Below are 113,701 nucleotides of genomic sequence, written 5' to 3'. Positions count from 1 at the left end.
CGCCGCGGATGACGACTCCCAGGGCCACGATCGCGTCGTAGCCGCGGCCCGCGAGGACCTTGGCGACCACCGGGAGCTCCCAGCTACCGGGGACCCGCAGCAGGGTCGGCTCGTCGATGCCCAGGTCGTGCAGGGCGCGCAGTGCGCCGTCCACCAGTCCGTCCATCACCTTCTCGTGCCACTGTGCCGCGATGACCGCGACCCGCAGGTCGCCCACATTGCGTACGGACAGCTCCGGTGCGCCCTTGCCGCTCACGTTCTTGAGTCTCCTCGGTGTGCTGTTACTGGTTGGTGCAGGTGGCCAGGGGGGCCGCGGTCACGGGGGCCGTGTCCAGCCAGGGCAGGTCGTGGCCCATCCGGTCCCGCTTGGTGCGCAGGTACGTCAGGTTGTGCTCGCCGGCCTGCACGGGCATCGGCTCGCGCTCGGTGACCTCGATGCCGTGGCCGCGCAGCGCCTCGGACTTGTCGGGGTTGTTGGTCAGCAGGCGCACGCTGCGCACGCCCAGGTCGGCGAGGATCCGCGCGCCGGCGCCGTAGTCGCGGGCGTCCGCGGGCAGGCCGAGTTCGAGGTTGGCGTCCAGGGTGTCGCGGCCGCGCTCCTGGAGTTCGTAGGCGCGCAGCTTGGACATCAGACCGATGCCCCGGCCCTCGTGTCCGCGCAGGTAGACGACGATTCCGCGGCCCTCGTCCTGGATGCGCTCCAGGGCCGACTGAAGCTGGGGGCCGCAGTCGCAGCGCAGGGAGTGGAAGACGTCGCCGGTCAGGCACTCGGAGTGGACGCGGACCACGACGTCCTCGCCGTCGCCGATCTCACCGTGGACGAGGGCGACGTGCTCGACGCCGTCGACGGTGGAGCGGTAGCCGTACGCGGTGAAGGCGCCGTGGGCGGTGGGGAGGTGCACCTCGGCCTCGCGGCGGACGGTGGACTCGGCCCGAAGCTGCTCCTGCTGAACCGCCTGCGGCTCGGCCTGCTTCGGGTGCTCGGCGTCGCGCAGGTAGGCGATCAGGGCCTCGATGGAGATGATCGTCAGGCCGTGCTTGCGGGCGAACGGGATCAGCTCGGGCAGCCGCAGCATCTCGCCGTCCTCGCCGGCGATCTCGACGATGGCGCCGGCCGGGCGCAGGCCCGCGAGCCGGGCGAGGTCGACGGCGGCCTCGGTGTGGCCGTTGCGCACGAGGACGCCGCCGGGCCTGGCGCGCAGCGGGAAGATGTGGCCGGGGCGGACGAGGTCCGACGGCTCGGCCTTGCCGCTCGCGAGGAGCTGGAGCGTGGTCGAGCGGTCGGAGGCGGAGATACCGGTGGTCACGCCGTGCGCGGCCGAGGCGTCCACGGAGACGGTGAACGCCGTCTTCATCGACTCGGTGTTGTCCTGGACCATCTGGGGGAGCTCAAGCCGCTCCAGCTCGTCCGGCTCCATGGGGGCGCAGATCAGGCCGCGGCACTCGCTCATCATGAAGGCGACGATCTCGGGGGTCGCGTGCTCGGCGGCGATGACGAGGTCGCCCTCGTTCTCGCGGTCCTCGTCGTCGACGACCACGACCGGGCGGCCGGCCGCGATGTCGGCGATGGCCCGCTCGACGGGGTCGAGAGTGAGGTCCTCGATGTCCTCGGTGCGGTACAGGGTCGGTGCCGTGGTCATGCCGGCGCTCCTTCCAGGACGGGCCGCGTGTCCTTGCGGGAGCGCAGCCACCAGTCGCGCATGCCCCACAGGACGAGTGCGCCGTAGATGACGTAGACGAAGCCGGAGAAGGCGTAGCCGTTGGCGAAGTTCAGGGGGACGCCGACCAGGTCGACGAGCAGCCAGGCGAACCAGAACTCGACCATGCCGCGCGCCTGGGCGTACATGGCGACGACGGTGCCGACGAAGATGTAGGCGTCGGGCCAGGGGTCCCAGGACAGGGTCGGGTACGCCTTGAACAGCAGCGCCACCGCGACGGTGCCGGCGGCGGCCGCCGCGACCATGACCCCGCGCTCGCGCCAGGTGGCGAAGCGGACGGCGATGTGGCCGTCCTCGCCCTGGCCCTTGCCGCGCTGCCACTGCCACCAGCCGTACAGGGCCACCACCATGACGACCGCCTGCTTGCCGGCGCTGCCGGTCAGATGGCCGAAGAACGCCCCGAACAGGATCAGGCCGGCGAGGAACTGCACGGGCCAGGTCCATATGGAGCGCCGCCAGCCGAGGGCGAGGGCGGCGAGGCCGAAGAGGTTGCCGATCATGTCCGACCAGAGGATGTGCTGGCCGAACAGGACGAAGGCCTCGGAGTTCAGCGAGTTCACCGGTTCGTCGCCCCTTCGGGGGAGAGCCGGTCGCCCAGCATCCGCTCGACGTACTTGGCGATGACGTCGACCTCGAGGTTGACCGGGTCGCCGGGCTGCTTGAGGCCGAGCGTGGTCAGGTCGAGGGTGGTGGGGATGAGGCTGACGGTGAAGTAGTCGGGGCCCGCGTCGACGACGGTGAGGCTGATGCCGTCGACGGTGATGGAGCCCTTCTCGACCACGTACCGGGACAGATCCGCGGGGAGCGAGATCTTCACGATCTCCCAGTTCTCGGACGGCTTGCGCTCCAGCACCTCGGCGGTGCCGTCGACGTGGCCCTGCACGATGTGCCCGCCGAGGCGGGCGCCCACGGCGGTGGGTCGCTCCAGGTTGACGCGGGAGCCGACGGCGAGGACGCCCAGGCTGGAACGGTTGAGGGTCTCGGCCATGACGTCGGCGGTGAATTCGTCGCCCTCGTGGTCGACGACCGTGAGGCACACGCCGTTGACCGCGATGGAGTCGCCGTGCTTCGCGCCGTCGGTGACGACGGGGCCGCGCAGTCGGAAGCGACAGGCGTCGTCGAGGGTCTCGACGGCGGTGATCTCGCCCAGCTCTTCGACGATTCCGGTGAACACTTCCCGGGTCCTCCTGCCACATAGGGGCACGGACTCCGGGGCCTGTCGATGACGACAGAATGTACGAGCAGGGACACCGGGGGCGACGCCGGACAGGGCTCGCCCCAAGGACGAACCGGTACGGCGGCGCGCACGAATGCCCGCCCGCCGCGCACTGCCTCCCATCCGGACTTTAACCGTCGGTCCAGGAATTTCACCTGGTCAACCGGCCGCTGGAAGCGACCGGGTCGCGGACTGTAACCGCCGGTTCGGACTTTCACCGACCCCGGAGTGCGCTGCTTCTGGTACACGGCCAGTGTGCCACGCCTGATCGGTGTCCATACGGGCGAGGGATGTGGGGTGGCTCACAGGCCACGTCGCTGGACTTCCACAGCGACCGGCCGGCGCCCCAACTCCCGTGCACGGAGATGCCCTTGAGATTGGTCCATACCTATTGACGCTATGGTCTAGTCCTCTTTAGTGTGCGGGAACCTCCCCGTCCTCGGACCCCTCTTCCTGGGGACACCCCCCGCAGACGACCCGGCGGCGGTGACGACGGCCCTTGCCCGCCGCCGGGTCTCCCAACTGCCGCCCGCGGCGCCTCTGGCAAGGTGAGGGCATGACGACCGCGAGCGCCGAAGAGTTCGAGACCCACCGCCCGCGGCTGTTCGGCCTGGCGTATCGCATGCTCGGCTCCGCCGACGAGGCCGAGGACACCGTCCAGGACGCGTATCTGCGCTTCAGCGGCGCCGACCGGGACACGATCGAGCACCCGTCGGCCTGGCTCGCGAAGGTCGTCACCAACCTCTGCCTCAACCGGCTGACCTCGGCGAGGGCCCGGCGTGAGCGGTACGCCGGCCCCTGGCTGCCGGAGCCTGTGGTCACCTCGGACGGCACGCTCGGGCCGCTGGATTCCGCCGAGCAACGGGACGCCGTGTCCCTGGCGATGCTCGTACTGCTGGAGCGGCTGACCCCGACCGAGCGGGCCGTGTACGTACTGCGGGAGGCGTTCGCCTACGGCCACCGGGAGATCGCCGCGGCGCTGGATCTGACCGAGGCGAACTGCCGGCAGCTCTACCGGCGCGCGGTGCGGCGGGTGGGCGAGGAGCGCTCGCGGTTCGAGTCGACCCCCGAGCGGCAGGAGGAGCTGGTCAGGTCGTTCCTCACGGCGGCCCGCGAAGGTGACCTCAGCGGGCTGGAGAAGCTGCTGGCGGCCGACGTCGTCTGGTCGAGCGACGGCGGCGGCAAGGTCTCGGCGGCCCGGCGGCCGATCGAGGGCCGGGAGAAGGTGTTCCGCTTCCTCGCGGGTGCGTCGCGGACGTTCCTGTCCGGTGTGGACTTCACGCTCGCCGAGGTCAACGGTTCGACCGCGGTGGCCGTCTGGGCCGGCGACACGCTGAAGACGGTGGTGTCGTTCGAACTGCGGGACGGGCTGATCGCTCACGCGTGGGCCGTGGTCAACCCCGACAAGCTCCAGTTCGTGGGCCGGCAGCTTTCGCGGGGGTAGCGAGGCACCGGTGCGCGGCGGGGTGCCCGGGCTGTCACATTTCACGGGGGTACTCGGTCCCAGTCGGCGAGGGGCGCTTCACCCGGGAGCGCCCGGCCTTTCGAAGGGACTGCACAGCATGACCACGATCCTGGTGACGGGCGGCACCGGCACACTCGGCCGGCATGTCGCCGAGCGGCTTCGCGCCGACGGGCACGAGGTGCGGGTGCTCAGCCGACGCGCCCAGCCGTACGCCGTCGACCTGCGCAAGGGCGGTCCCGGCCTGGACACCGCGATGGCGGGCGTGGACACGGTCGTGCACTGCGCGAGCTCGCAGAACGGCGGTGACGAGGAGGCGGCGGGGCGGCTGATCGCGGCCGCGCGGAAGGCGGGCGTACGGCATCTGCTCTACATCTCGATCGTCGGCGTGGACCTGGTGCCGCTCGGCTACTACAAGTCCAAGCTCGCCGTGGAGCGGATGGTCGAGGAGTCGGGGCTCGGCTGGACCGTGCTGCGCGCGACCCAGTTCCACGACCTGGTGATGCGGGTGCTCGCAGCCTTGTCCAAGGTGCCGGTGATGCTGGTCCCGGCCGGTGTGCGGGACCAGCCCGTCGAGGTCACGGAGGTCGCGGACCGGCTGGCCGAGTTGGCCCAGGCGGCTCCCGCGGGGCGGGTCGAGGACATGGGCGGCCCCGAGGTGCGGACGTTCGACTCGCTGGCCCGCGCCTATCTGAAGGCGACGGGCCGCAGGCGGTTCGTCGTGAACGTGCCGCTGTGGGGGAAGGCGTACCGAGGCATGCGCTCGGACGGCCTCCTGGCCCCGGACCAGGCGGTGGGCAAGGGGACGTTCGAGGAGTACCTGGGGCGGCGGGGCGGGAGCGGAACGGGTGCCTGACCGGTGCCCGGGGCGGCGAGGCGGCGGCGGGACGGACATCTGACCGGCGCCCGGGGCGGCGAGGCGGCGGCGGGACGGACATCTGACCGGCGCCCGGGGCGGCGAGGCGGCGGCGGGACGGACATCTGACCGGCGCCCGGGGCGGCGAGGCGGCGGCGGGACGGACATCTGACCGGCGCCCGGGGTGGCGAGGCGGGGGCGGGACGGACATCTGACCGGCGCCTGGGCCGCACCGGAACGGCTGGCCGGCCCGATCTCTGGTGCCGGTCAGCGGTCCGGCGGGGCGAACAGCTCGTCCTGCGCCGCATCGCGCGCGGTGAGCAGCGCGCCGCGCAGAGCCGCACCGCCACCCAGGCCGCAGGGCCGCAGGGCCGCAGGGCCACAGGGCCACAGGGCCGGGGCCGCAGGGCCGCAGGGCCACAGGGTCGCTGGGCCGCAGGGCCGCGCCGGAACTGTTGGCCGGCGCGATCTCTCCTGCCGGTCAGCGGTCCGGCGGGGCGAACAGCTCGTCCTGCGCCGCGTCGCGCGCGGTGAGCAGCGCGCCGCGCAGGACCGCGCCGCCGCCCAGGCCGCTGGGGCGCACCACGGTCGCGAGCGGTGACATCCGACGGACCCGCTCCTCCACCCGCGCGGCGAGCACCTCTCCCCCGGCCTGCCCGACCTCGCCACCGAGGACCACGCAGCCGGGGTCGAGGATGGCGACGACGGAGGCGACGCCGACCGCCAGGCGGTCGGCGAGGGTGTCGAGGAAGCGGTCGGCGGCGTCCGACGGACCGTCACGCTCCGGCCGGCCGTCCGCGACCTGCGCGTTCCCGGCGCCGGCCACCAGCGCGACGGCGTTCCCCACCACCCCCGCGGCGAGCGGCTCGGGCGCGGACGCGTCCTCGACCAGCAGGCCGAACGACCCCGCGAGGTCCACGATGGCCGCCGAACCCGCCAGCGAGTGGAACCCGCCCTCGCAGTCCACCGCCGAGGGCAGCCCGCTCGTCCCGGGCACCGGCAGGAAACCGATCTCACCGGTGCCGCCGGAGGCGCCGCGGCGCAGCGCGCCGTCGAGGACCACCGCCGCGCCGGTGCCATGACCGAGCCACAGCAGGACGAAGGTGTCCCGGTCGGCGGCCGCTCCGTCGCGCTGTTCCGCGAGAGCGGCGAGGTTGGTCTCGTTCTCCACGCTGACGCGGGCCTCGGGGAGCCGTTCCTGGAGGGCGGCGACCAGGCTGCGGTGCCATTCGGGCAGGCCGGTGGAGTCGCGCAGCTCCCCGCTCGCCGGGTCGATGAGGCCCGGGGCGCCTATCCCCACCGTATGGAGCCGGTCCGCCCCGGCCTCCTTCACGACCTGCTCCACCAGCGCCACCGCCTGCTCCACGGCGGGCCCCGTCCCGGTGTCGCCGCCGATCGGCACCGACGCCTCGGCGAGCACGGTGCCGACCAGGTCGGACACGACCGCCGAGACGCCTTCGGTACGGACGTCCAGGGCCGCCAGATGGGCGCGGTCGGCGACGATGCCGTACAGCTTGGCGTTCGGGCCGCGACGCTGCTCGCCCGCCTCACCGACGACCGCTATCAGGCCGGCGTCGGTGAGGCGCTCGACGAGGTCGGCCACGGTCGGCCGGGACAGTCCGGTGAGCTGCTTGAGCTGGCCTGCCGTCAACGAGCCCTGCTGCTGGAGCAGTCGGAGGGCGAGCCGGTCGTTGATGGCCCGGGCGGTGCTCGGGGATGCGGGCATGCCGGGATCCTTCCAGATCGGCTGGGCCGTGCGGCGTACGGCAGCGGGTGGCCACGAAAGCACCCTATCTATCAGGCAGGGTTCCTGATAGTTTACGCCCGGATCAGGCACAAACGAAGACCGGGAGGGATCGCACAATGAGTGGGATGGTCTACGACCTGCGCGAAGTGAGGCGCGCCCGGTACGCCGTGGCCGCCGTCTTCGCCGTGCACGGCGCCGTCACCGGCTCGTTCGCGACGCGCGTGCCGTGGATCCAGGACCATGCCGGCGTCAGCGCCGGCCAGTTGGGCATCGCGCTCGCCTTCCCCGCGCTCGGCGCCTCCGTCGCGATGCCGCTGGCGGGCAGCATCTCCCACCGCTTCGGCGCCCGGAACGCCCTGCGCGGACTGATCGCCCTGTGGACGCTGGCGCTGATCCTGCCCTCGCTCGCCCCCAACCTGCTGACCCTGTGTCTGGCGCTGTTCGTCTACGGCGCCACGGCGGGCATGTCGGACGTGGCGATGAACGCGCTGGGCGTCGAGGTCGAGACCCGGCTGGGCCGGTCGATCATGTCGGGTCTGCACGGCATGTGGAGCGCGGGCGCCCTGGTCGGCTCGGCGGCCGGCACGCTCGCGGCGCACCTCGGCTCGGACGCCCGGCTGCACCACGCGCTCGCGGCGGTGACGCTCACGCTTGTGGGTGTGGCGGCCTGTCAGTGGGTGCTCGACCTCCAGCCGGCCGAGGACGAGGAGCCGCCGCCGAGGTTCGCGCTGCCGCCCAGGTCGGCGCTGCTCATCGGGGCGGTCGGGTTCTGCGCGGTGTTCGCGGAGGGCGCGAGCCTGGACTGGTCGGCGGTCTATCTGCGGGACCAGCTCGACACCTCGGCGGGTCTCGCGGCGGCCTGCACGACCGGCTTCACGCTCACCATGGCGATCGCCCGGCTCGCCGGCGACAAGGTGGTGGACCGCTACGGCTCCGTGCGCACGGTCCGGTTCAGCGGCGTCCTCGCCACGCTCGGCGGACTGCTCATCATCGTGTCGGACCGGCCCGCCCTTGCGATGGCCGGGTTCGCACTGCTCGGGCTCGGCATCGCGGTGGTCGTGCCGCTGTGCTTCGCGGCGGCGGGCCGCAGCGGCCCCAACCCCTCGCTGGCCATCGCGGGCGTCGCGACGATCACCTACACCTCGGGCCTCGTCGCCCCGAGCGCGATCGGCGGGATCGCTCAGGCCACCAGCCTGATGGTGTCGTTCTGCCTGGTCACCGTGCTGTCGTTCGGGCTCGTGGTGTTCGCGCGCGTCCTGCGCGCCGGTGACCGCGACCGCCCGAAGGTCAGCCGGCCGGACGCAGCAGTTCCCGACCCGCGGCCCTGAAGCCCTCGCTCCACGGCGCCGGGCGCAGCGTCCCGGCATCCAGCCGCACCAGGACCCGAGTGCCGTGGGCGTAGGTCACCGAGCCGTCGGCCGAGCAGAACCGGAAGCCATACGTCAGCCCGGTGTTGCCGAGCCGCTCCAGCCAGAGGTGGACGGCGTAGACGCCGGGCTTGGTGACCGGCGCCTCGTAGCAGATGCGCAGTTCCTTGACCGCGTTGCAGGCGTCGCCGGCGGCCACCCAGTCGCCCTCGAAGCGGAAGCCGTGCTCCTGCCACAGCTCGGCCCAGGCCCGCTCGACCATCAGCGGGTAGCGGGCGTTGTGCAGCAGCCCGAGCGCGTCCAGGTCGTCGAAGTGGACGGTGACGGGGACGAGTCGGCCGTAGGACAGGGCGGGCGCGATCGGGGCTTCGGCGGTCACTTGCGGGACTCCTGGGACGTACGAGTTGACTCCCACCATCCTAAGCGGACGCTCAGCATCCCTGGTGGGCCCGGGTCGGCGCGGCCTCCGGTGTCCCTGACAATGGTCCGGACACCCACCCGTACGACGAAAGCGAAACCGCACCATGGATCTCGGCGTCCGCTGGAAACTGCACGGCGGCGACGGACGAACCCCGGCGCCCGGAGCGGTCGTCCGGCCCGACGAACGCCTGACCTGGCCCCGCACGGTCGGACTCGGCGCCCAGCACGTGGTGGCGATGTTCGGGGCGTCGTTCGTGGCGCCGGTCCTGATGGGGCTCGACCCCAACCTGGCGATCATGATGTCGGGCGTCGCGACGGTGATCTTCCTGCTGGCCACGCGCGGCCGGGTGCCCAGCTACCTCGGCTGCTCGCTCTCCTTCGTCGGCGTCGCTGCGGTCATCCGGGCCGACGGCGGTTCGAGCGCGGTCGTGACCGGCGCGGTCCTGGTCGTCGGCGCGGTGCTGTTCCTGGTGGGGCTCGCCGTGCAGCGGTTCGGGGCGCGGATCATCCACGCCACGATGCCGCCGATCGTCACCGGCGCGGTGGTGATGCTGATCGGCTTCAACCTGGCGCCGGTGACGGCCTCCACGTACTGGCCGCAGGACCAGTGGACGGCGCTGCTGGTGATGCTGTTCACCGGTCTGGCCGTGGTCTGTCTGCGCGGATTCTGGTCCCGGATCGCGATCTTCCTGGGCCTGGTCTTCGGCTACGGCATCTCCTGGGCCTTCGACCGGATCTTCGGCCGTATCCACTCGGTCGACGCGAGCGGCAAGCTCACCGACCACTGGCGCCTCGACCTCTCCGGCGTCGGCAAGGCCGACTGGATCGGCCTGCCCGATCTGCACGGCCCGTCCTTCCAGTGGTCGGCGATCCTGGTGGCGCTGCCCGTCGTCATCGCCCTGGTCGCCGAGAACGCCGGGCACGTCAAGGCCGTCGGCGAGATGACCGGCGACAACCTGGACGACAAGCTGGGCACCGCGATCTCCGCGGACGGCGCCGCCTCGGTGCTCTCCACGGCGGTGGGCGGCCCGCCCAACACGACGTACTCCGAGAACATCGGTGTGATGGCGGCGACCCGCGTCTACTCCACCGCCGCCTACTGGGCCGCCGCCGGCTTCGCGCTGCTCTTCGGCGTCTGCCCCAAGTTCGGCGCGATCGTGGCCGCGATCCCGGGCGGTGTCCTCGGCGGCATCACCGTCATCCTGTACGGCATGATCGGCCTGCTCGGCGCGCAGATCTGGATCAACGCCGAGGTGGACCTGCGCAATCCGCTGAACCTGGTGCCGGCCGCGGCGGGCATCATCATCGGCGTCGGCAACGTCACCATGGAGTTCACCGACACCTTCGAACTGAGCGGCATCGCGCTCGGCACGTTGGTGGTCATCACCGGCTACCACACGCTGCGGGCGTTCGCCCCGGCCCACCTCAAGACGCAGGAGCCGCTCCTCGACGAGGGGACGTCGTCCTACGACGAGGAGAGCGGCACCGGCGAGGGGACTCAGCGCGCCAGCTCGTAGGCGTACGACGCGGTGAACGTGCCCGGCCTGCCCTTGCACCCGTCCGACTCCCCCGGGAGCTTCACCCACAGGTAGGCGTCGATCCGGGACTCGCCTGTCGCCAGGGTCGGCGCGCGGCCCAGCTTGCGGCCCGACGGGTCGCACCACTCCCCGTCCGCCGGGGCGCCGGCGCCGTTGCGGCTGGTGTCGATGACTGCGCCCAGGCCCGGGGGGCCGCCGAGGGCGTCGAGGACCTGCCGGTCGTAGGCGATCTCGGCGGACGTGGTGTGGAAGTTGGAGACGTTACTGAAGACGCCGTCGGAGGACGCGGTCGAGGCGGCGCCTGCCTGCCGCAGCCGCTCCGCCTGCTTGGCGGGCGCGTTCCAGCCGGAGTGTCCGGCGTCGTAGTAGACGCGGGCCTTGGGGTTGGCCGCCTTCAGGACACGGCCGGCGCGGGCGAGGGAGGCGAAGCGGTCGGCGCGGGCCCGCTCGGAGAGGCACTCGGACTGGGCGACGGAGTCGGGCTCCAGGATGACGATGACGTCGCCGGAGCCGAGCCCGGCGGCGAACCGGTCGATCCAGTCGTCGTACGCGTCGAGGCCGGGCGCCCCGCCCTCGGAGTACCCGCCGCAGTCGCGGTCCGGTATCGCGTACGCCACGACCACCGGCACGCGCCCGAGCGCCGAACCGCCCGAGGTGACCGCGCGGACCCGGGCGGTGATGGTGTCCGGCGTGAAGTCGGCGAACCACACCGCGGCCGGCTGCGCGGCGATCCGGGACTCGATGACGGCGTGCCGGGGGTCGCCGGCGTTGTCGCGGACCCACTCAAGGACCTGGGAGTCGGGGTGGCGGTACAGGCGCGTGGAGACCAAGGCGGTGCTCTGCTTCCTCTCGGTCCGCCTGGGCGAGGGCGTGGGGGTGGCCTTCTCCCGCCTCCTGGTGGGCGAGGCGGACGTCGGCGAGGGGGAGTTGGTGACCGACGGGGAGGCGGACGGCAGGAGCGGCAGGGAATCCAGACTCGGCGAGCGCGTCACCCGGGGCGGCCCGGCCTCGTCGGAGCCCCCGCGGTCGTCGAGCGCGGAGACCATCCCGGTCACCGCGCCGACGGCGACCACGACCGAGGCCGCCACCGCCATGACGCCCCGCCGGGCGGTCCTCCTGCGCTCGGCCCTGCGTGCGGCCAGTCGCTGGGCGCGTGAGCCTGGCACCGTCCCGCTCCCCCTCCCCCACAGCGAGCGCGTCCCCCGTTCTGGGGAAGCGCCGGGCCCGCCGACACTGCGGCCAGCCTAAAGCTGGGACATTGCCCCCATGGCGCAATGCGAACAATTCACCACAGCCGTGGACGCGGTCATCTCCCGTATGCGCGCCCTCGAAGCGACGCTGCCCGAACGCGACGGTGTGGCCGTCTTCAACCGTGTCTACCTCGCCGTCACGGAGGCGGTCGACCGGCACATCGACGGCGGCCGGTTCCCGGACGCGCGGGCGGCGATCACGCTGGACGTGCGGTTCGCGCAGCGGTATCTCGCGGCGGTTCAGTCGGCCGAGGACGAGCGGCGTCCGCCCGCGTGCTGGCGGCCCCTGTTCCAGATGCGCCGGCATCCCGGCGTACGTCCGTTGCAGTTCGCGCTCGCGGGCATCAACGCGCACATCGGCCACGATCTGGCGCTCGCCGTGGTGGACGCCTGTCGTAGCCTCGGCTGCGAACCCGTCGAGCTGGAGGATGAGTTCGATCGCGTGGGTGATCTCCTCGTCTCGCTGGAGGAGCGCATCCGCGAAGATCTGATGCCGGGTCCCGATCTGCTCCAGATCGCCGACCCGCTCACCCATCTGCTCGGCTCCTGGAGCCTGGAGCGCGCGCGGGACGCCACCTGGTCGTCGGCCCGGGCGCTGTGGGCCCTGCGCCGGTTCCCGGAGCTCGCCGAGGAGTTCACCGAGCGGCTCGACGCGGCGGTGGGGTTCGCGGGACGCATGCTGCTCACGCCACTGGCGGACTGATCTCGGCCACACCGCGCGGTACACCTGACCCACGCGGGTACCCGAGTTAAGTTGACGATTGAACCGTCAGTGACGAACGCGACGTGCTCTGTGACTGACCGACGCAAAGGAGCGTACGGATGACCCTTCGGTTGGGGCTCAGCCTCCCTCAAGCCCAGCAGTACGACATCGGCCGTGACGTACCGGACGTCGCGCGCACCGCCGAGCGGATCGGCTACGAGAGCCTGTGGGTCTACGAGCGGGCCCTGTTCCCGGAGCCGCAGACCCAGGGCCTGTACGGCATCGAAGGGCTGGCGTGGCCCGATATGTACCGCGGTGTGCCGGACCCCTTGGTGACATTGACCCTGGCGGCGTCGGCGACCGAGCGGGCCCGGCTCGGCACCAGCGTCCTGGTGGCACCTCTGCACAACCCGTTCCAGCTCGCCAAGGCGCTCGCCACGCTGGACTCGGCGAGCGGCGGCCGGGTCGTGGCGGGCTTCGGCACCGGTTGGTCGCTCGACGAGTACGCGGCGGCGGGCGTGGCGCCGTTCGAGGAGCGCGGCAAGGTCCTCGACGAGATCATCGACGTGTGCCGGGCCGTGTGGGGCCCGGACCCCGTGTCCTACGAGGGCCCGCACTCCAAGATCGCCTCGGCCGTGGTCGCGCCCAAGCCCGCCCGGCCGATCCCGATCCTGGTGCCCACCAACAGCAAGAAGGCGATGACCCGGCTGGTCGACCGCCTCGACGGCTGGATGCCGATCGCCATGGGCGCCGAGCAACTCACCTCGCAGTGGCGGCAGTTGCAGGACCTCGCGGCCGAGCGCGGACGCACCGAGCCGATCCAGGCGGTGGTCCGGATCAACGTCCAGTACAGCGCGAAGGCGTACGACGGCGCCGACCGCGCCGCGTTCCAGGGCAGCGTCGAGCAGATCGTCGAGGACCTGGCCGCGCACGCCGTGGACGGGCTCGACGAGTTCTTCTTCGAGCTCCAGGGCCTCGCGCGCGACGCCCAGGAACTCAAGGACGTCGCCGCCGAGGTGTACGAGGCGGTGCGGGCCGCCGGGCTCTGACGGCCCGGCAGCCCGGGCGGGCTCAGTCCTCGGGCAGCTCGACCGGCGCGATCTCGTCGTAGACGTCGCCCGGACCCGGGTTGCCCGCGTCGGTGCTCCCGCCGAGGTGGTGCATCACGCCCCAGACCGCGTTCAGCGCGGTCTGGACGGCGCCCTCGGCCCAGCCGGCCGTCCAGGAGATGTCGTCGCCGGCGAGGAAGATGCCCCGCTTGTCCTCGGGCAGCCGGTCCTGCATGAAGTGCGTGAACAGGCGCCGCTGGTAGCGGTAGTGGCCGGGCAGGTTGGCCTTGAACGCGCCCATGAAGTAGGGCTCGTTCTCCCAGGAGACGGTCACCGGGTTGCCGATGATGTGCTTCCTGATGTCGACCTTCGGATAGATCTCGCCGAGCGACTTCAGCATGACCTCCATCCGCTCGTTCGCGGACAGCGGCAGCCACTTCAGGCTGTCGTCGCACCAGGTGTAGGAGAGGCAGATGACGGCGGGCTTGTCCGGACCGTCGTCCAGGAGGTAGGTGCCGCGCGTCATGCGGTCGGTCAGCGTCATCGACATGACGTCCCGGCCGGTCTCCTCGTCCTTGTCCAGCCAGAACGGCCGGTCCACCGGCACGAACAGCTTCGAGGACTCCATGTAGTGGGTGCGCTCGATCGCCGTCCAGTGGTCGATCGGGAAGAGCGAGTCGTCACAGGCGATCTTGGACAGCAGCATCCAGGACTGGGCGGTGAAGACGGCCGCCGGGTAGGTGCGGATGTCGCCGCCCGCGTCGGTCACGGTGATCCGGTTGCCAGCGGCGCGGTGCAGCCGGGTCACCGCCGGACGGGGCTCGCCGTTCTCGTGCAGCGACGCCAGCGAGGTGCCGTAGGACCAGTGGACGATCTTCTCCGGCGCGCGCTCCCACAGACGCACCGGGAGCTGCTGGGAGCCGCCGACGATGCCGCGGTGGTGGTCGTCGGCCTCGGTGTAGACGACCCGCAGGATCTCCAGGATGGAGTTCGGGAAGTCGGTGTCCCAGCCGCCGGTGCCGAAGCCGACCTGACCGAAGATCTCGCGGTGCCGGAAGGACTTGAAGGCCTCGGAGTCGCAGAGGAAGCCGTAGAAGGTCTGGTTGTCGAGCTTCTCGACGAGCTTCGCCCAGATCTCGCGGATGCGCGGCACGTCCCGCTCGCGCATGGCGCGGTTCATGTCGGAGAAGTCGGCGCCCTCTTCGAGGCACTTGTTCCAGGCGTCGGCGACGTCGCGGTAGACCTGCGGCAGGTCGTCGATCGTCTCGGCGTAGTGCGACTCGCCCTTGAGGTCGACGACGGTCGAGGGCGTCGCCTCGGCGAGGGGGTTGGGGAACGGGCTGGTCTTCAGGCCCACGAGGTCGATGTAGTGCTGGAGCGCCGTGGAGGACGGCGGGAAGCGCATCGCGCCCATCTCGGCCATGAGGCCCTCGGTGCTGGGGCCGTCGAAGCCGACGGTGCGCAGCCGGCCGCCGATCTGGTCAGCCTCGTACACGACGGGCTTCAGGCCCATCTTCATCAGCTCGTAGGCGGCGATGAGGCCGGACAGGCCGCCGCCGATGACCGCGATCTCGGTGCCGTGTTCGGTCGCCGGTATCTGGCCGAGCCCCGCCGGGTGGGCGAGGAAGTCGTCGTAGGCGTAAGGGAAGTCCGGGCCGAACATGGTGATCGGCGGCTGCTGCTGCTCGTCGGTGTGCTCGACGGCGTTGGGCACCATGGACGTCATGGGGTACGGACTCCTTGCGACTGCGTGAGGGAGAGCGGGGCGGCGTTTCAGACGAGCGACCCGTAGAGGCCGGGGCGGCGGTCCTTCAGATACGGGTTCGCCTCGCGGGAGGCGGCGACGAAGGCGGGGTCGACGTCGGCGAGGACGAGTTCCTCGGCGTGGCCGGCCCGGGTGCGGGCGACTCCGTCGGGGCCGGCCAGCGTGGAGAGGCCGACGAACTCGAACTCCCCTTCCTGGCCGACGCGGTTGACGTAGGCGACGTACATCTGGTTCTCGAAGGCGCGCACCGGGATCATCGACTCGGCGACGAACTGGAACGGGTGCATCTGCGCCGTCGGCACCACGAGCAGGTCGGTGCCGGCGAGGGCGTGGGCCCGGACGTTCTCCGGGAACTCGACGTCGTAGCAGATCAGCAGGCCGACCCGGACGCCGTCGAGCTCGGCCTGGACGACCTGCTGCTCGCCCGGCGTGAAGTGGTCGCGCTCGAAGCAGCCGAAGAGGTGGGTCTTGCGGTAGTTCGCCAGTCGGGTGCCGTCGGCGGAGATCATCTGGGCGGAGTTGAAGACGACGTCGCCCTCGCGCTCCGGGTAGCCGTAGACGATCGCCAGGCCGTGCCGGGTGGCGGTCTCGGCGATCGCGTCCGCGCAGTCGCCGTCGGCGGGCTCGGCGAGGCGGGCGATGTCGTCGCCGATCGCGTACCCGGTGAGGAACATCTCCGGCGCGACCAGCAGCCCGGCGCCCGCGGCGGCGGCACGGCCCGCGGCGTCGTCGAGGACCTTGAGGTTCTCGACGGTCGAGCCGGGGCGGCCGGAGCTCTGGAGCAGGGCGGTGCGCATGCGTGTCCTCACCGGGGCGAAAGGGTGATTGTGGGGGCCATGTAGAAGGTACGGGCGGCTGACCAGGCCGGACAAGAAGGAGCCGTTGCGCGCCGGTGAGCGGTTTGTTGCGTGCGCCGGGGGGTCGGCGGCGATTCGTTGCGCGACCTGTGGCGTAGCTCCGCTCGTTCCCGGGGCGCAGGGCCGGGCGGCGCCCCCGCCGAGCGGCGGAGACGCGGTCCCGACCCCGGCGCGATGTGGTGCCCGCACGGCGCCGGGAGAGTGGGGAACGTCCGCTTGACCAGGGGAAAGGACCGCGATGAACCGCCGAATGAAGATCGTCGTGCTCGGCTCCGCACTGCTGCTCACCGCCACGGCGGCCGCCACCGCCGCCGCCGACGCACCGGTGCGGCGCGAGGCCGCCGCACTCACCGGCACCGCCAAGCTGTACCGCTCCGCCGGGGATGACATCACGTTCTCCTTCGACGCCCATCTGGCGGCGAAGGACAACGCCGACCCGACGAAGGCGACCGGCACCTTCGAGTTCAGCCACTACCTGAACGGCGAGGGCGCCCGGGCGAAGGCGAAGGTCGACTGTCTGGTCACCGGCGGGAAGGTGGCCGTCGTCTCCGGCGTGATCACCGACTCCGACCTGCCGGGCGCCGAGGGCAAGCGGGTCGGCATCACCGTCCATGACGTCGGCCGTCACGACCGGCTCGGCTATAGCTGGGCCTCCACGGGCAGCCCCGTCGAGACGAAGGGGCTGCCGAAGTGTGTGGGCTCCGCCCCCTTCGAGAAGGTCAGGAAGGGGACGGGCGACTTCACGGTCGTGCCGTGGCGGCCCGAGTTCTAGCCAGCGCCGGCGCCGTCACCAGGTAGGGCACGGCGAGCACCGCGAAGACGGTGCTGTGCGCGGCGTGCGTGCCGAGCAGCGCGTACACGCCGAAGGTGGCGACGGTGGCGAGTTCGGTGCCCAGGCTCGCCACCGAGGTGAGGGTGGCCCGGCGGGACTCGTCGATGCGGTGCTGGAGGCGGACGTCGGCGAGCACCTCCGCCACCTGGAACCCGGCGAAGGCCAGGCTCACGAGCGCGATACCGGCAAGGGAGCGGGCCACGGCGCCGACGGCCAGGGCGAGGGCGGCGCCCGCGAGGAGCGCCGCGAGCCCGGTCGGGCCGAGGCGCTCGGCCGGTCCGGTCAGGAGGCTGCCGACGGTGACTCCGGCCCAGATCAGCATGATCAGGTAGGGCACGGTCGCCTCGGCGACACCGATGTCCCGGACCAGCAGCGGGGTGTATTCGTCCAGCGCGCCCCACACCGCGGCGACGGCCGGGACCAGCAGCAGGGCGCCGCGCACGGAACGGTCCCCGCGGACCTGGGCGAGTCCGGTCCGCAGGGTCGTCGCCCAGCCGTCGTCGCCGGCCTCCGGTCGCACCCGGTGCTCGGGGAACCGGGTCGCGACGGCGGCGGTCAGCAGGCAGGCCGCAAAGCTCGCGGCACCGACCGCCGCATAGCCTCCCCGGGCGAGGACGGGCCCCGCGAGGCCGATGGAGGACACGGTGCCCAGCAGCCGCGCGGCCCGGGCCCTGCCCATGACACCGGCGTACCGGTCGGCCGCGCCCAGCCTGTCCAGCTCGTCGTACACGAGCGCCTCCAGGGCGCCGGAGCCGAGTGCCCCTCCGGCGCCCCACAGGACGAAGCCGGCCGCGAAGGCCCAGTACGACGGGACCGCCACCCACAGCGCGAAGCCGGCGGCGGTGAGCAGGGGTCCGAACCAGAGCAGCCGGCGCCGGGACATCGCGTCGGCCCAGGCACCGGAGGGCACCTCCAGCAGCACGCCGGTGACCGACCACAGGGCGAACAGGGAGGAGATCTGCCAGAGCGACATGCCGGTGTCCGCGAACAGCAGCGCGTACACCGGGTAGAGCAGGACGAAGTCGTCGAGGAACGAGTAGCCGTACAGCGTGGTCGTCAGCCGCCGGAGACCGGTGGCGGGCACACGCGCAGGTGAGAGTGTCATGGGGCCTTCCCGCAGGGACGTTTCGGACACCGGGGGTACGGCGTCCGAGGCGGCCCTCGGGAGGCACGGCTGCTGGATCAATGTCGCCGGGTCATGGCAACGATGGTAGGCGCCTGCCGCTCACTCGCGCAGGGAGAATGTGGTGATCACGGCGGCATGGTCGGAGGGCCACTCGTTGTGCTCCACGTCCGGCCAGGGGCGCGGACTGCCACTGACGTGGGTCTCGGAGTGCAGCACGCGCAGACCCCGGTGCAGCACGAAGTCGATCCGGTCCTGCGGCTCGGGGCGTCCGCTGCCGTCCTCGTGCAGGACGTGGATCGGCGACCAGGTGTGGCCGGGGTGGGCGGCGGGGTCCGGGTGGGCCTCACGGTAGGAGTCGCGCAGGCCCGCCTCCTCTGCCGCCTTCGTCACCGGCCACTCGACGTCCGGCCGGTCCAGGTGGGAGGGGCTGTTGAAGTCGCCGACGAGGACGACAGGGACGCCGGCAGCGGCGCTCTCCTCGATCCGGCGCAGGGCGTCCCTCATCTGTTCGAGCCGCACCTTCTCGTGGGCGATGAGCTCGGCGGCGGGGAGCCCGTCGAAGGCGGACTCGTACGGGCCGTAGGGCGTGTAGTCGAGGTGGGCCGTCCAGATGTCGACCTCCTGCTGCCCCGCCCGGATGCGGACGCCGGCCGCACCGTAGAAACCGACGGCCGGGTCGCCGAAGCGGGCCGTGATCGGGTGGCGGCTGATGATGCCGAGGTTCTCGCCGGCCCGGTGGTGGTACCAGCCGAGGGCGTCGGCGAGGTCCTCGGCGGCGGTGCCGTTCGTCTCCTGCAGGCCCACCACGTCGACGCCGGTCTCGGCGATGACCTTGAGCTGCTTGGCCAGGTGGTCGTGGACCCTGGTGCCGCCGTGCCAGAGGTTCCAGCTCATGACGCGCAGCTCGGGCGAGGGCGGGGCGGCGGTCGGCAGGGTGCGCAGCCGCTGCGTGGTGACGCCCTCCAGGCTGGGCAGGACGGTGCGGCCGGGGGCCGGCTCGATCGGGGCGAGCGAGGGCACCGCCAGGACCGTGCAGCCGGCCGCCTCCGCGGAGCTGACGCCGGTGCGGGTGTCCTCGACGGCGACGCAGGCCGCCGGGTCGACGCCGAGGGCGCGGCAGGCGGCGAGGTAGGGGTCGGGGGCGGGCTTGGTGCGGTCGGTGTCGTCGGCGGTGACGGAGACCGCGAAGCGGCTCGCGCCGAGGGCTTCGAGGACGGTGTCGGCGACGGCTCGGGGCGACGCCGTGACCAGAGCCGTGGGGATGCCGTCGCGGGCCAGGGCGTCGAGCAGTTCGAGCGCGCCGGGGCGCGGGACGATGCCGGCGCGGACCCGGTCGGCGAACTCGCGGTGCAGCGCCTCGGCGAGGTCGGCGGCCGGTGCGCCGGTGGCCGCGGCGAGCCAGTCGGCGGTGTGCTCGACGGGCCGGCCGAGCACCTCCGCCTCGTCCGCCTCGGTCAGGGCCCGGCCGGCGACCTGCTCCACCGCCTCCCACCACAGTCGCTCGGTGTCGACGAGCGTGCCGTCCATGTCGAACAGGACGGCCTGGAGGGGGAGTCGAGTCACGGTTGTCTCTTTCTTGCGTGGGGGGATCAGGTAGGTCGTACGGGGGTCAGCGGCTGCGTTCGGCCACCAGCACGGGCCGCTCGGGCAGCGACACGCTCACCGCGGCGCCCGCGCCGAGCGCGGCCGTCTCATGGGCGGGCAGGTCGGCCTTCACCTCGGTGCCGTCGGCGAGCCGTACGGTCAGCCGCGTGGTGGCCCCGAGGAACGCGGTGGCGACCACGCGCGCGTCGGAGGCGTCGTCGGCGCGCACGGCCACGGCCTCCGGCCGCACCAGCACGTCGACGTCGGACACCGAGGGTACGTCGCCGTCGACCGGCAGCCGCCGGCCCAGCACCTCGACACCGCCGTCGACGAGCGTGCCCGGGATCCGGCTCATCGTGCCGACGAACTCGGCGACGAAGGCGGTGGCGGGGCGGCCGTACAACTCGGCGGGCGCGGCGCACTGTTCGAGCCGTCCGGACCGCATGACGGCGACCCGGTCGGCCATCGACAGGGCCTCCTCCTGGTCGTGGGTGACGAACAGCGTGGTGATGCCGAGCTCCTGCTGAAGCCGCCGGATCTCCTCGCGCAGCGTCAGGCGCACCTTGGCGTCGAGCGCGGACAGCGGCTCGTCCAGCAGCAGGACGCGCGGGCGCAGGGCGAGGGCGCGGGCCAGGGCGATGCGCTGCTGCTGGCCGCCGGAGAGCTGGTGCGGGAACCGCTCGCCCTTGTCGGCGAGGCCGACCAGCTCCAGCAACTCGGCGGCACGGGCGCGCCGTTCGGCGGTGCGCACCTTGCGCATGCGCAGCCCGAAGGCCACGTTGTCGAGCGCGCTCAGATGCGGGAAGAGGCTGTACGACTGGAAGACCATCCCGGCGTCCCTGCGGTGCGCGGGGATGCCGGTGACGTCCTCGCCGTCCACCAGGACCGCGCCGGAGTCGGGGTGTTCGAACCCGGCGAGCATGCGCAGCGCGGTGGTCTTGCCGCAGCCGGACGGGCCCAGCAGGGCGAGGAGTTCACCCGGCTCGACGGTCAGGTCGAGCCCGTCGAGGGCGACGGTGGGTCCGAACTCCCGGCGCAGGCCGCGGAATTCGACGTTGGCGGCCTGCGTGGCCGTGGCTTCAGCGGTCTTTTCGAGCACGGTCATGTTCATCCCCGGGAGGTAGTACGGGTACGGCCGCCGAAGCCGGCGAGCACGAGGAGCAGCACCCAGGTCACGAGCAGGCTGAGCACGGACACGGCGACGGACATCTGGGCCTGCGAGCCGCTGACGTTCACGATCCACACGGCGAACGGCACGAAGCCCAGCAGCCGCGCGACCGTGAACTCGCCGAGCACCAGGGCGAGGGTGAGGAAGGAGGCGTTGAGCAGGGCACCGCGGAGGTTGGGCAGGACGGCCCGGACCAGCGCCTGCGGCCAGCCCGCGCCGCAGCTCCGGGCGGCCTCCACGAGGGTGCGTACATCGATGGCGCGCAGCCCGGCGTCCAGGGCCCGGTACACGAACGGCAGCGCCATCACGACGTAGGCCAGGACGAGCACCACGGGGAAGTCCGGGTTCTGGATCGCGACGAAGGTCTGGAACAGCGGCGTGCGCGAGAGATGATCGGGCCCCCACTTCAGCACCGTCCCGATCCCGGCGACGAACGCGATCGGCGGCACGACCAGCGGCAGCGAGCACACCACCTCGACGACCGGCCGAAGCCGGGGCGCGCCGAGCCGCAGCGCGACCATGGCGGGCACCATCAGCAGCAGGACGACGGCGATGGTGGCGACGGCCAGCTCCAGCGAGAGCAGCAGAGCGGAGACGAAGCCGTCGGTGGACAGGATCTGGGTGTAGGCGTCGAAGGTCAGGCCCTGCCCGGGCACGTCCACCGTGAAGACGACGGACGCGGCCAGCGGCACCAGGAAGTACAGTCCGGCGAGGCCGAGCACGCCCCACCGCCACAGGTTCAGGCGAGCCATCGCGCACTCCGTCGTTGCAGGGGCAGATACACGGCCATGACCAGGCCGGCGATCAGGACCATGTCGAGGCTGAGGGCGAGCGCCACGTTCTCCTGCCCGACGAGGACGTTGCCGGAGAGGGCGTCGGCGATCTGGAGGGTGATCAGCGGGACGGAGCTGCCCACCATGGCGGCGGCCGTGGCGTATGCGGCGAAGGCGCTGCCGAAGAGCAGGACGAACCCGCCGAGGAGCGTGGGCAGCAGGACGGGCAGGGCCACATGCCGCCAGTACTGCACGGTCGTCGCGCCATTGTTCTGCGCGGCCTCGCGCCACTGGGAGCGCAGGCCCTCCAGGGCCGGGGTGATGGTGAGCACCATCAGCGGGATCTGGAAGTACAGGTAGACGAGGACGAGTCCCCAGAAGCTGTAGAGGTCCCAGCCCTTGTCCGTCAGGCCCAGATGCCGGGTCAGCACACCGGCGTTGCCGAGCGTGGCGACGAAGGCGAAGGCCAGCGGGACGCCGCCGAAGTTGGCGAGGACCCCGGACGCGGTGAGCACGGCCTCGCGCAGCGCGCGGAAGCGGGAGGTCGCCACGGCCTGGGCGAGCGGCAGCCCGAGGAGGGCGCCGAGGGCGGCGGATACGGCGGACAGCTTGACGCTGCCGAGCAGGGCCGTGAGGTAGGCGCCCTGCAGCGAGGTCGTCAGGTTGCCGGCGCTGTACGAAGTCGCCCCGGTGGCAGGGTCCTTGACGGTGAAGGCGCCGTCCAGCATGGCCAGGGCGGGCAGCCCGAAGGCGATGGCGGTGAAGGCGAGCAGCGGGACGACGGCGAGCCCTCCGCCAAGGGCACGGCGCCGCCGCTTGTGCGCAGCGGCGGTCGCCGTGTCGACCCGGGTGAGGGTGGTCGTCATCCGGAGACGGCCTTCGCCCAGCCCTGCCCGAGGACCGTCTTGGCCTTGCTCTGCTGGGCCTCGGTCGGGAAGGAGGGCGTCCCGGAGACCTCGGGCAGCTTGGCCGCGGCCGTCTTGTCGAGGGTGCCGGCCTTCTCCAGGGCGGTCATCAGGGCCGGACGGGCGAAGCCCTTGAGCCACAGGTTCTGGCCCTCGGCGCTGTAGAGGTACTCCTGCCACAGGCGGGCGGCCGCGGGGTGCGGGGCGTCCTTGTTGATGGCCTGGGAGTAGTACTGCGAGAACTTGCCGTCGCTCGGCACCGACACCTGCCAGTCGACGCCCTTGGACTTGAACTCCTCGGCGTAGCCGGCGTTGAGGTAGTCCCAGTCGATGCTGATCGGCGTCTCGCCCTTCTCGACGGTGGCCGGGGTCGACTCGACGGGCGTGTAGTTGCCGTTCTTCTTCAGCTTGGCGAAGAAGTCGAGGCCGGGCTGGATGTCGTCGAAGGAGCCGCCGTTCGCCAGGGCCGCCGCGTACACGCCGCCGAAGGCCGAACCGGACTTGGTGGGGTTGCCGTTGAGGGCGACCTGGCCCTTGTACTGCGGCTTCAGCAGATCGGCGAAGGTCTTCGGGCACTCCTTGACCCGCTTCGCGTCGCAGCCGATGGAGATGTAGCCGCCGTAGTCGTTGTACCAGCGGGCCTGCGCGTCCTTCTGGCCCTCGGGGATGTCGGCGAACGCCGCCACCTTGTACGGCGCGAGCAGCCCCTGCTGGGCGGCGCTCAGCGCGAAGGAGCTGCCGAGGTCGAGGACGTCGGGGGCGCGGTCCTGGCCCTTCCTCGACGTCACGGCGTTGATCTCGTCCTGGCTGGAGCCGTCGGGGCTCTCGACCTCGATCTTGATGCCGTACTTCTTCTGGAAGCCGTCGATGAGGGCGCCGTAGTTGGCCCAGTCACGGGGCAGCGCGATGGCGTGCAGCGTGCCCTCCTTCTTGGCCGCCTCGACCAGCTTGTCGATGCCGCCGAGGTCGGCGGCCGAGGTGGCGGTCGCGGCGCTCTTGCCGTCGGCGGCGGTGGACGCGTTGTCGGGGGCGGCGCCACAGGCGCTCAGGGCGAGCGCGGCGACGACGGCGAGGGCACCGCCGAGGGCGGCGTTTCTCGGCAGGGAAGCGGACACGGTTTCTCCAGGGGACGCGCGAGGGTGCAGGAGGATCTTGCCCAGGAAAGATCTCGAACTTGTCTGAACAAGTTGGCCCCAGTAGGCCCGCCGATGGTGACACGTTCGTTAACACTGGCGAAAGCCTCTGCCCTGAATTTGTGCACAGTCCCCTCAGGAACGGAGTGCCGGACGATCTCGATTACGCTGGTCACGCTGTGCACAGCGACGGACTCAGAGGGGAAGCATGACGGCGCGACACGAGGAGATCGCCGACGAGCTGCGTCGGGCGATCGACCGCGAGGAGTACACGGTCGGCTCACTGCTGCCCGCCGAGACGGACCTCGCGGCCCACTACGGCGTCTCGCGCGGCACGGTCCGGCAGGCCGTCGCGGCACTGACCGCCGAGGGCCTCATCGGCTCGCGCCAGGGCGCCCGCCGGGTGGTCCTGGCCAGCCGCCGCAGCCAGAGCTTCGCCGAGCTGCGCAGCTTCGCCCAGTGGGCGAACGCGATGGGCCGGGAGGCGACCGGCCACGTGGTCACCCAGGAGTACCGCCCGGCGACGAAGGAGGACGCGGTCCGCCTCCAACTGCCCGCCGGCACACCGGTGTTGCACGTCCTGCGGGTACGCGGCCTGGACGGCGAACCGGTGCTCCTGGAGCGCACGGTCTACGCGGACTGGATCTCGCCGGCCGTCGAGTCCATAGAGCCCGACTGCGCGTCGGTCACCCAACGCCTGTACGAGGACACGGGGTTGGTCTTCGCCTACGGCGAGCACGTCATCGACGCGGTGTCAGCGGGCGCGCAGGACGCGGAACTTCTGGGCATCCGCCGCACGAGCCCGCTCCTGCGGGTACGACGCGTGACGACGACCCGCGAGGGCCGCCCTGTGGAGTGGTCGGACGACCGCTACCGCTCGGACGCGGTGAGCTTCAGCGTGCACAACTCGATCGACAACAACGCGCTGGCTCGCAAGACGGCCGACTGACCCTCTCCGCCGTTTGGCTATGCGAGTCCGCCTGCCGGAGGAGGCCGCCGCGTGGACGAGCAGCGAGACTTCCCCCATGGACGCCACCGATATCCCCGCACTGCCGTTCGTCGACGAACACGCGACGACGGTCGAGGCGAACGCCGACGCCGTCTGGCACGAGCTGGGCGCCATGATGAACGGCACGCGCGGCTTCCGGGTGGCCGTGGCGGCCCCCGGCCACGAACTGGCCCTGGTCGGCCGGCACCCGTTCTCCACGTACGCCCTGATCTTCCACCTGGAGGAGTCGGGCGCGGGACGCACACGGCTGCGGGCCGAGACCCGAGCGAGGTTTCCCGGCCGGTCCGGTGCCCTCTACCGACTGCTGGTCATCGGCACGGGCGCCCACGCACTGGTCGTACGGCACATGCTGACGAAGGTCCGCAAGAACGCCGCTTAAGGGGCGCGGGGAACTGCGCGACAAGCCCCCACCCACCCGCACCCAGAAAACTACGTGGGCGACCCGGAAGAAAACCGCCGCAACAACGGCGACAGCACCAGCACCGACTTGGTCCGCTCCACAAACGGCTCCCCGGCGATCCGCTCGAGAACCCGCTCGAAATGCCGCATGTCAGAGGCGAAGACCTGCACCACGGCATCCGCGTCCCCGGTGACGGTGGACGCGGCCACAACCTCCTGGTACCGCTCAAGACCCCGCCGGATCGTCTCCGGCGAGGTGTTGTGCCGGCAGTAGATCTCGACGAACCCCTCGGTCTCCCAACCGAGGGCGGACGGGTCCACCCGTACGGTGAATCCGGTGATGGCTCCGGTGGCACGCAGCCGGTCCACACGCCGTTTCACGGCGGGCGCGGACAGGCCGACGAGCTGCCCGATGTCCGCGTAGGAGCGGCGGGCGTCCTCGGCGAGGGCGTGCACGATGCGTTCGTCGAGATCGTTCAGCACTGCGGGTGGTTCACTTCACTTCTGGCGTTGCGAGAGCTGCGTCCGTCGCGAGACGGGAACGGCGATAGCCGTACAGGAAGTAGAACACGAGACCGGCCGCCATCCAGCACCCGAAGACCACCCAGGTGACGGTGTCGAGGCTGAACATGTTGTACGCGCAGAACAGGAAGCCCAGCACCGGCAGCACCGGCCCGAACGGCACCCTGAACGTGCGCTCGAGCTCCGGCCGCTTCACGCGCAGCACGATCACCGCGATGTTGACCAGCGCGAAGGCGAACAGCGTGCCGATGCTGGTGGCGTCGACGAGCTTGCCCAGCGGGATGAGCGCCGCGAGCGCGCCGCAGAACAGGGACACGATGATCGTGTTGAGGCGCGGCGCCCCGGTCTTCGCGTGGACCTTGCCGAGCGCCTTGGGCACCAGGCCGTCACGGGACATCGCGAAGAGGATGCGGGTCTGGCCGTAGAGCACGGTGAGGACCACGCTCGCGATGGAGATGACGGCGCCGAGGGCGAGCAGCGTGCCGTAGAAGGACTGGCCGCTGACGTCGTTCATGATCGCGGCGAGCGAGGCCTCGGAGCCCTCGAACTTGGTCCAGTTCCAGGCGCCGACGGCGACACCCGCGACGAGGACGTACAGCGCGGTCACGATGATCAGCGAGAGCATGATCGCCCGCGGCAGGTCCTTCTTGGGGTCCTTGGCCTCCTCACCGGCGGTGGAGGCGGCGTCGAAGCCGATGTAGGAGAAGAACAGCGTGGCACCCGCGGCGCTCACGCCGGCCATGCCGAGCGGCATGAAGTCCTCGTAGTTGCCGGACTTGAAGCCCATGAAGCCGACCGCGCAGAACAGCACCAGAGCCGCGATCTTGACGGCGACCATGATCGTGTTGGCGCGTGCGGACTCGCGCACGCCGCCGAGCAGGAAGATCATCGCCAGCAGCACGACGATCAGCGCGGGCAGATTGATGATCCCGCCCTCGCCGGGTGCGGAGGACAGCACGGACGGGATGGTGACGCCTATCGTCCCGTCGAGGAGCTCGTTGAGGTACTCGCCCCAGCCGACGGCGACTGCGGCCACCGAGACGCCGTACTCCAGCACCAGACACCAGCCGCAGACCCAGGCGACCAGCTCACCCATCGTTGCGTACGCATACGAGTAGGAGGAGCCCGCGACCGGGATGCTGCCGGCCAGCTCGGCGTAGGACAGGGCCGAGAAGAGCGCCGTGAGGCCGGCGATCACGAAGGCCAGGGTGACCGCGGGACCGGCCTCCGGGACGGCGTCGCCGAGGACGACGAAGATGCCGGTGCCGAGGGTGGCACCGATGCTGATCATGGTGAGCTGCCACAGGCCGAGGGAGCGTCGCAGGGACCCTCCGTCGCCCTGGCCACCCTCCGCGACCAGGTGTTCCACGGGCTTGCGGCGCATCAGACGCGCGCCGACGCCGAGGGGTGCCGGGGCGGCCGTCCGGCCTGGGGATTGCGGGGGTGCGCCTTGGTCGAGCACGCGCTGGCTCCTTATCGCTGCCGTTCAGGGCGGCAGGGACCAGCGGCACCCCTTGCAGCAGGGACCCACCGAGCGGGGTCCCTGCCACGCCACGTACGAGGCGACAGCCTACGAGGAGTGACGTTGCTGGTGAAATGCAGCAACCTTGCGTATACCCGCAAGATCATTGCGTGTCTGGGGGTTGGGTGGGTGTTCGTTGCAGGGGGGCTTTCGACCGTTGCACGCAGGCCCTGCCGAGAGCTTCAGAGCGCCGCCGCACGCGGACCGATGCGCGCCCCTGAAGGGGCGCGGGGAACTGCGCGACAAGCCACAGGCTGCCCGCATCCGCCCGAAATACCGCCGCACCCGGGCCGTTCGGCGAGAGGGCGGCATACGACACGGCCCCCGCTTCCCGGCGGGCGGGACAACGGGGGCCGTACGAAGGGGCGTTGACGAGGCGTCAGCTCCAGCTTGCGTGCAGCGGCTTGCCCTCCGCGTAGCCGGCGGCGCTCTGGATGCCGACGACGGCCTTCTCGGCGAACTCCTCCAGGGAGCCGGCGCCCGCGTAGGTGCAGGACGACCGCACGCCCGCGATGATCGAGTCGATCAGGTCCTCCACGCCGGGCCGAGCCGGGTCGAGGAACATGCGGGAGGTGGAGATGCCCTCCTCGAACAGCGCCTTGCGGGCGCGGTCGTACGCCGACTCGTCGGACGTACGGTTGGCCACGGCGCGCGCGGAGGCCATGCCGAAGGACTCCTTGTAGAGCCGCCCGCTCGCGTCCTGCTGGAGGTCGCCCGGCGACTCGAAGGTACCCGCGAACCAGGACCCGACCATCACGTTGGACGCACCGGCGGCCAGCGCCATGGCGACGTCACGCGGGTGCCGGACGCCACCGTCGGCCCAGACGTGCTTGCCGTACTTCTTCGCCTCGGCGGCGCACTCCAGCACCGCCGAGAACTGCGGCCGGCCGACGCCGGTCATCATGCGGGTGGTGCACATCGCGCCCGGACCGACACCGACCTTGATGATGTCCGCGCCCGCCTCGACGAGATCCCGCACGCCCTCGGCGGCGACGATGTTGCCCGCCACGATCGGCACCTGCGGGTCGAGCGCCCGCACGGTCCGGATCGCGGCGATCATCGACTCCTGGTGGCCGTGCGCGGTGTCGATGACGAGGGTGTCGACGCCCGCGTCCAGCAGTTGCTTGGCCTTGCCCGCCACGTCGCCGTTGATGCCGACGGCGGCCGCGATGCGCAGCTTGCCCTGTGCGTCGACGGCGGGCGTGTACAGCGTGGCGCGCAGGGCGCCCTTGCGGGTCAGGATGCCCGCGAGACGGCCCTCGGAGTCGACGGCCGGGGCGTAGCGCCGGTTGTGGCCGTCGAGGGTGTTGAAGGCCTCGCGCGGGTCGATGTCCGCGTCGAGGAGCAGCAGGTCGCGGGACATCACGACTTCGAGCTGCGTGAAGCGGTCCACGCCGGACAGGTCGGAGTCGGTGACCACACCGATCGGCCGCTGGTTCTCGTCGACGACGACACCGGCGTTGTGGGCGCGCTTGGGCAGCAGGGCGAGCGCGTCGGCGACGGTCTGGTGCGGGGCCAGCACGATCGGGGTGTCGAGGACGTGGTGGCGGCTCTTCACCCAGGACACGACGTCCGTGACGACGTCGATCGGGATGTCCTGCGGGATGACGACCAGGCCGCCGCGCCGGGCCATCGTCTCGGCCATACGGCGGCCGGCGATGGCGGTCATGTTGGCGACGACCAGCGGGATCGTGGTGCCCGTGCCGTCCGGGGAGCTGAGGTCCACGCCCTGCCGCGAGCCGACCGCGCTGCGGCTCGGGACCATGAACACGTCGTCGTACGTCAGGTCGTACGGGGGCTGGATGTCATTGAGGAAACGCACGTGCTGCACATCCCAGTCGATCAGAGGTGGCCCCCGGACAGGTCAGCCAGGGGGAAGAGCACGTACTTCATTGTCCCATGCTGACCGGAATGCGATGCACGGTCGCATCATCCAAGCAGGTCAGGGACCCCTTAGGAGGATCCTCCAAGGGCGAGCAGCACGGAGAGCGCCGACGTGCGGTCCACCGCCTCGGAGAACACCTCCTGGGCGGTCTCCCACTCGTCGGGCCGCGCCTTCGCGTACGGGCGCCAGTTCCGTACGACGACCCGCATCCCCTGCTCGCCGGCGCCTTTTGGCCACACCGTGCGGTCGGAGAGGGAGTCGGCCAGCGCGTCCCAGTTGCGCCCGAACCAGTCGGGCAACCGCAGATCACGGGCGCAGCGGTCCATCAGACCCGCCTTGTCCGTGACCCCGTCGAGGTCGAGCGTGACCACGAGTTCCGTCATCCCTGTACCGCCCCGTCGTAGTGGTCGTCGATGAAGAAGGGGAGCGGCCCGGGCCGCCCCCCTTCTCCTGAGATTCCGTCAGTTCCCGTCCGGATCGGCCCTGTTGAGTGCCGGCTTCGGCGTCGGACCGGCCGCCATCAGCACGTCGGCCGCCGACGTGTCCGTCACCAGGCTGGTGACGAGCCCGGACCGCAGCACCGCGTCGATCGCGGCCGCCTTGCGCGCCCCGCCCGCTATGGCGACGACCTCGGGGATACGGCGGAGCTGGTCGGCCTTGACGGTGATGCACCGCTCGCCCAGGTCCCGCCCGACACGGCGGCCGTCGGCGTCGAAGAGGTGCGCGGACATCTCGGCGGCGACGCCGAGCGAGGCGTAGTGCGCCCGCTCCTCGTCGCTGAGCATGTCGTGCACCGTCGAGATGCCAGGCTCCCAGGAGCCGATGGAGACGCAGGCGACGGTGACCTTGTCGAAGTACTCGAAGGCCCGCGCGATGCCGGTCTGGTGGCGCAGCGCCACCGCGGTGGCCGCGTCCGGCAGCAGCATGGGCGCGTAGATGGGGTGGGCGTCGCCACCCGAAACCTGGGCGGCCCGGCGGACCGCCTCGACCGAACCGCGCTCGGCGGTCCCGGCGTCGTAGACACCCGTGAGCTGCACCACCGTGCACGGCGGCAGCCGGTCGAGGGCGGCGGCCATGTGGATGGTGGACCGGCCCCAGGCCAGGCCCAGCACATCACCCTCGTTCACCAGCTCGCCGAGCAGGTCGGCGGCCACTTCCCCCAGGTTCTCCGGGTCCGGCGTCTCCTCGGCGTCGGCCGGGGACTCGACCACGACGGCGTGCCTGAGGCCGTAGCGGGCGCGCAGCGCGTCGGAGCGCTCCGCGTCCAGCTCGGCCGGCACACGGATCTCGATGCGCACCAGATCCCGTTCGAGAGCGGTCTCCAGGACCCGGGCCACCTTGAAGCGGCTGACGCCGAACTCCTCGGCGATCTGGATCTTGGATTTGCCCTCGAGGTAGAAGCGGCGGGCCATGGCCGCCGCCTGCACCAGCTCAGCGGGTCCCATCCGCATGGCTGACCGGCCCGCCGACATACCCGACACGGCGATCTCCTCACTGCTGTTCACACTCTGGATTCGCCGTTCATCCTTGCAGATCCGGCGCTCTTGATCCGCCCTGATGGGCGCCGTTCACGTTCCCTTGGCTCAGTGGTCGCATGCCCAGGCGGCGGACTTCGTCACGCCCTCCGCCTGAGCGCGCAACGCGCGGACCGCCGCGGCGGGGTCGTCCGCCCCGTACACCGCCGAACCGGCGACGAAGACGTCCGCGCCCGCCTCCGCGCACCGCTCGATGGTGCTTGCCGAGACACCGCCGTCGACCTGGAGCCACAGGTCGAGGCCGTGCTTGCTGATCAACTCGCGGGTGCGGCGAATCTTCGGAAGCATGATGTCGAGAAACGCCTGACCACCGAAGCCCGGCTCGACCGTCATGATCAGCAGCATGTCGAGTTCGGGCAGCAGATCCTCATAGGGCTCGATGGGTGTCGCGGGCTTCAGCGCCATGGAGGCCCGAGCACCCTTGGCCCTGATCTCCCGGGCCAGTCGCACGGGAGCCGCGGCGGCCTCGACATGGAAGGTGACGGAAGAGGCCCCCGCTTCCACGTACTGGGGCGCCCACCGATCGGGGGCCTCGATCATCAGATGGCAGTCCAGCGGAGTGTCCGTCGCACGGGCCAGGGACTCTACGACCGGCACGCCGAGCGTGAGGTTCGGGACGAAATGGTTGTCCATGACGTCGACGTGGAGGAAGTCGGCTCCCTCGACCGCCTTCGCCTCGTCCGCGAGGCGGGCGAAGTCGGCGGACAGGATGCTGGGGTTGATCTGCGCGGCCATGACCCAAGACTGCCATGTCCGGGCACGAATGTTCGCGTCGGTCCAGACCTAAGACGTTCATCGGATGTTGTGTCCGGACTGTGCGTGCCATGCTGGGCGACCGGCCGGATCGCTTTACGGCTGCGGGGGTGACCATGACGGAGACCCGGGAGAAGGACCGGCGGACGGGTTCGGGACAGCAGGGCATCGCCCATCTGGTCTGCGGACGCCGTGCCAAGTGGGTGGTGCTGGTCCTGTGGCTGCTGGCGCTGTTCGTGACCGCGCCGCTGGCCCAGAAGCTGAGCGACGCACAGGACAACGACGCGGCGTCCTGGCTGCCCGGGTCCGCGGAATCCACCCAAGTCCTGCAGATCTCCGAGAACTTCAGGCCGGAGCAGATCCCCGCGGTGGTCATCTACGCCCGCGACAGCGGCCTCACGGCCGAGGACCGGGCCGCGATCACCGAGGACGTGGCCCAGCTCAAGCAGCTCACCGCCCACGGCATCCGGGGCGCCGAGACCCGCGGACCCGTGTTCGACCGGGAGACCGACCCGCGCGCGGCCCAGGTCCAGGTCCCGATCACGATGGACGAGCAGGGCTGGGACCGTATCGCACCCGCCGTCGACTCCATCAAGGACATCGTCGGGACGAGCAGCGGCGGCCTCGCCGTGTACATCACGGGCCCGGGCGGCACGTCGGCGGACTTCGCCGAGGCTTTCGAGGGCATCGACTCCACACTCCTGCTCTCGGCGATGACGGTCGTCATCGTCATGCTGCTGATCACCTACCGCAGCCCGACCCTGCTCCTGGTCCCCCTGGTCGCCGTGATCGTCGCCCTGTTCACCGCGCAGGCCCTCATCTACCTCCTGGCGGAGCACGGGGGCCTGACGGTCAACGGCCAGAGCGCGGGCATCCTGACGGTCCTGGTCTTCGGCGCGGGCACCGACTACGCGCTGCTCCTCGTCGCCCGCTATCGGGAAGAACTGCGCCATCACGAGGACCGTCACGAGGCGATGGCCCTGGCCCTGCACCGCGCGGGCCCGGCGGTGCTGGCCTCCGGCGCGACCGTCGTCCTGAGCATGCTGGTGCTGCTGGCGGCGGAGATGAACTCCACGAGCGGCCTCGGCCCGGTCGCCGCGATCGGCGTGGCGGTGGGCCTGCTGGCGATGATGACCCTCTTCCCGGCGCTCCTCGTCATCTGCGGCCGCTGGATCTTCTGGCCGGCGATCCCGCACGTCGGCGCGGAGAACCCGCACGAGCGCGGCGTCTGGGCCCGCATGGGCCGCAACATCGCCCGCCGCCCCCGCGTGACCTGGGTCATCACGGCAGTGGTCCTCGCGGTCTGCTCCCTGGGCCTGATCCAACTGCGCGCCGAGGGTCTGAGCAACGCCGACGCCTTCACCGACAAACCGGAATCGATCACCGGCCAGGAGATCTCCGAGGAGTACTTCCCGGCCGGCAGCGGCGACCCCCTGGTCATCGTCAGCAACCAGGCCCAGGCCCGGGAGGTGGGCCGCGCCGTCGCCGACACCCGGGGCGTCGTCCCCGAATCCCTCGGCCTGCCGCCCGGCACGAAACCGTTCTACGAAGGCAAGGTGCTCTTCGAGGCGACGATGACCGCCCCGTCCGACAGCGAGGCCGCGAAACAGACGGTCGAGCGGGTACGGGACGCCGTCCACGCGGTGCCCGACGCCGACGCCCAGGTGGGCGGGGGCACGGCGGCCCTGCTGGACATGGACAAGGCGACGACCCACGACAACATCCTGATCATCCCGCTGGTCCTGGTCGTGGTGATGCTGATCCTCGCCGGCCTGCTGCGCGCCCTGATCGCCCCGCTGCTGCTGATCGGGACGGTGATCCTGTCCTTCACGGCGGCGCTCGGCATCAGCGCGCTGGCCTTCCGCCACATCTTCGACTACGCCGGCGAGTCGACCGACTTCCCGCTGTTCGTCTTCGTCTTCCTGGTTGCACTGGGCATCGACTACAACATCTTCCTGACCACCCGCATCCGCGAGGAGGCCGCCCATCAGGGCACCCGCCAGGGCGTCATCACCGGCCTGGCCGCCACCGGCGCGGTCATCACCTCCGCTGGCCTGGTCCTCGCCGGAACCTTCGCCGCCCTGGGCACCCTCCCCATGGTCGCCTTCGCCGAGATCGGCTTCACGGTGGCGCTGGGGGTGCTCCTGGACACGTTCATCGTGCGCTCGGTGCTCGTGACGGCGCTGTTCCTGGACGTGGGGAAGAAGGTGTGGTGGCCGCACAGGTTGTCGCGGGACGACGGGGATCCGGCGGCGGTTGCGGGTTCGCAGGCGAGGGCTGGTCAGCGAGGCGGCTGACATGAGGGCGGTGGCGAAGGAGGATGGAGCACTCCCACGCCGGTCCCGTCCTCACCCACGACCTCGAGCTCAGCCGACCTTCCGCATCAACGCCAGATACATCGCGTCCGTGCCGTGCACATGAGGCCACAACTGCACATCGGGCCCCTCCCCCAGCTCCGGCACCCCCGGCAGCAACGCCCGCGCGTCGATCAGCTCGACGTCGGCCCGGTGCTTCAGCACGTCGTCGACCACCGCCCGCGTCTCGGCAAGATGCGGCGAGCAGGTCGCGTACCCGACGACGCCCCCCACCCGCACGGAGTCGATCGCGCCGGCCAGCAGCTCGCGCTGGAGCGGAGCGAACCCGTCCAGGTCCTCCGGCCGCCGCCGCCACCGCGCCTCCGGCCGCCGCCGCAGCGCCCCGAGTCCGGTGCACGGCACGTCCACCAGCACCCGGTCGAAGCTCTCGGCCCGCCACGGCGGCCGCGTCCCGTCGGCGGCGATGACCTGATACGGCCCCGGATTGCCGTGCAGGGCCTTCGCCACCAGCCCCGCCCGGTGCGGCTGCTTCTCGGACGCCAGCAGCATGGCCCCCCGCTCGGCGGCCAGTGCCGCGAGGAGCGCGGCCTTTCCGCCGGGCCCGGCACATCCGTCGAGCCACTTCTCGTCGGGCCCGTCGAGCGGCGCGTTGGCGAGAGCGAGGGCGACGAGCTGACTGCCCTCGTCCTGCACCCCCGCACGCCCTTCGCGCACGGCCTCGATGGCCCCCGGTTCCCCTCCCTCGGCCAACCGCACGGCATACGGCGACCAGCGCCCCGCCACCGCGGCCTCCTCGCCGAGCAGTTCCTCGGTCGTGGCCCGCCCCGGCCGCGCGACCAGCGTCACCTCGGGCCGCTCGTTGTCGGCCTCCAGCAGCCGCTCGATCCCGGCGCGCCCGCCGCCGAGCGAGTCCCACAGCGCGGAGACGACCCACCGCGGATGCGAGTGCACGACGGCGAGGTGTTCCTCGGGATCGTCGTCGTAGGGCGGCGCGACCCGCTGGATCCACCCGTCGAGGTCGTCCTGCGCGATCTTCCGCAGCACGGCGTTGACGAACTTCGCGCGCCCGTCGCCGAGTACGACCCGGGCGAGCTCGACGGACGCCGACACCGCGGCATGCGTGGGAATCCGCGTCCCCAGCAACTGGTGCGCGCCCAGGCTGAGCACATCCAGCACCGGCGGGTCGACCTCACGCAACGGCCGGTCCACGCACGCGGCGATGACCGCGTCGTACGTCCCCTGCCGCCGCAGCGTCCCGTACACCAGCTCGGTGGCGAGCGCGGCGTCCCGCCCGTCGAAGTCGCCCTTCTCCCGTGCCTTGCGCAGCAGCGGCGGGAGTACGAGGTTGGCGTAGGCGTCCCGCTCGTCCACGGCGCGCAGCGCCTCGAAGGCGAGGACGCGGACGGGGTCCTTCTTGGGCCGTCGGTAGGGCTTGCCGGTTCTGCCGGGCCGACGGGAGGTGTCGCTCACGAAAAGGTGCTCCGGATTACTGGATGAGATGTACGACCAGCCTACGTCGCACGTCCGGCCAGGCGGACGCCCGGTTACGCCCCGACGCTCTCCCCGTCAGCGATCCGCACGCCCCGCGCCCAGTCGGCGGCGCGCATCGGCTTCTTGCCCTGCGCCTGCACCCACAGCAGCTCGACGGCGTACGACCCGGTCCCGACGTACACGTTGTTCTTCCCCACGGAGAGCGCACCGGGGGCGAGGTCGTCGCGCCCCGGCACCGGCTGCACATGGATGAGCTTGAGCCGCTCGCCGCGGAAGGTGGTCCAGGCGCCCGGCGCGGGGGTGCACCCGCGCACGAGCCGGTCGACGCGCAGCGAGGGAGCGCTCCAGTCGATGTGCGCGTCCTCGACATTGACCTTGGGGGCGAGGGTGATCCCCTCGGACGGCTGCGGTACGGCCTTCAGCGTGCCGTCCTCGATCCCGTCCATGGTCGCGACGAGCAGTCCGGCGCCCGCGAAGGCGAGCCGGGTCAGCAGGTCGCCGCTGGTGTCGGTGGACCGGATCGCCTCGGTGACCGTGCCGTAGACGGGTCCGGAGTCGAGCCCCTCCTCGATGAGGAAGGTCGAGGCCCCGGTGATCTCGTCGCCCGCCATGATGGAGTGCTGCACGGGAGCGGCCCCGCGCCAGGCGGGCAGCAGCGAGAAGTGCAGGTTGACCCAGCCGTGGGCCGGCACGTCGAGGGCGACGCGCGGCAGCAGGGCGCCGTAGGCGACGACGGGGCAGCAGTCCGGCGCGATCTCCCGCAGCTTCTCCAGGAACTCGGGATCGCGCGGCTTGGCGGGCTTGAGCACCTCGATCCCGGCCTCCTCGGCCCGCTCGGCCACCGGGCTCGCCACCAGCCTGCGCCCACGCCCGGCCGGGGCGTCGGGCCGCGTGACGACGGCGGCCACGTCGTGCCGCCCGGAGGCGATCAGAGCGTCAAGAGCGGGAACGGCGACCTCGGGGGTACCGGCGAAGACAAGCTTCATGGGTGAGCACGGGCCTCTCGGTCGGGGTTGGTCGGTATCTGCTGGGATCGGCTGGGCAACGCACAAGTCTATGGGAGTCGTCCGAGGCCGAACGTCTGGGCGTACACACCACTCAGGGGCGTAGGCATATGCCCACACGCCCCCAGTGCGTGACCCGCGGAGCACTCCCGCGTTGGTCAAGAAAGAGTTGACCACAACGGGCCGCAAGCACCGTAACCGCGGCCCTCTCCTTTTCTACGCCGGTTCGAGAGGCTTGTTCATGGCCGACCACGCAACCCACGACGCCCAGGCTCGGGCAAGCCTGCACTTGCTGGTGCGGGACATCGAGCGGGTCCGCCGGCAGGTGGACGCACTGCGAACGCTCACCGCGCAACTGGGCAACGTCTACCGCCCGCGCCGCTCGGGTCCCTCCACGGGCTTCGTCGTCTACGGACGCGCACCCGCCCCGACGGTCCGTCTCGCCCAGGAGCTGCGGGACAGCGTCGAAACCCTGGTCACGGCAGCCGTGGACTTCGACCGCTCGCTCGGCTTCTCCTGGGACGCGGTGGGTTCCGCCCTCGGCGTCACCAAGCAGGCGGTCCACCGTCGCTACGGCGCACGCCGCGCCGCCACCCAGGCGGCGGCCGAGGCCGAGCGCACGTCCGAGCCGTCGGGCTCCCGGACGGTCAATGTGTCCACCGCCCTCCCCACGGTGCCGACGGTCCCCGCGGCCCGCTCGATGCCGACGCAGCCGACGGCGGGCAGCCCCGGCCTCCGCGACGAGGCCAGGCCCACGGCCTTCCCCGGCCCCCGCAACGGCTGATCCCCAGCACTCTGCCCTCCCGGAGCGCACCCGGGAGGGCAGAGTCATGTCCGGCGCCTGCCGCCGCGATGCCCCGCCCTCACCCGATGTCAGGCGGATCGATCCGAACCCGCACCGCGATCTCGCTCGCCCCGCGCGCCATCCGAGCCGCCTGCGCGGCCTTCAGCGCGGCGGCCAACGCGGCCCCGCTCCCCGGCGGCACGCGGATCAACGCCCGGTCCCAGTGCTCCCCCGGCGGCGGCCCGCCCACCCGGCGAGGCCGCCCCACCGCCGTGACGGCAATCGGCACCGGCCCCAACACCTCGGCGTCCGGCGGCAGCTCGGCCGTACGGAGGAACTCGGCGACCGCCTCCCCCGGCCCGGACACCGCGGCCATCCGTGACACCGGCGGAAACCCGAGCTCGGCCCGCTCGCCGAGCTCGCGCACCGCGTGCCCGACCGGGTCCCACCGCACCAGCGCCTGTACGGGCCGCAGCGTGGGTTCGGCGACGACGACCACCGTCCCCCCGGCGCTCTGCGGCCGGACCAGCGAGGCGGCCGCGATCCAGCGGCGCAACGCGTCCTCCCCCGCCCGCAGATCGGGCCGCCCGAGCATGGCCCAGCCGTCCAGCAGCAGCGCTGCGGCATAGCCGCCCTCGGCGACGGGTTCGGCGCCCGGCGTGCTCACGACCAGCGAGGGTGTGCCCGGCACGGTGTCCAGGACATGTTCACGCCCGGACGTCCGTACCGGAACGGCGGGGAAGGCCCGCCCCAGTTCCTCGGCGGTCCGGCGCGCCCCCACCACCTGGGCGCGCAGCCGGAAGCCACCGCACTCAGGACAGTGCCAGGAACGCTCGTCGCGCCCGCACCACCCGCACCGCAGATCGGCCCCGGAGCCCTGCGCCTCCAACGGCCCGGAGCAGTGCCGGCACCGGGCGGGCGCCCGGCAGTTGGCGCAGGCCATCCGCGGCACGTATCCCCGCCGGGGCACCTGCACGAGCACCGGCCCTTGTCGCAGCCCTTCCCGCACCGCCTGCCAGGCGAGCGTGGGCAACCGGGCGGCGCGGGCGGCCTCGTCCCGCGCGAGATCGCCGTCCCCGACGGTCCGTACGAGCGGAGCCGCGCCCCGCACCTGCTCCCGCGAGGCGACCACCGGCCGTGCCCAGCCGCTCTCCACGAGCTGGGCGGCCTCCACGGTGCAACTCCAACTCCCCAGCAGGAAGCCGCACTTGTCCTGGGCGGCCCGGAGCAACAGCACTTCACGCGCATGGGGCTGCGGGGCGTGCTGCTCGCTGTGGCTGTCGTCGCCGTCGTCCCAGAGGGCGACCAGCCCCAGGTCCTGTACCGGCGCGAACATCGCGGCCCGAGTCCCCACGACCGCCCGCACGCTCCCCCGGCGCACCGCGAGCCATTCCCGGTAGCGCTTCTCGGGCCCTGCGTCGGCGGTCAGCACCGCGTGGCGTCCCTTGCCCATCAGCGAGGTCAGGGCGGCATCGACGCGCGCCACGGCCCGCCCGTCCGGCAGCACGACGAGCGCTCCCCGCCCGGAGGCCAGCGTGGCGACGACGGCCCGGGCCAGTTCCTCACTCCACTCGGGTCCGGGCAAGGCGTTCCACACGGCACGCGGCGCACCGCCGGAAGCGAGCGCCTCCAGGAAGCCGGCCCCTCGCTCATAGCGCCCCCAGGACCCCGCCTCTGGCCGGCCGGGCGGCGCCAGCGGTTCCGGTGAGGGCCGCTGCTCGGCCCGGGCGCTGCGCGGCGGCACGGCGAGCTGGAGCACATCGGCAAGCCCTCCGGCGTACCGGTCGGCCACGGCCCGCGCGAGCGCCAGCAGCTCCTCGCTCAGGACCCGCTCGGGCGAGACGACCTGGGCGAGCGCCGCCAGGGGACCTGAGTAGTCGGACTCGGCGACGCGCTCGACGAGGAATCCGTCGATGAGCCCGCCGCCCTCACGCCGCCCCTCGCGCACGCGATGCCGCCCGGCCCCGAACCGCACCCGCACCCGCACCCCGGGCTGGGCGTCGGCGTCCAGCTCCTCCGGTACGGCGTAGTCGAAGTACCGGTCGAGATGCAGCACGCCCTTGTCGACCAGCACCCGCGCCACCGGCAAGTGCTCGGCGAGCCTGGCTCCGCGCCAGGTCCTGGGCTTCGCCCTCGGCGTCTTGGCGTTCCGCACACTCTCCCGAATGAGCGCGAGCTGCTCGGGCGACGCCCCCTCGGCGCCGCCGCCCTCACTGCCGTTCTCGCTGCTCACGCTTGCATTCTTACCAAACGCCACTGACAACCGGCGCCCGCCCGAGTTCCCCACGGCGACGGACCGCACTCTGCCTTGGACCACTCGGCCACGCCACCGGGCCCACCCCGGCCGACGGCGGGATTCGAACCCGCGGGGGGCCACCGCCCCGAAGTACCCGTCACCTTCGCACCGGACACACCGGCATCAGCTCTCCCGAGATCATCTCGGCAACGGCACACAAACTCAGTTTCACCGCGCACCCGAAGGCACACTCCACAGAAGCAACCGCGACCACCGCACCGGGAGATCACCAGCGTACGAATCCGCAAGCACGGCTCGCCAGCCATTTCCGTGATCGTTCCAGCCGCCCACTTCGAGCCACGCTTGCCGAAGCCCTCCGGCCCGGTATCAGAACTGGAAACGGGAAACTCCGCCGCCCGCCTTGCCCGAGTCGCTCACCGAGCCGACGCTGATGGGACCGGACGGCCCGAGCGACCGGGGACGTCGGCCCAAGGGGGGAGACAGGTGCTGGAGCAGCCACCTGCGTTCGGAGCCGAGTTGCGGCGCCTGCGCATAGCGGCCGGACTCACGCTGGCGCAGCTCGCGTCATCTGTGCACTACAGCAAGGGACAGCTCAGCAAGATCGAGACCGGTCAGAAGCGCCCGTCTCCCGAACTGGCCCGCCTGTGCGACGTCACGCTCGACGCACGCGGTGGGCTGGCCTCCCTGGCCCCCACGCGGCCGTCGAGGGCCGCCACCGCCCGGCACGTGAAGCGCGATCCCGTCGCCTCCGAGACAACAGGAGCGGTGCCCCTCATGGACGAAACGCCCCCGAGATCGCCCGCTCCGCCTTCGCGTCGCCAGGTGATCGCCGTGGGAGCCGCAGCGGTCCTGTCGGTCGGGCCCGGCGATGACATGACGCCACCGGCGTCCTTATCCCCGTCCGTGGGCCCATCGGTGAGCGGCGCCGAGTCCCACGGCGATCCGCTGGTGGACGCCTACCGGATGCTCCTGGCCCAGTACCGTCGACTCGGCCAGGTGTCGCCTCCGGCCGCCGTACTCCCGGTCGTCGCCGAGCAGACACGGGCACTGCGCGCACTCGCGGAACGGACGGGTTCGCGGACCGGCCGTGAACTGCTTGCGCTGGCGGCGCGTTTCGCCGAGTTCACCGGCTGGCTGTCGCAGGAGGCGAACGACGAGGCCGCCGCGTTGCGCTGGACCGCGCACGCCGTGGACCTGGCGGCGGCCTGCGGTGACCGTGACCTGGCGTCGTACGCGCTGGTACGCCGCGCGTTGATCACGTATTACCGCGGCGAGGCGGACGACACTGTCGCCCTGGCCGAGGGCGCAAGCTCGGACCGTTTGCCTCCGCGCATCCGGGGCCTGGCCGCCCAGCGCGAGGCGCAGGGCCACGCGCTCGCAGGAGAGCACGACGCCTGCATGCGCGGCCTGGACCGAGCCCGCGCACTCCTCGGCCGGGACCAGGGGCCCTCGTCCGGAGCCCCGGTGCTCGGCCCGACCCACCTCAACGACCCTGTCGCCATGATCTCGGGCTGGTGCCTGGTCGACCTCGGCAGGCCACGCGCGGCGGCCGAGATCCTCGACCGTGAGTGCGCACGACTGCCCGCCGATGCCTGGCGCACTCAGCTCCGCTACGGCGTCCGGCGTGCCCTCGCACACGCGCGAGCCGGTGAGATCGACCACGCCTGCCAGCTCACCGAGCAGTTGCTGCCGCTCACCGCGAGCGTGTCCTCCGCGACGATCGCAACGGACCTGCGCCGTCTGTCGCGCACTCTGTCCCGCCATCCCCGCAACCGGTCGTACTTGGCCGTCGCCCCGCGCCTCGCGGCAGTCCTCGCGCCCACGCCCTAGCGACAGAACCTGCGTTCCCCACCTGAGTTCCTCCCCTGAAGAGAGGTCGATCTGCCATGCCCGACGTCTTCATCAACTACCGCACCGGCGACGGAGAACAGGCCGCCGCCACCCTCGACGGAGCCCTGTCCGCACGGTTCGGCAGGGATCGGATCTACTACGCCAGCAAGTCGATCCCGCCCGGCACACCCTTCGACGGCCATCTGATCCACAGTGTGCGACGCAGCGGGGTTCTCCTGGCCCTGATCGGACCGGGCTGGATCGGACACAAAGCGCTGCGCAGCGACGGCGACTGGGTCGGCAGGGAGATCCAGGAGGCCTTCCTCTGCGACGTCCGGGTCATCCCCGTGCTGCTCGGCCGCAGGACCGAACGCCCCACCAGGGACGAACTTCCGCACCCGCTGAGGAAGCTCGCCGACTGCCAGAGCCTGCGCTACGACCACCAGAACAAGGAGTACGACCTCAAGCAGATCGGGGACCACCTGGCCAGGCTCGTACCCGAGCTCGCCGCCGCCGACAGCGAGGCTCCCGGAGAGCAGGCCGCCTCGGCGCCGACACAGAACATCGCGGGTGGCGTCCACGGAACCGCCGTGCAGGGCACGGTCAACGGCGAGGTCAGCAACATCCGGGAAGCGCACGGCCCGGTCCACATCGGCCCCAGCAACGTACGCATGGGTGATGGCGGCAACTACATCCAGGGCGGCAACGAAGGCGGCATCCGGCAGAGCTTCGGGCGCTCGCGTCCCGAGGAGGACGACGAACGGTGAGCGACCGGAACGGGGACACCCACACCTACAACGTCAACAACTACTTCGGGTCCGAGCCACAGCCCCTCCTCAAGACTCCTCGCGCCACGCCCAGGCGGGTCGCCGACGATCAACTGAGGCGACTCCAGCGGGAGTTCGCCCGTCCAGACGGCATGGGTGAGGCGTCCGACGTCCTGGCGGGCGAGCACACCGTCATCCTCCACGGGGAACCGGGCAGCGGGCGTGCCTCGGCGGCCCGGGTCCTGCTGTGCGAGCTCCCTCTCGACGGCGGTACGTATCACGAACTCACGCCGGAGGCACCCGAGACGGGCGCCGGCCGGTGGCTCTCCCACGACCTCATAGGTGAGCACGACCGCATGCTGCTCGACCTGTCCGCCGCGGACGAGCAGACATGGTGCGCCGTGCACCGTGAACTGTCCGACTTCCGGCATGAGGTCCTGCGCAGACACGCCTTCCTCGCGCTCGTGCTGCCACGCCGGTTCGAGGAGGGGCTCTCGCCTCAGTTCACGCAGTTCCGCAGGAAGATCGGCCGGCCGGATGTGTGGGAAGCCGTCAACCGGCACCTGTGGCTCGCCGGAGTACGTGAGAGTGTCCGGGCACTGGCACCTCCCGCCCTGCGTACGTATCTGGACACCGGACCTCCCATGCGCGACCTGGCCCGGCTGGCCGAGCGCATCCGCATCGCCGCTCGGGGGCCCGGGGACTTCGCCGCCTGGTGCGAGGCCGCCCTCGCCGCCCAGACGGACCGCACCCGTGAGGTCGCCGACACCGTACGCCGACTGCACATAGGCAGACAGCGCGCTCTGTTCCTCACGACGGCGATGCTGGAGGGCGCACGCGCCGAGGCCGTGCACCGCGCCACGAACCTCCTTGTCGACGAGGCGGGATCCACCCACGACGAGCGCCCGCTCCTGGAGCACCAGGGGCTCTCACTACGGCTGGAGACGGTCGGGGCCGAGGCGGGCCCGGACGCACGGGTGCGCTTCACCGAACCGGGCTTCGCCGAAGCCGCGCGTCACCTGTTCTGGAACGACCTGCCCGACGTCCGGGAGCCACTGGGCAATTGGCTGACCAAAGCCCTGAAGGTGCAAGGGCTCGACGAGTCGGACTCGGAGGTAGCCGTCGCACGGTTCACCGACCTCTGTCTGAGCACGCAGGAGTTCGAACGGCTCACCAAACTCGTCGAGCGATGGACGCTCGACTCGGCCCACCGCCCGACCGAGGTGCGCGCCGCCGCCCAACTCCTCCAGCACGGCATCGAGGACGAGCAGTGGAACGGCCGGTTCCGGTCGGAGATCTACCGATGGAGCACTGGTCGACTGTCCAAGCACCTGCGCGAAGTTCTCGTGGAGGTCTGCGCCAAGGTCATGTCGATCCACCATCCCGAACCCGCACTCGTACGGCTCCACCACCTCGCCCGCAATGAGCCACAACCGAGTGTGGTCGCGCGCCAGGCCCTCCTGGCCTACGTGAATGAGGACGTGCGGCTTCAGCGCCGTCTGCTCGCCAGACTGGCCACCACGCAGTCCGAACGGCACCACCGCGCCGACGCGGACCTCTTCCTGGATCTGACGCAAGTGCCCGACGGCTTCCTCCTGGCCACACCGACCCGGGACTGGCTCACCGTGTGCTGGCGTATGGCCTTCGAACAGCTCGACCCTGGTCGCTGGGTCGACTGCACCACGCGTTGGCTGGCCGCTGCCGACCAGGTCGGCGACAACGACCTCACCGAAGCGACCTTGAGCATCCTGGTGGACGCCGCCGACACGAGCTATCCGGTGCTCAGCCGTGTCTACGCGGGCGCCCGTAGGAGTGTCTCGCCCGAGCTGGCCTCCCGCCTCCTGAAATCGATCAGCACCGCACAGCGCGCCCGCTTCACGCGTGGAGCGCCCGACCTGGAGGTGTCTCCGTCATGAGCTCCGGCCAGAAGACCGTCTCGGCGTTCCTCAGCCTGATCAGCGCGTTGCTAGTCCTCATCCTCGGGCTGACGCTGCACTGGCCGCTGTGGATGTGGTTGGGCACGATCGCCGTGCTCCTGGCCGCATGGTCCCTCGCGACGTACTCGGCGATCCGGGCACGCAGACGCGACCCGTTCCCACCCGGCTCCCTGATCGAGCAGCCGGCTCCCCCGTCTGTGGAACGTCAGGAGCGGTATGTGAGCCGGGTCCCGCTGCCCAGCCGCGAGGCCGACTACGACTTCCTGTTCTCCGCCCGGGTGCGCTGGATACCTGTCGACCCCATGGCAAGCGATCAGTTGATCAACCCCGGCGCGCTGGCCGTGGAGGCCGTACTCGCCCGAGCCGGCCGCATCACCTCGGACATGCACCCCTTCAGAAGCTCCCTCGTCCAGCATCAGCTCAACGCGGCGCTCGGTGTCATGGAGCCCGACCGCGACGGTCACCTGCACGCGATGGCCCTGGAAGTCGAGCTCACTCTCACGGACGAGGACCAGGAGCGCCTGGACCGGTTGGCGGCCATCCGCAAGGACGAGGCCCTGTGGGAACACCAGCGCAAGTACGAGCAGAACAAACGCGAGTACCTGGGCAACGACGTGCTCACGAGTACGGGCAGCGCGGTCGTGTGGTGGCTGGCGAGGAACGACGACCATGTCGAGAAGACCGTCAAGGACATCGGCCTCCTGGCGCGGCTCTCCTCCGCCGCGAACGACCGGGAGGTCGACGAACCCTTCCGATACCTGGTTCCGGAGGCATTTCCGCCTCCCCCGGACCAGGACTGGCCCATGTCGGCCCCCGACCGGGGAAGCGCTCCGTTCCCTCCCATGGCCACCGCGGCGGATCTCTTCTCCGACTTCTTCCGGAAGGTCGGGTTCAGCCCCGGGGAGGAAGAGGCCGGGCTCGTCGCGGACCAGGTCGCGGAGGCGATCGCCTCCCGGGACACGGTGACGGCCGAGGAGATACGGCGCCGCTTCGGCGGCTTCCAGCCGGCCGCACACACGAACGGTGCCGGCCCGACGCAGGAGGACGGCCGGGATCAGCCGTACGACGTCTGACAAACGCCGAGGCCCGGCCCCCGAAGGGACCGGGCCTCCTACAAACCGTGAGGCCGGACCTTACAGCCCCGCAGCCTTCTTCAGTTCCTCCACCCGGTCCGTCCGCTCCCAGGTGAACTCCGGCAGCTCACGCCCGAAGTGGCCGTAGGCGGCCGTCGTGGCGTAGATCGGGCGCAGCAGGTCGAGGTCGCGGATGATCGCGGCCGGGCGCAGGTCGAAGACCTCGTCGATGGCCTTCTCGATCTTCTCGGGCTCGATCTTGTGGGTGCCGAAGGTCTCGACGAACAGGCCCACCGGCTCGGCCTTGCCGATCGCGTACGCCACCTGCACCTCGCAGCGCGAGGCGAGGCCCGCGGCGACGACGTTCTTGGCGACCCAGCGCATCGCGTACGCCGCCGAACGGTCCACCTTGGACGGGTCCTTGCCCGAGAACGCGCCGCCGCCGTGGCGGGCCATGCCGCCGTACGTGTCGATGATGATCTTCCGGCCAGTCAGACCCGCATCACCCATCGGGCCGCCGATCTCGAAGCGGCCGGTGGGGTTGACCAGCAGGCGGTAGTTCTCGGTGTCGAGCTTGATGCCGTCGTCCAGCAGCGCCTTCAGCTCCGGCTCGACCACGAACTCCCGGATGTCGGGCGCGAGGAGCGAGTCCAGGTCGATGTCGCTCGCGTGCTGGGAGGAGACGACCACCGTGTCCAGACGGACCGCCTTGTCACCGTCGTACTCGATGGTGACCTGCGTCTTGCCGTCCGGGCGCAGGTAAGGGATGGTGCCGTTCTTGCGGACCTCGGACAGGCGCTTGGACAGGCGGTGGGCCAGGAAAATCGGCAGCGGCATCAGCGTCGGCGTCTCGTCCGTCGCGTAGCCGAACATCAGGCCCTGGTCACCGGCGCCCTGTCGGTCCAGCTCGTCCTCGTCGCCCTCGACCCGGGACTCGTACGCCGTGTCCACGCCCTGCGCGATGTCGGGCGACTGGGCGCCGATCGAGACGGAGACACCGCAGGAGGCGCCGTCGAAGCCCTTCTTCGAGGAGTCGTAGCCGATCTCGAGGATCTTGTTGCGGACCAGCGTCGCGATGTCCGCGTACGTCTTGGTCGTGACCTCTCCGGCCACATGCACGAGCCCGGTGGTGATCAGGGTCTCGACAGCGACCCGAGAGGTCGGGTCCTCGCGCAGAAGCGCGTCAAGAATGGTGTCGCTGATCTGGTCAGCGATCTTGTCGGGGTGACCCTCGGTCACGGACTCCGAGGTGAACAGGCGACGGGACACAACGCTCCCTGTGGTTGCAGCGGCTGCTGGCTGATCATTGGCGGACGGTCGGGAGCTGCGCCCGGCGTCGTCCGAGGACAGTTTATCTGTCGTGCTCGGTCACGGACCCCCTGTCTCGCCTCTCGGGAGCGCTGTGACCTGCGGCACGGGCATTCTGCCCAATGTCACACACCCTTGACCAGGCACGCCACACCCGAATCAAGGAAGGCACTGGACAAGCCCGAGCGCATCAAACAATTCACCCCAGCCGTCGCGCCACCAGGTCCCACACCGTTTCGGCCAGGGCCTCCTTGGGCCCGTGCGGGACCGGGGTCTCGCTGCCGTCGGCGCCCAGGATGAGCGCCTCGTTCTCCTCGGAGCCGAACGTCTTGCGCTCCCCCACCTCGTTCACCACGAGGAGGTCGCATCCCTTGCGTTCCAGCTTCTTGCGGCCGTTGGCCAGCACGTCGTCGGTCTCGGCGGCGAAGCCGACGATCACCTGGCCGGGGCGGGCGCGCTCGGTGGAGATCTCCGCGAGGATGTCCGGATTACGCACCAGGACGATGGGCTCCGGGTCCTCGCCGTCCTTCTTCTTGATCTTTCCGGCGGCGTACGTCGCGGGGCGGAAGTCGGCGACCGCGGCTGCCATCACGACCGCGTCGGCGTCCGAGGCTGCCTTGAGGACCGCCTCCCGCAACTGCACGGCCGTCCCGACCGGCAGGACGTCCACGCCGGCCGGGTCGGGCAGCCCGGTGTTGGCGGAGATCAGCGTGACGCGGGCGCCCCGGGCGGCGGCGGTGCGGGCGAGGGCGTAGCCCTGCTTGCCGGAGGAGCGGTTGCCGAGGAAGCGGACCGGGTCGAGGGGCTCACGGGTGCCGCCGGCGCTGACGACGACGTGCCGTCCCTTGAGGTCGGGCTCCGCGACGCCGCGGGCCAGCACTCGGCGGCAGACCTCGAAGATCTCGGCCGGGTCGGGCAGCCGGCCTTTGCCGGTGTCCACGCCGGTGAGCCGGCCGACGGCGGGCTCGATGACGACCGCGCCGCGCCGGCGCAGCGTCGCCACGTTCTCCTGGGTGGCCGCGTGCTCCCACATCTCGGTGTGCATGGCGGGGGCGAAGACCACCGGGCAGCGAGCGGTGAGCAGGGTGTTGGTCAGCAGGTCGTCGGCGAGGCCGTGCGCGGCCTTGGCCAGGGTGTCGGCCGTGGCGGGGGCGACGATCACCAGGTCCGCGTGCTGGCCGATACGGACGTGCGGGACCTCGTGTACGTCGTCCCAGACCTCCGTCGACACGGGGTTGCCGGAGAGGGCGGACCAGGTGGCGGCGCCGACGAAGTGCAGGGCGGAGGCGGTGGGGACGACACGGACGTCGTGACCCGACTCGGTGAGTCTGCGCAGCAGCTCACAGGCCTTGTACGCGGCGATGCCGCCACTGACACCCAGAACGACCTTCGGCTTGTCCACCGGGCCTCCCCACTCGTTGAACCGACGACTCCATGACACACCACAGGCCCGACAGTCGCGCTGCCGGGCCTGTGGAAAAGCCAGCTCAAAGCTGAAAATACTACTTACTGCGCCGGGCCCTCGACGGCCTCGGACGTCAGCAGACCCGCGTTGATCTCGCGCAGGGCGATCGAGAGCGGCTTCTCGTGCACGTGGGTGTCCACGAGCGGACCGACGTACTCGAGGAGGCCCTCGCCGAGCTGCGAGTAGTACGCGTTGATCTGGCGGGCCCGCTTGGCCGCGTAGATCACGAGGCTGTACTTCGAGTCGGTGGCCTCGAGGAGCTCGTCGATCGGCGGGTTGATGATGCCCTCGGGCGCGGAGATGGAAGAGGACACGCTCTACCTTCCGATGGATGGGAAAGATTCAGTGCGAATGATCAGGTCTTGAGCGAGTCGGTCAGAACCGAACAGTCATGACCACACATTCACGATCACACAACGTCCATCAAGGCTAGCAGCTCGCGCGCCACGTCCTCGACGGAGGTGTTGACCAAGGTGGTGTCGAACTCCGGCTCGGCCGCCAGCTCGACCTTCGCCGCGTCCAGCCGGCGCTCGATCACCTCGGGCGGCTCGGTGCCACGTCCGGTGAGTCTGCGCACGAGCTCCTCCCAGGAGGGAGGAGCCAGGAACACGAGCTGAGCCTCGGCCATGGACTCACGGACCTGTCGGGCCCCCTGGAGGTCGATCTCCAGCAGGACCGGCTCACCCGCCTCCAGCCGCTCCAGCACGGCCGCACGCGGCGTGCCGTAGCGGTTGCCGGCGAACTCGGCCCACTCCAGCAGCTCACCGTTGGCGATCAGCTTGTCCATCTCGTCGTCGGTGACGAAGAAGTAGTGGACACCGTGCTTCTCGCCGGGCCGGGGCTTGCGGGTCGTCGCCGACACCGAGAGCCAGACCTCGGGGTGTTCCTTGCGCATATGGGCGACGACCGTGCTCTTGCCGACCCCGGAGGGGCCGGAGAGCACGGTCAGCCGCGGACGTACGTCCGGGGGCTCGGGGGTCGTCCCCCGGAATGTTGCAGCCATGCAGCGATTATTCCAGCAATCCCGGAGTGCCCGGGACTCCCTGTCCCAAGAGCGCGGACTCAGGAGCCGGTGCTGCCGAACTCACGCTCCAGGGAGGCGATCTGGTTCGAGCCGAGACCGCGCACGCGGCGGCTCTCGGAGATGCCGAGTCGCTCCATGATCTGCTTGGCGCGGACCTTGCCCACGCCCGGCAGGGACTCCAGCAGCGCGGAGACCTTCATCTTGCCGATGACGTCGTTCTCCTGGCCCTGCTTGATGACCTCGTGAAGGGAGGCGCCGGAGTGCTTGAGTCGATTCTTGACCTCGGCCCGCTCCCGGCGAGCCGCGGCGGCCTTTTCGAGCGCGGCTGCGCGCTGTTCAGGGGTAAGGGGCGGAAGAGCCACGCCTACGTCACCTCGGATGTCGAACTGTCGGATACGGACCGGTGAGGAACCTAGTCGCCCCACACCTGGGGAGCCACGAGCAACACGCTGCCCGTTCTCCCCCACTGCCCGAAGGACGTGGGAGGCTCCCTCACTCGTCGGAGACTAGCGGCCAAGTCCGCCAGAGTCAGCGAGAACAGCGGAAAAGTCCTGGTCAGCCTCCGTCAGGCCGGACATTTAGGACATAATGCCCCGGATTTGAGGATGTATTCAGACTCAAGTCGGCCGCGGGCCACTCATCGGAGGACCCTTGCGACCGGCTCGAACACCTCTGACGGGGGTCAGACACCCGATACGGCGTGCGCGATCTCATCGGCGAAGCGTGACGCGACCTCACGCAGCGCGACGACGTCGGGTCCGTGCCGCAGGACACCCCGGCTGACGTTGGGGACGACATTGCGCGCCGCGGCGCCGAAGACCTGCGGAAGATCCGCCGGCGTGGCGCCCTGGGCCCCGATGCCGGGGGCGAGGATCGGACCGTTGATCGAGAGGTCGTAGGACGACAGGTCACCGAGCGTGGCGCCGACGACCGCGCCGAAGGACCCCATGGGCTCCTCGCCCTCGTTCTCGGCCGCCAGGTGCGCCAGCATCGTCGCGCCGACGGTGCGGCCGTCCGCGCGGATCGCGTGCTGGACCTCGCCGCCCTCCGGGTTCGAGGTCAGCGCGAGCACGAAGAGCCCGGCGCCGCTCTCCCGGGCCAGCACGACGGCCGGCGAGAGCGATCCGTAGCCGAGGTACGGCGAGACGGTCAGCGCGTCGGAGAACAGCGGGGAGTCCTTGCGCAGGAAGGTCTCGGCGTACGCGGCCATGGTCGAGCCGATGTCGCCGCGCTTGGCGTCCATCACCACCAGCGCCCCGGCCGCCCGCGCCTCTTCGACCGACTTCTCCAGGACGGCGATGCCGCGCGACCCGAAGCGCTCGAAGAAGGCGCTCTGCGGCTTGAGTACGGCGACCCGGTCGGCCATCGCCTCCACGACCGTGCGGCTGAACCGCTCCAGGCCCGCCACGTCGTCGTTCAGGCCCCACTCGGACAGCAGGGAGGCATGCGGGTCGATCCCGACGCACAGGGGGCCGCGCTCGTCCATGGCGCGGCGCAGACGTGCGCCGAAGGGTTCGAGAGAGCTCATGCCGTCTTCCTCACGTCGGCGCCGACCGCGTCGGCGAGGGTGGCGTACGGGCTGGTGCGCAGGCGCGCGGCGAGCCCCTTGTGGATGGCACGGCCCCAGAAGGGGCCCTCGTAGATGAACGCGCTGTATCCCTGCACGAGCGTGGCACCGGCGAGGATGCGCTGCCAGGCGTCCTCGGCGTTCTCGATGCCGCCGACGCCCACCAGGGTGATCCGGTCGCCCACGCGCGCGTACAGGCGCCGCAGCACCTCCAGGGAGCGCGCCTTCAGGGGTGCTCCGGACAGGCCGCCGGTCTCCTTCACGAGGGTGGGTTCGGACTTCAACCCGAGTCCCTCGCGCGCGATGGTGGTGTTCGTGGCGATGATCCCGTCCAGGCCGAGCTCGACGGCCAGGTCGGCGACGGCGTCCACGTCCTCGTCGGCGAGGTCCGGCGCGATCTTCACGAGCAGCGGCACCCGGCGGCCGGGCACCGTGCGGTCGGCGGCCTCGCGGACGGCGCTCAGGAGCGGCCGCAGGGACTCCGTGGCCTGGAGGTTGCGCAGGCCGGGCGTGTTGGGCGAGGAGACGTTCACGACCAGGTAGTCGGCGTACGGCGCGAGACGCTCGGTCGACTTCACGTAGTCCCCGGCGGCCTCGGCCTCCGGGACGACCTTGGTCTTGCCGATGTTGACGCCCACGACGGTCCTGAAGACGGGCGTACGGGAGGCGAGGCGGGCCGCCACGGCCAGCGAGCCCTCGTTGTTGAAGCCCATGCGGTTGATGAGCGCGCGGTCCTGCACGAGCCGGAACAGCCGCTTCTTGGGGTTGCCCGGCTGTGCCTCGCCGGTCACCGTGCCGATCTCGACGTGGTCGAAGCCGAGCATCGACATCCCGTCGATCGCGACGGCGTTCTTGTCGAAGCCCGCGGCGAGCCCGAAGGGGCCGTGCATGCGCAGCCCGAAGGCCTCCGTGCGCAGTTCGCGGTAGCGGGGTGCAAGGGCCGCCGCGACGAGCGTGCGCAGCACGGGGATCCTGACGGCGAGCCGGATCCAGCGGAACGCCAGGTGGTGGGCCTGCTCCGGGTCCATCCGTTTGAAAACCAGACGGAAGAAAAGCTTGTACATCGTTGTGTCCTCTTCGAAGCCTCGGTGAGCCTCATGAAGAGGGGGACACCGTTTCCGGTGTCCCCCTCAGGGCTGCTAGTCGCGGGCCGCGGTCAGATGCTCGGCGTGTTCCTGGAGGGAACGCACGCCCACATCACCGTGGTTGAGGGCGTCGATGCCCTGGACGGCGGCGGCGAGCGCCTGGACCGTCGTCAGGCAGGGCACGGACCGCGCCACGGCCGCCGTACGGATGTCGTAGCCGTCGAGGCGGCCGCCGGTGCCGTACGGGGTGTTGACGATGAGGTCGACCTCGCCGTCGTGGATGAGCTGGACGATGGTCTTCTCGCCGTTCGGGCCGGTGCCCTCGGACTGCTTGCGCACGACGATGGCGTTTATGCCGTTGCGCTTGAGCACCTCGGCCGTGCCGGACGTGGCGAGCAGTTCGAAGCCGTGGGCGACCAGTTCGCGCGCCGGGAAGATCATCGAGCGCTTGTCGCGGTTGGCGACCGAGATGAAGGCGCGGCCCTTGGTGGGCAGCGGGCCGTACGCGCCCGCCTGCGACTTGGCGTACGCCGTGCCGAAGACGGAGTCGATGCCCATGACCTCGCCGGTGGAGCGCATCTCCGGGCCGAGGACGGTGTCGACGCCACGCCCCTGGATGTCGCGGAAGCGCGACCACGGCATGACGGCCTCCTTGACGGAGATCGGCGCGTCGAGCGGGAGCTCGCCGCCGTCGCCGGTCGCCGGCAGGAGACCCTCGGCGCGCAGCTCGGCGATGGTCGCGCCCAGCGAGATCCGGGCGGCGGCCTTGGCCAGCGGCACCGCGGTCGCCTTCGAGGTGAAGGGGACCGTACGGGACGCGCGCGGGTTGGCCTCCAGGACGTACAGGATGTCGCCGGCCATCGCGAACTGGATGTTGATCAGGCCGCGCACGCCGACGCCCTTGGCGATGGCCTCCGTGGAGGCCCGCAGGCGCTTGATGTCGAAGCCGCCGAGCGTGATCGGGGGCAGGGCGCACGCCGAGTCGCCGGAGTGGATGCCGGCCTCCTCGATGTGCTCCATGACGCCGCCGAGGTAGAGCTCGGTGCCGTCGTAGAGCGCGTCGACGTCGATCTCGATCGCGTCGTCGAGGAACCGGTCGACGAGGACCGGCCGCGAGGGGCTGATCTCGGTCGACTCGGCGATGTAGGACTCCAGCCGGGTCTCGTCGTAGACGATCTCCATGCCGCGCCCGCCGAGGACGTACGACGGCCGCACCAGGACCGGGTAGCCGATCTCGTCGGCGATGGCCTTGGCGTCGGCGAAGGTGGTCGCGGTGCCGTGCTTGGGGGCCGGCAGGCCCGCCTCGGCCAGGACGCGCCCGAAGGCGCCCCGGTCCTCGGCCGCGTGGATGGCCTCCGGGGAGGTGCCGACGATCGGCACACCGTTGTCCTTCAGCGCCTGCGACAGACCCAGCGGGGTCTGCCCGCCGAGCTGCACGATGACGCCCGCCACCGGACCGGCCTGCTGCTCCGCGTGGACGATCTCCAGCACGTCTTCCAGCGTCAGCGGCTCGAAGTACAGGCGGTCGGAGGTGTCGTAGTCCGTGGAGACGGTCTCGGGGTTGCAGTTGACCATCACCGTCTCGTACCCGGCGTCGCTCAGCGCGAAGGAGGCGTGGACGCAGGAGTAGTCGAACTCGATGCCCTGGCCGATGCGGTTGGGACCGGAGCCCAGGATGATGACGGCCGGCTTCTCGCGGGGAGCGACCTCCGTCTCCTCGTCGTAGGAGGAGTAGAAGTACGGCGTCCGCGCGGCGAACTCGGCGGCGCAGGTGTCGACCGTCTTGTAGACCGGGCGGATGCCCAGCGCGTGCCGCACCTCGCGCACGACGTCCTCGCGCAGCCCGCGGATCTCGCCGATCTGGTGGTCGGAGAAGCCGTGCCGCTTGGCCTCGGCGAGCAGCTCGCGGGTGAGCTCCGGGGCCTCGGCGATCTCGTCGGCGATCTCCTTGATGAGGAAGAGCTGGTCGACGAACCAGGGGTCGATCTTCGTGTACTCGAAGACCTCCTCCTGCGTGGCGCCCGCGCGGATGGCCTGCATGACGGCGTTGATCCGGCCGTCGGTCGGGCGGACCGCCTCCTCAAGGAGAAGAGCCTTGTCGCCGGGCTCGCCGACGAAGGTGAACTGGCTGCCCTTCTTCTCCAGCGAGCGCAGCGCCTTCTGGAAGGCCTCGGTGAAGTTGCGGCCGATGGCCATGGCCTCGCCGACGGACTTCATGGTGGTCGTCAGCGTGGAGTCGGCCTGCGGGAACTTCTCGAAGGCGAAGCGCGGCGCCTTCACGACCACGTAGTCGAGCGTCGGCTCGAAGGAGGCCGGGGTCTCCTGCGTGATGTCGTTCGGGATCTCGTCGAGGGTGTAGCCGACGGCGAGCTTGGCGGCGATCTTGGCGATCGGGAAGCCGGTCGCCTTGGAGGCGAGGGCCGACGAACGCGACACGCGCGGGTTCATCTCGATGACGATCACGCGACCGTCCTCGGGGTTCACCGCGAACTGGATGTTGCAGCCACCGGTGTCGACGCCGACCTCGCGGATGACCGCGATGCCGATGTCACGCAGGATCTGGTACTCGCGGTCGGTCAGCGTCATCGCGGGCGCGACGGTGATCGAGTCGCCGGTGTGCACGCCCATCGGGTCGAAGTTCTCGATGGAGCAGACGACCACGACGTTGTCGTGCTTGTCGCGCATCAGCTCCAGCTCGTACTCCTTCCAGCCGAGGATGGACTCCTCCAGGAGCACCTCGGTGGTGGGAGACAGGGTCAGGCCCTGGCCGGCGATGCGGCGCAGCTCCTCCTCGTCGTGCGCGAAACCGGAGCCGGCGCCGCCCATGGTGAAGGACGGGCGGACGACGACCGGGTAGCCGCCGAGGGTCTCGACGCCCTGGAGGACGTCGTCCATGGAGTGGCAGATGACCGAGCGGGCGGACTCGCCGTGCCCGATCTTGGCGCGGACGGCCTCGACGACGTCCTTGAAGAGGTCGCGGTCCTCGCCCTTGTTGATGGCTTCGACGTTGGCGCCGATCAGCTCGACGCCGTACTTCTCCAGCGTGCCCGCCTCGTGCAGCGAGATCGCGGTGTTGAGGGCCGTCTGGCCGCCCAGGGTGGGCAGCAGCGTGTCCGGCCGCTCCTTGGCGATGATCTTCTCGACGAACTCCGGGGTGATCGGCTCGACGTAGGTGGCGTCGGCGATCTCCGGGTCGGTCATGATCGTCGCGGGGTTGGAGTTCACGAGGATGACGCGCAGGCCCTCGGACTTCAGGACGCGGCAGGCCTGCGTGCCGGAGTAGTCGAACTCGGCGGCCTGGCCGATGACGATCGGGCCGGAGCCGATGACCAGGACGGACTGGATATCGGTGCGCTTAGGCACGCTGGCCCTCCATCAGGGATACGAAGCGGTCGAACAGGTAGGCGGCGTCGTGCGGGCCCGCTGCCGCTTCGGGGTGGTACTGGACGCTGAAGGCCGGCCTGTCGAGGAGGTGGAGCCCCTCCACCACGTTGTCGTTGAGGCAGACGTGGGAGACCTCGGCGCGGCCGTAGGGGGTCTCGGAGACCTTGTCGGTCGGCGCGTCCACGGCGAAGCCGTGGTTGTGCGCGGTGACCTCGACCTTGCCGGTCGTGCGGTCCTGGACCGGCTGATTGATGCCGCGGTGGCCGTACTTCAGCTTGTAGGTGCCGAAGCCGAGGGCGCGGCCGAGGATCTGGTTGCCGAAGCAGATGCCGAAGAGCGGGGTGCCGCGCTCCAGGACCGCCTGCATGACGGAGACCGGGTGGTCGGCGGTGGCCGGGTCGCCGGGGCCGTTGGAGAAGAACACGCCGTCGGGGTTCACGGCGTACACGTCGTCGGCGGTGGCCGTCGCGGGCAGCACGTGCACCTCGATGCCGCGCTCGGCCATGCGGTGCGGGGTCATGCCCTTGATGCCGAGGTCGACGGCGGCGACGGTGAACTTCTTCTCACCGATCGCGGGGACGACGTACGCCTCCTTGGTGGCGACCTCGGCGGAGAGGTCGGCGCCCTTCATCTCGGGGGCCTGGCGGACCTCGGTGAGCATGACGCCCTCGTCGGGCAGCGCGTTGCCGGAGAAGATGCCGACGCGCATGGCGCCGCGCTCGCGCAGGTGGCGGGTGAGGGCGCGGGTGTCGATGCCGGAGATCCCGACGACGCCCTGGTGGCGCAGCTCGTCGTCCAGCGAGCGCTTGGCGCGCCAGTTGGACGGCACGCGCGCGGGGTCGCGCACGACGTAGCCGGCCACCCAGATCTGCTTGGACTCGGGGTCCTCGTCGTTGACGCCGGTGTTGCCGACGTGCGGCGCGGTCATCACGACGACCTGGCGGTGGTACGACGGGTCGGTGAGGGTCTCCTGGTAGCCGGTCATGCCGGTGGAGAACACGGCCTCGCCGAAGGTCACCCCCACGGCCCCGTAGGCGCGGCCGCGGAAGATCCGGCCGTCCTCCAGGACGAGTACCGCGGGAACCTTGGCGGCTCCCCTTGTGGAGGTCGTCATCGTTCGGCGCCTTCCGTGCTGTTGGTGTTGATCATGGAGTTAATGACGTCGACCCACTCGTTGTGCTCCGCCGCGTGGTCCGAGCGGAATCCGGAGTCGATCAGCCGCTCGCCGTGCGCCCAGGTCACCACGAGCAGTCCGCCCTCGGTCAGGACCTTGCCGGCGATGCCCTTGTCGAGCCGGGCCTCGCGCAACTGCGCGGCCGGGACGAAGAAGTCGCTCGCACCGGGGCGTACGACGTCCAGTCCCGCGTCCGTCAGGGTGAGCTCGACCCGGCTGCGGGTGCCCAGGCCGTGCGCCACGATGCGGTCCAGCCACTGACCCGCGGTGGTCGAGCCGTGGTAGCGGCCGCTCATGCTCAGTCTCGCCGGGCCGGGGTCGTCCGGCGCGCTGGGCAGCTCGGGCAGGTCGCCCTGGAGCGTGCCGCGCCATTTCCAGCCCTCGCGCATCAGCCAGTAGACGAGCGCGACGAAGAGGGCGAGTCCGACGAGCCAGCCCGCGCGGGCGGCCCAGTCGGTGACCTCGGCCGACTTCTTTTCGGCGGCGAGTGAGGCTGCGAGCAGCGTTGCAGGTGTCACGTGAGCTTCCCGTCGACGAGCGTGGCCTTGCCCCGGAGCCACGTGTGCGTCACACGGCCCGGCAGCTCACGCCCCTCGTACGGGGTGTTGCGGCTGCGCGAGGCGAAGCCCGCGGGGTCCACGGACCCACGGTATTCCGTGTCGACGAGCGTGAGGTTGGCGGGCTCACCAGCCGAGACGGGACGGCCGTGCCCCTTCGCCTGCCCGATCTCGGCGGGCTTGGCGGACATGCGCTCGGCGACCCCCGCCCAGGTGAGGAGCCCGGTGTCCACCATGGTCTCCTGCACCACCGACAGCGCGGTCTCCAGGCCGACCATCCCCATGGCGGCCGCGGCCCACTCGCAGTCCTTGTCCTCGTGCGGGTGCGGGGCGTGGTCGGTGGCGACGATGTCGATCGTGCCGTCGGCGAGCGCCTCGCGCAGCGCCATCACGTCACGCTCGGTGCGCAGCGGCGGGTTCACCTTGTAGACCGGGTTGTAGCTGCGCACCAGCTCGTCGGTGAGGAGCAGGTGGTGCGGGGTGACCTCGGCGGTGACGTCGATGCCGCGGGACTTGGCCCAGCGGACGATCTCGACGGATCCGGCGGTCGACAGGTGGCAGATGTGGACGCGGGAGCCGACATGCTCGGCGAGCAGGACATCCCGGGCGATGATCGATTCTTCGGCCACCGCGGGCCAGCCGCCGAGACCCAGCTCGGCGGAGACGACGCCCTCGTTCATCTGGGCGCCCTCGGTCAGCCGGGGTTCCTGCGCGTGCTGGGCGACGACCCCGCCGAAGGCCTTCACGTACTCCAGCGCGCGGCGCATGATCACGGCGTCGTCGACGCACTTGCCGTCGTCGGAGAAGACGGTGACACCGGCGGCCGACTCGTGCATGGCGCCCAGCTCGGCGAGCTTCTTGCCCTCCAGGCCGACGGTGACGGCGCCGATCGGCTGCACGTCGCAGTAGCCGTGCTCCTTGCCCAGTCGCCAGACCTGCTCGACGACGCCGGCGGTGTCGGCGACCGGGAAGGTGTTGGCCATGGCGAAGACGGCCGTGAAGCCGCCGGAGGCCGCCGCGCGCGTGCCGGTCAGCACGGTCTCGGAGTCCTCACGCCCGGGCTCGCGCAGATGCGTGTGCAGGTCGACCAGGCCCGGCAGCAGGACCTTGCCGGCCGCCTCGACGACCTGGGCACCCTCGTCGCTCAGCGCGGTGCCCACCTCGGCGATGGTCTCGCCGTCGATCAGCACGTCCTGCGGCTCGCCGCCGAGCACCTTCGCACCACGGATCAGGATCTTGCTCATCTGTCTTACTTCTCCTCGGTACGGGTCTGGGTGACGGCGGGCTCGTTGCCCCCGAGCAGCAGGTACAGAACGGCCATCCGGATGGAGACTCCGTTTGCGACCTGCTCGATGGCGGTGCAGCGGTCCGAGTCGGCGACCTCGGCTGTGATCTCCATGCCGCGGACCATCGGGCCGGGGTGCATCACGATGGCGTGCTCGGGCATCCGCGCCATGCGGTCGCCGTCGAGGCCGTAGCGCCGCGAGTACTCGCGCTCGGTCGGGAAGAACGCGGCGTTCATCCGCTCGCGCTGCACGCGCAGCATCATCACCGCGTCGGACTTCGGAAGCGTGCTGTCGAGGTCGTACGACACCTCGCAGGGCCAGGTCTCGACACCGACCGGCACCAGGGTGGGCGGAGCGACCAGGGTGACCTCGGCGCCGAGGGTGTGCAGCAGGTCGACGTTGGAGCGGGCGACCCGGCTGTGCAGGACGTCGCCGACGATCGTGATGCGCCGGCCGTCGAGGTCCCGCCCTATCCCGGCGTCCCTGCCGACGAGCCGGCGGCGCATGGTGAAGGCGTCCAACAGGGCCTGGGTGGGGTGCTGGTGGGTGCCGTCACCGGCGTTGATGACGGCCGCGTCGATCCACCCGGAGTTGGCGAGGCGGTACGGCGCTCCGGAGGCGCCGTGCCGGATGACCACGGCGTCGACACCCATGGCCTCCAGGGTCTGGGCGGTGTCCTTCAGGGACTCGCCCTTGGACACGCTCGACCCCTTGGCGGTGAAGTTGATGACGTCCGCGGACAGTCGCTTCTCGGCGGCCTCGAAGGAGATGCGGGTGCGCGTGGAGTCCTCGAAGAAGAGGTTCACGACGGTGCGGCCGCGCAGGGTCGGCAACTTCTTGATCGGCCGGTCGGCGACCCGGGCCATCTCCTCGGCGGTGTCGAGGATCAGGACGGCGTCGTCGCGGGTGAGGTCGGCGGCCGAGATGAGATGACGCTGCATCTGACAGGCTCCGTAAGGCAGTTCATTCGGGAGAATTCGGGCAGACGGGTGCGCGCGAGGGCGCACTTAGCGGGCGTACGCGAACGGCGTACGCCGTGGGCGCTACTGGGAGGTCTGCTTGGCACCGAGCAGTACGGTGTCGCGACCGTCCTCCTCGGCGAGCTGGACCTTGACCGTCTCCCGCAGCGACGTGGGGATGTTCTTGCCGACGTAGTCGGCGCGGATGGGCAGTTCGCGGTGACCTCGGTCGACGAGGACCGCGAGCTGGACCGCGCGCGGCCGGCCGATGTCGTTCAGGGCGTCGAGCGCGGCGCGGATCGTGCGGCCGGAGAACAGGACGTCGTCGACGAGGATGACGAGGCGGCCGTCGATGCCGTCACCGGGGATCTCGGTGCGGGCGAGCGCACGCGGCGGGTGCATGCGCAGGTCGTCGCGGTACATGGTGATGTCCAGCGAGCCGACCGGCATCTTGCGCTCGGTGATCTCCTCGAGCTTGGCGGCCAGCCGCTGGGCGAGGAAGACGCCTCGGGTGGGAATGCCGAGGAGCACCACGTCGTCGGCGCCCTTGGCGCGCTCGACGATCTCGTGGGCGATGCGGGTCAACACCCGCGCGATGTCAGGGCCTTCGAGAACGGGCCTGGCGTCGGACGCTTGCGTGTCCTGCTGCCTGTCCATACGAAAAGGACCTCCTTCTCCGCCTCACGGGACGGATCTTAAAGGACGTCTGGTTTGCGCCATCCACCGTAGCAGGCCGCCGGGGCACGCCTCATCACCCCCTTGGCCCAATCGGCCACCGATAGCACGGAAGCGTCGGTGTGGACCATTCGGCTTGACGGGCCAGAGTAACGCTGCGTAACCTCACAGTGAGTTACCAACTGCGCGGCATGGAACCCAAGCCACGTCGCGTCGACACAGTGTCCGGGGAGCTATATGTCCAGCGAATACGCCAAACAGCTCGGGGCCAAACTCCGGGCCATCCGCACCCAGCAGGGCCTTTCCCTCCACGGTGTCGAGGAGAAGTCCCAGGGACGCTGGAAGGCCGTCGTGGTCGGTTCGTACGAGCGCGGTGACCGCGCCGTGACCGTGCAGCGCCTCGCCGAGTTGGCGGATTTCTACGGCGTTCCGGTGCAGGAGCTGCTGCCGGGCACCACGCCGGGCGGGGCCGCCGAGCCGCCGCCGAAGCTGGTCCTGGACCTGGAGCGACTGGCTCACGTGCCGGCCGAGAAGGCGGGTCCCCTTCAGCGCTACGCGGCGACCATCCAGTCGCAGCGCGGTGACTACAACGGCAAGGTGCTCTCGATCCGCCAGGACGACCTGCGCACACTCGCCGTCATCTATGACCAGTCCCCCTCGGTCCTCACCGAGCAGCTCATCAGTTGGGGCGTGCTGGACGCGGACGCGCGCCGCGCGGTGTCCCACGCCGACGAGGGCTGAGCCCTTCGCTGCTGAGCAGAAACGTACCGCCGGGGTGGCCGAAACCCATTGGGTTGCGGCCACCCCGGCGGCGTTCTGGCGCCCGAGGGAACCTCGGGGGTACAAGAAGACGCGGGAGGGCCCGCAGCGGATGCTGCGGGCCCTCCCGCGTCTTCGTAAGCCCTTTACTCCCCTTCGCGGCGCAGCGAGGGCTTCAGGTCCTTGAGGCGGCCGAGCAGGCCGTTGACGAACGAGGGCGACTCGTCCGTGGAGAACTCCTTGGCGAGCTGCACCATCTCGTCCAGCACGACGGCGTCCGGGGTCTCGTCGACCCAGATCAGCTCGTACGCGCCGAGGCGCAGGATGTTGCGGTCCACGACCGGCATCCGGTCGAGCGTCCAGCCGACGGCGTACTGCGCGATCAGCTCGTCGATGCGCCTCGCGTGCTGCGCGTAGCCCTCGACGAGCTGCATCGTGTACTCGCTGACCGGCGGCTGCCGGGTGTCGTCCCGGGAGAGCCGGATCCAGTCCGCGAGGACCGTCAGGACGTCGGCTCCGCGCTGGTCACCCTCGAAGAGGATCTGGAAGGCGCGCTTGCGGGCCGTGTTGCGGGCAGCCAATTTAGCTGTTCACCCGGCCGAGGTAGTCGCTCGTGCGGGTGTCGACCTTGATCTTCTCACCAGTGGTGATGAAGAGCGGGACCTGGATCTGGTGGCCGGTCTCCAGGGTGGCGGGCTTGGTGCCGCCGGTGGAGCGGTCGCCCTGGACGCCCGGCTCGGTCTCCTGGATGACCAGCTCGACGGCGGCCGGGAGCTCGACGAAGAGCACCTCGCCCTCGTGCTGGGCGACGGTGGCCATGAAGCCCTCGATGAGGAAGTTCGCGGCGTCGCCGACGGCCTTCCGGTCGACCATGAGCTGGTCGTAGGTCTCCATGTCCATGAAGACGAAGTACTCGCCGTCCATGTAGGAGAACTGCATGTCCCGCTTGTCGACGGTGGCCGTCTCGACCTTCACGCCGGCGTTGAAGGTCTTGTCGACGACCTTCCCGGAGAGCACGTTCTTGAGCTTGGTGCGCACGAAGGCCGGGCCCTTGCCGGGCTTGACGTGCTGGAACTCGACGACTGACCAAAGCTGGCCGCCGTCGAGCTTGAGCACCATGCCGTTCTTGAGGTCGTTCGTGGAAGCCACGGTTGCGGAATCTCCTGGACTGACGTGGACGACCCCGGCGCACGCCACTGTCTACAGGGCGAGCAGCTCCTTGGTCGTGATGGTGAGTAGCTCGGGTCCGCCGTCCGCCTCGGGGCGAACGACGAGCGTGTCATCGATCCGGACGCCGCCCCGGCCCGGGAGGTGGACCCCCGGTTCGACGGTGACCGGCACGCAAGCGTCCAGTTTACCCATGGCCGCGGGAGCCAACTGCGGGTCCTCGTCGATTTCGAGTCCCACACCGTGCCCCGTCAGCGGCGAAAGGGCCTCCGCGTACCCCGCGGAGTCCAGCACCTGACGCGCGGCGCGGTCCACGTCGCGGTAGGCGGCGCCGGGTGCCAGCATCTCCCGTCCGGCCCGCTGGGCTGCGAAGACCAGGTCGTACAGGTCGATCTGCCAGTCGGCGGGGGACGTACCGATGACGAAGGTACGGCCGATCTCGCAGCGGTAGCCGCGGTACGTCGCCCCCAGGCAGACGGAGAGGAAGTCGCCCTCCTCGACACGGCGGTCGGTGGGCCGATGTGCCCGGCGGCCGGAGTTCGGGCCGGTGGCGACGGCGGTGGGGAAGGCGGGGCCGTCGGCGCCGTGGTCGACCAGGCGGCGTTCGAGTTCAAGGGCGAGATGGCGCTCGGTGCGGCCGACGAGGATGGATTCCAGGAGCTCGCCCAGGGCCTGGTCGGCGATCTCGGCGCCGATGCGCAGGCAGGAGATCTCCTCCTCGTCCTTGACGACACGGAGCTGTTCGACCGCACCGCCGAGGTCGGTCAGGCGCAGGCGGGGCACGACGGAGCGGATGGCTCTGTGCCGGGCGACGGTGAGGTGGTGTTCCTCCACGGCGAGGGCGTCGCTGCCCTGTCCGGCCGCGAGGTCGGCCGCCGCGACGGCGGGGTCGCCGCCCGCGGTGGGGAGGATGTGCGTTCGCAGTGCCTCGTCGGGGCGACCCTCCATGGGGCGGTCGCCGGGTGGGCCGAGGCACACGAGCAGATCCTCGGTCCTGCCGATGACAAGTACGGAGTCCTGCGGGGCGGCGCCCGCGAGGTAGCGGACGTTCGCGGGACGGGAGATCAGCGCGGAGGCGCTGCCGCTGGCTTGGCAGCGTTCCCGTAGGCGGGTTCGGCGGGCGGCGTACACCTCTGACATGACACGAGCGTAGGAGGCTCGTCCGGTTTGTGCCGGTTGGGAGAGAGCCGTTCGGACGAGAGAGTGCCGCCTGGGGTTGTGTGCCGTGTGCGGGTGAGCGGGGTGCTCGCGCCCGCGCGGCGGAGCCGCACATCGATACAGTCCCGCGCCCCTGGGGTGGCTCCGCTGGCGCCCGCTACCAGCTCGGCGGGCTCGCGATCGAGCGGGCCAGTACGTCGTCCAGGACCTGGGCCGTCTGCGGGACGTCGAGCTGGGAGTTGTCGATGATCGGCAGGCCCGAGCCGTACCAGCCCGCCATGCGGCCGTGGATCCGGGCGACCTCCTCGTCGGTGAGGCGGCGGTTGCCCGTGCGTTCCGCGTTGCGCTCCAGGACGATCTCCAGACCCGGCAGCAGCACCACGGGCAGCAGCCCCGGGCCGACGTGGCGCTTCCAGCCGCCGAGGCCGACCACCGGGCGGTCGGGGAAGACCGCGTCGTCGAGGATGCAGGAGATGCCGTTGGCCAGGAAGTTCCGCGCGGCGAAGCCGCAGGTGCGGCGGGCCAGGCGGTACTGGGCCTCGGAGTGGTCGTTCCACCCGGACTGGGGGTCGGCGAAGCCCGAGCGGACCCACTCGCGCACGTCGTCGAGGCTGATGTGCGCCGTGGGGACCCGGCGGTGGTCCGCCCAGTACTTGGCGACGCTGGTCTTGCCGGCGCCGGCCGGACCGATGAGCAGCACCGCGATGGTCGTGGTCGACGGGTCGGGTGCCGCGGTGGCGGGCGGCGCGCTCGGCATGCCGACGGGCCCGCCGGGCGGCAGTGGTACATGGCCCGTGGTGTCGGGGGCCTGCGGGGCCGGGACATGGTGAGGCGTGTGCGGGACCGGTCCGGGGGGTGCGAAGCCCGGCGCCGGGGGCGGCGGGGGCACCGGCGCGGAGCCCTGATGCGGGGCGGATCCCTGATGCGGGGCGGGGCCCGGGTGGTGCGCACCCGGGTCGTGTGCGGCCGGCGTCCAGCCGTGCCCCGACTGGTGGGGCGGCGGCAGCGGAGAACCCACTGCATGCTGCATCCGGTGCCACTCCGTCTCGTCTTCCATGGCCATAGGTGCTGGCAGCGGGCACGCAACCCGCTCGCTACCGAACGGTACCGCCCCCGGCCGCCGTTTGGTGAACGGCCGGTGGCGGTCCGAAGTGCCCATCGCCACAGGCGAATCGGACGGAAGGGTGGTTCGGTGTACTTACTGGCCGACTTCGCCGTACGCGGCGAGCAGCACGGCCGGGTCCGGCCCTTCCAGCACAGTGGGCTTGGCCAGGCCGTCCAGGACGATGAAGCGCAGCAGATCACCGCGGGACTTCTTGTCCACCTTCATCGTCTGGACCAGCTTGGGCCACTGGTCGTAGCGGTAGTGCAGCGGCAGGCCCACCGATTCGAGGATCGTGCGGTGCCGGTCCGCCGTCGCGTCGTCCAACCGCCCCGCCACCCGGCCCAGTTCGGCGGCGAAGTGCATACCGACGGCCACCGCCGCGCCGTGCCGCCACTTGTAGCGCTCGTTCTTCTCGATCGCGTGGCCGAGCGTGTGGCCGTAGTTGAGGATCTCCCGCAGACCGGATTCCTTCAGGTCCGACGAGACGACCTCGGCCTTGACCCGGATCGAGCGCTCGATCAGCTCCGCGGTGTGCGGGCCCGCCGGGGTGCGCGCGGCCTCGGGGTCGGCCTCGATCAACTCCAGGATCGCCGGGTCGGCGATGAACCCGGCCTTGATGATCTCCGCGAGACCGGACACGTAGTCGTTGACCGGCAGGGAGTCCAGCGCGGCCAGGTCGCACAGCACACCGGCGGGCGGGTGGAACGCGCCCACCAGGTTCTTGCCCTCGGCGGTGTTGATGCCGGTCTTGCCTCCGACGGCCGCGTCCACCATGGCCAGCACGGTGGTCGGGACCGCGATCCAGCGCACCCCGCGCAGCCAGGTCGCCGCCACGAACCCGGCCAGGTCGGTGGTCGCGCCGCCGCCGACACCGACGATCACGTCGGAGCGGGTGAAGCCGGACTGCCCCAGCGCCTTCCAGCAGTACGCCGCCACCTCGGCGGTCTTGGCCTCCTCGGCGTTCGGCACCTGGATGGCGACCACCTCATAGCCCTGCTCGGCCAGATCGGCCCGCAGCACCTCGCCGGTGTCGGCCAGCGCCTCCGGGTGGATCACGGCGACGCGCTTGGCCCGCGCGCCGATCAACCCGCCCAGCTCGCCCAGGAGCTGACGGCCCACCAGGACCTCGTACGGTTCACTGCCCGCGGTACCGCCGACCTGGATCCGCGTCACTGCCTCAGTCATGCGTCCTTCAACTCCAGTGCGTCCAGGGCGGCTTGAGTCACCTCTTCGGGCGTACGGCCGTCGGTGGCGACGACCGCCGTGGCCACTCCCTCGTACAGATGGCGGCGGGCCTCCATCAGCTCCCGCCACTGCTTGCGCGGATTGACCGCGAGCAGCGGGCGGGCGGCGTTCAGGCCGGTGCGCTTGACCGCCTCCTCGACGTCCATCGAGAGATAGACGACCCGCTGCCCGAGCAGCAGCGCGCGCGTGTCCTCGTCCAGGATCGAGCCGCCGCCCAGCGCCAGCACGCCGTCGTGCTCGGTCAGCGCCCGCTGCACGGCCTGCTTCTCGATCGCCCGGAAGACCGGCTCGCCCTCGTCGACGAAGATCTCCGCGATGGTGCGGTCCTGCTCGGCCACGATGTCGTCGTCGGTGTCGCGGTAGCCGACGCCGAGCCGCTCGGCGAGCAACTGCCCGACCGTGGACTTGCCCACGCCCATCGGCCCGACCAGCACCACCACAGGCGCTGCGCTCATCGGATGGCCAGGTTGTCGAGGTACGACTGGACGTTGCGGCGGGTCTCGGTCACCGAGTCGCCGCCGAACTTCTCCGCGACCGCGTCCGCGAGGACGAGCGCCACCATGGCCTCGGCGACGATGCCGGCGGCCGGGACCGCGGAGACGTCGGAGCGCTGGTGGTGGGCCTGGGTGGCCTCGCCGGTCGTGACGTCGACCGTCTGGAGGGCCCGGGGCACGGTGGCGATCGGCTTCATCGCGGCGCGCACCCGCAGCAGCTCACCGGTGGTGAGGCCGCCCTCGGTGCCGCCGGAGCGGCCGGAGACACGGCGGATGCCCTCGGGGGTGTTCACGATCTCGTCGTGCGCCTTGGAGCCGGGCACGCGCGCGAGCTCGAAGCCGTCGCCGAGTTCGACGCCCTTGATGGCCTGGATGCCCATGAGGGCACCGGCGAGGCGGGCGTCCAGCTTGCGGTCCCAGTGCACGTGCGAGCCGAGGCCCACGGGGACGCCGTAGGCGAGCACCTCGACCACACCGCCGAGGGTGTCGCCGTCCTTGTGGGCCTGGTCGACCTCCGCGACCATCGCCTTCGAGGCGTCCGCGTCGAGGCAGCGCAGCGGGTCGGCGTCCAGCTTCTCGACGTCGGCCGGCGTCGGGTACACACCCTGCGGGGCCTTCACGGAGCACAGCTCGACGACATGGCTGACGATCTCGATGCCGGCCGTCTCCTTGATGTACGACCGGGCGACGGCGCCGAGGGCGACACGGGCCGCGGTCTCACGCGCCGACGCGCGCTCCAGGATCGGCCGGGCCTCGTCGAAGCCGTACTTCTGCATGCCCGCGAGGTCGGCGTGGCCGGGGCGCGGGCGGGTCAGCGGGGCGTTGCGGGCGAGGCCTGCGAGGATCTCCGGGTCGACCGGGTCGGCCGCCATCACCTGGTCCCACTTGGGCCACTCGGTGTTGCCCACCATGATCGCCACCGGGGAGCCGAGGGTGAGGCCGTGCCGGACGCCGCCGATGAAGGTGACCTCGTCGCGCTCGAACTTCATCCGCGCACCGCGTCCATAACCGAGCCGGCGCCGGGCCAGGTGGTCCGCCACCATCTCCGTGGTGATCGGCACGCCGGCGGGAAGGCCCTCCAGCGTCGCCACGAGTGCGGGACCGTGGGACTCCCCCGCGGTCAGCCAGCGCAACCTGCTCAACGGTGCTCCTCAGTGCTCGCGCCCTGGTACTGCCCTGCGTACGCGTGTCCTCGCGTACGTCGACGGCGCGACCAGGTGCGCGGCCCCGGCCCGCCACCTTCGATCCTCCCACGTCCGGCACCGGTCCCCGGCCGCCGGTCCATCAGGCGGACGGAAAACGGACGGCGCCGGGCGCCGTCCGGGATCAGGCGGGGCCGTTGCCCTGCGGCTGCTGCGGGGCGTACGCACCGAGGAAGTCGGCGCCGCTCGGCTGGGCGGCCGCCTGCTGCGGGGCCTGCTGCTGAGGGGCGTAGGGGCCGAGGAAGTCGGCGCCGCTCGGCTGGGCGGCCGCCTGCTGCGGGGCGTACGGGCCCAGGTGGTCCGCACCGCTGCCCTGCCCGTGCTGCGCCGCCACCTGGACGGTCTGTCCCTGGCGCCGTGCGCGCCGCTGGTCGATCTTGCGCTTCAGCTTGAAGACCCACGACCCGACGACGAGCAGGATGACCAGGACGAGCACAGGGATCTGCACCCAGTCCGGCATGAACTGCAGGATGACCTCGAATATCTCGCTCTTGCCGGACGCCAGCGGCACACCAGTGGACACTGCTTGTACTCCCCCTCGATCCAGTCCGCCCCCTGCGGAACTCAGCGGATCTTAGCGGTTCGCGAGAGCCCGCTCGCCCGCTTTTCGCATGGCCTCCAGGGGCGCCGGTACCCGGCCGGTCATCTGCTCCACCTGCAGCACCGCCTGGTGCACGAGCAGGTCGAGGCCGCTGACGACGGCTCCGCCGAACATGGACCAGCGGGCCGCGAGGGCGGTGGGCCAGGGGTCGTAGAGCACGTCGAACAGGGTGGCGGGGCGCTCCGGTACGGCGGCGGCGAGGGCGTCCGTGGTGCCGGCGGGGGTGGTCGCGATCACCAGCGGCGCGTGCAGCGCCCGGTCGGCTTCCGCCCAGTCGGCCGTGCGGACCTCGACGTCGAGCCGCTCGCCCCACTGCCGCATCTCGGCGGCGCGCGCCTCACTGCGTACGTACGCCACGACCTCGCCGGTGCAGATGCGCGCGAGTGCGGCCAGCGCGGAGGACGCCGTCGCGCCGGCGCCGAGGATCGCGGCCGAGTCGACCTGCTCGATGCCGCGTTCGCGCAGCGCGGCGACGATGCCGGGGATGTCGGTGTTGTCGCCGACGCGGCGGCCGTCCTGGGTGAGGACCACGGTGTTGACGGCCTCCACCGACGCCGCCGTGTCGCTGATCTCGTCGAGCAGCGGGATGACCGCCCGCTTGAGCGGCATGGTCAGGGACAACCCCGCCCACTCAGGGCCGAGTTCCGAGACGAACCCGGGCAGCGCCGCCTCGTCGATCTCGAACCGGTCGTACGACCAGTGCGTGAGCCCTAGTTCCTCGTAGGCGGCGCGGTGCAGCACCGGGGAGAGGGAGTGGGCGATGGGCTTGCCGAGTACGGCGGCCCGGCGGGCGTCAGTTGCCCGAGCTCTCATTGAACTTGTCCTTGAGCCTCTGGAATTCGGCGTGCGTCTTGGCGAATTCGGTCTTGCTCACGCCGTCGACCGCGACGAAGTAGTACCAGCCCTGATCGGTCGGATTCAGCGTTCCCTTGAGCGCACCGTCACCCGGGTTGCCGATCGGTCCGGGCGGCAGACCCTTCTGCGTGTACGTGTTGTACGGGTCCTGGTTGCTGTTGATCTCGTCTTCGCTGATATTGATGTTGCTCTCGCCCTTCAGGTAATTGAAGGTCGAGTCGAACTGCAGCAGACCGTAGGTCTCGGGGTTCGCGCGATCGAGGCGGTTGTAGACCACCTCCGCCATCTTGCGGTAGTCGTCGTCGGTCTTGCCCTCGGCCTGGACGAGGCTGGCGACCGTGATGACCTGCAACGGACTGTCCAGCTTGAGCTCCTTGGCCTTGGCCTCGAGGTCGAGCGCCTCGTACTTGTTCGCGGCCTGGGTCACCATCGCCTTGAGGACCGCCTGCGGCTTCATGCCCTTGGCGGCGGGATAGGTGCCCGGGTAGAGGAAGCCCTCCAGCGGATCCTTGATCTCGCTGTTGTCGTTCGCCCAGCTCGGCAGGCCGAGGCTCTTGTAATTCTTCTCGGCGGTCTTCTTGGTGGTGCCGGCCGACAAATCCAATTGTTCGTCGATCGCCTTGTACACGGCCACATTCCGCTCGCCCGGGCGTACCAGAACATTGTTCTGGCTCTTCGGGTCGAGCATCATTTCGACGGCGCTCTCGGCGGACATCTCCTTGTGCAGCAGATAGGCGCCGGCCTGGATCGTCTTGCCGTCGGGATTCTGCGACTGGGCGGCCACGAACGCGTCGACGCTCTTGACGACGCCGGCCTGCTTGAGCGCCTGGCCGATCTCGTTTCCGAGCGCGCCCTTCGGGATCTCCACGGTGACGGTCTCGCCCGTGCCGTCCCCGGCGTAGTCCGGCGCCGCGCCGAAACGATCCTGGTAAAACTGGTACCCGAAATATCCGACTCCGGCTACACCGCCGGCGAAGACGAGGGAGACCACCAGACAGGCGCACCCGCTGCGCCGTTTCTTGGGCTTGCCGCCCCGGGACCGGCGGTCACCGCGGCCGTCCCCCGAGTCGTCGTCGGAGTCGTCGTCATCGTCGCCGCCGGCGAAGAAGGCGTGTTCGCCCTGGTCGGGACCTGGATCCCAGTCGGTCTGCGGCGGCTCGGGCTCGGCCTGCCGGCGGCTCGGCGGCTCCGGCGGCGGATAGGCGTCGGGAGTGCCGTAGTAGTCGGCGTGCTCACCGCCATACGCCGCGCCCTGCTGCCCGTAGGGGTCCGAGGGGTCGGGGTACTGGGCATGCTGATGGGTGCCGGTCGCCCAGTGGTTGTTGTCGTACGGCTGCTGCGGCTGCTGACCGGGGTACTGCTGCTGGTCGTACTGGTGCGGGTACTGCTGTGCCTGACCCTGCTGCTGGTACTGCTGCTGCGCGTGACCGTAGGGGTCCTGCTGACCGTTGCCCCAGTCGCCGTACTGCTGCTGCGGCTGCTGCGGATAGTGCTGCTGGCCGCCGTAGGCAGGCTGTTGGCCCGTGTGGGCCTGCTGCCCTTCCCATCCGCCGTCCCCGTACAACGGGTCCTCGGGATGCCACGGTTCGGAGCCTTGGCCCCGGCCATACTCAGTCATCGATCCCCTAGAGCCGCGAGGCGGCGGTCACGCGGCTGCTGAAGATCCGGCTCCCGTCCCGCCTCTCTTGGTGCGCCAGCTAATCGAACATCGGCGCATCGCGCGGAACGTTACCGTATCGCGATCAGATAACCACTTCGACGCTCTCGCCGGGAGCTTTACCTGACACCCGTTCGGATTCGAGCGCCTGCTGCAAGATGATCACAGCGGCTGCCTGGTCGATCACGGCGCGGCCCTTCTTCGACTTCACGCCCGAGGCGCGCAGTCCCTGACTGGCCGTCACGGTCGTCATCCGCTCGTCCACGAGCCTGACCGGTACGGGCGCGATCATGCGGGCCAGTTCCTGGGCGAAACCTCTGACCTTGACCGCGGCCGGGCCCTCGCCTCCCTTGAGGGAGCGGGGCAGGCCCACGACGACCTCAAGGGGCTCGTACTCCTCGACGAGCTGCTTCAGGCGACGGTGAGCTGCGGGGACGTCCCGGCCCGGGACCGTCTCCACCGGGGTGGCGAGGATCCCGTCGGGGTCGCACGAGGCGACGCCGATACGGGCGTCGCCCACGTCGATGGCCAGGCGACGGCCGCGGCGCATGCCCCGGCCGTCGCCACTCGCGTGTGTGTCTTCGCTCACTTCGCCGTTTCCGTCACGAGCCGCTCGACGGCGTCGACGGCCTCGCCGATGGCGGCCGGGTTCTGGCCGCCGCCCTGGGCGACGTCCGGCTTGCCGCCACCGCCGCCGCCGAGGGTCTTGGCGGCGGTGCGGACCAGGTCACCGGCCTTGAGGCCGCGGTCACGGGCGGCGTCGTTGGTGGCGATGACCGTCAGCGGCTTGCCGTTGTTCACGGTGAACAGGGCGACCACGGCGGCCCGTCCGCCCTGGATGCGGCCGCGCACGTCGAGGACCAGCTTGCGCAGGTCGTCCGGCGTGGTGCCGTCCGGGACCTGACCGGTGACGACGGCGATACCGCGCACGTCCTTGGCGGACTCGGCAAGACCGGCGGCGGCCTGGAGCACCTTCTCGGCGCGGAACTTCTCGATCTCCTTCTCGGCGTCCTTCAGCTTGCCGAGCATGGCGGAGACCTTCTCCGGGAGCTCCTCCGGGCGGCCCTTGATCAGCTCCTGGAGCTGGGCGACGACCGTGTGCTCGCGGGCGAGGAAGTTGTAGGCGTCAACGCCGACCAGGGCCTCGATCCGGCGCACACCCGAGCCGATGGACGACTCGCCCAGCAGCTTGACCAGGCCGAGCTGGGCGGTGTTGTGCACGTGCGTGCCGCCGCACAGCTCCTTGGAGAAGTCGCCGATGGTCACGACGCGGACCCGCTCACCGTACTTCTCGCCGAACTCGGCGATGGCGCCCTGCTTCTTGGCCTCGTCGATGCCCATGACCTCGGCGTGCACGTCGAGGTCGCGGGCGAGTACCTCGTTGATCTTCTGCTCGACGTCGGTCATCACGGCCGTCGGAACGGCGGACGGCGAACCGAAGTCGAAGCGGAAGCGGCCGGGCTGGTTCTCGGAACCGGCCTGGGCGGCCGTCGGGCCGAGGGCGTCGCGCAGCGCCTGGTGGGTGAGGTGGGTGGCCGAGTGGGCACGGGCGATGGCCGTACGGCGACGGAAGTCGATCGAGGCGTGGGCCTTGGCACCGACGGTGACCTCGCCGACCTGGACGACGCCCTTGTGGACGTAGACGCCGGGGACCGGCTTCTGGCAGTCGCGGATCTCGATGACGGCACCGGTGTCGACCTTGATGCGGCCGGTGTCGCCGATCTGACCGCCGCCCTCGGCGTAGAACGGGGTGCGGTCGAGGACGATCTCGACCTCGTCGCCCTCGGTGGCGGCCGGGGACGAGGCGCCGTCGACGAGGATGCCGACGATCGTGGACTCGCCCTCGGTGTCGCTGTAGCCGATGAAGTCGGTCTCGCCGACCTTGTCGGCGATCTCCCGGTAGGCGCCGGCGCCGGCGTGGCCGGTCTTCTTGGCCTGGGCGTCGGCCTTGGCGCGCTCCCGCTGCTCCTTCATCAGGCGGCGGAAGCCGTCCTCGTCCACGGAGAGGCCCTGCTCGGCGGCCATCTCCAGGGTGAGGTCGATCGGGAAGCCCCAGGTGTCGTGGAGCAGGAAGGCCTTGTCGCCGGCGAGCACGGTGGAGCCCGCGGCCTTGGTGTCGGTGACGGCCGTGTCGAGGATGTTGGTGCCGGCCTTCAGCGTCTTGAGGAAGGCGTTCTCCTCGGCGACGGCGACCTTCTCGATGCGCTCGCGGTCGGTGATGAGCTCCGGGTACTGCTGGCCCATCATGCCGATCACGACGTCGATGAGGTCCTTGACGACCGGGCCGGTGGCGCCGAGCAGGCGCATGTTGCGGATGGCGCGGCGCATGATGCGGCGCAGGACGTAGCCGCGGCCCTCGTTGCCGGGGGTGACGCCGTCACCGATGAGCATCACGGACGTGCGCATGTGGTCGGTGACCACGCGCAGGGAGACGTCCGAGCCGTGGGCGTCGCCGTAGGCGACACCGGTCAGCTCGGTGGCCTTCTTGATGACGGCCATGGAGGTGTCGATCTCGTACATGTTCTGCACGCCCTGCAGAATCATCGCGAGTCGCTCGAGGCCCAGGCCCGTGTCGATGTTCTTGCTGGGGAGCTCGCCGAGGATCTCGAAGTTGTCCTTGCCGACGCCCTCGCCGCGCTCGTACTGCATGAAGACGAGGTTCCAGATCTCCACGTACCGCTCGTCGTTGACGGCGGGGCCGCCCTCGACGCCGAACTCGGGGCCGCGGTCGTAGTTGATCTCGGAACAGGGGCCGCAGGGTCCGGGGACGCCCATGGACCAGTAGTTGTCCTTCATGCCGAGGCGCTGGATGCGCTCCTTCGGCACACCGACCACCTCGTGCCAGATGCGCTCGGCCTCGTCGTCGTCCTTGTAGACGGTGATCCAGAGCTTCTCCGGCTCCAGGCCGTAACCACCCTTGTCCTGGGGGCTGGTGAGCAGCTCCCAGGCGTACTTGATGGCGCCTTCCTTGAAGTAGTCGCCGAAGGAGAAGTTGCCGCACATCTGGAAGAACGTGCCGTGCCGGGTGGTCTTGCCGACCTCTTCGATGTCCGGCGTGCGCACGCACTTCTGCACGCTGGTGGCGCGGTCGAACGGCGGCTTGACCTCACCCAGGAAGTAGGGCTTGAAGGGCACCATGCCGGCCGGGACGAGGAGCAGAGTCGGGTCGTCCGCGATGAGCGACGCCGAAGGGACGACGGTGTGCCCGCGCTCCTCGAAGAAGCTCAGCCAGCGGCGGCGAATCTCGGCCGACTCCATCAGTGGTCCTCATTCCGGTTGTACGAGTACGTCTGGTTGTCGACGTACTTCGGGTTGCTGCGGTTGTTCTCGATGGCGGTGTACCGCCGGGGCGCGGGGAGTTCGGGGTTGTCCTGGATCCCGAGCGCGTCCTCCAGCTCGGCCTCCCGCTGGGCCATGTTGTCGCGGACGTCGAGCGCGAATCCCACCGCGCGGTCCTTCAGGCGCTGACCGGTCTCCAGGGCCTTGTTCGCCGCGGTCGCGGCGAGGCTCTCCGGGGTGAGCTGCTTGATCTTGCGGTTGACCTTGGTGGTGGCCCACACACCGGCGGCGACACCCGTGCTGAACCAGAACGTACGGCGGAACATCGCTCGGTCTCAGTCCTTACTTCCGCTTGCGGCGTGCGGTGGGGACCGTCCGGCCCACGATCACGGTACGCCGGGGCGACTTCGCGGGCACGTCCTCCTGCTTGCGGCCGCCGAGGGCCCGGCGCACGCCGTAGCCGAAGGCCGCGACCTTGACCAGGGGGCCGCCGAAGGTGGAGGCGACGGTGGTCGACAGCGCGGAGGCGTTCGACGTGACCTCCTGGACGTCCGAGGCGATCGCGTCGACCCGGTCGATCTGGGTCTGCGCGGAGCGCACCGCCGAGGAGGCGTCTGCCAGGAGCGGGACGGCCTGGTCGGTCACGTCCGCGACGAGTTTGGTGGTCGCCTTGAGCGTCTGGGCCAGCCTCGCCAGCGCGACGGCGAGGAAGGAGACCAGAATCGCCCAGAAGACGGCCACCAGGATCCCGGCAACCTCTCCACCGGACACTGTGTGCACCCGCTCCCTGAAACGTGCCTCTACATCGGTCTACATCGAAAAAGTCGTGCACCGAGCCTATCGCGCCGGGGGCGCCGTTCCGCACCGGATTACCGCCCGCGCGGGGCCGGGTCGCGAGAAGCGATTGTACGGACCGAACACGCTTCAGTACGCTCCGTATTCCATGCGGGATCAACGGCGCCCCCACTCCCCCCACTCCGGCGATCTGCCCCTTGAACTCAGCACGTTCGTGGGCCGCGAGGCCGAGCTGACCGACCTGGCCGAGGCGCTGCGCACCACACGGCTGGTGACGGTGACCGGTGCCGGCGGCGTCGGCAAGTCCCGGCTGGCGGCGCGCGCGGCCTCGCGGTGCGCGCCCGGCGACGGTGTGTGGCACGTGGAGCTGGAGCCGGTGCGCGATCCGGAGTTCGTCGACTACGCGGTCGTGGAGGCCCTGGGCCTGACGGACCACACGACGCGGCTGCCCCGCGAGACGCTGCTGGACCGTCTCGGCGAGCGTGAACTGCTGCTGATCCTGGACGGATTCGAGCACCTGCCGGCCGCCTGCGCGCAGCTCGTGACGGATCTGCTGCGCCGGGTGCCGGGTCTGCGGGTGCTCGCGGTGGGGCGCAGACCGCTGGGCATCGCCGGCGAGCGGCTGCTTGCGCTGGCCCCGCTGGGCGAGGACGAGGCCGTGGAGCTGTTCGTGGAGCGGGCGGCACAGCATGGAGTGGCCGTGCGGGACGACACCGACGTACGGGAGCTGTGCCGTCGCCTCGATGGGATCCCGCTCGCGATCGAGCTGGCCGCGGGGCGGCTGCGGATGCTGTCGCCACGGCAGTTGCTGGAGCGGTTCGACGACCGGTTCCGGCTGCTGACCGGCGGCGGACCGGACGCTCTGCCCCGGCATCGGGCGCTGCGTACGGCGGTCGGCTGGAGCCATGAACTGTGCACGCCCGAGGAGCGGTTGCTGTGGGCGCGGCTGTCGGTGTTCGCGGGCCGGTTCGACCTGGACGCGGTCGAGTACGTGTGCGGCGGCCGGGGCCTGCACCCCGACGACGTGTTCGACGTGCTCTCGGAGCTGCTCGCGCAGTCCGTGGTCGCGCGCGAGGAGACCGCGACCGGTGTGCGCTACCGCATGCTGGACACGATCCGGGCCTACGGCGCCGACTGGCTGGAGGCGGCCGGTGACGCGGCCCGGCTGCGGCGCCGGCACCGCGACTGGTATCTGGGTCTGACGACCTGGTGCGAGCTGGAGTGGTTCTCGCCGCGGCAGGGCGAGGTGGCCGCCCGTATCGAAGCGGAGCTGCCGAATCTGCGCTGCGCTCTGGAGTACTGCCTGAGCGAACCGGACGAGGCGCATCTGGGTCACTACCTCGCGGGCTCCCTGTGGTTCTACTGGGTCGGCTGCGGCCGGCTCTCGGAGGGCCGGCACTGGCTGGAGCAGGCGGTGGCGCTGGACAGCGGTCATGAGCAGTCCCGGCTGAAGGCACTGTGGGTGCTCGGCTATGTCGCGATCCTCCAGGGCGACTCGGTGCCCGCGCTCGGGGTACTGCTGGAGTGCCGGGAGGAGGCGGAGAGCGCCGCCGACCCCACGGCGGTGGCGTACGCCGAGCACCGCACGGGTTGTCTGGCGCTGCTGTCGGACGACATGGAGCGTGCCGAGACGCTGCTGCGCTCGGCGCTGGCCCGCTATCAGGAGATCGGCGAGCTCAACAGCAATGTGCTGATGGGCCAGATCGAGCTGGCGATGACGCGGGCGTTCCGAGGCGATCTGCCGGACGCGGTCCGGCTGTGCGAGGACGTCCGGCAGGTGTGCGAGGACCACGGCGAGCGCTGGGCGCGCTCCTACGCGTTGTACGTCCTGGCGTACGCGGCCTGGGCCGACGGTGATCTGTCCGGCGCCCGGGCGCTGCTGACCGAGTGCCTCGGCAACGCCCACTCCTTCCGTGACCTGCTCGGCTCGGTGCTGGCCGTGGAGCTGCTGGCCCTGGTAACGGGCGCGGAGGGCGACGCGGCGGAGGCGGCGGTTCTCCAGGGCGCGGCGGCGGGAATGTGGCCGTCGGTGGGGCTGCCGCTGTTCGGCTCGGCCTGCTTCAACGCCCCGCACGAGCTGTGCGAGTCGGCGGCGCGCGAGCGGCTCGGCGACGAGCGGTACGAGGAGTGCGTACGGCACGGAACGGCTCTCGGCCGTGAGGAGTCGGTGCGGCGGGCGCTGGGGCGACAGCGCTCGGAGGCGCTGCCGCCGCCCCGGGGATCGGCCCGCCCTGCGAACGCGGCCCCGAACATGCGAAAGCCCGCCGCCTCCCCCACCCGCAAGGGCGGGGAGACGACGGGCTGAGGCGCAGGTGTCCTACGGCCGCTGAAGGATCAACGGGCGTAGTACTCGACGACGAGCTGCTCGTCGCAGATCACCGGGATCTCCTTGCGGTTCGGCTCACGGTCCAGGCGGAACGCCAGGGCCTTGAGGTTCACCTGGAGGTAGCGCGGGGTCTCGCCCTCGGGGGCGAAGCCGCCCTCACGGGCGATCGAGAAGAGGGTCTTCTCGCGGCTGCGCTCGCGGACCATCACGACGTCGTCGGGACGGACGCGGAACGACGGCTTGTCGACCTTCTGGCCGTTGACCTCGATGTGGCCGTGAACGACCATCTGACGGGCCTGGTAGATGGTGCGGGCGATGCCCGAACGCAGGACCAGGGCGTCGAGACGACGCTCGAGCTCGATGATCAGGGCCTCACCGGTCTTGCCCTGAACCTTGGAGGCACGCTCGTAGGCGCGGACGAGCTGACGCTCGGACACGTCGTACTGCGCACGCAGACGCTGCTTCTCCAGCAGACGGACCTTGTAGTCCGAGTTCTGCTTGCGGCCACGGCCGTGCTCACCCGGCGGGTAGGGACGGGCCTCGAAGTACTTGACGGCCTTCGGGGTCAGCGCGATGCCGAGGGCACGCGACTTCTTGACCTTGGGGCGGGACTGGTTCGCCACTGCTTCTCATTTCCTAGTGTTCGGCTTGTCAGGGTGTTGAGAGAGGTCGCATCCGCAGCCGGGGAAACCCTCCTCGTCCTGGCGGACGGGGCGGGCAGCCGCTCCCCTGGTCTGGGCACATACGTGCAGCACGCGAGTGGCCCACCGACCGGTCCCGTCGTGCGACGAGTGGTGGTGGGCTGCCCGCGACACCGATCGACGGTGCGCGACGCTCCTGGAGCCGGTCCGAGGACTGGCTCCGGCTGACTGTCCCGTTCTGACTGCACGGGACGCAGCACTCCGAGCGAGTTTACAGGGTGCTCAGGACCGCTTGCGACCGAGGTGCTTCCTGGTCCACTCCACGGCGTCCGCGTACCGAGCCTCGGCGCCGTGCCTGGTCGGGGTGTAGTACTCGCGGTCCTTGAGGGCGTCCGGAGCGTACTGCTGCTCGGCGATGCCTTCGGACAGGTCGTGCGGATACACGTACCCCTGCGCGTGCCCGAGCTTGGCGGCGCCCTTGTAGTGCCCGTCGCGCAGGTGCGGGGGCACGGGGCCCGCCAGTCCCTTGCGTACGTCGTCCATCGCGGCGCCGATCGCCGTCGTCGCGGAGTTGGACTTGGGGGCCAGCGCGAGGGCGATGGTGGCGTGGCTGAGGGTGAGGGCGGCCTCGGGGAAGCCGATCATGGCGACGGCCTGCGCGGCGGCGACCGCGATCGGCAGGGCGTTCGGGTCGGCGAGGCCGATGTCCTCGCTGGCGGAGATCATCAGGCGGCGGGCGATGAAGCGGGGGTCCTCGCCGGCCTCGATCATCCGGGCCAGGTAGTGCAGGGCGGCGTCCACGTCGGAGCCGCGGATGGACTTGATGAGGGCGCTGGCCACGTCGTAGTGCTGGTCGCCCTCGCGGTCGTACTTCACCGCGGCGCGGTCGACTGTCTGCTCCAGCGTCTGGAGGCTGATCTCGCTCTCGCCCTGGTCCAGGGCGGCTCCCGCGGCGGCCTCCAGGGCCGTCAGGGCGCGGCGGGCGTCGCCGCCGGCGATCCGCAGCAGGTGCTCCTCGGTGTCCTCGGGGAGGCCGACGGAGTCCTTCAGACCGCGCTCGTCGCTCAGGGCCCGCCTCAGCAGGCCGCGGACGTCGTCGTCGGTGAGGGGTTCGAGGGTGAGCAGGAGGGAGCGGGACAGCAGGGGGGAGATGATCGAGAAGTACGGGTTCTCGGTGGTCGCCGCGATCAGGGTCACCCAGCGGTTCTCGACGGCCGGGAGGAGGGAGTCCTGCTGGGCCTTGCTGAAGCGGTGGATCTCGTCGAGGAAGAGGACGGTCTCCTTGCCGAAGCCGCCGGTGGCGCGGCGGGCGCCGTCGATGACCGCGCGGACCTCCTTGACGCCGGCGGTGATCGCGGAGAGCTCGACGAAGCGCTTGTCGGTCGCCTTGGAGACGACGTAGGCCAGGGTGGTCTTGCCGGTGCCGGGCGGGCCCCAGAGGATCACCGAGGACGGTCCGGCGGGGCCGCCGCCGGATTCGCCCACGAGTCGGCGCAGCGGCGAGCCCTGCTTCAGCAGGTGCTGCTGGCCCACCACCTCGTCCAGGGTGCGCGGGCGCATGCGCACTGCCAGGGGACTGCCGGCTGGGTCCTTCTCCTGGCGTTCTTCTGCGGCGGCGGTGAACAGGTCGGGCTCCACCCTGGAAACCCTAAATCACCGCACTGACAATCCCGCCCGGCCCCCGGGCAGCGGGGTCAGCTCGTCCAGAAGTCCCACCAGCGGGTCAGGATCAGCATGCCGATGATGCCGATGTGCAGTACGGGCATGACCCAGGTGAACTCGCCGAAGAAGCTCTTGAGCCAGCTCGGCGCGGGCAGGAAGCCGTTGCGGACGTTGAACGAGGTCACATACCAGAACATGACGATCGTCGCGACCCAGGCCAGCGAGCACCACAGGCACAGCGCGTTGATCCGGTACAGCGACTGGAACATCAGCCAGGCGCAGAAGACCACGCCGAAGAGGGTGCCGGCGTTGAAGGTGAGCCAGTACCAGCGCGGGAAGCGGGCGCGGCCCAGCAGGCTCATGCCGACGCAGATGACGATGCCGTAGGCGACGAGGCCGAGCATCGGGTTCGGGAACCCGAAGGCGGCGGCCTGCTTGCTCTCCATGACGCTGCCGCAGGAGACGACGGGGTTGAGGCTGCACCCCGGGGTGAACGACTTGCCCTCGACCTTGGCTTCGAGCAGCTTGAACTTGTCGATCGTGATGACCCACGCGGCAAGCAGTCCCGCCGCGCCGGTGATCACCAGCATCAGGGCGAGGGCACGGCTGCCGCCCACCGCCCGCGGTGCCGCCTGAGCGGGCTCCGACTCGGGCTCGGTGGAGACGTCTTTGACTGTCGTCTTGCTCATCACGCCGATTCCGTCACTTGAGACTTGGAGTTTCTCCGGACACGGCACATTGTGCCGTACACGCACGCGTGCCCACCGTTCGCTGCGTATAAGGAAATACGCGCAATCCAGTTGAGGCGCTCAGTTCAAGACACGGACACAACGGACAGGGCGGGGACCGTCCGGTCCCCGCCCTGTGAGCACAATCAGCCCAATCGGGCTTCGAGCTCCGCCACGATCTCGTTGACGCCGACGGCCGACTGCTCGCCGGACTCCATGTCCTTGAGCTGGACGACACCCTCGGCGAGGTCGCGTTCGCCGGCGACGATCGTGTAGCGGGCGCCGCTGCGGTTGGCGTTCTTCATGGCGCCCTTGAGGCCCTTGGCGCCGTAGGAGAAGTCCGCCGCGACGCCGAGCTTGCGCAGTTCGGTGACCTTGGCGAACAGCACCCGCCGGGCCTCCTCGCCGAGCGGCACCGCGAACACGCTGGTGGACGACGGGAGTTGGAGCTCCACGCCCTCCGCCTCCAGGGCGAGCACCGTGCGGTCGACGCCGAGCGCCCAGCCGACGGACGGCAGCGCGGGGCCGCCGATCATCTCGGACAGCCCGTCGTAACGGCCGCCGCCGCCCACCGCGGACTGCGAGCCCAGACCGTCGTGGACGAACTCGAAGGTCGTGCGCGTGTAGTAGTCCAGGCCGCGCACCAGCTTCGGGTCGTCCTCGAAGAGCACGCCCGCCGCCGTGATCAGCTCACGGACCTCCTCGTGGTACGCCTTGCACGCGTCGCAGAGGTAGTCACGCAGGAGGGGGGCGTCCCCGAGCTGCTTCTGGACCGACTCGCGCTTGTCGTCGAGGACGCGCAGCGGGTTGATCTCCGAGCGGCGCAGGGTGTCCTCGTCCAGGTCGAGGCCGCGCAGGAAGTCCTGGAGGGCCGCGCGGTACACCGGGCGGCACTCCTTGTCGCCCAGGCTGTTCAGCAGGATCCGGAAGTTGCTGAGGCCGAGCGAGCGGTAGGCCTGGTCGGCCAGGATGATCAGCTCGGCGTCGAGCGCCGGGTCCTCGGCGCCGATCGCCTCGGCGCCGACCTGGGAGAAGTGCCTGTAACGGCCCTTCTGGGGGCGCTCGTAGCGGTAGTAGGAGCCCGAGTACCAGAGCTTGACCGGGAGGTTGCCGGCCTTGTGCAGGTTGGCCTCCAGCGCCGCGCGCAGGACCGAGGCCGTGCCCTCGGGGCGCAGGGCCAGCTTGTCGCCGCCCTTGGTCTCGAAGGCGTACATCTCCTTGGTGACGATGTCGGTGGACTCACCGACACCGCGCGCGAACAGCTCGACGCTCTCGAAGCCGGGCGTCTCGATGTAGCCGTAGCCGGAGTTGCGCAGGGGCGCGGCGATCGCCTCGCGGACGGCCAGGTACTTGGCGCTCTCCGGCGGGATCAGGTCGTACGTGCCCTTGGGGGCCTTGAAGGTGCTCACGGAAGGTCTCGTCACATTCCTCGTCGGGGAGCGTCGACATTCGCTCCCAGGCCGGCGGCCACCTGCCGCATATACGGGTTGGTGGCGCGCTCCTGGCCGATGGTCGTCTGGGGGCCGTGGCCGGACAGCACCACGGTCGAGTCGTCGAGCGGCAGGCACACGCGTGCCAGCGAGTCGAGGATCTCGGCCGTGTCACCGCCGGGCAGGTCGGTGCGTCCGATGGAGCCGGCGAACAGCAGGTCGCCCGAGAACAGGATCGGCGGGATGTCCGCCGCCTCGGGCATGCCGAAGGTCACCGACCCCTTGGTATGGCCGGGCGCATGCGCGACGGTGAGCTCCATCCCCGCCAGCGCCAGCTTGGCGCCGTCGGTCAGCTCCTTGACGTCGTCCGGCTCCCCGATGGTCAGCTCGCCCATCAACTGCATGCCGATGGACCGGCCGAGCGCCTTCTCGGGGTCGCTCATCATGTACCGGTCCTCGGGGTGGATCCAGGCCGGCACGTCGTGCGCACCGCAGACCGGGACGACCGAGGCCACGTGGTCGAGGTGGCCGTGGGTGAGGACGACGGCGACGGGCTTGAGCCGATGCTTCTTCAGTGCTTCCTCGACTCCGGGGGCCGCTTCGTGGCCCGGGTCGATGATCACGCACTCCTCACCGGCGGCGGGGGCGACGAGATAACAGTTCGTCCCCCAGGCCCCGGCGGGGAACCCGGCAATGAGCACGATCGTCCTTCGTTTGTGTCGACACGGGTGGTTTGTCGGCGGACTCCGCCTGTCGTCAGAGCCTACCGGCGCTGCCGATTCCACAGCGAACCCATATACGGTACGGGGCACACGCAGGCGGTCGGCTCAATGAACACACGCGTACCGGTCGACACTTACGACGCATGAGGAGAGAACCCGGTGGTCAGCCAGGAACAGCGGCGGCGTCAGCTCGCCCGGGAGAAGTTCTTGCGGCAGCAGCAGCGGCGCACGTCCGCCCGACGCAAGGCGCGCATGCGCAACTCGGTGATCGCGTCGGTACTCGGAGTGGTCGTCATCGGCAGCCTCGCGCTGTACACGACGGGCGTCCTCAAGGGCGACGACAGCAAGGAGAACGCGGGCGCGGAGGTGACGCCGAGCGCGACACCCAGCAAGGCCCCGGACCCGTGCGAGAAGCCCGCCGAGGGCAAGGTCAAGACGGCCACCTGGAAGAAGGAGCCGGAGCTGACCGTCGACAAGGCGGCGAAGTACACGATGAAGCTCGCGACGACGTGCGGTGACATAGACGTCGACCTGAAGGCGTCGGCCGCACCGCACACGGTGAACTCCTTCGAGTTCCTGGCCGGCAAGGGCTACTTCGACCACTCCAAGTGCCACCGGCTCACCACCAACGGCATCTACGTGCTCCAGTGCGGCGACCCGACGGGTACCGGCACCGGCGGCCCCGGCTACACCATTCCGGACGAGAACCTGAAGGACAAAAGCCTGAAGGACAACATCTATCCGGCGGGCACGGTGGCCATGGCGAACACCGGGCAGAAGCACAGCGGCGGCAGCCAGTTCTTCCTCGTGTACCAGGACAGTCAGCTTCCGCCCAGCTACACACCGTTCGGTACCGTTTCCGAATCCGGCATGAAGGTACTCAAGAAGATTGCCGGTGCCGGTGAGAGCACTGGCCAGGGCGACGGCGCACCGAACGCGACGGTCGTGATCAACAAGGCGACGGTCACGAAATCCTGACCGCCAACTGCGAAATTTCGGTCGCGCGGGATGCGGACAGGCAACCCGCCGGTCGCCTATGTTGGCCGTGACGAAACTGTGGACGATGCCCGGGGGAACACGAGCCCCTCGCAGGCATCATGTGGAGGAGGCGCTGTGAGCAGCGACCCGTGGGGCCGCGTCGACGAGACGGGGACCGTGTACGTGCGTACGGCCGACGGCGAGCAGGTTGTCGGCTCTTGGCAGGCAGGCACTCCTGAAGAGGCGCTGGCCTATTTCGAGCGCAAGTACGAGGGCCTGGTTGTCGAGATCGGCCTCCTCGAGAAGCGAGTGAAGACCACCGACCTGTCGGCGAAGGACGCTCAGACCGCGATCGACCACATTCGTGAGCAGGTCGACGCCCATCACGCGGTCGGTGATCTGGACGCTCTGAAGACCCGGCTCAACAAGCTGGTCGAGACGGTCGACAAGCGCCGCGAGGAGCGCAAGCAGCAGCGGGCCAAGCAGTCCGACGAGGCGCGCCACGCCAAGGAGGCGCTGGTCGTCGAGGCCGAGGAGCTGGCTCAGTCCGACCAGTGGCGGGCCGCCGGTGAGCGGCTGCGGGCCCTGGTGGACACCTGGAAGGGTCTGCCGCGGCTGGACCGCAAGTCCGACGACGAGCTGTGGCACCGCTTCTCGCACGCCCGGTCGGCGTTCTCCAAGCGCCGCAAGGCCCACTTCGCGCAGTTGGACGCACAGCGCGAGGAGGCCCGCAAGACCAAGGAGCGGCTGGTCGCCGAGGCCGAGTCGCTGTCCGGTTCGGCGGACTGGGGTCCGACGGCCGCGCGCTACCGCGAGCTGATGTCGGAGTGGAAGGCCGCAGGCCGTGCCCAGCGCGAGCACGAGGACGACCTGTGGAACCGCTTCCGCGGCGCCCAGGACATCTTCTTCGCGGCCCGCAGCTCGGTCTTCGCCGAGCGCGACGCCGAGCAGTCCGAGAACCTGAAGCTGAAGGAGGAGCTGGCCGGCGAGGCCGAGAAGCTCCTGCCGATCGGCGACCTGAAGGGCGCGCGTGCCGCCTTCCGCTCGATCAACGAGCGCTGGGAGGCCATCGGCCATGTGCCGCGCGACGCCCGGCCGAAGGTCGAGGGCCGGATGCACGCCGTGGAGCGGGCCATCCAGGAGGCCGAGGAGGCCGAGTGGCGCCGGACCAACCCGGAGGCACGCGCGCGTGCCGAGGGGCTGACCGGTCAGCTCCAGGCCGCCGTGGACAAGCTGAAGGGCCAGATCGAGCAGGCGCGTGCCCAGGGCAACAACGCGAAGGCCGACAAGCTGGAGCGTGAGCTGGAGGGCCGCCAGGCGCTGCTGGACCAGGCGCTGAAGGGTCTGCAGGAGTTCGGCGGCTGACGCCGGTCGACATCAGAGAAGGGGCTCCCCGCGGGGAGCCCCTTCTTCGTGCCTGTGCGGCGGTTACGACCGGCTGCGCGCCGACGTCACGCGATACACGTCGTACACGCCCTCCACACCCCTGACGGCCTTCAGGACGTGTCCGAGGTGCTTCGGGTCGCCCATCTCGAAGGTGAAGCGGGAGGTGGCGACGCGGTCGCGGGAGGTCTGCACGGCGGCGGAGAGAATGTTGACGTGCTGGTCGGAGAGCACGCGGGTGACGTCCGACAGGAGCCGGGAGCGGTCCAGGGCCTCGACCTGGATGGCGACCAGGAACACCGAGGACTGCGTCGGCGCCCACTCGACCTCGAGGATGCGCTCGGGCTCACGGGACAGTGACTCCACGTTGACACAGTCGCTGCGGTGAACCGATACACCACTACCACGCGTGACGAAGCCGATGATCGGGTCGCCGGGTACGGGCGTACAGCAGCGGGCCAGCTTGACCCATACGTCCTCGACGCCCTTGACGATGACGCCCGGGTCGGCGCTGGAGCGGCGCTTGCGGCTGCGGCCACGGGTCGGCGGGACCGACTCGTCGATCTCCTCGGTGGCGGCCTCCTCGCCGCCGAGCGCGTGGACCAGCTTCTGCACGATGTTCTGTGCGGAGACATGGCCCTCGCCGATGGCCGCGTACAGCGCCGAGATGTCGGCGTAGCGCATCTCGTGGGCGAGGGTGACGAGGGAGTCGCCGGTCAGGATGCGCTGGATCGGCAGGTTCTGCTTGCGCATCGCGCGGACGATGGCGTCCTTGCCCTGCTCGATCGCCTCGTCGCGGCGCTCCTTGGAGAACCACGCCCGGATCTTGTTGCGGGCGCGCGGCGACTTCACGAAGTTCAGCCAGTCCCGGGACGGTCCGGCCCCGGGTGCCTTGGACGTGAAGACCTCCACGAGGTCACCGTTGTCCAGGGTCGATTCCAGCGGCACCAGGCGTCCGTTGACGCGGGCTCCTATGGTGCGGTGGCCCACCTCGGTGTGCACCGCGTAGGAGAAGTCCACGGGTGTGGCGCCGGCCGGCAGCGCTATGACGTCGCCCTTGGGGGTGAAGACGAAGACCTCGTTGCGCGACAGGTCGAAGCGCAGGGACTCCAGGAACTCGCCGGGGTCCTCGGTCTCCTTCTGCCAGTCCAGGAGCTGGCGCAGCCACGCCATGTCGTTGAGATGGTCGTCCTTGCCGGTGCTCTTCGGCGCGTCCGAACGCACCTTGGAGGCGCCGGCGACGGCCTCCTGCTTGTACTTCCAGTGCGCGGCGATGCCGTACTCGGCTCGGCGGTGCATGTCGAACGTGCGGATCTGGAGTTCGACCGGCTTGCCGTTGGGGCCGATGACCGTCGTGTGCAGCGACTGGTACATGTTGAACTTGGGCATCGCGATGTAGTCCTTGAACCGGCCGGGGACCGGGTTCCATCGCGCGTGCACGGTGCCGAGGGCTGCGTAGCAGTCGCGGACCGTGTCGACGAGTACACGAATACCCACCAGGTCGTAGATCTCCGCGAAGTCCCGGCCGCGGACGATCATCTTCTGGTAGACGCTGTAGTAGTGCTTCGGGCGGCCGGTGACGGTCGCCTTGATGCGGGCGGCGCGCAGGTCCTGCTGGACCTCGTCGGTCACTATGGCCAGGTACTCGTCACGCTTCGGTGCCCGCTCGGCCACCAGCCGTACGATCTCGTCGTACATCTTGGGGTAGAGGATCGCGAAGGCGAGGTCCTCCAGCTCCCACTTGATGGTGTTCATGCCGAGGCGGTGGGCGAGGGGCGCGTAGATCTCGAGGGTCTCGCGCGCCTTCTTCTCCTGCTTCTCGCGCTTGAGGTAGCGCATGGTGCGCATGTTGTGCAGGCGGTCGGCGAGCTTGATGACCAGGACGCGGGGGTCCTTGGCCATGGCGACGACCATCTTGCGCACGGTCTCGGCCTGCGCCGCCTCGCCGAACTTGACCTTGTCCAGCTTGGTCACGCCGTCGACGAGCAGCGCGACCGAGTCGCCGAAGTCGCGGCGGAGCTGGTCGAGGCCGTACTCGGTGTCCTCGACGGTGTCGTGCAGCAGGCCCGCCATCAGGGTGGCCGGATCCATCCCCAGCTCGGCGAGGATCGTGGTGACGGCGAGGGGGTGCGTGATGTACGGGTCGCCGCTCTTGCGCTTCTGGCCGCGGTGCCAGCGTTCGGCGACCTGATAGGCCTTCTCGATCTGGCGGAGCGTGGCGGTCTCGATCTTCGGGTCGTTGCTGCGGACTATGCGGAGCAACGGCTCAAGGACCGGGTTGTACGGGTTGGAGCGCTGGACGCCGAGGCGGGCGAGACGGGCGCGGACGCGGTTGGAGGAGCCGCTGCGGGCGGGCTGGCCGGTGTTCGGGCGCACCGCCGGCGTCGACGAGACGGGCTTGGGGCGAGGCGGCTCTGCCGGTTTGTCGACCGGCGCGGACTGGGCGTGCTCGACCGTCCCGCGCGGGTCGTTCTTCGCGTTCGGCGCGTTCGGCGCGGGCTTGGCCGCCGGTCCCGAGGCGGACTCGGGCTTGGCGGCGGTCAGGTGCTGGGCCTCGTCTGGCAAGAGGACTCCTCGTGCGCGATCCGGGTCCCCCGGTCAGGCTCCGGAGACCCCATGGTAGCGATCCTGAGCCGCAGGATCGCCTTCAGGCCGATGTGAGGGCCGTCTACCGGAGAAACACAAGGGGCTGCCGCAGGATTCCTCCGTGCCTTGCGGGCCGTGTCCTGAGGGTGGCGGGAGTGTTGCGTGGGGCTGACGTGGGGTTTGCGTACGCCGTCTCAGCGGACCCGCTGGAGGCTTGCGGCGCCGGTTTTGAGCCATGGGGTGCGGGGGCGACCGCGCAGGTGGGTGCGTACGCCGTAGCACCCGGGGGCGCATGCTCTCCGGGCCGCCCGGAGGGGGAGCACGAGTCTCCGCGCTCCGGATACACGTATGCCGCGCGCCCTCGACTTCGGGCGCGCGGCATACGCGCGGTGATAGACGGCCGGTCGCTCAGACTGTGAGCAGCGACTCCAGCGGGGCGCCGGCCAGGGCCGGCTCCAGGCGGGCTCGGCCGCCGAGGAAGCCCAGCTCCATCAGGACGGCGAGGCCCGCCACCTCGGCGCCGGCCCGGCGGATCAGCCGGATCGAGGCCTCGGCGGTGCCGCCGGTCGCCAGGACGTCGTCGATGACCAGGACGCGGTCGGCCGCGCTCAGGTCCTCGGCGTGGACCTCGATCTCGGCCGAGCCGTACTCCAGGTCGTACGCCTGGCTGAGGGTCGCCCCGGGGAGCTTGCCCGCCTTGCGTACCGGGATGAAGCCGACGCCCGCACGGACCGCGACCGGCGCTCCGAGGATGAAACCGCGGGCCTCCAGGCCGACGATCTTCGTGGCGCCGGTGCTCCCGACGATCTCCGCCAGCGCGTCGGTGAGCGCCGTGAACGCCGCGGGGTCCGCCAGGAGCGGGGTGATGTCCTTGAACATCACGCCCGGCTCCGGGTAGTCCGCCACGTCACGGATGCGGCTGAGCAGGAGCTCCTGGATGCCGGTCATCGACGCTTCCCCGAGGGTCGGCCACGGCCCCGGTTACGGGAGGCGGGCTGGTTGCGGGGGCCGACGACCGCGGGGGCGGCGTCCTCCGGCTCGTCGTCGTAGTGCTCGTCGGTGGCCGGAGCCTGCGAGGCCTCGCCCTGTGCGGCACCCTGGGCCCGCTTGGCGAGCACGCGCTTCCTCAGGGCCTTCATCTGCGGCTCGCGCTCCTTGAGGTCGGCGACGAGCGGCGTGGCGATGAAGATCGAGGAGTACGCACCGGCGGCGAGGCCGACGAACAGCGACAGCGAGATGTCGTTGAGCATGCCCGCGCCGAGGAAGCCGCCGCCGATGAACAGCAGGCCCGCCACCGGCAGCAGCGCGACGACCGTGGTGTTGATCGAGCGGACCAGTGTGCTGTTGATCGAGCGGTTGGCGACGTCGCTGTAGGTCCAGCGGGTCTGCTTGGTGATGTCCTTCGTCTGCTCCTTGAGGCTGTCGAAGACGACGACCGTGTCGTAGAGCGAGTAACCGAGGATCGTCAGCAGACCGATCACCGTGCCCGGCGTCACCTCGAAGCCGACAAGGGCGTAGATGCCGACCGTGATGGTGATGTCGTGGATCAGCGCGACGAACGCGGCGAGTGCCATGCGCCACTCGAAGGCGATCGCCAGATAGATCACCACGAGGACCAGGAAGATCCCGAGACCCTGCCAGGCCTTGTTGGCGATCTGCTCACCCCAGCTCGGGCCGACCAGCTCGCCGGTGACGTCGTTCTCGTCGACACCGAGCTTCTCGGCCAGCTCGGCCGAGACCTTGTCGGCCTGGTTGGTGTCGATGCCCGAGACCTGGATGCGCAGCTTGGCGTCGTCGCCGCTGCCGAGCTTCTGGACGATCGCGTCGTGGCCGGACGCCTCTTCCGCGTACTCCTGCGCCTGCGCGACCGAGACGCTGGTCTTGGGGGTGTTGAAGACGGCTCCGCCCTGGAACTCGATGCCCATGTTCAGGCCGCGCACCGCCAGGCCGACGATGGCCGTGATGGTGATCAGGATGGAGAGGCCGTACCAGATCTTGCGGTTGCCGACGAAGTCGTAGCCGACCTCGCCACGGTGCAGTCGGGCGCCGAGGGTGCCGAGCTTGGACATCTCACGCCTCCTTCGGGTCGACAGGGCCTGCGGGACGGCGGTTGCGGCGCAGCGGCGGCTTGGCTCCCAGTCGCTTGGGATCGAGGCCGGACCAGGGGTGGCCGCTCGCGAAGAACTTGGTGCGGGCCAGGAGCGTCAGCAGTGGCTTGGTGAACAGGAACACGACCACCACGTCGAGCAGGGTGGTCAGGCCGAGCGTGAACGCGAAGCCCTGGACCTTGCCGACGGTGACGATGAAGAGCACCGCGGCGGCGAGGAACGACACGAAGTCGGAGACCAGGATGGTGCGCCGAGCACGCGGCCAGGCACGCTCGACCGCGGGGCGCAGCGAGCGTCCCTCTCGGATCTCGTCTCGGACGCGTTCGAAGTACACGATGAACGAGTCCGCTGTGATGCCGATGGCGACGATGGCACCGCAGACGGCCGGCAGGTTCAGCGCGAAGCCGATGGTCGGGCCGAGCAGCGCCATGATCGTGTAGGTCAGGGCCGCGGAGACCAGCAGCGACAGCAGGGCGATCAGCGACAGGCCGCGGTAGTAGACCAGCAGGTAGATCACGACCAGGCCGAGGCCGATCGCACCGGCGATCAGACCGGCGTGGAGCTGCTCACCACCGAGCGCGGCGGTCACCGTGGTGACGCTGTCCTCCTGGAAGGTCAGCGGCAGGGCGCCGTACGACAGCATGTTGGCGAGGCTCTGAGCCGACTCCTGGTTGAAGTTGCCGGAGATCTCGGCGTTGCCGCCCGTCAGGGCCTGCTTGACGAAGGGGTCGGAGACGACCTCACCGTCCAGCACGATGGCGAACTGGTTCTGCGGGGACTGGTTCTTGGCCAGCTTGCCGGTGATCGCGGCGAACTTCTTGCTGCCCGAGCCCGTGAAGTCCATGGTCACGGTCCAGCCGGCGCCGGTCTGCGTGTTGAGGACGGCCTTGGCCTTGTCTACGTCCGTGCCGTCGACCTCGGCGGGGCCGAGGATGTACTTCTGCCACTGGCCGGACGAGTTCTGACCACAGGCGACCGTGTAGTCGGTGGGCTTGGCGCCGTCACCGGCCTTGGCGCGGGCCGACTTCTTCGTGCAGTCGAGCGCGGCGTACTGCGCTTCGAGCTTGCTGGTCGCCGCGTCACCGGTGGGGGTGCCGCTCGCGGACGGGGAGCCGCTGGCGGAGGCGCTCGTGGACGGCGTGGAGTCGGCCTTCAGGGCGTCGGTGACCGCGCGGCCCTGGGTGGTGGAGCTCGCCGACGGCGTGCCGGAGGGGGTCGACTTGTCGGTCGCCTTGTCGCCGGAGTTGCCGGAGGCGCTGGAGGAGGCGCTCGGCGAGGGGGTCGCCTGGGCGCCGGTGCCGGCGACCTCGGTGGCGATCACCGGACGGAAGTAGAGCTTGGCGGTGGTGCCGACCTGGTCCCGGGCTTCCTTGGAGTTGGTGCCCTTGGGGATGTTGACGATGATGTTGCGATCGCCCTGGGTCTGTACCTCGGACTCCGAGACACCAAGACCATTGACACGGCGCTCCATGATGTCGACCGCGGTGTCCATGTTGGTCTTGTTGATCGCGGATTCCTGGCCGGGCTCGGCGACCGCGCGAAGCGTGATGCTCGTGCCGCCTGCCAGGTCGATGCCGAGTCGCGGAGTGGTGTGCCCCGAGGCGAACATCCCCCCGGTGAGCGCCGCGATGGCGATCAGGATGAGGGCCAGCGAGCGCCCTGGCTTGCTCTGGGCGCTCGCGCTCCGGCCCTTCTTAGGTGCTGCCACCTTCTCGTACTCCCTCTCGGGCCGCCCCACTCCGGATCGACGGACTGGCGGCCATGACATGGTGTCGGGATCCCGTGCGAAGTCGGCATGCCCGGGGGCGCGCAGGCGTGGCCCGCGCGCCCCGGAACATGGCTACTTCGCGTCGGACTCGCCGTCGGTCTTCTTCGGCTCGTCGTCGGCCTTCGCCTCGGCGGCGACGGAGGCGTCGGACGGCTCCTCGGCCTCGTCGTTCTCGTCCTTCTTACCGAGGTCGACGGACTTCTCGTCGGAGGCGGCGGCAGCGGCGGGCTCGTCGGTCTCGGTGAGGGAGGAGGCGTCGTCCGGGACGACGTCGGACTTCAGGTCGTGCTCGATGCCGTGCACGATGCGGTTGTACTCGTCATCGGAGAGGACGGCACCGATCGCGTTCTTGGCGAAGAGAAGCTCCACGCCCGGGCCGGCGTCAAGGAGGACGGTGTCGTCGCTGACCTCCTTGACGGTGCCGTACATGCCCCCGATGGTGCGGACACCGGATCCGGGCTGCATCTGGTTCCGCATGTCGGCGGCCTGCTGCTGCTTCTTCTTGGCCGACCGGGTCATCAGGAACATGGCCCCGATGAGCACGATGAACGGGAGGAGGGTCACGAGACTCACGGGTCGGAACTTCCTTCACACGACCGCGATAGTGAGCGGCCTGATTGTTGGGGGATTGTGCGCCGCCGACAACGGCGGCATCGGCGGAGTCTAAGCGAGTCTCCGCGCATGGAACAACGCTCAGCATGGCACCGGGGTTCCTGCTGCGGCCACCAAGCTCGCCGTGACCACCCCATCACGCCCCGAAGAGGTCCTGTTGTCCGTTTCCCGTAGCCGACGAGCGGGGCGGGGTGAGGCCGAGATGCGCCCATGCGGCGGGCGTCGCGACGCGTCCGCGCGGGGTTCGGGCGAGCAGGCCCTCCCGTACGAGGAAGGGTTCGGCGACCTCTTCCACGGTCTCACGCTCCTCCCCCACCGCGACCGCGAGCGTGGACAGCCCGACGGGGCCGCCGCCGAACAGCTTGAGCAGGGCCTCCAGGACACCGCGGTCCAGCCGGTCCAGGCCACGGGCGTCGACCTCGTACACGGCGAGGGCGGCCCCGGCGATGTCCCTGGTGATGATCCCGTCCGCCTTGACCTGGGCATAGTCACGGACGCGGCGCAGCAGGCGGTTGGCGATACGGGGGGTGCCGCGGGAGCGGCCGGCGATCTCGGCGGCGCCGTCGGCCTCGATCTCGACGTCGAGGAGGTTCGCCGAGCGGTGGATGACGCGCTCCAGCTCGGCGGGCTCGTAGAACTCCATGTGCGCGGTGAAGCCGAAGCGGTCACGCAGCGGCGGCGGCAGCAGACCGGCCCGGGTGGTGGCTCCGACCAGGGTGAACGGGGGCAGCTCCAGCGGGATGGCGGTGGCGCCGGGCCCCTTGCCGACGATCACGTCGACGCGGAAGTCCTCCATCGCCATGTACAGCATCTCCTCGGCGGGCCGGGACATGCGGTGGATCTCGTCGAGGAAGAGGACCTCGCCCTCCTGGAGGGAGGAGAGGATCGCGGCGAGGTCGCCGGCGTGCTGGATGGCGGGGCCGCTGGTGATGCGGATGGGGGCGCCCATCTCGGCCGCGATGATCATCGAGAGGGTGGTCTTGCCCAGGCCGGGGGCGCCGGAGAGCAGCACGTGGTCGGCGGTGGCACCTCGCGCGCGTGCGGCGCGCAGCACCAGGTCGAGCTGTTCGCGGACCTTCTCCTGGCCGATGAACTCGCCCAGGTCCTTCGGGCGCAGCGCGGCCTCGACGGCCTGGTCCTCACGGTCGGCGGACGAACCGACGAGCCGCTCGGGGGCGGGGGTGTCGGTGGTGTCGTCCCAGTTCATGGAGTGTGCCTCGGGGTCGCGGTCGGATGGGTCGTACGAGGGTCGGGGTGTCCTGCGAAGCGGCGCCTTCGGGCCGTTCCAGGACGCCGCCCGGTCAGCGCGCTCTGTTCAGGGTCTGCAGGGCGGCCTTCAGCAACTGCCCCACCTGCGGCGTGCCCCCGGCCGCTTCGGCCTGCGGCGTCACGGCGGTGACCGCCTCGTCGGCCTCGCGGGTCGCGTACCCCAGGCCGATCAGTGCCGCGTGCAGTTGGTCGCGCCAGCCCTGGGTGACGGGGGCCCCGACGGCGGGCGCTCCGATGGGCTCGCCCAGGCGGTCCTTCAGTTCCAGGAGCAGCTTCTGGGCGCCCTTCTTGCCGATGCCGGGGACGGCGGTGAGCGCCTTCTCGTCGGCGGTGGTCACCGCTCTGCGCAGGGCGTCGGGCGAGTGCACCGCCAGCATGGCCTGGGCCAGGCGCGGGCCGACGCCGCTCGCGGTCTGGAGCAGCTCGAAGGTCTGGCGCTCGTCGTCGTCGGCGAAGCCGTACAGGGTGAGCGAGTCCTCACGGACGACGAGGGAGGTGGCCAGCTTGGTCTGCTGGCCCATCCGCAGGCCGGAGAGGGTGTTCGGCGTGCACTGGACGGCGATGCCGATCCCGCCCACCTCCACCACCGCGGAGTCGGGGGCGAGGGCGGCGACCGGGCCGCTGACGAACGCGATCATGCGAGTCGGCCTTTCGAAGGAGCCTTGGCGGTGTGCAGGGCGACGGCCTGCTGAAGTCGGTTCTGCGCGGGGGCGCGCCAGATGTGGCAGATGGCCAGTGCGAGGGCGTCGGCGGCGTCGGCCGGCTTGGGCGGGGCGCTGAGCCGCAGCACCCGGGTGACCATGGAGCCGACCTGGGCCTTGTCGGCCCGGCCCGAGCCGGTGACGGCGGCCTTGACCTCGCTGGGGGTGTGCAGGGCGACGGGGATGCCGCGGCGGGCGGCGCAGAGCATGGCGACGGCGCTGGCCTGGGCGGTGCCCATCACCGTACGGACGTTGTGCTGGCTGAACACCCGCTCCACCGCGACGACTTCGGGCCGGTGCTCGTCCAGCCACTGCTCCAGGCCCTGTTCGATGGCGACGAGGCGGTGGCCCAACTCCGCGTCCGCGGGCGTACGGACGACACCGACGCCGAGCATGGCGAGCGGACGTCCGGCTACGCCCTCGACCACGCCGACACCGCATCGCGTCAGCCCCGGGTCCACCCCCAGTACGCGCACCCGCGCCCCTCCCCTCTTTGCGGCCGAGCCGCCGCCGCTCTCGCGGAACTGGTTGAGCGCCGTCGGTGCCTCAATCGATGGTTGCGGACCTTGGACGGCGATCTTTGACTCTCGCCAGGCTATCCGCTGCCACCGACAACAGCGGCGGGCCGGTGGGATGTGTCCCACCGGCCCGCCGGAAACGCTCGGCTCGCGGCAGCGTCAGGCGTCGACCTTCTCCATGATCTCGTCGCTGACGTCGAAGTTGGCGAAGACGTTCTGCACGTCGTCGCTGTCCTCGAGCGCGTCGATCAGCTTGAAGATCTTCTTGGCGCCCTCCTCGTCCAGCTCGACCTGGACGGACGGCACGAAGCTGGAGTCGGCGGAGTCGTAGTCGATGCCGGCCTCCTGGAGGGCGGTGCGGACCGCGACCAGGTCGGTGGCCTCGCTGATGACCTCGAAGGACTCACCGAGGTCGTTGACCTCCTCGGCGCCGGCGTCCAGGACGGCGCCGAGGACGTCGTCCTCGCTGAGCTCGCCCTTGGGGACGATGACGACGCCCTTGCGGCTGAACATGTACGACACCGAGCCCGGGTCGGCCATGTTGCCGCCGTTGCGGGTCATGGCGACGCGGACGTCGGAGGCGGCGCGGTTGCGGTTGTCGGTGAGGCACTCGATGAGCACGGCGACGCCGTTCGGGCCGTAGCCCTCGTACATGATCGTCTCGTAGTCGGCGCCACCGGCTTCGAGACCGCCACCGCGCTTGACCGCGGAGTCGATGTTCTTGTTCGGGACCGACTGCTTCTTCGCCTTCTGGATGGCGTCGTAGAGAGTCGGGTTGCCCTCGATGTCAACGCCGCCCATGCGGGCCGCGACCTCGATGTTCTTGATCAGCTTCGCGAAGAGCTTGCCGCGCTTGGCGTCGATCACGGCCTTCTTGTGCTTCGTCGTAGCCCATTTAGAGTGGCCGGACATCTGCCTGTCTCCTTCGCGTAACCCATCCAAACAACGAACGCCAGAGATCCTACAAGGACTCCGCTGCCCGCTTGGCGCGCACCATGTCGACGAACAGGGAGTGCACGCGGTGGTCGCCGGTCAGTTCCGGATGGAACGACGTGGCCAGCGCGTTGCCTTGGCGGACCGCGACGATGTGGCCGTCGTGCTCGGCGAGCACCTCGGCCTCGGCGCCCACGGACTCGACCCAGGGGGCGCGGATGAAGACGCCCTCCACAGGATCCCCCGGCACGCCCTTCACGTCGACCGCCGCTTCGAAGGACTCGTTCTGCCGTCCGAAGGCGTTGCGGCGCACGATCATGTCGATGCCGCCGATCGTCTCCTGACCCGAGCGCGGGTCGAGGATCTTGTCGGCGAGCATGATCATGCCCGCGCAGGTGCCGTAGACGGGCAGCCCGGCACGCACGCGTGCGCGCAGCGGCTCCATCACGCCGAACAGGACGGCCAGCTTGGAGATGGTGGTGGACTCGCCGCCGGGGATGACGAGACCGTCGACCTCGGCGAGTTCCTCGGGGCGCCGCACCGGCCTGGCCACGACGTCTGCCGCGGCCAGGGCGATGAGGTGCTCCCGTACGTCGCCCTGGAGGGCCAGGACGCCTATCACGGGGGTGTCGCTCATGAATGCAGTGCCTTACCAGCCGCGGTTGGCGTAGCGCTCGGTCTCGGGGAGGGTGTCGCAGTTGATGCCGACCATGGCCTCGCCGAGGTTGCGGGACGCGTCCGCGATGATCTTCGGGTCGTCGTAGAAGGTGGTGGCCTTCACGATGGCGGCGGCGCGCTTGGCCGGGTCGCCGGACTTGAAGATGCCGGAGCCGACGAAGACGCCCTCGGCGCCGAGCTGGCGCATCAGCGCGGCGTCGGCCGGGGTGGCGACACCGCCGGCGGAGAACAGCACGACCGGCAGCTTGCCGAGCTCGGCGACCTCCTTGACGATCTCGTACGGGGCGCGCAGCTCCTTGGCGGCGGCGTACAGCTCGTTGTTGTCGAAGCCGCGCAGCTTGGCGATCTCGTTCTTGATCTGGCGCAGGTGGCGGACGGCCTCGACGACGTTGCCGGTACCGGCCTCGCCCTTGGAGCGGATCATGGCCGCGCCCTCGGCGATCCGGCGCAGGGCCTCGCCCAGGTTGGTGGCACCGCAGACGAAGGGGGTCGTGAACGCCCACTTGTCGGAGTGGTTGACCTCGTCGGCCGGGGTGAGGACCTCGGACTCGTCGATGTAGTCGACGCCGAGGGACTGAAGGACCTGGGCCTCGACGAAGTGGCCGATGCGGGACTTGGCCATGACCGGGATCGAGACGGCGTCGATGATGCCCTCGATCATGTCCGGGTCCGACATCCGGGCCACGCCGCCGTCCTTGCGGATGTCGGCGGGGACCCGCTCCAGGGCCATGACGGCGACGGCGCCCGCGTCCTCGGCGATCTTCGCCTGCTCCGGCGTGACGACATCCATGATCACGCCACCCTTGAGCTGCTCGGCCATGCCGCGCTTCACACGGGCGGTACCGATCTCGGGAGTCTGGTTTTCGGAGTTGGACACGGGTGACCTCGCACGGTGAAAGAGGGTTACTGCAAGCACCGAGGAAACGGGAACGGACCAGGCCACAGCAAGGGCCAATGACAAGCCGGTGGATCGTTTTCCCGGCTCTGGCGGCGTACGGGCCGGTCAGGCGGCCCGCTCGACGAGTGCCGTGGGCGGCTCGTCGTCCATCTCGAAGGCCATCGGGAACGGCGCGTGTCCGGCCAGCCGGAACCAGCGGACCTTGCGGTGCCGGCGCAGCGCCCTGGCCGCCCGTACGGAGTCGTTGTGGAACCGCCGGGCCATCGGTACCCGGCGCACCGCCTCGGTCAGCTCACGGGCCGCTTCCTCGCCTCCGGGGGCCTCCCGTACGCCCTCCACCTGCTGGGGTTCGGCGAACACGGCCCGCAGCGCCTGGCTCAGCTCGCTCTCAGCGACCTCCCGCTGTTCCTCCTCGGCCTGCCGGGCGGCGTGCGCGGCCTCGTAGAGGACGATCGAGGCGGCCGGATCGAGGACGCCGGAGGTGGCCAGTTCCTGGGCCACGGAGGCGCGGCGCAGCAACTGCGCGTCGAGCGCGGCGCGCGCCGCGTCGATCCTGGCGTGCAGCCGGTCGAGGCGCCCCGCGGTCCAGCTCAGGTAGAGGCCGATCGCCACCAGGGCGACGAGGATCCAGATGAGAGTTGCGGTCACGGGCGGAAAGCCTACGGGGGTGCCCAGCCGGGCGAACCGCGCGGTCCGCCCATGCCGCGGACCGCCAGGTCACCCGGCGCCGCAGCGGTCAGTCCCGAGCCAGCCCCAATCGGGCCCGCAGCCCGCTCCCGCCGCCTCCGGTGCGGTCGTCCGCCGCCACCGCCGCCGCGCCCGCGGTCACCGTCTCGTACACGGACAGGATGTCCGCGCCGACGGTCGACCAGTCGAAGCGGCGGACGTGCGAGCTGCCGCGCTCGCGGAGCTCGGCCCGGCGGACCGGGTCCTCCATGAGACGTACGGCGGCCTCGGCGAGGGCGTCCGCGTCCTCGTTGGCGAAGAGTTCGCCGGCCGCACCCTGGTCGAGGACCTGGGCGAAGGCGTCGAGGTCGGAGGCGAGGACCGGGGCGCCGGCCGACAACGCCTCGACCAGGATGATCCCGAAGCTCTCGCCGCCGGTGTTGGGGGCGACGTAGAGGTCGACGCTGCGCAGGAAGCGGGCCTTGTCCTCGTCGCTGACCATGCCGAGGAACTCGACGCGGGAGCGCAGCTCGCTCGGCAGCGACTCCACCGCTTCCTCCTCGTCGCCCCGGCCCGCCACCAGGAGCCTGGTCTGCGGGCGCGCGGCGAGGATCCTCGGCAGGGCGCGCATCAGGACCGGCAGGCCCTTGCGGGGCTCGTCGATGCGGCCCATGAAGCCGATGGTGTCGCCCTGCCACGCGGGGTTGGGCTCGGCCTTGGCGAAGAAGTCCACGTCGACGCCGTTGGGGATGACGACCGCGTCGCCGCCGAGGTGTTCCACCAGGGTGCGGCGGGCGTACTCGCTCACCGCGATCCGGGCGCTGATCTTCTCCAGGGCCGCCTGGAGGATGGCGTACGCGGCGATCATGGCCCGGGAGCGCGGGTTGGAGGTGTGGAAGGTCGCCACGATCGGGCCCTGCGCCGCCCAGCAGGTCAGCAGACCCAGCGACGGTGACGTCGGCTCGTGGATGTGGATGACGTCGAACCGGCCGTCGTGCAGCCAGCGGCGCACCCGGGCCGCCGAGAGGAAACCGAAGTTCAGGCGCGCGACCGAGCCGTTGTACGGCACCGGGACGGCGCGGCCCGCGGAGACGACGTAGGGCGGGAGCGGGGTGTCGTCGTCGGCGGGGGCCAGGACGGACACCTCGTGGCCGAGCCGGATGAAGTACTCGGCGAGGTCGCGGATGTGGAACTGGACGCCACCCGGGACGTCCCAGGAGTAGGGGCAGACGATGCCGATCCTCACGGACGTTCCCCATCCCGGCCGTCGGCGGCGGCGGATGGCCGTGGTTCCAGGTCGGCGAGCCACAAACGCTGGAGCATGTGCCAGTCCTCCGGATGTTCGGCGATCCCCGAGGCGAAGGCATCGGCCAGCGCCTGTGTCATCACAGACGTCTTCTCGGCCCGGGTACCTGACTCGGGTACCTCGACCGGGGGGTGGATCCTGCCCTGCATGACGGGTGAGTCGTCGTACCAGAGCGTGACGGGGAGCAGGAGCGCCCCGGTCTGCTGGGCCAGGAGGGCGGGGCCTGCGGGCATGCGGGCCGTGGCGCCGAAGAAGTCCACCTCGACACCGGATGCGGACAGGTCGCGCTCGGCGACCAGGCAGACCAGGCCGCCGTCGCGCAACCTGCGGGCCAGCGTGCCGAAGGCGGTCCCGCCGCTGTGCGGCAGGACCTCCATGCCGAGGCCCTCACGGTAGGCGACGAAGCGGTCGTAGAGCGTCTCGGGCTTGAGGCGTTCGGCGACCGTCGTGAACGGCGTCTGAAGTTTGGTGGTGACCCAGGCGCCCGCGAGGTCCCAGTTGGCCAGGTGCGGCAGGGCGAGGATGACGCCCTGGTCGGAGGCCAGGCCGTCGGTCAGATAGTGGACGTCCTTGGGGTCGAAACCGTTCTTGATGCGCTCGGGACTCCAGGAAGGCAGCCGGAAGGACTCCATCCAGTAGCGCAGGTACGACCGCATGCCCGCGCGCGAGAGCTCGGCCAGGCGCTCCGGGCTCGCGTCGGGCACCACGCGCGCGTAGTTGCTCTCCAGCCGCTGGACGCCCTTGCCGCGCTGCTTCCAGGCCAGGTCGGCGATGGTGCGGCCGAGCCGTACGGCGACGGGCTCGGGGAGCTTCTTGACGGTGCCCCAGCCGAGTCCGTACAGCGCGTCGGTGAGCCGCTCCTGAGCACTCACTTTGCTGCCTCGCTCCCGTGGGAGGCGTTCTGCGGCTTCTCCTGCGCGGCCGCCGCCTCGGCCTCCGCCGACTCGCGGCGGACCGTGACGACGCGCTGGATCAGCGTCACCAGACTACCGACGGCGACGATCCACAGGGCGACGGGCAGCAGGTACTGGATGCCGGGAACGCCGAACTTGTGCAGGCCCGCGAAACCGGCCGCGACCAGCGAGATCACCAGCCGCTCGGCGCGCTCGACCAGGCCGTTGACGGCGACCGGCAGGCCGATCGACTCGCCCCGCGCCTTGGTGTACGACACCACCTGACCGCTGGCCAGGCAGAAGATCGAGACGGCGCACAGGACGAGGGCGTCGCCGTCACCGGCGTACCAGAGGATGAAACCGCCGAAGATCGCGGCGTCGGCGACCCGGTCGAGCGTGGAGTCCAGGAAGGCGCCCCAGCGGCTGGAGCGGCCGAGCTGCCGGGCCATGTTGCCGTCGACGAGGTCGGAGAACACGAAGAGCGTGATCACGACCGTGCCCCAGAAGAACTCGCCCATGGGGTAGAAGACCAGCGCGCCCGCGACCACGCCGGCCGTGCCGATGAGCGTGACGGTGTCGGGGCTGACGCCCCGCCGGATCAGAAACGCGGCGAACGGTGTGAGGACACGCGTGAAGAATGCACGCGCGTACTTGTTCAGCATGGCCTTCCCGAGGGTCGGTGTGGCGCCGTGCGGCCCCTGCTGGCCACCGGCTGGCCCATCGTAGCCACGCGTGCGTGCGTGCGACCGCCGGGCACTCGTACAGGCCGCGAGCGGCACGGGTCCACCGGTCCCGGATGGCAGGATCGCGTCCGCCGTATGGACGCACCGTGACGGGAGTGGAAAGCTCGAAGGACCGCGGGCGTCATCGGAGCCGCCATCGCACGCGGATCCGTATGTCCGCGCCCACAGTGACCTCACCGTGCACGGGAGGCAGGATCATGGGCGACAAGGCGAACGCACATCCCGGGGCCGCCGGCAGGGCTACAGCGGCCGACCAACCCGCGTCCGTACGGAATGTGGTGCTGGTCGGCCACTCCGGATCGGGCAAGACCACATTGGTGGAAGCCCTCGCGCTCACGGCGGGGGCGGTGAACCGGGCGGGCCGCGTCGAGGACGGCGGCACGGTCTCGGACTACGACGAGATCGAGCACCGGCAGCAACGCTCGGTACAGCTCTCCCTGGTGCCGGTCGACTGGGACGGCATCAAGGTCAACCTTCTGGACACCCCCGGATACGCCGACTTCGTCGGGGAACTCAGGGCCGGTCTGCGAGCCGCGGACGCGGCCCTTTTCGTCGTCTCCGCCTCCGACGGCGTGGACGGCTCGACCCGCATGGTGTGGGAGGAGTGCGCGGCCGTCGGCATGCCGCGCGCGATCGTCGTCACGCACCTGGAGGCCGCGCGGGCCGACTACGAGGAGATGACGCGGATCTGCGCGGAGGCCTTCGGCGGCGACGACCCCGACGCGGTGCTCCCGCTGTATCTGCCGCTGCACGGCCCGCAGGGTCCCGACGGGCACGCGCCCGTGACCGGTCTGATCGGGCTGCTGTCGCAGAAGCTGTTCGAGTACTCCTCAGGCGAACGCAAGGAGTCCGAGCCGGGCGAGGACCAGTTGCCCGAGATCGACGAGGCCCGCAACCGGCTGATCGAGGGGATCATCGCCGAGAGCGAGGACGAGACCCTCATGGACCGCTACCTCGGCGGCGAGCAGATCGACGTCAGGACGCTCATCGAGGACCTGGAGCGGGCTGTCGCGCGCGGCACGTTCTTCCCGGTCCTGGCCGCCGCCCCGGCCGCCGACGGTGCCCGGCAGGGCCTCGGCACGGTCGAGGTGCTGGAGCTGATCACGCGGGGCTTCCCGACGCCGCTGGAGCGCGAGGCGCCCCGGGTGACCACGGTGGACGGCAAGCCGCGCGAGCTGAAGCTGTGCGATCCGAACGGGCCGCTGGTCGCGGAGGTCGTGAAGACCGCGTCCGACCCGTACGTCGGCCGGGTCTCGCTGGTCCGCGTCTTCTCCGGCACCCTGCGCCCCGACGAGACGGTGCACGTCTCCGGGCACGGCCTGGAGGACCGCGGGCACGAGGACCACGACGTCGACGAGCGGATCGGCGCCCTCTCGGCGCCCTTCGGCAAGCAGCAGCGCCAGCTCAGCCATGCCATCGCCGGTGACCTGGCGTGTGTGGCGAAGCTGAGCCGCGCGGAGACCGGCGACACCCTGTCGGCAAAGGACGACCCGCTGCTGATGGAGCCCTGGCAGATGCCGGATCCGCTACTGCCGCTGGCCATCCAGGCGCACAGCAAGGCGGACGAGGACAAGCTGTCGCAGGGCCTGTCCCGGCTGGTCGCCGAGGATCCGACCATGCGTCTTGAGCAGAACCAGTCCACCCACCAGGTGGTGCTGTGGTGCCTGGGCGAGGCGCACGCGGACGTCGCCCTGGAGCGGCTGCGCAGCCGTTACGGCGTGCAGGTCGACCTCGTGCCGCACAAGGTCTCCCTGCGCGAGACGTTCGCCGACAGGTCGGCGGGCCGCGGCCGGCACGTGAAGCAGTCCGGCGGCCACGGGCAGTACGCGATCTGTGAGATCGAGGTGGAGCCGCTGCCCGGCGGCTCGGGCATCGAGTTCGTGGACAAGGTGGTCGGCGGCGCGGTGCCCCGGCAGTTCATCCCGTCGGTGGAGAAGGGCATCCGGGCCCAGGCGGCAAGGGGTGTCGCGGCCGGCCATCCGCTCGTCGACATCCGGGTCACGCTGCTGGACGGCAAGGCGCACTCGGTGGACTCCTCCGACGCCGCGTTCCAGACGGCGGGCGCGCTGGCGCTGCGGGAGGCGGCGGCGGACGCGAAGATCCATCTGCTGGAGCCGGTGGCCGAGGTGTCCGTACTCGTCGGCGACGAGTACGTGGGCGCCGTGATGAGCGACCTGTCCGGGCGGCGCGGCCGTGTGCTCGGCACCGAGCAGACCAGCGGCAGCCGCACGCTCATCAAGGCCGAGGTGCCCGAGATCGAGATCGGCCGGTACTCCGTCGACCTGCGGTCGCTGTCGCACGGCACCGCCCGTTTCAACCGTTCCTACGCGCGGCACGAGCCGATGCCGCAGCAGATCGCCGAAAGGATCCGTGAAGAGTCGCGCGACGCCTAGCAGTTGGCGCCGGCAGCACCGAGTGACCATGCGGAACGCTCCCCTCCGCGTCGGCGGGCGGCTTCGGCCGTCCGCCGACGGTTGTCGGTGGCGGGGGATACTCTGATCATTGATCAACAGGTGTGCGCAGTACGGAAGTCGGGAAGGCCGCAGAAGCGACAGTGCGGCGACTGGGGGCGGGAATGACCGTTGAGAGCGGTTACGCGGACATCTTCGGTCCGCAGGTGCCTCGCACGGCCGGCGAGGGGCAGACGGCGACGTTCGCGCTGGCCTCGGCGGCCTACCGGGACAACCTGTACGAGGACATCAAGAAGGCCGACAACGAATGGCACAAGACCGACGTCAAGGCCGGCCGCAAGTGGGCGAAGATCTTCCGGCCCAACCTGGGTGAGGCCTACTCGAGGGCCGTGGTCGACCGCATGCTCGGCAGCGACCGCAAGCCCCTGATCCAGTCCTTCGGCACCGAGCCGCAGGTCGTGGTCGAGCACGCCCTGGCCGCCAACAACATCCGCAAGGCCCGCGACCGGATGCTGAGCGCCATCATGGTCGTCTGCGGCGTGCTGTTCCTGCCCGGGCTCCTGCTGTGGCTGCTGGTCTTCACGCTGCGCACCACCATCGTCAAGCGGGACGCCAAGCGGGGCGGCGCGCTCGCCTCCGTGCTGCTCGTCGCGGCGGGCGCGTTCGCCGTGCTCTTCCTGCTCCGGATGCCGTTCACCGGCTTCTGGGCCTGGTATGCCCGGGCCTGCGTCCTCATGCCGGTCGTCGGCTGGTTCTGGGCCAAGCAGGTCTGCGAGCGCACCGCGAGGGACCTGCGGGAGCGCTGGGACAGCCTGCTGGCCGGCAGCAGCGTGGGCGCGAAGGTGCCGGAGGCGGTGCCGACCAGCCCCACCGAGACCCAGGCCGAGCAACTGCGCCAGTCCCTCGCCAAGCTCAGCGCCGAGCAGCAGTCCAACTCCGTGTTCTACGCGGGCCCCAAGGGGATACTCGGCATGGGCACGCGCTGGGGAAGCTGGCAGCTCGCCGAGGACCTGGTGGCCGCCGACCCCACCCGCGAGATCCACCCCTTCCGGAGCTGGGACGTCATCCGGGCGATCCACGACCAACTGCGCATGCTGGAGCGCGGCCCGCTGAACACCGGTGGTTTTCCGAAGCCTTCGATACGGCACTGGGTCGTCACGCCGATCGCCGAGGGCGCGAAGAGTGTGTCCCGGCCGGAGGGCACGGACGTCGAGGCGTACCAGGTCAAGACGCACGCCATCCAGGACATCTGCAACAAGCAGCAGTTCGGCAGCGGCGACCGGCACTATCTGGGCGTCCAGTGGACGCTGTGGGACGGCCAGTTGATCATCACCATGCTGATCACGGTGACCGTGCTGCACGAGACGCTGCGCATCGAGGTGACCGGGCACGCCCTCGGTCCGGTGAACGGGCTGTTCCAGGAGAAGCCCGAGGCACCGACCAAGGAGGTCACCAAGTCGTTCAAGCCGTGGGAGACCCGCAAGGTGAAGCTTCCGCTGGTCAACACCGACGAGGTGGTACGGCTGGCGGTGCGTGCCCCGATCTCCTGGTATCCGCCGCTGCTGAACTGGCTCGGCGGGACGATCGGGCTGCCCGAGCCGTTCGGGCTGCGGCACGCGTGGGCGGACCAGCCGTGGCGGCACCGGTTCATGGCGGACGACGCGCTGCGCGCCGCCACACCGGTGCTGCGGGTGGTGCACGCCGCGGCGATCAAGGTTCTGGGTGAGAACGGCGTGGACACCGAGAAGTTCGGTGCACGTTCGTCGTTCCTGAGCACCGCGGTGCAGGATCCGTCGCCGCGGAAAGCGGACCTCTACGACGCATGACGGTGGTGCCCTCGGTTTCGAGGGCACCCCGTACAGCCTGCTCGGCCTAAGCCGTCGGCCAGACCTCCGCCAGCATCTTCCTCGTGTCCGCCAAGAGCTGCGGCAGCACCCGTGTGTGCCCCACGACCGGCATGAAGTTCGTGTCGCCGCCCCAGCGCGGGACGATGTGCTGGTGCAGATGGGCCGCGATGCCGGCGCCGGCGACCGTGCCCTGGTTCATGCCGATGTTGAAGCCGTGGGCGCCCGAGGCCGTGCGCAGGGCCGTCATCGCCTGCTTGGTCAGCGCGGCGAGCTCGCTGGTCTCCGGCTCGGTGAGGTCGGTGTAGTCGGCGACGTGGCGGTAGGGGACGACCATCAGGTGGCCGCCGTTGTAGGGGTACAGGTTGAGGACCGCGTACACCTGCTCCCCGCGCTTGACGACCAGGCCGTCCTCGTCGGACTTGGCCGGGATGGAGCAGAAGGGGCAGCCGTCGTCGGCACCGGGACCGGTCGGCTTGTTCTCACCCTGGATGTAGGCCATCCGATGGGGTGTCCACAGGCGCTGGAACGCGTCCTGGATCCCCACTCCCCACTGCTGCTCCGGCTCACTCGTCATGCGTGCAGCATATTGCTTCGTCCGTTCGCGGCGTGTCGCCGGGGCGACGGGAGGGCCCGCACCGGCCAAGCTGGGCCGGTGGACGACGACAGCCCTTCCGCCCGCTGGGAGCAGCGCACCGAGATCCCGCTGTTCCTGGCATCGCTGGTCTTCCTGGCCGCTTATGCCGCCCGAGTGCTCGCGGTGAGCATGCCGTCCTTCTGGAAGGACGTGTGCCTGTACACGATGCTCGCACTGTGGCTGCTGTTCGCCGTGGACTACGTGGTGCGCTGGCGGCTGGTCGGAGGGCGCTTCCTGCGCTTCACCAGGACGCACTTCCTGCACACGGTCGTGGTCATCCTGCCGCTGTTGCGACCGCTGCGGATCGTGCCGCTCTACGACGCCATCCAGCACCGGCAGGGGGAGCCCCGGCTCTCCCTGCACGCTCGCGTGATCGCCTACGCGAGCCTGTCGACCCTGCTGCTCGGTTTCGCCGGTTCCCTCGCGGTCTACCAGCAGGAACGCGGCGCGCCCGGTGCCACCATGCGGACGTTCGGGGACGCGGTGTGGTGGGCCGCCGAGACCATCAGCACGGTCGGCTACGGCGACATCACACCGGTGACCACGGGCGGCCGGGCCATCGCGACGGCGATGATGGCCGGCGGGCTGGCCCTGCTCGGCGCGGTGACGGGCTCGTTCTCCTCCTGGCTGCTGCAGATCTTCTCCCGCGAGAGCGACACGAAGCCCCCGGAGGGCTGAGCCTGCCGGGGGCCTCGTGATCGTGCAGGGCGGGATCAGATCTGCGCCCGCTCCTCGACGACCTGCGCGATCTTCGCGATGGCCTCGTCGAACGGGATGCCGTTCTCCTGCGAGCCGTCGCGGTAGCGGAAGGAGACGGCGTTGTTGGCCATGTCCTCGTCGCCCGCGATGACCATGAAGGGCACCTTCTGCTTCTGGGCGTTGCGGATCTTCTTCTGCATACGGTCCGAGGAGGAGTCGACCTCGACGCGCAGGCCCTTCTTCTTGGCGGCCGCGGCGAACTTCTCCAGGTAGTCCACGTGCCCGTCGCCGATCGGGATGCCGATCGCCTGGACGGGGGCCAGCCACGCCGGGAAGGCGCCCGCGTAGTGCTCCAGGAGCACCGCGAAGAACCGCTCGATGGAACCGAACAGCGCGCGGTGGATCATGACCGGGCGCTGCTTGGAGCCGTCCGCGGAGGTGTACTCCAGGTCGAAGCGCTCCGGCAGGTTGAAGTCGAGCTGGATGGTCGACATCTGCCAGGTCCGGCCGATGGCGTCCTTGGTCTGGACGGAGATCTTCGGCCCGTAGAAGGCGGCGCCGCCCGGGTCCGGGACCAGGGGCAGGCCCTGCTTCTCGGCGACCTGGCGCAGCGTCTCCGTGGCCTCCTCCCAGACCTCGTCGGAGCCGACGAACTTCTCCGGGTCCTTGGTGGAGAGCTCCAGGTAGAAGTCGGTCAGGCCGTAGTCCCGCAGCAGGCCGAGGACGAAGGTGAGCGTCTTGTCGAGCTCCTCCGACATCTGCTCACGCGTGCAGTAGATGTGCGCGTCGTCCTGCGTGAAGCCACGCGCGCGCGTCAGACCGTGCACGACGCCCGACTTCTCGTACCGGTACACGGTCCCGAACTCGAAGAGGCGCAGCGGCAGTTCACGGTAGGAGCGGCCGCGCGCGTCGAAGATCAGGTTGTGCATCGGGCAGTTCATGGGCTTGAGGTAGTAGTCCACGCCCTCGTCGAGCTGCATGGGCGGGTACATGCCCTCGGCGTACCAGTCCAGGTGCCCGGACGTCTCGAAGAGCTTCCCCTTCGTCGCGTGCGGGGTGTAGACGAACTCGTAGCCCTCTTCCTCGTGGCGGCGGCGCGAGTAGTCCTCCATGACCCGGCGGATGATGCCGCCCTTGGGGTGGAAGACGGCGAGGCCGGAGCCGATCTGCTCCGGGATGGAGAACAGGTCGAGTTCGTTGCCCAGCTTGCGGTGGTCGCGCTTCTCGGCCTCGGCGAGGAAGTCGAGGTACGCCTTCAGCTCGTCCTTGGACGGCCAGGCGGTGCCGTAGATGCGCTGGAGCATCGGGTTCTTCTCGCTGCCGCGCCAGTAGGCGGCCGCGTTGCGCATCAGCTTGAACGCCGGGATCGCGCGGGTCGACGGCAGGTGGGGACCGCGGCAGAGGTCCTTCCAGCACAGGTCGCCGGTCTTCGCGTCGAGGTTGTCGTAGATCGTCAGCTCACCGGCGCCGACCTCGACGTCCGCTCCGTCGTCGGAGGACGCGGAGCCCTTGAGGCCGATCAGCTCCAGCTTGTAGGGCTCGGCGGCGAGCTCCTCGCGGGCGGCCTCGTCGGTGACGACGCGGCGGGCGAACTTCTGCCCGCGCTTCTGGATCTCCTGCATCTTCTTCTCGATGGCCTTGAGATCCTCGGGCGTGAACGGCTTCTCGACGTCGAAGTCGTAGTAGAAGCCGTCCTTGACGGGCGGGCCGATGCCCAGCTTGGCCTCGGGGAACAGCTCCTGCACGGCCTGCGCCATCACGTGCGCGGTGGAGTGGCGGAGGATGTTCAGGCCGTCCTCGGAGGAGATCTCAACGCCCTCGACCTCCTCGCCGTCGGCGAGCACGTACGACAGGTCCTTGAGCTCGCCGCCCACGCGCGCGGCGATGATCGAGCGCTCGCCGGCGAAGAGGTCGGCGGCCGTAGTGCCCGTCGTCACCACGCGTTCTTCCCGCTCGGAATCGCGTTGGATGATCACACGGACGTCTGACACCGGTCTCTCCTGACTGAAGGTGGAATACGGCGCCATACCAGGAGCGCGCGCATTACGCGATCGTACCGACCTCGGACGGCCGACCGCGAAACGGTCACCTCCGGCCCCAGCGGATCCCCGGTCCCCCGGCCCCTTCAGTCCTCGGCGTCCTCCCCGCCGCACGCCTCCTCGAAGAAGTCGAGATCCTCCTGGAGCGACTTCATCAGCCGGTCCCGCTCGGCCTCGTCCACCTGGACCGGTACGACCCCGGAGGCGTCGGTCATCTTGCGGAAGCCGCCGCGGCTCTCCAGGCGTCCGTGCACGCGGACGGGGAGACCGACGAGGTGCGCGTGGCCCGCTATCCGGTACGCGTCCTCGTCCAGGGTCAGCCGGACGTGCGGAATCTCGGCGCCGGCGATGACGCGCAGCCGTACCGTGCCCTCCCCGCGCGGTCCCGACCGGCGCATACGGACGACCGCGCCCGTGATCCTGACCGGTACGGACGGCTCCTCGCGCAGATAGCGGGCCCCGGCCTCGCGCAGCACGGGCAGGTCGCCCGGCGAGAACTCGACGGCCTCGACTCCGGCCGCGCAGTCCGCGGGCACCCCGGCGGCGGGCGACCAGTCGACGGCGATGCGCGCGCCCTCGGTGCCGCGCACCAGCATCACCAGTGCTTCCGTGAGCTCTCGGCTGACGCCCGCCTCGACGGCCCCGTCGAAGGCGTCCATGCCGCCGGTGGCCCGCTGGTAGTCGATGGCCTCGCGGGCGGCGTACAGGGCCTGGTGGAGGCGGACGGCGAGCGGGCGCCCCGCGCCGACCGGCACGAAGGCGGCCAGATGGTGGCCGCCGGCGCCGGAGCCGACAAGGACGCTCTCCAGCATCGCGGCGGCCGAGCGGCGGTGCCGGGCGCCGTAGTAGCCGGCACGCGCGCGTGTGGCGAGCGCGGCGGCGAGCAGCATCTGGCGGGCGGCGGTGCGCAGTTCCTCGTCCACCGTCCAGGGCGCGGCTCCGGCCGGCCCGCTCGGCGCGTCCCGCCACCAGCGCACCTCGTCGCTGGGCACAGCGAGCCCCACCAGCACCTCGCGCGCGGAGGGCGTGCCGCTGCGGGTCAGGGCGACGAGCGCCTCGCCGAGCAGATCGTCGCTGTCGGGGAAGGCGCGGGACTCGGGGACGAGCAGGCTGGTGCCGTTGCCGCCGGGTCCGGGCGGGGTCCAGCGGCCGTAGCGCCCCGCCGCTCCCCCGCGCCGCTGCCAGCCGTGCCGGTGCAGCAGGGCGCTGAGGACGGCGGGGTCGACCTCGCCGGGCTCGGGGGGACGCTCCCAGGACGCGTCGACCGGGTGCGGCCTCGCTGGTCGTACCGGCTCCTCCAGGGGGCGATGCGTCATGGTTTGCCTCCCGTCCCGACCCGCGTCATGATCTCGCAGAGCGCCCGGTCGTCGAAGATGCGTGAGGTCGGTATCCGCACGGTGGTGCGGCGCCGCCCGGTGATCGGGTGTCCGGCCAGGTTGACCCAGTAGCAGCAGTGCCGCAGGTCGAGCCGGTCGTGGCCGGCGCGCAGCCACTGCTCCTGCGACCGCGGGACGATCATCACGACCAGGATCTTGTGCACCGAGACCGGGGTGCGGGCGAGCTTCGCCAGATGGTCGTTGTCGAGCGTGAAGGAGAAGAAGCGGCGCGTCTGGAGGGGCGGGGGCGCAGCCCCCTCCGTTGAGGGTGGTGGTGGGAGACGGGCGGGCGGGTTGGGTGCGAGCTGATAGGTGGCCTTGAGCTGCACCTTGATGGTGACCTCGTCGTCGACCGTGTGACCGGGCGCGCTGTGGCTGACGTGCCAGTCGATGCCGTTGTCCGGAAATGGCTGGGACAGCGAGCATCCGGACGCCGCCGCGACGGCGTGCAGATAGCCCACCTGCAGCGTCTCCATGCAGGCGGTAGTGGCGAGTGAACCGCGATGGGGGCCCGTACGTTCGGGCAGCAGCCCGCCCCGCTCGGGCTGCGCAATCGCCATGACCAACAGCCTTCCACGCAAGGTGAATCCCCGTACCGGGTCGCTGAACTGCAAAGACCCGCACTCCTGTTGTGTCCTCCCGGCGTACGCCGCAAACGGCCCGGGTATCACCAAACGGGCAGAAGACGGTACGTCATCTGCCGTGGGTGAACGAGGGGTTGTGTAGGTATGGCGTGCTGGTATGAGGGCCCGCTGGCGGCATTCGACACGGAGACAACAGGCGTGGACGTCGAGACCGACCGGATCGTCTCGGCGGCCGTCGTCGTCCAGGACGCCCCGGGCGCCCGGCCGCGGGTGACCCGGTGGCTGGTGAACCCGGGCGTGCCGGTGCCGGAGGCGGCGACGGCGGTGCACGGACTGACGGATGAGCATCTTCAGCGCAACGGCCGCTGGCCGGCGCCGGTGATGCAGGAGATAGCCGAGGAACTGGCGGCGCAGGCCGCGGTGAACCGGCCGATCGTGGTGATGAACGCCCCGTTCGATCTGACACTGCTGGACCGCGAGTTGCGTCGCCATCGTGCGTCGTCCCTGGACCGCTGGTTCGAGGCGACGCCCATGCTGGTGCTCGACCCGCGTGTCCTGGACAAACATCTGGACCGCTACCGCAAGGGCCGTCGCACCCTGACGGACCTGTGCGCGCACTACGAGGTCACACTGGACGGCGCGCACGAGGCGGCGGCCGACGCACTGGCCTCGCTGGAGGTGGTACGGGCCGTGGGCCGGCGTTTCGCGGCCCGGTTGGAGCGGCTGTCCCCCGCGGAACTGCACACGCTCCAGGCGGTGTGGCACGCGGCACAGGCACGCGGCCTCCAGGCGTGGTTCGCACGCAGCGGCAACGAGGAGTCGGTGGACCCGGCGTGGCCACTGCGCCCGGACCTGCCGGCGGCGGCATGAGGAAGGACGGTCCGCCACAACACGAAAAAAGCCGGTCCGCCACGGCGGACCGGCCTCTTCCCGGTGGGCGATACTGGGTTCGAACCAGTGACCTCTTCGGTGTGAACGAAGCGCTCTCCCACTGAGCTAATCGCCCGGGAACGCACTGAACAATACAGGTCCCCGCGCGTTTCCTTCAAACCGCTTGATGACCACCGGCCAGGTATCCCGTCAGCCCGCGCCGCCCGGAGCGCATCATCAGCCAGTGGTTGGCACGGAAGACGGGCCGCCCGGGTACCGCGAGCCGCCGCAGCAGCGGCTTGCTCACATCGACGACCTGCTCGTAGCGAGCCAGGCTCCCGCCGCCGCGCGCGGTGACGGTCCAGCGTGCCCAGCCGTCGATGTCCCCGCTCAGCGCGATCTCCAGCACACCGGCCGCGCGGTCCCGGTGCACCTCGCGTGCGGTGAAGACGATGGCGTACGGCAGGACGGAGCGGATCGTGATCACGCCGCTGGTGTCGTCGATCCGGTTCACCTCGCGCACCTGGCGCCACCAGCGGGGGTAGTCCTCGGCCTGCTCGAGGGCGTCGTAGACGGCGGCGGGCGGCGCGGGCAGGGCCCACAGGCTGCGGAAGCGGTAGTGGCTCCAGTCCATGGGGCGAGTCTGCCCGCACCGGCGGGTTTCCGTCGTATCTGAGTACGTTCTGAGTACGTGCACTCATGCCCTCCGGCGTGACGCGGACCACACTCCAGGCATGACGCACTTTCCGCCCCCGGCCGAGGAGTTGCGGCTCCTCGACCTCGAGCTGCGCCGACTGGACGCCCATCGGGCCCAGTTGCTGCACCGCCGGGCCTGGCTGGTCACCGCCCTGCAAGCGGCGGCCCCCCAGTCCGCTCCGGCTCCCGCACCCTTCGCACCGCATCGCCCCGAGGCCTCGGCGTCCCGGGTGCAGAACGTCCTGCTGGTGCTCGGTGGTGTCCTGCTGACGATCGCCGCGATGGCCTTCACGCTGGTGAGCTGGGGGCACATGGGGATCGCCGGGCGGGCCCTGGTGCTCGGCGGGGTCACGGTGGCGGTGCTCGCCGCGCCGGTGCCGCTGCTGAAGCACGGGCTGCGGTCGACGGCCGAGTCGGTGGCGGGCCTCGGGCTCGCGCTGACCTTGCTCGACGCCTACGCGCTGCACGAGGTCGGGCTGACCGACGTGGACCCCACGGGCTACCTCGCGGCCGCTTCGGCGGTGCTGGCGACCCTGTGGACGGCGTACGGCCTGCTGCCGCGCACCTCCGAGCTGCGTCTGCCCCTGCCCGCCGCGCTGCTGGCCGCCCAACTCCCGCTCGTCCTGTGGGCGGTGGCGGCGGACGCGAGCCTGTTCGGGGTCACCGCCGCCGTGCTGGTGACGGCCGGGTTCGACGCGGGTGTGGCGCTCCGGGTGCCCGCCGGGTCCGTACGGATCACCGCGATGGTCGGTGCGTACGGCATGGGCGCGTGGGGCGTGTGGGCCGCCGGTTGGCTGTCCTGGACGGCCACCGGCCCGAGCGCCGCCGCCCGTGCGGCGGCGCTCCTCCTCTTGGCCGCGGGCATCGCGGTCACGGTGGCGTGGCAGCAGGTCGCCGCGAAGCAGGCACTCGGCCTCTCCGTCGCCGCCGGCCTCCTCACGGTCGCCGCGCTCGGCGGCACCGCCCGCCCCGTGCTGCCGGAGGCGTGGACGGTTCCGGTGTATCTGGCGTGCGGGATCGCCCTGTTGGCGGCGGTCCGGGCGGACCGGCTGCCGCAGGCGCTGCGCGACGGGCTCACCCGGGCCTCCGCCGCCGTACAGGGACTCGCCCTGCTCTGGACGCTGCCGATGGTGGCGCTCGCGCTGCTGGGTCCGGTCGCCTGGGTGGAGCAGGTGTGGTCCGGGGCGCCCGGTGATGTGCGGCAGGCGGTGGCGGTCGACGCTCCGTGGCCGGCCGACGCCGGGACGGTGCCTGTCGTCATGGCGATCGTCGCCGCCGTCCTGCTCCTCGCGGCGCGCGACGCCACGTGGCGGACGCGGGCCCTGACGGGCGCGCTGGTGCTGGGCTGGGCGACGGCGCTGGTCCTCCCCGCAGTGCTCGAAGTCCCTTACGCCGTGGGCCTGGTGGCCCTCGCGAGCACGACGGCCGCCTCGCTCGCGGCAGCCGCGTGGATACGGCCGTCCGAGCAGCCGGAGACGGAGGAGGAGCCGTCGGCGGCCGCCACGGAGGAACTCACAGCGCACCTCGCCGAGGAACCCGCGGCGGCCTCCGGGCAAGCACCCGCAGAGGAGCCGTCGGCCACCTCCAAGGAACCCACAGCGGCCTCCGCGGATGCACCCGCCACGGCCACCGCAATCACCTTCCCCACCCCTTCCGCGACCGCCACCGTCCTCGCCCTCCTCACCTCCCTCCCCCTCGCCTTCCTCTCGCTCACCACCGAGGCCGCGACCCTCACCGTGCTCGCCACGCTGACGGTGCTCTTCGCGGCGGCCTCCTGGAAGGCGCACCTCGCTCCGGTCACGGCCCCGGCCGGGCTCGTGTACGCCGCCGGACTCGCCTGTGCGGCGGGTGCCGCGGCCGGCTGGCAGCCGCAGTACGTCGCCGTGCTGGTCCTTGCGGTCCCGGTGGCGGCGGCCCTGCTCGCGGCACGGCTCGATGACGCGCGGGCGACGGTTGCGGTCGAGGTGCCGGGCGCGCTCGCCGCGCTGCTCGCCGTCGCACTGGCCGCGGCGCCGGCCGACCTGCCGATGCTGGCCCTGGTCCTGGCGCTGTGCGGTGTGATCACCGCCGGTACGGCGATCCGCCCGGAACGCCGGTCCGTGGCCTACGCCTCCGCCGCACTGTTCGTACTGGCCACGTGGGTGCGCCTGGCGGCCTGGGACGTCGGGACGCCCGAGGCGTACACCCTGCCGGTCACCGTCCCGGCGCTGCTCCTCGGCGCCCTGCACAGGCGACGCGATCCGCAGACCTCGTCCTGGACGGCGTATGGCCCCGGACTCGCCGCCACCCTCGTGCCGAGCCTCCTCGCGGCCTGGGGCGATCCTCAGTGGACGCGCCCCCTGCTGCTGGGCCTGGCCGCCCTGGCGGTCACCCTGCTGGGCGCCCGGCATCACCTCAAGGCACCGCTGCTGCTCGGCGGCACCGTGCTCGCACTGGACGCACTGCACGAACTCGCCCCGTACATCGTCCAGGTGACGGACGCGCTCCCCCGCTGGGTACCGCCCGCCTTGGCCGGCCTCCTCCTGCTGGCCATCGGAGCGACGTACGAGCAACGCCTCAGGGACGCCCGAAAGATGCGGGACTTCCTGGGCGGCATGCACTGAAACGCCGCCCCAAGGGGCGCGGGGAACTGCGCGACCAGCCACAACAGGTCGCGCAGTTCCCGACATTCCGTCACGGCATCCTGTCCCCGAGCAGCGCCAGGTTCTCGATGGCCGCGAGCCCGTACAGCGCCGTGTCATTCGACGACACCCAAGCGGCCTCACTGCCCGGAACCAAGGCAGCCGGCCCACTCAGCGCCTCCGTCTTCCAGGGCGCCGACTCCTTGTACCCGTCGGAGTTGTAGAACTTCTCCCACGCGCGGGAGGCGAGCTTGGCGTCCCCCGTCCGCACGGCCGCGTACGCGTCCAGCCGCGAGTGCCCCTGGAACAACAGCAGGGAACCGAAGTTGGACCCGTACCTCGCCGCCTGCTCGGCCTTCGTGGCGTTGAAGTACCGGCAGTAGTCGAAGTACGCCTCGTTGAACTTCGGCATGTCGACGAGGTCGATGAGCTCGGCACACAGTTCGTTGAGGCCGAACACGGCGGACAGGTGGGAGACCCCGACCACGGGCTCCGAGGCGATGGCGAACCTGCCCGTGTCGAGGTCGTACAGCCCACTGCCCTGCACGAACCCGTTCGGCTGCGCGGCGATGGTCTCCATCGTCGACAGCACCCGCGCCTTGGCCTTCTCCCACTTGGGGCCCTTGCGCTCCCACTCCGTCAGCCACGCCGAGACGAGCCCGCTCCAGTCCGTGCCGAAGCCGATCGACAGCGCGTGCCGGTCGGGCGTGTACGGCTCGGTGCGGATCTTGCGGATCGGGTCGAGGACGAGGAAGGTCTCGTCGGAGTCGACGTTGGCGTGCATGAGGTCGCCGACCCGCTCGTCCGCGGTGAGGAAGTAGTAGTAGCGCCGGTACGTGGTGTTGGCGATGCGCTGCTGCTTGGCGCTGTCGGCGTAGTGCTGGACGCCGTGCCGGGTGCCGAGGCCGGCCCACTCGCCGAGGTGGTAGACGTCGACCTCGCCGGTGTGGCGGGTCATCGCCTCGGCGAAGCGGAAGATGTCCGCTCGGCCGGAGCGCAGGTATGCGAACCACAGCCAGAGG

General features: G+C 70.7%; 101 protein-coding genes, 1 tRNA gene and 1 riboswitch (2 of these 103 only partly in view). Of the genes, 24 read left to right on the top strand and 78 right to left on the bottom strand.

Going from position 1 to position 113,701, the window contains the following annotated elements:
- The 4 genes in view from ribH to ACZ69Q_RS36735 are tightly spaced (at most 25 nt apart) and all read right to left on the bottom strand, a layout consistent with a single transcriptional unit that may run on beyond the window.
- Positions 1-256, bottom strand: the 5' portion of a protein-coding gene (ribH, locus tag ACZ69Q_RS36750; protein ID WP_381640676.1) for a 6,7-dimethyl-8-ribityllumazine synthase. It extends 230 nt beyond the left edge of the window; the window shows 256 of its 486 coding nt (coding positions 1-256); it begins with the start codon at positions 254-256; its stop codon lies off the left edge, out of view.
- 25 nt (positions 257-281) lie between these two features.
- The gene (locus ACZ69Q_RS36745) at positions 282-1,640 is read right to left on the bottom strand and encodes a bifunctional 3,4-dihydroxy-2-butanone-4-phosphate synthase/GTP cyclohydrolase II (protein ID WP_471050742.1); all 1,359 of its coding nucleotides are present in this window, start codon (positions 1,638-1,640) and stop codon (positions 282-284) included.
- Positions 1,637-2,278, bottom strand: coding sequence for a nicotinamide mononucleotide transporter family protein (locus tag ACZ69Q_RS36740; RefSeq protein ID WP_471050739.1), 642 nt, complete (start codon positions 2,276-2,278; stop codon positions 1,637-1,639). The genes ACZ69Q_RS36745 and ACZ69Q_RS36740 overlap by 4 nt, the downstream gene beginning before the upstream one ends.
- Positions 2,275-2,892, bottom strand: a complete 618-nt coding sequence (locus tag ACZ69Q_RS36735) for a riboflavin synthase (RefSeq protein WP_471050736.1) — start codon at positions 2,890-2,892, stop codon at positions 2,275-2,277. The genes ACZ69Q_RS36740 and ACZ69Q_RS36735 overlap by 4 nt, the downstream gene beginning before the upstream one ends.
- Positions 2,893-3,039: 147 nt before the next feature.
- A riboswitch (FMN riboswitch) is annotated at positions 3,040-3,170 on the bottom strand.
- Positions 3,171-3,490: 320 nt separating this feature from the next.
- On the opposite strand from ACZ69Q_RS36735, the gene ACZ69Q_RS36730 reads away from it, so the two are divergent.
- A complete protein-coding gene (locus ACZ69Q_RS36730) occupies positions 3,491-4,378 on the top strand; it encodes an RNA polymerase sigma-70 factor (RefSeq protein ID WP_471050733.1) in 888 nt (295 codons plus the stop codon).
- 118 nt (positions 4,379-4,496) lie between these two features.
- A complete protein-coding gene (locus ACZ69Q_RS36725) occupies positions 4,497-5,252 on the top strand; it encodes an SDR family oxidoreductase (protein WP_471050730.1) in 756 nt (251 codons plus the stop codon).
- A 481-nt stretch (positions 5,253-5,733) separates the two neighbouring features.
- Here ACZ69Q_RS36725 and ACZ69Q_RS36720 read toward each other — a convergent pair whose 3' ends face one another.
- Entirely contained in the window at positions 5,734-6,978 is a 1,245-nt protein-coding gene (locus tag ACZ69Q_RS36720) for an ROK family transcriptional regulator (protein ID WP_471050727.1), read from the bottom strand.
- A 137-nt stretch (positions 6,979-7,115) separates the two neighbouring features.
- On the opposite strand from ACZ69Q_RS36720, the gene ACZ69Q_RS36715 reads away from it, so the two are divergent.
- A complete protein-coding gene (locus tag ACZ69Q_RS36715; protein ID WP_471050724.1) occupies positions 7,116-8,327 on the top strand; it encodes an MFS transporter in 1,212 nt (403 codons plus the stop codon).
- Here the strand turns inward: ACZ69Q_RS36715 and ACZ69Q_RS36710 are convergent.
- Entirely contained in the window at positions 8,287-8,745 is a 459-nt protein-coding gene (locus tag ACZ69Q_RS36710; protein WP_471050723.1) for an acyl-CoA thioesterase, read from the bottom strand. The genes ACZ69Q_RS36715 and ACZ69Q_RS36710 overlap by 41 nt on opposite strands.
- Positions 8,746-8,890: 145 nt before the next feature.
- Here ACZ69Q_RS36710 and ACZ69Q_RS36705 point away from each other — a divergent pair, with 145 nt between their 5' ends.
- Entirely contained in the window at positions 8,891-10,303 is a 1,413-nt protein-coding gene (locus ACZ69Q_RS36705) for a uracil-xanthine permease family protein (protein WP_471050721.1), read from the top strand.
- Here the strand turns inward: ACZ69Q_RS36705 and ACZ69Q_RS36700 are convergent.
- The gene (locus ACZ69Q_RS36700) at positions 10,285-11,418 is read right to left on the bottom strand and encodes a glycoside hydrolase family 6 protein (RefSeq protein ID WP_471050903.1); all 1,134 of its coding nucleotides are present in this window, start codon (positions 11,416-11,418) and stop codon (positions 10,285-10,287) included. The two genes, ACZ69Q_RS36705 and ACZ69Q_RS36700, sit on opposite strands and share 19 nt — an antisense overlap.
- A 172-nt stretch (positions 11,419-11,590) precedes the next feature.
- Here ACZ69Q_RS36700 and ACZ69Q_RS36695 point away from each other — a divergent pair, with 172 nt between their 5' ends.
- Positions 11,591-12,277: a DUF5995 family protein gene (locus ACZ69Q_RS36695; RefSeq protein ID WP_471050719.1), complete on the top strand. Its 687-nt coding sequence runs from the start codon at positions 11,591-11,593 to the stop codon at positions 12,275-12,277.
- 119 nt (positions 12,278-12,396) lie between these two features.
- Entirely contained in the window at positions 12,397-13,326 is a 930-nt protein-coding gene (locus ACZ69Q_RS36690) for an LLM class F420-dependent oxidoreductase (RefSeq protein WP_471050717.1), read from the top strand.
- A 22-nt stretch (positions 13,327-13,348) separates the two neighbouring features.
- Here ACZ69Q_RS36690 and ACZ69Q_RS36685 read toward each other — a convergent pair whose 3' ends face one another.
- Complete coding sequence (locus ACZ69Q_RS36685; protein WP_471050715.1) at positions 13,349-15,052, bottom strand: flavin monoamine oxidase family protein; 1,704 nt, start codon at positions 15,050-15,052, stop codon at positions 13,349-13,351.
- A 47-nt stretch (positions 15,053-15,099) separates the two neighbouring features.
- A complete protein-coding gene (locus tag ACZ69Q_RS36680) occupies positions 15,100-15,888 on the bottom strand; it encodes a carbon-nitrogen hydrolase family protein (protein WP_471050712.1) in 789 nt (262 codons plus the stop codon).
- 298 nt (positions 15,889-16,186) lie between these two features.
- Here ACZ69Q_RS36680 and ACZ69Q_RS36675 point away from each other — a divergent pair, with 298 nt between their 5' ends.
- Positions 16,187-16,720: a Repetin gene (locus ACZ69Q_RS36675; protein WP_471050710.1), complete on the top strand. Its 534-nt coding sequence runs from the start codon at positions 16,187-16,189 to the stop codon at positions 16,718-16,720.
- On the opposite strand, the gene ACZ69Q_RS36670 is transcribed toward ACZ69Q_RS36675, so the two are convergent.
- From ACZ69Q_RS36670 to ACZ69Q_RS36645, 6 genes are all read right to left on the bottom strand, one after another.
- Positions 16,689-17,885 carry an MFS transporter gene (locus ACZ69Q_RS36670; protein ID WP_471050707.1) on the bottom strand — a complete coding sequence of 399 codons (1,197 nt, stop codon included), beginning with the start codon at positions 17,883-17,885 and terminating at the stop codon, positions 16,689-16,691. The two genes, ACZ69Q_RS36675 and ACZ69Q_RS36670, sit on opposite strands and share 32 nt — an antisense overlap.
- Positions 17,886-18,005: 120 nt before the next feature.
- Positions 18,006-19,469 (bottom strand): HAD-IA family hydrolase, encoded by a 1,464-nt coding sequence (locus ACZ69Q_RS36665; protein ID WP_471050705.1) that lies wholly within the window; start codon positions 19,467-19,469, stop codon positions 18,006-18,008.
- Between the two features lie 46 nt (positions 19,470-19,515).
- Complete coding sequence (locus ACZ69Q_RS36660; RefSeq protein ID WP_471050702.1) at positions 19,516-20,595, bottom strand: ABC transporter ATP-binding protein; 1,080 nt, start codon at positions 20,593-20,595, stop codon at positions 19,516-19,518.
- Between the two features lie 2 nt (positions 20,596-20,597).
- Positions 20,598-21,410, bottom strand: a complete 813-nt coding sequence (locus ACZ69Q_RS36655; RefSeq protein WP_471050700.1) for an ABC transporter permease — start codon at positions 21,408-21,410, stop codon at positions 20,598-20,600.
- Positions 21,398-22,297 carry an ABC transporter permease gene (locus ACZ69Q_RS36650; protein ID WP_471050697.1) on the bottom strand — a complete coding sequence of 300 codons (900 nt, stop codon included), beginning with the start codon at positions 22,295-22,297 and terminating at the stop codon, positions 21,398-21,400. Before ACZ69Q_RS36650 ends, ACZ69Q_RS36655 begins: the two co-directional genes overlap by 13 nt.
- Entirely contained in the window at positions 22,294-23,451 is a 1,158-nt protein-coding gene (locus ACZ69Q_RS36645; protein WP_471050695.1) for an ABC transporter substrate-binding protein, read from the bottom strand. The genes ACZ69Q_RS36650 and ACZ69Q_RS36645 overlap by 4 nt, the downstream gene beginning before the upstream one ends.
- A gap of 226 nt (positions 23,452-23,677) precedes the next feature.
- On the opposite strand from ACZ69Q_RS36645, the gene ACZ69Q_RS36640 reads away from it, so the two are divergent.
- A complete protein-coding gene (locus ACZ69Q_RS36640; RefSeq protein ID WP_471050692.1) occupies positions 23,678-24,418 on the top strand; it encodes a GntR family transcriptional regulator in 741 nt (246 codons plus the stop codon).
- A gap of 76 nt (positions 24,419-24,494) precedes the next feature.
- Complete coding sequence (locus ACZ69Q_RS36635; RefSeq protein WP_471050689.1) at positions 24,495-24,857, top strand: hypothetical protein; 363 nt, start codon at positions 24,495-24,497, stop codon at positions 24,855-24,857.
- 50 nt (positions 24,858-24,907) lie between these two features.
- Here ACZ69Q_RS36635 and ACZ69Q_RS36630 read toward each other — a convergent pair whose 3' ends face one another.
- From ACZ69Q_RS36630 to rpe, 6 genes are all read right to left on the bottom strand, one after another.
- Positions 24,908-25,360, bottom strand: a complete 453-nt coding sequence (locus ACZ69Q_RS36630; RefSeq protein ID WP_062713983.1) for an Lrp/AsnC family transcriptional regulator — start codon at positions 25,358-25,360, stop codon at positions 24,908-24,910.
- A gap of 10 nt (positions 25,361-25,370) precedes the next feature.
- Positions 25,371-26,861, bottom strand: a complete 1,491-nt coding sequence (locus ACZ69Q_RS36625) for an amino acid permease (RefSeq protein WP_471050685.1) — start codon at positions 26,859-26,861, stop codon at positions 25,371-25,373.
- Positions 26,862-27,300: 439 nt separating this feature from the next.
- The gene (locus ACZ69Q_RS36620) at positions 27,301-28,743 is read right to left on the bottom strand and encodes a GuaB1 family IMP dehydrogenase-related protein (RefSeq protein WP_471050682.1); all 1,443 of its coding nucleotides are present in this window, start codon (positions 28,741-28,743) and stop codon (positions 27,301-27,303) included.
- Between the two features lie 131 nt (positions 28,744-28,874).
- Positions 28,875-29,189: a barstar family protein gene (locus ACZ69Q_RS36615; RefSeq protein WP_471050680.1), complete on the bottom strand. Its 315-nt coding sequence runs from the start codon at positions 29,187-29,189 to the stop codon at positions 28,875-28,877.
- Positions 29,190-29,267: 78 nt separating this feature from the next.
- Positions 29,268-30,311, bottom strand: coding sequence for a sugar-binding transcriptional regulator (locus ACZ69Q_RS36610; RefSeq protein ID WP_471050678.1), 1,044 nt, complete (start codon positions 30,309-30,311; stop codon positions 29,268-29,270).
- Positions 30,312-30,389: 78 nt separating this feature from the next.
- Complete coding sequence (rpe, locus tag ACZ69Q_RS36605; protein WP_471050676.1) at positions 30,390-31,076, bottom strand: ribulose-phosphate 3-epimerase; 687 nt, start codon at positions 31,074-31,076, stop codon at positions 30,390-30,392.
- 134 nt (positions 31,077-31,210) lie between these two features.
- On the opposite strand from rpe, the gene ACZ69Q_RS36600 reads away from it, so the two are divergent.
- Positions 31,211-33,391, top strand: coding sequence for an MMPL family transporter (locus tag ACZ69Q_RS36600; RefSeq protein WP_471050674.1), 2,181 nt, complete (start codon positions 31,211-31,213; stop codon positions 33,389-33,391).
- Between the two features lie 69 nt (positions 33,392-33,460).
- Here ACZ69Q_RS36600 and ACZ69Q_RS36595 read toward each other — a convergent pair whose 3' ends face one another.
- Both ACZ69Q_RS36595 and fmt read right to left on the bottom strand, forming a co-directional pair.
- Entirely contained in the window at positions 33,461-34,879 is a 1,419-nt protein-coding gene (locus ACZ69Q_RS36595; protein WP_471050671.1) for an RsmB/NOP family class I SAM-dependent RNA methyltransferase, read from the bottom strand.
- A gap of 74 nt (positions 34,880-34,953) precedes the next feature.
- Entirely contained in the window at positions 34,954-35,886 is a 933-nt protein-coding gene (fmt, locus tag ACZ69Q_RS36590; RefSeq protein ID WP_471050668.1) for a methionyl-tRNA formyltransferase, read from the bottom strand.
- A 259-nt stretch (positions 35,887-36,145) separates the two neighbouring features.
- Between fmt and ACZ69Q_RS36585 the strand changes: the two genes are divergently transcribed.
- Positions 36,146-36,688, top strand: a complete 543-nt coding sequence (locus tag ACZ69Q_RS36585; protein WP_393515499.1) for a hypothetical protein — start codon at positions 36,146-36,148, stop codon at positions 36,686-36,688.
- A gap of 79 nt (positions 36,689-36,767) precedes the next feature.
- Here ACZ69Q_RS36585 and ACZ69Q_RS36580 read toward each other — a convergent pair whose 3' ends face one another.
- The gene (locus ACZ69Q_RS36580; RefSeq protein WP_471050665.1) at positions 36,768-38,921 is read right to left on the bottom strand and encodes a primosomal protein N'; all 2,154 of its coding nucleotides are present in this window, start codon (positions 38,919-38,921) and stop codon (positions 36,768-36,770) included.
- Positions 38,922-39,428: 507 nt separating this feature from the next.
- Between ACZ69Q_RS36580 and ACZ69Q_RS36575 the strand changes: the two genes are divergently transcribed.
- The 4 genes from ACZ69Q_RS36575 to ACZ69Q_RS36560 are packed head-to-tail and all read left to right on the top strand — an operon-like array spanning position 39,429 to position 44,552.
- On the top strand, positions 39,429-40,775 hold the full coding sequence (locus ACZ69Q_RS36575; RefSeq protein ID WP_471050664.1) for a helix-turn-helix domain-containing protein: 1,347 nt from the start codon (positions 39,429-39,431) through the stop codon (positions 40,773-40,775).
- A gap of 56 nt (positions 40,776-40,831) precedes the next feature.
- Positions 40,832-41,542 carry a toll/interleukin-1 receptor domain-containing protein gene (locus ACZ69Q_RS36570; RefSeq protein ID WP_471050661.1) on the top strand — a complete coding sequence of 237 codons (711 nt, stop codon included), beginning with the start codon at positions 40,832-40,834 and terminating at the stop codon, positions 41,540-41,542.
- Positions 41,539-43,458 carry a hypothetical protein gene (locus ACZ69Q_RS36565; RefSeq protein WP_471050660.1) on the top strand — a complete coding sequence of 640 codons (1,920 nt, stop codon included), beginning with the start codon at positions 41,539-41,541 and terminating at the stop codon, positions 43,456-43,458. The genes ACZ69Q_RS36570 and ACZ69Q_RS36565 overlap by 4 nt, the downstream gene beginning before the upstream one ends.
- Positions 43,455-44,552, top strand: a complete 1,098-nt coding sequence (locus ACZ69Q_RS36560) for a hypothetical protein (protein ID WP_471050658.1) — start codon at positions 43,455-43,457, stop codon at positions 44,550-44,552. Before ACZ69Q_RS36565 ends, ACZ69Q_RS36560 begins: the two co-directional genes overlap by 4 nt.
- Before the next feature lie 60 nt (positions 44,553-44,612).
- Here ACZ69Q_RS36560 and metK read toward each other — a convergent pair whose 3' ends face one another.
- The 13 genes from metK to pyrR all read right to left on the bottom strand — a co-directional run bounded on the left by metK (position 44,613) and on the right by pyrR (position 59,018).
- Entirely contained in the window at positions 44,613-45,821 is a 1,209-nt protein-coding gene (gene metK, locus ACZ69Q_RS36555) for a methionine adenosyltransferase (RefSeq protein WP_471050656.1), read from the bottom strand.
- Between the two features lie 238 nt (positions 45,822-46,059).
- Complete coding sequence (gene coaBC, locus ACZ69Q_RS36550) at positions 46,060-47,262, bottom strand: bifunctional phosphopantothenoylcysteine decarboxylase/phosphopantothenate--cysteine ligase CoaBC (protein WP_471050654.1); 1,203 nt, start codon at positions 47,260-47,262, stop codon at positions 46,060-46,062.
- A 104-nt stretch (positions 47,263-47,366) separates the two neighbouring features.
- Entirely contained in the window at positions 47,367-47,639 is a 273-nt protein-coding gene (gene rpoZ / locus ACZ69Q_RS36545; RefSeq protein WP_003988945.1) for a DNA-directed RNA polymerase subunit omega, read from the bottom strand.
- A 95-nt stretch (positions 47,640-47,734) separates the two neighbouring features.
- Entirely contained in the window at positions 47,735-48,328 is a 594-nt protein-coding gene (gene gmk / locus ACZ69Q_RS36540; RefSeq protein WP_432191698.1) for a guanylate kinase, read from the bottom strand.
- A 59-nt stretch (positions 48,329-48,387) separates the two neighbouring features.
- Positions 48,388-48,711 (bottom strand): integration host factor, encoded by a 324-nt coding sequence (locus ACZ69Q_RS36535; protein ID WP_003977346.1) that lies wholly within the window; start codon positions 48,709-48,711, stop codon positions 48,388-48,390.
- 320 nt (positions 48,712-49,031) lie between these two features.
- Positions 49,032-49,877 (bottom strand): orotidine-5'-phosphate decarboxylase, encoded by an 846-nt coding sequence (gene pyrF / locus ACZ69Q_RS36530; RefSeq protein ID WP_471050650.1) that lies wholly within the window; start codon positions 49,875-49,877, stop codon positions 49,032-49,034.
- Positions 49,874-50,980, bottom strand: coding sequence for a quinone-dependent dihydroorotate dehydrogenase (locus ACZ69Q_RS36525; RefSeq protein ID WP_471050647.1), 1,107 nt, complete (start codon positions 50,978-50,980; stop codon positions 49,874-49,876). The genes pyrF and ACZ69Q_RS36525 overlap by 4 nt, the downstream gene beginning before the upstream one ends.
- Positions 50,981-51,055: 75 nt before the next feature.
- On the bottom strand, positions 51,056-54,364 hold the full coding sequence (gene carB, locus ACZ69Q_RS36520; protein ID WP_471050644.1) for a carbamoyl-phosphate synthase large subunit: 3,309 nt from the start codon (positions 54,362-54,364) through the stop codon (positions 51,056-51,058).
- Positions 54,357-55,499 (bottom strand): glutamine-hydrolyzing carbamoyl-phosphate synthase small subunit, encoded by a 1,143-nt coding sequence (gene carA / locus ACZ69Q_RS36515; RefSeq protein ID WP_471050641.1) that lies wholly within the window; start codon positions 55,497-55,499, stop codon positions 54,357-54,359. Before carA ends, carB begins: the two co-directional genes overlap by 8 nt.
- Positions 55,496-56,077: a PH-like domain-containing protein gene (locus tag ACZ69Q_RS36510; protein ID WP_471050638.1), complete on the bottom strand. Its 582-nt coding sequence runs from the start codon at positions 56,075-56,077 to the stop codon at positions 55,496-55,498. Before ACZ69Q_RS36510 ends, carA begins: the two co-directional genes overlap by 4 nt.
- Complete coding sequence (locus ACZ69Q_RS36505) at positions 56,074-57,360, bottom strand: dihydroorotase (protein WP_471050636.1); 1,287 nt, start codon at positions 57,358-57,360, stop codon at positions 56,074-56,076. Before ACZ69Q_RS36505 ends, ACZ69Q_RS36510 begins: the two co-directional genes overlap by 4 nt.
- Positions 57,361-57,365: 5 nt before the next feature.
- The gene (locus tag ACZ69Q_RS36500) at positions 57,366-58,343 is read right to left on the bottom strand and encodes an aspartate carbamoyltransferase catalytic subunit (protein ID WP_471050633.1); all 978 of its coding nucleotides are present in this window, start codon (positions 58,341-58,343) and stop codon (positions 57,366-57,368) included.
- A 102-nt stretch (positions 58,344-58,445) separates the two neighbouring features.
- Entirely contained in the window at positions 58,446-59,018 is a 573-nt protein-coding gene (gene pyrR / locus ACZ69Q_RS36495; RefSeq protein ID WP_125527466.1) for a bifunctional pyr operon transcriptional regulator/uracil phosphoribosyltransferase PyrR, read from the bottom strand.
- A 255-nt stretch (positions 59,019-59,273) separates the two neighbouring features.
- Here pyrR and bldD point away from each other — a divergent pair, with 255 nt between their 5' ends.
- A complete protein-coding gene (gene bldD / locus ACZ69Q_RS36490) occupies positions 59,274-59,777 on the top strand; it encodes a transcriptional regulator BldD (RefSeq protein ID WP_007491469.1) in 504 nt (167 codons plus the stop codon).
- Between the two features lie 164 nt (positions 59,778-59,941).
- Here bldD and nusB read toward each other — a convergent pair whose 3' ends face one another.
- From nusB to ACZ69Q_RS36420, 14 genes are all read right to left on the bottom strand, one after another.
- Complete coding sequence (gene nusB / locus ACZ69Q_RS36485; RefSeq protein WP_471050629.1) at positions 59,942-60,376, bottom strand: transcription antitermination factor NusB; 435 nt, start codon at positions 60,374-60,376, stop codon at positions 59,942-59,944.
- A 1-nt stretch (position 60,377) separates the two neighbouring features.
- The gene (efp, locus tag ACZ69Q_RS36480) at positions 60,378-60,944 is read right to left on the bottom strand and encodes an elongation factor P (RefSeq protein ID WP_030947394.1); all 567 of its coding nucleotides are present in this window, start codon (positions 60,942-60,944) and stop codon (positions 60,378-60,380) included.
- A gap of 51 nt (positions 60,945-60,995) precedes the next feature.
- Positions 60,996-62,102 (bottom strand): aminopeptidase P family protein, encoded by a 1,107-nt coding sequence (locus tag ACZ69Q_RS36475; RefSeq protein WP_471050626.1) that lies wholly within the window; start codon positions 62,100-62,102, stop codon positions 60,996-60,998.
- A 175-nt stretch (positions 62,103-62,277) separates the two neighbouring features.
- Positions 62,278-63,150 (bottom strand): Pro-rich N-terminal domain-containing protein, encoded by an 873-nt coding sequence (locus ACZ69Q_RS36470; protein WP_471050623.1) that lies wholly within the window; start codon positions 63,148-63,150, stop codon positions 62,278-62,280.
- A gap of 168 nt (positions 63,151-63,318) precedes the next feature.
- Positions 63,319-64,410 carry a 3-dehydroquinate synthase gene (aroB, locus tag ACZ69Q_RS36465; protein WP_471050620.1) on the bottom strand — a complete coding sequence of 364 codons (1,092 nt, stop codon included), beginning with the start codon at positions 64,408-64,410 and terminating at the stop codon, positions 63,319-63,321.
- Positions 64,407-64,925, bottom strand: a complete 519-nt coding sequence (locus tag ACZ69Q_RS36460) for a shikimate kinase (protein WP_471050618.1) — start codon at positions 64,923-64,925, stop codon at positions 64,407-64,409. The genes aroB and ACZ69Q_RS36460 overlap by 4 nt, the downstream gene beginning before the upstream one ends.
- A complete protein-coding gene (gene aroC / locus ACZ69Q_RS36455) occupies positions 64,922-66,106 on the bottom strand; it encodes a chorismate synthase (RefSeq protein WP_471050616.1) in 1,185 nt (394 codons plus the stop codon). The genes ACZ69Q_RS36460 and aroC overlap by 4 nt, the downstream gene beginning before the upstream one ends.
- A gap of 184 nt (positions 66,107-66,290) precedes the next feature.
- Positions 66,291-66,689 (bottom strand): hypothetical protein, encoded by a 399-nt coding sequence (locus ACZ69Q_RS36450; RefSeq protein ID WP_471050614.1) that lies wholly within the window; start codon positions 66,687-66,689, stop codon positions 66,291-66,293.
- Positions 66,690-66,740: 51 nt separating this feature from the next.
- Positions 66,741-67,580, bottom strand: coding sequence for a shikimate dehydrogenase (locus ACZ69Q_RS36445; RefSeq protein WP_471050611.1), 840 nt, complete (start codon positions 67,578-67,580; stop codon positions 66,741-66,743).
- A complete protein-coding gene (mltG, locus tag ACZ69Q_RS36440; protein WP_471050609.1) occupies positions 67,561-69,240 on the bottom strand; it encodes an endolytic transglycosylase MltG in 1,680 nt (559 codons plus the stop codon). The genes ACZ69Q_RS36445 and mltG overlap by 20 nt, the downstream gene beginning before the upstream one ends.
- A 124-nt stretch (positions 69,241-69,364) precedes the next feature.
- Positions 69,365-69,829 (bottom strand): Holliday junction resolvase RuvX, encoded by a 465-nt coding sequence (gene ruvX, locus ACZ69Q_RS36435; RefSeq protein ID WP_030952630.1) that lies wholly within the window; start codon positions 69,827-69,829, stop codon positions 69,365-69,367.
- Between the two features lie 35 nt (positions 69,830-69,864).
- Entirely contained in the window at positions 69,865-72,537 is a 2,673-nt protein-coding gene (gene alaS / locus ACZ69Q_RS36430; protein WP_471050607.1) for an alanine--tRNA ligase, read from the bottom strand.
- Positions 72,537-72,884, bottom strand: a complete 348-nt coding sequence (locus ACZ69Q_RS36425; RefSeq protein WP_471050604.1) for a hypothetical protein — start codon at positions 72,882-72,884, stop codon at positions 72,537-72,539. Before ACZ69Q_RS36425 ends, alaS begins: the two co-directional genes overlap by 1 nt.
- A gap of 16 nt (positions 72,885-72,900) precedes the next feature.
- Positions 72,901-73,338, bottom strand: coding sequence for a DUF948 domain-containing protein (locus tag ACZ69Q_RS36420; protein WP_093745335.1), 438 nt, complete (start codon positions 73,336-73,338; stop codon positions 72,901-72,903).
- Positions 73,339-73,501: 163 nt separating this feature from the next.
- Here ACZ69Q_RS36420 and ACZ69Q_RS36415 point away from each other — a divergent pair, with 163 nt between their 5' ends.
- Positions 73,502-75,658, top strand: coding sequence for an ATP-binding protein (locus ACZ69Q_RS36415; RefSeq protein WP_471050601.1), 2,157 nt, complete (start codon positions 73,502-73,504; stop codon positions 75,656-75,658).
- Between the two features lie 29 nt (positions 75,659-75,687).
- On the opposite strand, the gene rpsD is transcribed toward ACZ69Q_RS36415, so the two are convergent.
- The 5 genes from rpsD to ACZ69Q_RS36390 all read right to left on the bottom strand — a co-directional run bounded on the left by rpsD (position 75,688) and on the right by ACZ69Q_RS36390 (position 80,841).
- Positions 75,688-76,302 carry a 30S ribosomal protein S4 gene (gene rpsD / locus ACZ69Q_RS36410; RefSeq protein ID WP_015661793.1) on the bottom strand — a complete coding sequence of 205 codons (615 nt, stop codon included), beginning with the start codon at positions 76,300-76,302 and terminating at the stop codon, positions 75,688-75,690.
- A gap of 300 nt (positions 76,303-76,602) precedes the next feature.
- Complete coding sequence (locus ACZ69Q_RS36405) at positions 76,603-77,958, bottom strand: replication-associated recombination protein A (RefSeq protein ID WP_471050598.1); 1,356 nt, start codon at positions 77,956-77,958, stop codon at positions 76,603-76,605.
- A gap of 56 nt (positions 77,959-78,014) precedes the next feature.
- A complete protein-coding gene (locus ACZ69Q_RS36400) occupies positions 78,015-78,671 on the bottom strand; it encodes a vitamin K epoxide reductase family protein (RefSeq protein ID WP_471050596.1) in 657 nt (218 codons plus the stop codon).
- Between the two features lie 185 nt (positions 78,672-78,856).
- Entirely contained in the window at positions 78,857-80,119 is a 1,263-nt protein-coding gene (hisS, locus tag ACZ69Q_RS36395) for a histidine--tRNA ligase (RefSeq protein ID WP_471050593.1), read from the bottom strand.
- Between the two features lie 11 nt (positions 80,120-80,130).
- Positions 80,131-80,841: an MBL fold metallo-hydrolase gene (locus ACZ69Q_RS36390; protein ID WP_471050590.1), complete on the bottom strand. Its 711-nt coding sequence runs from the start codon at positions 80,839-80,841 to the stop codon at positions 80,131-80,133.
- Positions 80,842-81,021: 180 nt separating this feature from the next.
- On the opposite strand from ACZ69Q_RS36390, the gene ACZ69Q_RS36385 reads away from it, so the two are divergent.
- Positions 81,022-81,840: a peptidylprolyl isomerase gene (locus ACZ69Q_RS36385; protein WP_471050587.1), complete on the top strand. Its 819-nt coding sequence runs from the start codon at positions 81,022-81,024 to the stop codon at positions 81,838-81,840.
- A gap of 135 nt (positions 81,841-81,975) precedes the next feature.
- A complete protein-coding gene (locus tag ACZ69Q_RS36380) occupies positions 81,976-83,205 on the top strand; it encodes a DUF349 domain-containing protein (RefSeq protein ID WP_471050584.1) in 1,230 nt (409 codons plus the stop codon).
- Positions 83,206-83,268: 63 nt separating this feature from the next.
- On the opposite strand, the gene ACZ69Q_RS36375 is transcribed toward ACZ69Q_RS36380, so the two are convergent.
- From ACZ69Q_RS36375 to pgsA, 15 genes are all read right to left on the bottom strand, one after another.
- Positions 83,269-85,788 (bottom strand): RelA/SpoT family protein, encoded by a 2,520-nt coding sequence (locus tag ACZ69Q_RS36375; protein ID WP_471050582.1) that lies wholly within the window; start codon positions 85,786-85,788, stop codon positions 83,269-83,271.
- A gap of 429 nt (positions 85,789-86,217) precedes the next feature.
- Entirely contained in the window at positions 86,218-86,757 is a 540-nt protein-coding gene (locus ACZ69Q_RS36370; protein ID WP_471050580.1) for an adenine phosphoribosyltransferase, read from the bottom strand.
- A complete protein-coding gene (gene secF / locus ACZ69Q_RS36365; protein WP_471050577.1) occupies positions 86,754-87,878 on the bottom strand; it encodes a protein translocase subunit SecF in 1,125 nt (374 codons plus the stop codon). Before secF ends, ACZ69Q_RS36370 begins: the two co-directional genes overlap by 4 nt.
- Position 87,879: 1 nt before the next feature.
- The gene (secD, locus tag ACZ69Q_RS36360; RefSeq protein ID WP_471050574.1) at positions 87,880-89,625 is read right to left on the bottom strand and encodes a protein translocase subunit SecD; all 1,746 of its coding nucleotides are present in this window, start codon (positions 89,623-89,625) and stop codon (positions 87,880-87,882) included.
- Positions 89,626-89,757: 132 nt separating this feature from the next.
- A complete protein-coding gene (yajC, locus tag ACZ69Q_RS36355; RefSeq protein ID WP_471050571.1) occupies positions 89,758-90,258 on the bottom strand; it encodes a preprotein translocase subunit YajC in 501 nt (166 codons plus the stop codon).
- 175 nt (positions 90,259-90,433) lie between these two features.
- The gene (ruvB, locus tag ACZ69Q_RS36350) at positions 90,434-91,504 is read right to left on the bottom strand and encodes a Holliday junction branch migration DNA helicase RuvB (RefSeq protein WP_471050569.1); all 1,071 of its coding nucleotides are present in this window, start codon (positions 91,502-91,504) and stop codon (positions 90,434-90,436) included.
- Positions 91,505-91,598: 94 nt separating this feature from the next.
- Positions 91,599-92,204 (bottom strand): Holliday junction branch migration protein RuvA, encoded by a 606-nt coding sequence (ruvA, locus tag ACZ69Q_RS36345; RefSeq protein WP_471050566.1) that lies wholly within the window; start codon positions 92,202-92,204, stop codon positions 91,599-91,601.
- Positions 92,201-92,743, bottom strand: a complete 543-nt coding sequence (gene ruvC, locus ACZ69Q_RS36340; RefSeq protein ID WP_471050564.1) for a crossover junction endodeoxyribonuclease RuvC — start codon at positions 92,741-92,743, stop codon at positions 92,201-92,203. Before ruvC ends, ruvA begins: the two co-directional genes overlap by 4 nt.
- Positions 92,744-92,944: 201 nt before the next feature.
- On the bottom strand, positions 92,945-93,697 hold the full coding sequence (locus tag ACZ69Q_RS36335; RefSeq protein ID WP_383607867.1) for a YebC/PmpR family DNA-binding transcriptional regulator: 753 nt from the start codon (positions 93,695-93,697) through the stop codon (positions 92,945-92,947).
- Between the two features lie 49 nt (positions 93,698-93,746).
- Positions 93,747-94,355 carry a pyridoxal 5'-phosphate synthase glutaminase subunit PdxT gene (gene pdxT, locus ACZ69Q_RS36330; RefSeq protein WP_471050562.1) on the bottom strand — a complete coding sequence of 203 codons (609 nt, stop codon included), beginning with the start codon at positions 94,353-94,355 and terminating at the stop codon, positions 93,747-93,749.
- Between the two features lie 12 nt (positions 94,356-94,367).
- Positions 94,368-95,273: a pyridoxal 5'-phosphate synthase lyase subunit PdxS gene (gene pdxS, locus ACZ69Q_RS36325; protein WP_471050560.1), complete on the bottom strand. Its 906-nt coding sequence runs from the start codon at positions 95,271-95,273 to the stop codon at positions 94,368-94,370.
- 126 nt (positions 95,274-95,399) lie between these two features.
- Positions 95,400-95,942: a hypothetical protein gene (locus ACZ69Q_RS36320; protein ID WP_471050558.1), complete on the bottom strand. Its 543-nt coding sequence runs from the start codon at positions 95,940-95,942 to the stop codon at positions 95,400-95,402.
- A gap of 88 nt (positions 95,943-96,030) precedes the next feature.
- Positions 96,031-97,206 (bottom strand): glycosyltransferase family 4 protein, encoded by a 1,176-nt coding sequence (locus tag ACZ69Q_RS36315; RefSeq protein WP_471050556.1) that lies wholly within the window; start codon positions 97,204-97,206, stop codon positions 96,031-96,033.
- Complete coding sequence (locus ACZ69Q_RS36310; protein ID WP_471050553.1) at positions 97,203-98,138, bottom strand: phosphatidylinositol mannoside acyltransferase; 936 nt, start codon at positions 98,136-98,138, stop codon at positions 97,203-97,205. Before ACZ69Q_RS36310 ends, ACZ69Q_RS36315 begins: the two co-directional genes overlap by 4 nt.
- Positions 98,135-98,821, bottom strand: coding sequence for a phosphatidylinositol phosphate synthase (gene pgsA / locus ACZ69Q_RS36305; protein ID WP_471050551.1), 687 nt, complete (start codon positions 98,819-98,821; stop codon positions 98,135-98,137). Before pgsA ends, ACZ69Q_RS36310 begins: the two co-directional genes overlap by 4 nt.
- A 278-nt stretch (positions 98,822-99,099) precedes the next feature.
- Between pgsA and ACZ69Q_RS36300 the strand changes: the two genes are divergently transcribed.
- Positions 99,100-101,295, top strand: coding sequence for an elongation factor G-like protein EF-G2 (locus ACZ69Q_RS36300; protein WP_471050549.1), 2,196 nt, complete (start codon positions 99,100-99,102; stop codon positions 101,293-101,295).
- Positions 101,296-101,477: 182 nt separating this feature from the next.
- On the top strand, positions 101,478-103,139 hold the full coding sequence (locus tag ACZ69Q_RS36295) for a hypothetical protein (protein WP_471050546.1): 1,662 nt from the start codon (positions 101,478-101,480) through the stop codon (positions 103,137-103,139).
- Positions 103,140-103,185: 46 nt separating this feature from the next.
- Here the strand turns inward: ACZ69Q_RS36295 and ACZ69Q_RS36290 are convergent, their stop codons facing one another.
- The gene (locus ACZ69Q_RS36290; protein WP_393515347.1) at positions 103,186-103,734 is read right to left on the bottom strand and encodes an HIT family protein; all 549 of its coding nucleotides are present in this window, start codon (positions 103,732-103,734) and stop codon (positions 103,186-103,188) included.
- Positions 103,735-103,812: 78 nt separating this feature from the next.
- Between ACZ69Q_RS36290 and ACZ69Q_RS36285 the strand changes: the two genes are divergently transcribed.
- Positions 103,813-104,472, top strand: coding sequence for a potassium channel family protein (locus ACZ69Q_RS36285; protein WP_471050542.1), 660 nt, complete (start codon positions 103,813-103,815; stop codon positions 104,470-104,472).
- Positions 104,473-104,507: 35 nt separating this feature from the next.
- Here ACZ69Q_RS36285 and thrS read toward each other — a convergent pair whose 3' ends face one another.
- The 3 genes from thrS to ACZ69Q_RS36270 form a co-directional block, all read right to left on the bottom strand.
- Positions 104,508-106,484 (bottom strand): threonine--tRNA ligase, encoded by a 1,977-nt coding sequence (gene thrS / locus ACZ69Q_RS36280; RefSeq protein ID WP_471050540.1) that lies wholly within the window; start codon positions 106,482-106,484, stop codon positions 104,508-104,510.
- Positions 106,485-106,618: 134 nt separating this feature from the next.
- Entirely contained in the window at positions 106,619-107,848 is a 1,230-nt protein-coding gene (locus ACZ69Q_RS36275; RefSeq protein WP_471050538.1) for a hypothetical protein, read from the bottom strand.
- Complete coding sequence (locus tag ACZ69Q_RS36270; protein WP_471050536.1) at positions 107,845-108,468, bottom strand: DUF4365 domain-containing protein; 624 nt, start codon at positions 108,466-108,468, stop codon at positions 107,845-107,847. Before ACZ69Q_RS36270 ends, ACZ69Q_RS36275 begins: the two co-directional genes overlap by 4 nt.
- A 168-nt stretch (positions 108,469-108,636) precedes the next feature.
- Here ACZ69Q_RS36270 and ACZ69Q_RS36265 point away from each other — a divergent pair, with 168 nt between their 5' ends.
- Positions 108,637-109,362 (top strand): exonuclease domain-containing protein, encoded by a 726-nt coding sequence (locus tag ACZ69Q_RS36265; RefSeq protein ID WP_471050533.1) that lies wholly within the window; start codon positions 108,637-108,639, stop codon positions 109,360-109,362.
- Between the two features lie 64 nt (positions 109,363-109,426).
- Here ACZ69Q_RS36265 and ACZ69Q_RS36260 read toward each other — a convergent pair.
- Both ACZ69Q_RS36260 and ACZ69Q_RS36255 read right to left on the bottom strand, forming a co-directional pair.
- A tRNA-Val gene (locus ACZ69Q_RS36260) sits at positions 109,427-109,498 on the bottom strand.
- 39 nt (positions 109,499-109,537) lie between these two features.
- Positions 109,538-109,996 (bottom strand): SRPBCC family protein, encoded by a 459-nt coding sequence (locus ACZ69Q_RS36255; protein WP_471050530.1) that lies wholly within the window; start codon positions 109,994-109,996, stop codon positions 109,538-109,540.
- Between the two features lie 100 nt (positions 109,997-110,096).
- Between ACZ69Q_RS36255 and ACZ69Q_RS36250 the strand changes: the two genes are divergently transcribed.
- A complete protein-coding gene (locus ACZ69Q_RS36250; protein WP_471050527.1) occupies positions 110,097-112,661 on the top strand; it encodes an SCO7613 C-terminal domain-containing membrane protein in 2,565 nt (854 codons plus the stop codon).
- 70 nt (positions 112,662-112,731) lie between these two features.
- Here ACZ69Q_RS36250 and ACZ69Q_RS36245 read toward each other — a convergent pair whose 3' ends face one another.
- Positions 112,732-113,701 carry the final stretch of an exo-rhamnogalacturonan lyase family protein gene (locus ACZ69Q_RS36245; protein WP_471050525.1) on the bottom strand. The gene runs 1,766 nt beyond the window's last position, so the window shows 970 of its 2,736 coding nt (coding positions 1,767-2,736); its start codon lies off the right edge, out of view; the stop codon is at positions 112,732-112,734.

This window comes from Streptomyces sp. NPDC036764, from assembly GCF_055609385.1.
This window is presented reverse-complemented; position numbering and strand designations above follow the sequence as displayed.

Coding starts and splice junctions, on each gene's coding strand:
- pgsA (WP_471050551.1), bottom strand. CDS start 98,821: ATGCTGAACAAGTACGCGCGTGCATTCTTCACGCGTGTCCTCACACCG.
- ACZ69Q_RS36680 (WP_471050712.1), bottom strand. CDS start 15,888: ATGCGCACCGCCCTGCTCCAGAGCTCCGGCCGCCCCGGCTCGACCGTC.
- carA (WP_471050641.1), bottom strand. CDS start 55,499: ATGACGACCTCCACAAGGGGAGCCGCCAAGGTTCCCGCGGTACTCGTC.
- ACZ69Q_RS36705 (WP_471050721.1), top strand. CDS start 8,891: ATGGATCTCGGCGTCCGCTGGAAACTGCACGGCGGCGACGGACGAACC.
- ACZ69Q_RS36270 (WP_471050536.1), bottom strand. CDS start 108,468: ATGGCGATTGCGCAGCCCGAGCGGGGCGGGCTGCTGCCCGAACGTACG.
- pyrF (WP_471050650.1), bottom strand. CDS start 49,877: ATGAGCTCTCTCGAACCCTTCGGCGCACGTCTGCGCCGCGCCATGGAC.
- secF (WP_471050577.1), bottom strand. CDS start 87,878: ATGTCCAAGCTCGGCACCCTCGGCGCCCGACTGCACCGTGGCGAGGTC.
- ACZ69Q_RS36560 (WP_471050658.1), top strand. CDS start 43,455: ATGAGCTCCGGCCAGAAGACCGTCTCGGCGTTCCTCAGCCTGATCAGC.
- ACZ69Q_RS36675 (WP_471050710.1), top strand. CDS start 16,187: ATGAACCGCCGAATGAAGATCGTCGTGCTCGGCTCCGCACTGCTGCTC.
- ACZ69Q_RS36670 (WP_471050707.1), bottom strand. CDS start 17,885: ATGACACTCTCACCTGCGCGTGTGCCCGCCACCGGTCTCCGGCGGCTG.
- ACZ69Q_RS36295 (WP_471050546.1), top strand. CDS start 101,478: ATGACCGTTGAGAGCGGTTACGCGGACATCTTCGGTCCGCAGGTGCCT.
- ACZ69Q_RS36585 (WP_393515499.1), top strand. CDS start 36,146: ATGGCCGACCACGCAACCCACGACGCCCAGGCTCGGGCAAGCCTGCAC.
- ACZ69Q_RS36505 (WP_471050636.1), bottom strand. CDS start 57,360: ATGAGCAAGATCCTGATCCGTGGTGCGAAGGTGCTCGGCGGCGAGCCG.
- ACZ69Q_RS36690 (WP_471050717.1), top strand. CDS start 12,397: ATGACCCTTCGGTTGGGGCTCAGCCTCCCTCAAGCCCAGCAGTACGAC.
- aroB (WP_471050620.1), bottom strand. CDS start 64,410: ATGACTGAGGCAGTGACGCGGATCCAGGTCGGCGGTACCGCGGGCAGT.
- ACZ69Q_RS36745 (WP_471050742.1), bottom strand. CDS start 1,640: ATGACCACGGCACCGACCCTGTACCGCACCGAGGACATCGAGGACCTC.
- ACZ69Q_RS36275 (WP_471050538.1), bottom strand. CDS start 107,848: ATGACGCATCGCCCCCTGGAGGAGCCGGTACGACCAGCGAGGCCGCAC.
- ACZ69Q_RS36425 (WP_471050604.1), bottom strand. CDS start 72,884: ATGTTCCGCCGTACGTTCTGGTTCAGCACGGGTGTCGCCGCCGGTGTG.
- ACZ69Q_RS36700 (WP_471050903.1), bottom strand. CDS start 11,418: ATGGCGGTGGCGGCCTCGGTCGTGGTCGCCGTCGGCGCGGTGACCGGG.
- ACZ69Q_RS36255 (WP_471050530.1), bottom strand. CDS start 109,996: ATGGACTGGAGCCACTACCGCTTCCGCAGCCTGTGGGCCCTGCCCGCG.
- ruvA (WP_471050566.1), bottom strand. CDS start 92,204: ATGATCGCGTTCGTCAGCGGCCCGGTCGCCGCCCTCGCCCCCGACTCC.
- ACZ69Q_RS36685 (WP_471050715.1), bottom strand. CDS start 15,052: ATGACGTCCATGGTGCCCAACGCCGTCGAGCACACCGACGAGCAGCAG.
- ACZ69Q_RS36650 (WP_471050697.1), bottom strand. CDS start 22,297: ATGACGACCACCCTCACCCGGGTCGACACGGCGACCGCCGCTGCGCAC.
- ACZ69Q_RS36695 (WP_471050719.1), top strand. CDS start 11,591: ATGGCGCAATGCGAACAATTCACCACAGCCGTGGACGCGGTCATCTCC.
- ACZ69Q_RS36460 (WP_471050618.1), bottom strand. CDS start 64,925: ATGAGCGCAGCGCCTGTGGTGGTGCTGGTCGGGCCGATGGGCGTGGGC.
- alaS (WP_471050607.1), bottom strand. CDS start 72,537: ATGGAGTCGGCCGAGATTCGCCGCCGCTGGCTGAGCTTCTTCGAGGAG.
- fmt (WP_471050668.1), bottom strand. CDS start 35,886: ATGAAGCTTGTCTTCGCCGGTACCCCCGAGGTCGCCGTTCCCGCTCTT.
- ACZ69Q_RS36370 (WP_471050580.1), bottom strand. CDS start 86,757: ATGACCGGCATCCAGGAGCTCCTGCTCAGCCGCATCCGTGACGTGGCG.
- ACZ69Q_RS36570 (WP_471050661.1), top strand. CDS start 40,832: ATGCCCGACGTCTTCATCAACTACCGCACCGGCGACGGAGAACAGGCC.
- ruvX (WP_030952630.1), bottom strand. CDS start 69,829: ATGCGCCGCGGCCGTCGCCTGGCCATCGACGTGGGCGACGCCCGTATC.
- ACZ69Q_RS36250 (WP_471050527.1), top strand. CDS start 110,097: ATGACGCACTTTCCGCCCCCGGCCGAGGAGTTGCGGCTCCTCGACCTC.
- gmk (WP_432191698.1), bottom strand. CDS start 48,328: ATGGCTGCAACATTCCGGGGGACGACCCCCGAGCCCCCGGACGTACGT.
- ACZ69Q_RS36715 (WP_471050724.1), top strand. CDS start 7,116: ATGAGTGGGATGGTCTACGACCTGCGCGAAGTGAGGCGCGCCCGGTAC.
- pdxT (WP_471050562.1), bottom strand. CDS start 94,355: ATGAGCGACACCCCCGTGATAGGCGTCCTGGCCCTCCAGGGCGACGTA.
- ACZ69Q_RS36290 (WP_393515347.1), bottom strand. CDS start 103,734: ATGACGAGTGAGCCGGAGCAGCAGTGGGGAGTGGGGATCCAGGACGCG.
- ACZ69Q_RS36265 (WP_471050533.1), top strand. CDS start 108,637: ATGGCGTGCTGGTATGAGGGCCCGCTGGCGGCATTCGACACGGAGACA.
- ACZ69Q_RS36660 (WP_471050702.1), bottom strand. CDS start 20,595: ATGACCGTGCTCGAAAAGACCGCTGAAGCCACGGCCACGCAGGCCGCC.
- ACZ69Q_RS36615 (WP_471050680.1), bottom strand. CDS start 29,189: ATGACGGAACTCGTGGTCACGCTCGACCTCGACGGGGTCACGGACAAG.
- ACZ69Q_RS36335 (WP_383607867.1), bottom strand. CDS start 93,697: ATGTCCGGCCACTCTAAATGGGCTACGACGAAGCACAAGAAGGCCGTG.
- ACZ69Q_RS36640 (WP_471050692.1), top strand. CDS start 23,678: ATGACGGCGCGACACGAGGAGATCGCCGACGAGCTGCGTCGGGCGATC.
- ruvB (WP_471050569.1), bottom strand. CDS start 91,504: ATGAACTGGGACGACACCACCGACACCCCCGCCCCCGAGCGGCTCGTC.
- ACZ69Q_RS36400 (WP_471050596.1), bottom strand. CDS start 78,671: ATGAGCAAGACGACAGTCAAAGACGTCTCCACCGAGCCCGAGTCGGAG.
- ACZ69Q_RS36600 (WP_471050674.1), top strand. CDS start 31,211: ATGACGGAGACCCGGGAGAAGGACCGGCGGACGGGTTCGGGACAGCAG.
- ACZ69Q_RS36475 (WP_471050626.1), bottom strand. CDS start 62,102: ATGTCAGAGGTGTACGCCGCCCGCCGAACCCGCCTACGGGAACGCTGC.
- ACZ69Q_RS36300 (WP_471050549.1), top strand. CDS start 99,100: ATGGGCGACAAGGCGAACGCACATCCCGGGGCCGCCGGCAGGGCTACA.
- ACZ69Q_RS36445 (WP_471050611.1), bottom strand. CDS start 67,580: ATGAGAGCTCGGGCAACTGACGCCCGCCGGGCCGCCGTACTCGGCAAG.
- pyrR (WP_125527466.1), bottom strand. CDS start 59,018: ATGGACAGGCAGCAGGACACGCAAGCGTCCGACGCCAGGCCCGTTCTC.
- ACZ69Q_RS36470 (WP_471050623.1), bottom strand. CDS start 63,150: ATGCAGCATGCAGTGGGTTCTCCGCTGCCGCCGCCCCACCAGTCGGGG.
- ACZ69Q_RS36720 (WP_471050727.1), bottom strand. CDS start 6,978: ATGCCCGCATCCCCGAGCACCGCCCGGGCCATCAACGACCGGCTCGCC.
- ACZ69Q_RS36500 (WP_471050633.1), bottom strand. CDS start 58,343: ATGCAGCGTCATCTCATCTCGGCCGCCGACCTCACCCGCGACGACGCC.
- ACZ69Q_RS36725 (WP_471050730.1), top strand. CDS start 4,497: ATGACCACGATCCTGGTGACGGGCGGCACCGGCACACTCGGCCGGCAT.
- ACZ69Q_RS36415 (WP_471050601.1), top strand. CDS start 73,502: ATGCGGGATCAACGGCGCCCCCACTCCCCCCACTCCGGCGATCTGCCC.
- ACZ69Q_RS36525 (WP_471050647.1), bottom strand. CDS start 50,980: ATGTACAAGCTTTTCTTCCGTCTGGTTTTCAAACGGATGGACCCGGAG.
- bldD (WP_007491469.1), top strand. CDS start 59,274: ATGTCCAGCGAATACGCCAAACAGCTCGGGGCCAAACTCCGGGCCATC.
- ACZ69Q_RS36730 (WP_471050733.1), top strand. CDS start 3,491: ATGACGACCGCGAGCGCCGAAGAGTTCGAGACCCACCGCCCGCGGCTG.
- rpe (WP_471050676.1), bottom strand. CDS start 31,076: ATGGCCGCGCAGATCAACCCCAGCATCCTGTCCGCCGACTTCGCCCGC.
- ACZ69Q_RS36655 (WP_471050700.1), bottom strand. CDS start 21,410: ATGGCTCGCCTGAACCTGTGGCGGTGGGGCGTGCTCGGCCTCGCCGGA.
- ACZ69Q_RS36635 (WP_471050689.1), top strand. CDS start 24,495: ATGGACGCCACCGATATCCCCGCACTGCCGTTCGTCGACGAACACGCG.
- mltG (WP_471050609.1), bottom strand. CDS start 69,240: ATGACTGAGTATGGCCGGGGCCAAGGCTCCGAACCGTGGCATCCCGAG.